This window comes from Methanomicrobiales archaeon, assembly GCA_030019205.1.
Taxonomy (GTDB): Archaea; Halobacteriota; Methanomicrobia; order Methanomicrobiales; family JACTUA01; genus JASEFH01.
Genome location: JASEFH010000003.1, coordinates 1 through 112,542, shown reverse-complemented (window position 1 = coordinate 112,542; position 112,542 = coordinate 1). Strand labels below are relative to the sequence as shown.

Sequence of the window (112,542 nt, the reverse complement as noted above, 5' to 3'; positions counted from 1 at the left end):
TCACGCCGGATCCTGCGGCACCGGCGATCCCTACCCCGATGCCGGCCCCGATCGCCGAGAGCCCGGCTGCCAGGCCGGCGCCGCCCAGGGCCAGCGCGGTGCCGACTTCACTCATGCCGCTCCCCCCGGTCTGCACGGATCGTGTAGATGCGGTCCGCCGAGAACGGCGCGAATCTGCGGCCGCCGCCGCGGTAGAACTTCCCGAAAAACTCGACATACTGGAGGCGAAGCGCATGGATCATGCCCCCGAGGGTCTGGAGGACCAGGTTGAGCAGATTCGCGACGATCCAGAAGATCACGGCAGCGACCAGAAGGAGCGGGTGGATGGCGGCGATCATCGCCGCCAGGATATTGATGGTCAGGATGATCCCCGCCGTCGCGAGATCGAGCGCGAGCAGCCGCGTGTAAGAGAGCCAGTCCCCGAGAAAACCCGTGAGGCCGAAGAAGCCGAGCGGTCCGCGGTGCAGGAAGATGGCGGCAATGGATGCGGCGGCAGCGGCAGCGGCGGGCAGGATCCAGGCGTCGGGAATCGGCTGCCATGCGAAGAAGTCGAGCATGAGCACCGCGGCCGCTGGCTGCAACAGGAACCAGACCCCCTGCTCGAAGAAGGCCTCGCGGTAGCGGTGCGCCTGCACATTCTCGTGGACGGCGAGCAGCAGCCCGAAGTTGATCTGCAGGATGCCGATGGCAAGGGCGACGACGAGGATCGTCACCGGCTGCTGCAGGGGATCGACGAGCACGAACGGGGGCCGGATTCCGAAGAACCGGGGGAGGGCGTCCCCGAAGTAGCTGCCCTGCAGGATGCCGAAGATAGTGCCGGAGACCCCGCATGCGGCCAGGACGAGCGCCAGGTCGCGGATCGTCGGGCTGACCGTGCCGGCCCCGCGATAGAGGAGGAGTGCGGCGAGGGTGAGGATCGCTCCATAGGCGGCATCCCCCAGCATGAACCCGAAGTAGAGCACGATGATCGGGGCGATGATCACCGTCGGGTCGATCTCGTGGTAGCGGGGGCGGGAGAAGAGGGTCGTGAACATCTCGAAGGGGCGGGCCCATGCGGGATTCTCATAGGCGACCGGTGCCGGGTTCTCACCCGCTGCAGGGGGAGCGAAGCGGCAGAACGCATGCCCCTCCGCCGCCTGCTCCACCAGATTCTCCAGGCGATCGCGGTCCGTTGCCCGGAGAAAACCCTGGACGACGGCGGTCTCCTCCGTCCCTGCCAGGAGTGCGGCCGCCTCCCCCTCTTCGGCGAGCACCTCCATCTCTTCGCGGTAGGCGATGAGGAGCGGTTCCAGTGCAGCGGCGAGATCCCGGAGCTCCCCAAGGAGATCTCGGATCCTATCCTCAACGGTATTCCGCTCTGCCGTCAGCTGCTCGACCACCTCCCGGGCCGATCCCTTCATCCCCGCTAGAAGGATCGGTTCGAAGGAGTGTCGGCGGAGGACTCCGTCCACGGTCTCCGCGTGCTCCCGTAGCGTGGCTACGACGACCGTCGTCCCCTCCGGCGTTTCGAGAGTGCGGGCGATCCATTCGTCCCCCCCGACAGTTTCCAGCTCCCGGATGAGTGCCCCGGACTCTTCCGCAGGTACAAGGCCGGCGGAGATGGAGAGGTAGGCGGAACTGCCCAGGTGTTCCGGCCTAACACCGAAGGGGACGAGGAGCCCGGCGGCGTGCACGTCTCTTTCCAGAGAGGCCCGCGTATCCCGAAGCTGGGCAACCTCCTTCTGGATCTCGAGGGCCCGCTCCCCCCTGCGAACGATCTCCTCGACATCGTCCAGGATCCCGGGTAAGGGACGGACAGGAACCGCGATCTTCCGGGCCGGCTCGCGGACCGTCAGCTGGCCAAAGAGAGACGGTTCGGAAGGCCTGGTTTCGGCGAGAGCCCCCAGGATGCGGTCGAGTCGCAGCCGGTACGTGGCGCAGACCGTCGTGAACGGCGCCTTCTGTCCCGGCTTCAGGAGCGCTGCCCCGTCCTCCTGCCCGGCGGACACCGCGTGGATCTCCAGGATCCCGCCCTCGTGGAGGGCCTGGAGGACCGCATCCCGATACGCAGCGTGGACGCCGATGGTTCCCGACAGCATCCTAGCGGGGCGGAACATCGGAATCCCCTGTCACCCGCTGAAGGACATGCGCCAGCGCCTGTTGAAATCTCGGCTCTGCAGCACGGCGAATCGCGGTGGCCTGCTCCTCCGCCTCACGGCGCATCCGGTCCGCCTGCGCCTCCGCTGCCCGACGGGACCCTTCGATCACCCGCCGCACCTCCGCCCGGGACTCCTCCTGCCTTCGACGGCGGATCGCACCCGCTTCTTCGCGTGCCCGGTCGAGCGTCGCCTGAGCCCGTTCCCGGGCTTCCCGGATCCGATCGAGGGCTTCCGCTTCGGCCTGCTTTATCCGTTCAATCTCGCCTTCGGCCATGTGGCCACGACCCTATATCCCGCATGCCCCGATCCCGCACTGGACGCGATACGGTTCCCCCTCCCACCCGATCACCTGCGATCGGGGATGTACATCCCCCTCGTTTCAAATTTTATTGAAGACCTCTACCTCGATTTTATTTATACATTATTCTTGCCCCTCTGGCCGGAGCATGCGCGGGCTCCGCATATCGGATGGCACTCTGCTCCGCGGGAGGTCGCCGCACGATTCCCTCCTGCGGGGGCGCTATCGGACGAGGAGGATGTGCGATCCGGACCGATGCACGAGCGTCTCGCTGACGCCGCCAAGCGCCATGGATGCAAGATTCGTCCTCCCCTTCGCTCCGAGGACGATCAGGCTGATATCGTCGTCCCGTGCAATCGCAAGGAGTTCTTCGATCGCGTCTCCGGTCCGGAGGAGGGTGGTGACGTGCCCGAACCCGAGACTCTCGAAGTGGACCTTCAGATCCTCCAGGCGCCGTGCGTCCCTTCGGTTGAACTCCTCCATCTGGACGGCCGTTGCATGGGCAAGGGTACGGGTATCCTGGATGTGGGCGACGATCAGTTCGGCGGGACGGGCGTCTGCCATCTGCTCGATGAGCGGGATACACTTCAGGGAGTCGGGGGAAAAATCAATGGGGAAGAGGACCCTGCGGAAGATCGTCGCGCTGGTGGGCAGGCAGGTGGTCACCTCTCCGGGCTGGACGATGTGCATCCGCACGAGGAGCACGGGCACGGACGCATGGTGGAGGACATTCTCGGTCTCCGCCCCGAGGTACTCGGGGCGGACCAGCGCCCGGCTGTGGGAGCCCAGCAGGATGAACGAATACCCCTCCTCTGCAGCCGTATGCACGATGGCGATCCAGGGGGTCCCGACGGCTACCCGGCAGTCGATCGCGGCGGGGCGGCACTGCTCCAGCCGGGTCTTCCACTCTTCGAGCGTTTTGCGGCTGTACTCGAGAGTTTCCGGTTCCGCCAGGGCATTCTCACGGTCCACCACGTGGAACAGCGTGATGCGACGTACGCCGGCAACGACCACCTCTTCGGCTGCACGCACCAGCCTCTCCATGCTCGGGGAGAGATCCACGGGGAAGAGCACGTCTCCGAACATCCCGATCACCCCTGAGTAGGCGCAGGATCTTTATGCAGGTTGCGGAGCGGGAGACGGGAGTCCCCGCAATAGCGGCAGGAATCTCCCTCTGCTCGTGCTGCCTCGAACGCCCGGGATCTCCATCACAATTATCAGGTACCGCGGCTCTGGTGATGCGATGACAAAGGTTATCATCACACGGGAAGGGTGCACCAGCTGCGGGACCTGCTGGGATATGTGCCCGGAGTTTTTCGAAGAGAATCCCGACGATTCGCTCAGCCAGGTGCGGGAGGAGTATCGGGTCGGGGGAAATCCCGCGGAAGGCATCGTGCCCCCTGACATGGAGGATTGCGTGCGGGAGGCCGCCGATGCCTGCCCGGTCGAGGTCATCCTGGTCGAGGAGTAGCGTTCCGGAATAGGTCGTTGGTCCAATTTCGTGGTGGGCTGCATGCTACCTGCTTTTCGTGCATGCAAACCCACCCATCCTGTGCTGGACCCGGTCAGGAGAGGGAGATAGGGGCCTGCCGATCACTTTATCTGTATATTCGAATATACGAATATATATGGCGACCCTCAACGATCTCTTTACAGCAGGCCAGTACTTCCTGACCATCACGATCGAGCTGGTCATCCTCTTCATCGGGATCAGCTTCCTCGTCGGGCTCATCCAGGAGTACGTCCCCGAGGAGAAGATCCGCCGCTCCCTGACCGGACGGCACCCCGTCTTCAGCGCAGGCCTCGGCGCCATCTTCGGGGCGCTCACCCCGTTCTGCTCCTGTTCCACCATCCCGGTGCTGGTCGGCCTGATCCGCACCCGGGTCCCGTTCGGGGCGTGCATGGCATACCTGTTCGCCTCGCCGCTGCTGAACCCCATCATCGTCTTCATGGTGCTCGCGTTCTTCGGCATGGTCCCGACCGCGATCTACGCCGCCCTGACGTTTCTCATCGCGGTCCTCGCGGGCCTCGTCCTGGAGCGAAGCGGCTACCTGCGCTACGTCAAGCCGGCCGCGACGGGTGCAGGTGGTGCGGTGTTGCAGGAGCAGCTGCCAGCTGCCGGCATCGCCGCACCCGCAACGGCGACCCAGACCGCCTGCTGCGCCAGTCTGGAAACCGGCCCGGGCCCATCGTCCAGCGGCTGCTGCAGCAAGGATCCCGTTCCGGCGCCCGCTGCCAGCTGCTGCCCCGGCAGCGCAGAGGTGCCCCCGGCACCAGCAGTCGGTGGCTGCTGCGGCATCCCTCCTGCTCCCGAACCGGAACCGGGCCGCTGCTGCGATATCGAGCTCCCGAGGGAACCGGCATCCGGCGGATGCTCCTGCAACAGTGCTCCCGCTCCCGCGCCGGCGCCCTGCCGCTCTCGGGAACCTGATGAGACGGCACCGCCCTCGGTCCACCGCACCCGTCTCCTCTCCGCGCTCCGCTTCGCGTTCGGCATCTTCCGCCAGGTGGTTCCCTATCTCCTGCTCGGCGCCGCGATCGGGGCGTTCATCTACGGCTTCGTCCCCGAGGACCTGATCGTCTCCGTCGCCGGCCCGGGCAACCCTCTCGCCATCCCGTTCGCCGCGGTCATCGGCGTCCCGATGTACATCCGGGCCGAGACGATCATCCCGATCAGCGCCGTTCTCCTGGCCAAGGGGATGGGGATCGGCGCGATCATGGCGCTGATCATCGGGGGCGCCGGCGCCAGCATCCCCGAGGTGACCCTGCTCGCCTCCATCTTCCAGCGCCGCCTGGTGGCAGCGTTCGTCGCCACCGTGATGGGAGTCGCGATCGTGACCGGCATCCTGATGCAGATCCTCCAGACTGCCGGCGTGCTGGGGGTGTGAGCGGCCCATGCCATCAGAAAATGCGCCGGGTGAGCAGATGAAGGCGGTACGGACCGATAGCGCCGTGCTCCAGGCCTATACCGCCCTATTCAAGGCGCTCGCGGACGAGACCCGGCTGCGCATCTACCTGCTGCTGGGGGGAGGCGAGGTCTGCGTATGCCAGATCCAGGTGGCCCTCGGGATGCCGCAGGCGAAGATCTCGCGCCACCTCACGGTCCTTCGCCATGCCGGCCTGGTGGCCGCCCGGCGGGAAGGATTATGGATGTACTACTCGCGGGCGGCGCCATCGGCCCCCTCGCTGCGTGTTTTCATGGAGCTGCTTGCCGCGCGGCTCGAGGCGGACCCGGGGCTCATGGCCGCGGTCGTGGCCAACCCGCAGTACGCGACCCTGCCCCTCGACGAGATGGCGCGGATGGCGCGGTGAGATCCACGGGAGTAAGGGGGAGGTCGTTGGCCGGAGAAGCATTCCTCTTGCCGTTCCTTCGCCGGTCTTCCGTATGATTGCAGGCGAGGATCCAGACTGCCTCGATCCTCGAGAATGCATATTCAGCCAGGTGCTAATGTCTCCAGACCTCGACCATGGACTGATCGCCATGGTATCCGACAAACGTCTCCAGAGCACCAGCAACGGAACATGGTTCATGGATAGAGATGTTCGGAGGGTTCTACTGCTGATTGTCACCTGTCTCTCCCGAACCCCCAGTTTCCTGCATCGGGCCCGCCTTTCAGTGAATTGGTCCTTGAGCAGCTGCATCTCTGAATCGTTGAGGGACGGGACGATCCTCTCAGCAAAATCAATTCCCTCCGTATTGCTGGCAACTCTTGCAGCAAATCCACGGACCGCCGCAGAACAAGCCATACCGTACCTGCTGGTACCCCGGACGGCGACAAGGTTTCCCCCCTCCAGAGGTCGATCTCCAGATCCTATCCAGGGCGCACGTCGTTATCCAGGTACTTCATCGCCATCATCAACGACGCCGGGCACTACGTAAAGTTGTAGTGTTGCCGGCAATAGGGAATATCCATATGGATTGGCTCTCCGCGCTCAGCCCGCATATCTTATCCTCATTTTTATCAACCGGGGATCTCCATTCCGGTGGCAGTGATTGTGTTTTTCGGCATTGTTCCCGGGTTGTAGTGGTGATCCGTCACGGACCATGCGGAGTTCCCACCCCCAGGAGGGGATATCCTACCCTAAAAGGATGGGCAGTAATCCTCTCATCACTCCGATGACGGTATAATCCTTCGAAGTTTCAGGCTTTCTTGACGCCCCCGAAGGTGGCATCGATCCAGCGGGCGATCCCGTCGCGCACGCGCCGGTAGCCGGCGAGGACCTCCTCCTCCGTCCCGGTCAGGTGTTCGGGGTCCGCAAACGCCTGGTGGACGACTTCTTTTGCGCCCGGGCAGAAGGGGCAGGCCGCCGTGGCCTCGTCGCAGATCGTGACGGCGAGGTCCACCTCCCTATCGAAGAACTCCTCGAGCGGCTTGGAGCGCTGCCCGGAGATGTCGATGCCGATCTCCTGCATCACGCGGACCGCGCGGGGGCTCAATCGCGTCGGCTGCGTCCCGGCGCTAGAGGCCTCGTAGCGGTCGCCGTAGCGGGCCCGCAGGTAGCCCTCCGCCATCTGGGAGCGGGCGGCGTTGTGCGTGCAGATGAAGAGTACTTTCTTTTTCATGCTACCCCTCCCTCTCAGAATGTGGAGCAGGACTCCCGGGGGTGGTCCCTGGCCATATGCTTTTTCAGGGCAGCGAGAGCGTGCGTCTCGCGGGAATGCGGGAGCGCTTTCTTCTTCAGGTATTCGAGGTGCTCGACGATTGCCGGGAGGAAGTCCGCCGGGAAACCCAGGACCGTCTCTCCCGGCCCGATATCCGTCGCATCCCGGCAGCCGTAGCAGCCGAGACCGAAATTCAGGCGGTTCTCCAGGTACGGCACAACGGTGGAGTCCACGCAGGTCGCCTGGAGGACTGCCGTGGATCCCGCGACCCGCTCCCCGCCCGTGGCGTGCATGTAGGAGAGGACGATCCACATCAGCTTCTCGGCCTCGTCCTCCACGACAACCAGATCCGGCACCTCCTCCGCCCTATCGAGCGGGAAGACATCCAGCTGGACGACCTGCCCCGGTTCGAGGACCGGCATCCGCTCGAACATCGTCTTCCCCACCGCTTCTTCTGCAGTGATGCCGAACCCCATCAATCCCTTGCCGCTCCGGAGGGGTTCCGGGAGCGGCCGGAACCCAAAAGCCCGTGCCGCCGCAGGGCACGAAATCGTCTTCTCCGTCACCACCACGTGGTCCCCGTGGCGGGCCCGCATCAGCGCCTGGCAGTAGCGGTGACCTTTCGCCGGCTCCGCACCCGGGACCTCCGTATCGGTCTTCAGGAACCGCACTCCGATCGGGGATCCGGAGAGTCCGAGGGCGTCCTTCATCACGGAGGCCAGCCTTCGCACTTCTTCTGCTGTAATGTCAGTCATTTTACGATCACGTACCGCTGTGCATCCTTCTACCGTTTCCAGGCCTCCGCCACGACAACCTCGATCTCGTCCTCGCCCGGGATCGGGTCGCCAGTCTTCTTCACTCCCAGATCCGTAACAACAAGGTGGACGTCTGCGGTAAGCCCCTCCCTCTCCAGGATCTTCCGGGCGCAGGCAACCGCGCAGCCATCGATGGCAACGAGTTCTTCGGCCGTTTCTACTTTCTGGAGCGTGGAGGGCGCCTGCACTGCAAGCCCCGCCGTGCATGCCAGGATACCGTAGCCTTCAAGCGCCAGCTGCACTGCCGCAGAGTTCGAGACCTGCCCGGTGCTGGAGGCCCCCGCGCACGAAAAGAGCACCCGTCTCTTCCCACCCTCGGAGACGCCCGGTCCGCCGCACACGCACGATGCATCTTCTTTCATCTTTTCACCCCTTCAGGATCTCTTTTATCTCTTTTACATCCGCCACACGGCCCACCACCTTCGCCTCGCCGTCGACGAAGAGGGCCGGCGTCAGCATCACCCCTCGGTCCAGGATCTCGGTGAGGTCATCGACTTTCACGATCTCCGCCTGGATCCCCAGGTCCTTCACCGCTTCCTCCACGTTCCTGATCGTCTGTCTGCACTTCGTGCATCCGGTGCCCAGTATCTCAATCTTTCTCAAACACGATCACATCCTTCCATTTCCTCACCAGCGTCGCTGCCGGTGCTTCGCATGCATACTTCCCGAAAGGGATCAACCCCCCTGCCGGCGCAGTCCGGATCGTATCCCTCCCTACCGAGGAACACCCCTGCATGTTCCATCCACGGATGTGAACCATCCCTGCACGACACCACGATTCCTCACAGGGGGTTCATCGCACCACGAATGCAGGCACCTTCGCACGGCGGAGGGTTCCTTCGGAGACGCTCCCGAGGATGGCTGCCCAAATCTTCCCCCCTTTCCCTGCGCACCTATCACGATGATACCCGCATCCTCCTCTTCTTCTGCGACACGGGCGATGATGCCGCGGGATTTCCCGAACTCGATTCTCACCTCCGCCTTCGGCCCTTCCCGCTGGATCCGCCCTTGGACTTCTCCGGCCCTCTTCCGCTCCACTCGGGCCATCGGCTCGAGAGCATCCTCCTTGAAGGTCTTCGGATCCAGACCCGATCTCCGAGATCCCTCCATGATGGATGCAAACCCGAAGACTTCGATGATGCGGGGTACAACCATCTCTTCGGCCCCTGCGATAGGGGATCGCCCCCCTGCGTCTGCAGAGAAATCCGTCGTGTAAAGCACCTTGTGAAACGACAGTTCTTTCCTTCTTGACGGTTCATCCTTTTGCCATTCACGAACAGTGTCCGGGCCAGAAAGTGTGTCCTCTGGCACGGTCTGGACCCGGTACGATATTCACCGCCTTTTCACTGCAGGGGCCACAGGCTCATCCTGATGTATCCCGCAAGATGCCTGAATTCTCACGTATACCACGCACCATCCTCCCGCTTACCGCATCACCAGCACGTGGACCGGTGCCTGGTGGACGATCGTCTCGGTCACACCTCCGAGCAGCATCTCGCGGACGCCCGTGCGCCCCTTCGCGCCCATCACGATCAGGGTGGGCTCGCGGGTGCGGGCGAGCTCCAGGAGTTCGGCAATCGCATTTCCCGTGCGGAGCACCGTGGTCACCTTCCCGAACCCTGCACGCTCGAACTGCTCTTTGAGCGCTTCCAGCCGTTCGGTATCCCGTCGGTTGAACTCTGCCATCTGCTCCTCCGTGACGTGGCCCAGGCGCCGGGTGTCCTGGATGTGAGCGACGATCAGCTCCTCCGGGCGGGCTGCCGCCAGCCAGGAGAGGCAGGGGATACAGAGCAGGGCGTCTTTGGAGAAGTCTGTCGCGTACAGGATGCGCCTGAAGAGCCGATCCGTCGAGAGGCGGCAGACCAGGCCACCCTCGGCCTCCAGGATCTGGAGGCGCACAACGAACAGGGGCTTCCGCACCGAGTGGAGCACCTCTTCCGTGGTGCTCCCGAGGAGGAGCCGGGAGAGCTGCGTGCTCCCTCGGGATCCCATGACGACGAGAGAAACGTCCGGGTCTTTCGACCGCTCCAGGATCTCGTATGCAGGGAAGCCGTCCACCACCCCGGTCGTGACCGCCTTCACCCCGCAGGCGAGGAGCCGATCCTTCCACTCCTTCATTTTTGCTTCGTCATACCGGCGGATCGCGGGATCCGCGAGGGTATGCCGGACGCTCATCACGTGCAGGAGGGCGACCTTCTCGATGCCCGCCCGCGCCAGTTCCTCCACGGCGGAGAGGATCTTCTCGGCGCTCTCCGCCATCTCGAGAGGTACGAGAATGGTTCCTCTCATGCGGCACCCCCGAATATGTTCTGGGTTCGTAAACAGATCTTGACCAGCATCAGCATCACCGGCACCTCGATCAGGACACCGACCACCGTTGCGAGCGCTGCCCCTGACTGGAGCCCGAAGAGGATCGTGGCCGTCGCGATCGCCACCTCGAAGTGGTTGGAGGCCCCGATCATCGACGCCGGCGCGGCATCCCGGTAGTCGAACCGCAGCTGCCAGGCGGCGATGTAGCCGAGGGTGAAGATCAGCACCGTCTGGATGAAGAGGGGGATCGCGATCCAGAGGATGGTGAGCGGGTTCGCCACGATGACGTCCCCTTTGAAGGAGAAGAGGAGGACAAGCGTACCGAGGAGGGCCGCGATGCTCACCGGGGTGAGCACGGGGAGGAAGCGGCTCTCGAACCAGGGCATCCCCTTCCTCCGGATGGCCCACTTCCGGGAGTAGTAGCCGGCCACTAACGGGAGGGCGACGTAGATCCCCACGGAGAGCAGGATCGTCTCCCAGGGGATGGGCATTGCGTTCACCCCGAGCAGGAAGCCGCCGAGCGGTGCGTAGAGCACGAGCATCGTTAAGGAGTTGATCGCGACCATCACGAGCGTCAGGCCGTCGTTGCCCCGGGCCAGGTAGCTCCACATCAGCACCATGGCGGTGCAGGGGGCGATGCCGAGGAGGATGCAGCCGGCGACGTAGCTCCGCCAGAGCTCCACCTCCACGCCATTCGGCAGGATCTCTGTGCCCGGGATGAAGCCGACAAAGAGGTATCCCAGGAAGAACGAGGCGATCAGGTACATCGTGAAGGGCTTGATCGCCCAGTTGAGGAAGAGCGTGAGCCCCACCGGCCGCGGGGTCCTTGCCGCCCGGATCACCTCGGCAAAGTCGATCTTCACCATGATCGGGTACATCATGAAGAAGAGGGCGATCGCTATCGGGATCGAGACCTGGTAAATCGAGAGGGCGTCGAGCGCAGTAGCGACGCCGGGGGCCAGCCTCCCGAGGAGGATGCCGCCGATGATGCAGAGGCCCACCCAGAGTGTCAGGTACTTCTCAAAGAATGAGAGTTGCCGTTCTTTTACCATAGATGGTCGTGTTTCTCTCCCTCGGAATCCCTAAAGATACGCGAGCATCCTGAGCACAGCGGAGCGGATGAGATCCGCCGGCACCTGCTCGTACCGGGTGCCGCCCACATCCAGAGCCCGGCAGCAGCTCTCCTGCCCCGTCAGAGTCGAGCAGGAGGGGCAGGGCGTGGGGGCGACCTCCGCGGCCACGATCGCCTCGATCGGAACCCCGTTGATCAGGATCGCGTTCGACTCGCCGATCCGGTCTGCGGAGAGCGGGGTATCCCGGATGCGGACCGTGATCCCCTCCAGTTTCCCTTCTTTCTGCAACCCCTCGACGGCGCGGCGGATCTCCTGGATCGTGCCCGCACACCGTTCGCAGGTCTCGCCTTCCACATCGAGGTGCTTCCACTCGATGACCAGCAGCTTCTGATCGTTCATTCTAACTCCCTCTCTTCTGGAACGTATTGAAAGCTCACAGATGCTCCACTTTTTGCTTATAGATCTCCTCGACTTCGTCGGCAAACGCCCGCAGCTGGTTCTGGTCAGCCTCGGACGAACGGCGGATCGCATCCAGCAGTTCCCGCATCTGGAGGACGCCGGCCACCTCCTTGTCGCAGGTCTTCCCGAACCTCGGGGCCCGGCAGAAGTGGCAGATCCGCAGCCCGAAGTGGCGGATCGCCTCCGGCGTGACCGGCTGGCCGACGAGTTCGGCGGCAGCGGCAACTGTCGAGCCGCAGGGGGATCCCCGCAGCACCCGGACCATTTTGAACCGCCCGTCCTCGATCTCCACCTCGAAGCGCGGTCTGCCGAAGACCCGGGTGTACTCGTTCACCGCGTCCATCCAGGTGTTGTCTTCGAGAGAGCACATGGTCAGCGGTGCGACCACGTTCTCGTTCGCTTCCCGCACCTGCCGCAGGAATCCCGGCCCGAAACTGATCCCGAGGATGGTGGGCACCCCCTTCTCCGCGATGGCGCGGGCAACATCCGGGTGCCGGGCATACGAGATGTAGAGGTCGCACTTCGGGATGTCCAGGTCCAGGTCGTCCACCACGGGGGAGGCGAAGTACGGCACCCGGATGAACTCCACGGGGAACTTCTCACCGATGACCTCATAGGCCCGGTCCCCGAACTTGCCGTCGCTTAAAATACAGATCTTCACACTTTGCACTCTCCGTACGCTCCTAGCGGAGGCCTCCCAGGATGCGGGCGACCTCCCGCATCACCTGTTCGATCTCCCCGTACTGCACATCGGCCATGCCGTTCTTCACCACGCCGCACTCGGTTGCCACGACGTGGCAGCGGCAGGGGAGCCCAACCCCGGCAGCCCGGATCTTCTTCGTTGCACAGCAGTCCGAACAGCCGTCGATCACCACGAGCTCCTCGGCGTCCCCGGCGCACGCCTGGATCTCACCGGGGGGTTTCTGTGCCTTCACCCAGACGAAGGCCCCGGGCCGGGACCGCATGAGCGCCGTGGCGACCTGCGTCGTCAGCTTGCCGGTGTTGGAGATCCCCGAACAGGTGACGATCAGTCTCACGGCTACCCCTTCAGCATCGCGTACATGCCCCGCAGCCGTCTCTCGTAGCAGTCCCGGATGACCGCCTCGTCCTCGCCCAGGGGTTTTACCGGCACGAGATCCATCACCCCGGCAGGCGTGAGTCCCGATCCTGCCATCGTCGCGATCGCCCCCTCGGCCATCTTCAGCACGCCCTCGGCCGCCGCGCTCGCCGGAAGCCCGAACGCGACTCCCAGCTTCGTCAGCGCATCGAACTGGAACCAGAGGTAGGTCGGCCCCATCGCGGTCAGCACGGCATACGCCTCGAGGTGCTCCTCGGGCACTTCCGGGCAGTCGCCCAGGGGCGCGAGGAGCGCGACGATCCTGCTGCGTTCCTGCCCCGAGAGCGCCGGGGAGAAGGCGATTGGATTGTATCCCCTGCCGACGACCGATGCAGCGTTCGGGATCATCCGTACGATCCGCTGGAACCCGCCGAGCATCGACGCGATCCGGGCGATCGAGACCTTCGGCATCAGCGAGACCACGATCGTGCCGGGTTGCAGCACCGGCACGATCTCGGCGAGGATGGCTGGTGCCACGGGCGGATGTACGGCGAGCAGCACGATATCCTGATATGCCGCATCTGGATTTGCACCCGGTATCGCGTGAATCCCGGGGAACCGGCTCTGCAACTCCCGCAGGGAATCTGCACTCGGATCGCTCACCACGACACGCTCCGGCATTCTGCCGGCGTGCTGCCATCCACCCAGGAGGATCCGGGCGACCCGTCCTCCCCCGATAAACCCGATTGACGTCATCAAACCATCCTTTTTTCTGATTGGCTACATCATTGCGCCGAAAGATCTTCAACAGGGCCCGTCGCAGCCGCACCCGCAGCCGCTGGAAGGCCCAGCGGACGGCTCTCTCTTTTTGGTGCTTCTCCGCCTCCCCTCGCCGCGCCACACCGCCGCGACGACCGTCTCGATATCGTCCTCCGTATAGGAGCGGGACGGCCCTTTCTCGATCCCGCACTCGGTGACAATGACGTGCTGGGCCGGGACGATGCCCTGCGCTTCCGCGATCTTCTTCGCACAGACCGCCGGGCACCCGTCGATCACGACCACCTCGTCGGCATTCTTCGCGTTCTTCACGAGCCCTTCGGCCCCGGTCGCCAGCAGCGCGACGCAGGCGATGCTACCGAACCCTTCCTCGGTCAGCCGGACCGCGGCGATGTTCGAGAGCTGCCCCGTATTTGCCTGGCCGGCGCAGGGAAAGACGATCCGTCGCGGTTCATCTGCTCCGCACGAGCATGTCGGTGTTTCTGTCATGTTACCCCTGCAGCAGCTCCTTGAGCTCCTCGACGCAGGGCACGCGGCCCACCACCTTCTCTTCGCCGTCGATGAAGACGGCGGGGGTGAGCATCACCCCGCGGCTCATGATCTCGGTGATGTCGTCCACTTTCCGGATATCAGCCTGGATCTTGAGCTCTTTCACCGCTTCCTCCACGTTCCTGATCGTCCGCCTGCACTTCGGGCATCCGGTGCCCAGCACCTCAATTGTGACCATCATATCTCCCCTTGGTTCTCGATCCCATCGTTATTCCTCATCGTGGGATACATACTTCTTATACTCCTCATAAATTGCTGCCGCATAAGCGTGTTCAGCGCTCCGCGGGATGTAGTTGTAGATCTTCACCCGCTTCACCAGCTCCGCGACGATCTGCTCATCTCCCCCGAGATCCAGAGCTGCAACCTCCTCGATGATGGGCTCCAGCCAGGCGATCCCGACGGTCTTTCCGTCCACGGAGAGCGGCTTCACCCGGCGGAGGGCCTCCGCGGCGCAGCAGGGCTTCTTCTCCACCTCAGCACCACCCTGCCGGAATGAATCCCTGCACGTTGCCGAAGAGGACCCCGGCGAGCGTGGAGAGGATCACGACGAGGACCACGTACGCAGCCGTCTTCCGCCCGCCCAGGATCCGGTAGAGCACCAGCATGCTCGGCAGGCTGATCGTCGGCCCGGCCAGGAGAAGCGCGAGCGCCGGGCCGGCTCCCATGACCCCGACGGAGTAGCCGAACGTCGTCCCGATGATGGGCACTTCCAGGAGCGTGGGCATGTAGAGGAACGCACCCAGGATCGATGCCAGGAAGCACGATATGATGGAGTTGCCCCCGAGGAAGGGGCGGAAGGTCTCCGGCGGCAGGAAGAAGGCAATGATCCCGACGACGAACGTTCCCGCGATCAGGATGGGGAAGATCCTTTTTGTGAGGTCCCAGGTCTCCAGCCCCCACTCGGTCACCTCGTCCCGCTCGAAGTAGTAGACGAGCAGGATCGCAACGCCGAGCGTCAGGGCGTAGAGAATGGGGAACTTGATGAACCAGTCGATCTGTGCGGCGCCGACGACCAGGATCCCGACGAGCAGGGCGAAGAACAGAAGCGTGATCCGGTTCGACCGCTCCTCGCAGACGGCACCGCCCACCGGCACCACCGGCGCCTTCTTCGCCTCCCCGTCGTAGCTCCGGAAGAGGAATGCCATGGCAAGCCCGAGGAGGACCGAGAGGAGCACGGCTGAGACCGCCCGGGCAAGCCCGAGATCCGCCCCCAGGACCCTCGCCGTATAGATGATGGCGAGGATGTTGATCGCCGGACCCGAGAAGAGGAAGGTGGTCGCCGGACCGATGCCGCTCCCCTTCTTGAGGATGCCCGCGAAGATGGGCAGAATCGTACAGCTGCATACCGCCAGGACTGTCCCCGAGACGGCGGCGATGCTGTAGGAGACGGACTTCTTCGTGTCCGCGCTGAAGTACTTCAGGATCGCGTCCTTCTTGACAAACGCCGCAATCGCCCCGGCGATGAAGAAGGCCGGCACCAGGCAGGTGAGCACGTGCGCCGAGAGGTAGTCCAGGACCGAGGCCAGCCCGGCGAGCAGCGCCCCGCTGATGGGATCAGCCATCCCTGTGCCCTCCGTCGAGTTCCTGCCCTGTTCGATGCCGGTATGGTGTTACCGTAGAGGACTCCCCCTGTGTATTCCGCCGCATCATCTTCTCCGTCGTCTCCGGGTGATTGTCGAAGTTTCAAATTATGTTGAAATAACATACCCACCATAGATTATATATCTTCGCATTTCACAATAACTTGAAATATTGATGTCCGTGAAGACAAAGGCGTGCTGGGCCGGTCTGCCGGAGCCCATCAAAGAGAGGCTCCAGGAAATGGGCGGCATTGAAGGGCTGAAAGAGAGAATCCCGAAGCGGGATGAACTCATACGCGAAGGGAAAAAATTTGGTGCGCTCTCGGATCCCATCCGCCTGACCATCCTCTACGCACTTCTCTCGCAGCCCCTCTGCGTCTGCGTGATCAGGGAGATCCTGCAGATCGCCGACTCCAAGCTCTCCTACCACCTCGGTGTGCTCCGGCAGGCGGGATTTGTGGCGAGCGAGCAGCAGGGGAACTGGATCATCTACGGGATCACGGATGCGGGCCGGGCGTGGCTCCTGAACCATCCCTGAAAGGATCCATCCGTTTTTTTATCCACCGCGGCATCCATCCGCATTTTTACCCGTCCGTAATCCCGCCCCGCGGCACTCCACAATTTCAGAATATGCAGAATATTCAGAAAATTTATCATATGCCGCATCCCATGGTACATGGCAAGACCATGAAGGAGACAGGAGAATCCTGCTGCCCGGTGCCCGGGCCCCTGAGCCGCTGCACGCTCGAAGCGATCCTGAGCGTGGACGAGCGGGGCCAGATGGTGCTCCCGAAAGAGTTGCGGGCGCGGGCGGGAATCGCTGCCGGGACGAAACTCGCAGCGGTCGGCTGGGAGAAGAACGGCGAGGTCTGCTGCATCATGCTGCTCAAGGTCGAGCGGCTGAACGAATCGGTGAAGACTGTCGTAGGACCCATGGTGAACGGGGTCCTGTCAGACGAGGCGAACAGATGACCGACGAACGGATCAAAGAGAAGGTGCGGGAGGGCTACGCCAGGGTAGCCCGGGGACGGCAGTCCTGCTGCGGTCCCGGCACATGCGGCTGCGGGTCTTTGAACAGCGCGGATGCCATCAGCCGGAAGATCGGCTATGCGGACGAGGATCTGAAGGGAGTTCCGGCCGGGGCCAACCTGGGCCTGGGGTGCGGGAACCCGGTCGCGCTCGCTTCCCTCAAACCGGGGGAGACGGTGCTGGACCTGGGTTCCGGCCCGGGGTTCGACGCCTTCCTGGCGGCCCGGCGGGTGGGTCCCGCGGGGCGGGTGATCGGGGTGGACATGACGCCGGAGATGCTTGCAAAGGCGCGGGAGAATGCACGGAAGGGAGGATTCGCAAACGTTGAGTTCCGTCTCGGCGAGATCGAACACCTGCCGGTCGCCGACAACTCCGTGGACGTGATCATCTCCAACTGTGTCATCAACCTGTCGCCCGACAAATCCCAGGTCTTCCGCGAGGCGTTCCGCGTGCTGAGACCGGGCGGTCGGCTGATGATCTCCGATACCACCCTCGTACGCCCGCTCCCGGAAGCGATCCTGCGATCGGCTGCCGCGTACGTCGGCTGCATATCGGGGGCGATCGGGAAGGAGGAGTACGTGGACAGGGTGAGAGATGCCGGATTCGAGGATGTGACCATCCTCGGTGAGACACCCATGTCGATCGACTGCATGCAGAACGATCCGACGGCACAGGCCATCCTCGGAGATCCGCGCATCCCGGAAGAGATGGTCGGCGGGATCGGCGAGTCCATCGCCAGCATCCTTATCAGCGGAAAGAAGCCGGAATAACGGCTCTGTCAAAATCCTATCGGAACGAGAACTCGCTCCGATGCAGCCAGCCGCATCTTCGCAGGGCTATCCCCCTTTGTGCGATAGCCCCCTGCGGAGTCCATCGCGGGATACGCGCAATAGCCCCCCGGAGAGGTCTTCTCCGGAACCTGAATCAACGTTCTTCCGCGCCGCTGCGCCCGGGCGAACGGTTCTGCGCACGATGCGGAGAAGGGGGAAGAGTCCGCAGGGGGTGCAGATCCCCGTCCCTCCGCCAGCGATGGTGACCGACCGCGCCCGCCGCCCCGCTTTCGTGCAGTCCCTTCGTCACCGATGCGTGGAGGTGGCGGGCGTAGACGATGAAGTTGAAGATGCCTGCACGTACGCCCGCCCGCCCTCCACGTCATCCACGGCGTACTGCTTCTTCGCCATCACGTCCCGAAACCGCCGCTGCAGATCCTCCTCGACGGCGTGGAGGACGAACCCGACCACCTCTCGGGGATCCCCTGTCTCGATAGCCCGCTCGGCGCGGGGCACCACGGGCCCTTCGTCGAGCCCGGCGGGCTTCAACCCCGTGAACGGTGCTCCCTCCCCTGCGCGCCGCACCTCGCCCTCCGCCTCCCGGGGCACCCAGATCAGGATGTAATTTGCGTTCCTCGCGAGAAGGGCTCTCTTCGCAGCCTGCACGACAGGCCCGTCCCGTGTATCGCAATGCGGTGGCATATGCGATCACTATGAACCCTCTCCCATCATACTTGCGCTTCGCGCCTGTGCTGCCGTTTCCCGCCTCCCCCCTCGCGGCTGCAGAGACCGTGCCCGCGCCGGTCCCGGTTGGCGCGGGCAGACGGCGAAGCTTCTTGCGACCCGTTCTGGGGATGGCGCTGCAGACAGGAGAGTATGATGCATCTGCGATATTCAGCCGGTTAGCACAGCTGCCAACCTGGTACAGCAGACATGGATGGCACCTGCATGCATCGGGGCAATTTCACAGGCACGAACTCTCTCGGGTATCCCCCGAAGAGCAAATTCTCTTCCACGACATCGCCGGGCTGGAAGCATGACGGAAGATCCGGACCCGGGGCAGTATTCCGTAAAAAAGGAGCGAATAATAATGGGTCAGCGGGATCAGACGCTGCCGTTTGCGTGGATCCCCGAGGGGGCAGGGAGGGAGAGCCCCGGACGGACGACGGGGCTGTCTCCTTCCAGGATGGCGGCATGGGCGGCTGCCAGGCGGGCGACGGGCACGCGGTAGGCGGAGCAGGAGACGTAGGAGAGCCCGATGCGGTGGCAGAAGCGGATGGAATCCGGATGACCGCCGTGCTCCCCGCAGATGCCCACCTTGATCTCCGGGCGGGTCTCCCGTCCCCACCGCACCGCCAGCTCCATCAGGCGGCCCACGCCCCGCACGTCCAGGACCTCGAACGGGTTGTCCTGCAGGATGTGCATGCGGTTGTACATGGGCAGGAACTTGTTCTCCGCATCCTCGCGCGAGAACGAGAACGTCGCCTGGGTCAGGTCGTTGGTGCCGAAGGAGTAGAACTCCGCCTCCTCCGCCAGGTTGTCGGCCCGCAGGCAGGCGCGGACCACCTCGAGCATGGAGCCGAACCTGACGTCCAGCCGCACCCCGTTCGCCTTCTCCACGTCCGCCCGGATCTCCTCGACCCATTCACGCACCCGCTTCAGCTCCTGGGCCGTGCAGACCTGGGGCGCCATGATCTCGGGGTGCACCTCGATGCCCGCCTTCTGGCATTCTGCGGCGGCCTCCAGGATGGCGCGGATCTGCATGGCGTAGATCTCCGGGAACGTGAGCCCGAGCCGCACGCCGCGGTGCCCCAGCATGGGGTTGATCTCGTGCAGGGCGCGGACCTTCTTCAGCATGGACTCCTTCTTCTCGATCGCCTCCTCCACCAGCGACGGTTCTGCGGGGATCCGCACCTCGGGGTGCACGTCGCGGGTGCGGTACATGAAGTCCACCGTGTCCGAGAGGACCTTGATGCCGCGCAGGACATCGCGGAGATGGCGCAGCTGGGCCAGTTCGTCGACGAGCTGCTGCTCGGTGGGCAGGAACTCGTGGATGGGGGGATCGAGGAGGCGGATGGTGACCGCCCGGGGCGCCATGATCTCGAAGATCCGCTTGAAGTCCCCCCGCTGTACGGGGAGGAGACGGTTCAGGGCGGCCTGGCGGTCCTCGCGGGTCTCGGCGACGATCATCTCCACGACGATCGGCAGGCGGTCCGCTGCGTTGAACATCCGCTCCGTGCGGCAGAGCCCGATGCCCATCGCGCCGAACTTCAGGGCCCTCGCTGCATCCTCGGGCGTATCCGCATTCGCCATCACCTGGAGCCCCGCCATCTCGTCCGCCCAGGAGAGGAGGACGGCCAGTTCCGGCGAGAACTCCGCCTCGATCATCGGGACTTCGCCGATGTACACGTTCCCCGTGGTGCCGTCGATGGTGATGCGGTCCCCTTCCTCGAACTCGCGGTCGCCGACGACCGCTCTCCGCAGCGAGACGTCCACGTGGATCCCCTCGGCGCCGGCGACGCAGGGTTTGCCCATGCCGCGCGCGACGACGGCGGCATGGGAGGTCTTGCCGCCCCGGCTCGTGAGGATGCCCTCGGAGGCGAAGAATCCGTGGATGTCCTCCGGCTTGGTCTCCTCCCGGACCAGGATCACCCGCTCTCCGCCCCGCCCCAGCTTCTCGGCGCGGTCGGCGTCGAAGACCGCGATGCCCGCCGCGGCCCCCGGGGATGCGGCGAGTCCGCGTGCGACGGGGGCTGCATCCGCCTCGGGATCCAGGCGGGGGAAGAGGAGCTGCTCGAGCAGCTCCGGCGGGATCCGCAGGATCGCCCGGCGCCGGTCGATGAGACCCTCGTTGACCATATCGACAGATGTCTTGACGAGGGCGGCGGCGTTCATCTTGCCGTTGCGGGTCTGCAGGCAGTAGAGAACCCCTCTCTCGATGGTGAACTCGAAGTCCTGGACCTCGCGGTAATGCCTCTCCAGGCGGTCGCGGAGGTCGAGGAGCTGGCGGTAGAGGTCCGGCATCTCTTCTGCCAGCGCTGCGACGGGCTTCGGCGTGCGAACCCCGGCGACCACGTCCTCGCCCTGGGCGTTCGTCAGGTACTCGCCGAAGAGGACGTTCTCGCCGCTGCCCGGGTCCCGCGTGAAGGCGACGCCCGTGGCGGAGTCGTCGCCCATGTTGCCGAATACCATGGCGACTACGTTCACCGCGGTCCCGTTCGCCATTTCGGGGGTGATCCGGAACTCACGGCGGTAGTCCACGGCGCGCTTCCCCATCCAGGAGTTGAAGACCGCCTTGATTGCGATCTCCAGCTGCTCGCAGGGATCCGCGGGGAACGGACGCCCCGTCTCCTTCTCGACGACCCGGAGGAACCGATCGGCGATCTCGCGCAGGTGCCGGGCGGTGAGTTCCAGATCCTCTCTCACGCCGCCCTCTCTCTTGACCGCCTCGAACTCGGCATCGAACTTCTCCTCCGCGACACCCAGGGCGACTTTGCCGAAGAGCTGGATGAAGCGGCGGTAGGCGTCGTATCCGAACCGTTCGTTCCCGCTCTCGGCGATCAGCCCCTGGAGCGTCCCGGAATTCAGCCCGAGGTTGAGGATGGTGTCCATCATGCCCGGCATCGAGAGGGCGGAGCCGGAGCGGACCGAGACGAGGAGCGGGTGATCCCTGCCGCCGAACTGCCGCCCGGTTTTTGCCTCGACGGCGGCAAGGGCGGCGCGCACCTGGCCGAGCAGACCGGCGGGAAGGTTGCGGTCCGGATCCTCGAGGTAGGCCCGGCAGGCCTCCGTGGTGATCACGAAACCGGGCGGGACGTTGATCCCGATCTGCGTCATCTCGCAGAGGTTCGCGCCTTTGCCGCCGAGGAGCATCCTGTCCCGGCCGTCGCCTTCGGTAAAGTCGTATACCCATCTCCTGCCCGCACGTTCCGCAGGAGATCGGGGGTCAGCATTGGTGGAGCTCTGTACATCCATCACAGAAACACTGTACATAGTATCTGAGACCCACAGGTAATATATTTTATTATTTATAAATTATCCAATATAATTAATCGTGATCGATTTCGGACACGCTCCGCGGCGCAGGCCGCAATCGAGGGATGTCCGGACGGCGATGGAGCCTCGATTCCGCCGGGAATGCGGATCCGCCCTCCATGTGCTATTTGCCAGGAAAACGGTGCAACGAGAGCGGCATTTATCGGCCTGTCGCGCGACGTCCGCGCATCGGCGATCGGTGCTTTAGATCACGGCTAACCTTTTTAACTCCGGAGACAGGTTGCGACTGTGCAGCCTGCAGCGGTCGATGCATACGTCTCGGAGATCCTGCTGGATTTTGCCCGCCGCACCGGGCTTGCACCGCCCGACGCCCATCCGCGGCGCTACCTCTGGACGGATGCGTTCGCCGTCTGCACGCTCCTGGAACTGTTCCGGCGCACGCAGGACGCGGCCTTCGGCAACCTCGCCCTGCGTCTCGTCGGACAGGTGCACCACACCCTGGGGCGGCACCGCGACGACGATCCCCGCTGCGGCTGGATCAGCGGCCTGAGCGGGCGGGAGGGCGAGCTCCATCCGACCGCCGGCGGGCTGCGGATCGGAAAGCCCCTGAACGAACGCAGTCCCGGCGAAGCCCCGGACGAGCGCCGGGAGTGGGACCGGGACGGCCAGTACTACCACTACGCAACCAAGTGGATGCATGCGCTCGGCCGGACCGCACGGGTCTTCGAAGATCCGACATACATCCGCTGGGCGCTGGAACTTGCCCGTACGACCCACGCCGCGTTCGTCTATGCCCCTCCCGCCGGCGGGCGGAAGCGGATGTACTGGAAGATGAGCATCGACCTCACCCGCCCGCTCGTCGCCGCCATGGGACAGCACGATCCCCTCGACGGCCTCGTCACCTACAGCGAGCTGCAGCTGGCGGCGCGGGACGTGGGAGCCTCCCCGCAGCCGGCTCTCGCCGCGGAGATCGCCGACATGGCTGCCATCTGCCGGGGGATGCGCTGGGAGACCTCTGATCCCCTCGGCATCGGCGGACTCCTCTTCGACGCGGCGCGAATCGCCCAGGTGATCGTCGCGGGAGGGTTCCGCTACGGATCCCTGCTGGAGTCCGTCGCGGCAGCCGCCTCGAGCGGCCTCCGGGCCTTCGCCGAAGGTGGAACCCTGCACCTGCCGGCGGAGTGCCGTCTGCCCTTCCGCGAACTGGGGCTCTCGATCGGGCTCAAAGGAGCCGATCTTCTCCGGCAGCACCTCGTCGGGGAGAACCGGGAGTCGTTCCCGGGTTCTCTGCAGCGGCGGGTCGAGTCCCTGGCAGCATACGCCCCGCTGGGTGAGGCGATCGAGCAGTACTGGATGGACGAGAGGAACCAGGAGACCGCCGCCTGGATCGAGCACCGGGATATCAACGCGGTGACGCTCGCCACCAGCCTCGCACCGCAGGGATTCCTCGCGATCTGATGTCTGGGAACGGTACACCCTCTCCCGGCGGCACCGGGCTGCCGCGCGGAGGTCTCGATGCTTCCCCTCCCCCGACCGATCGGCGCACCGACCCGTCAGCCCCTGCTGCCGGCGCCGTTCGAACCGTCGAGGCGGCGGAATGCGGGGAGGATCCGCGCGGGACCTGCCTCAACGCTTAAATACTAGAAGCTATTGAGAATAGTCGCCTTGCGAGGTGATCCACCATGGCAATGGTTCGGAAGAGAGATGGAAGTCAGGAGCCCTTCATGCAGGAGAAGATCGTCGTGAGCGCCGTGAAGTCCGGGGCTCCGCCGGAGTACGCCCGTGAGATTGCGCGGGACGTCGAGCGGAGCGCAGGCGAAGGGGTGAGCACCGGCGAGATCCGCCAGCAGGTTCTCGAGAAGCTGCGGACCCGCAACCCGGAGTGGGAGCGGAACTGGCTGGTCTACGACGAGGCGGTGAAGAAGCGGGGAGCGGGAGGACAGCCCGCCGCAGTGTCTGCGAGCTGAAGGGGGAGGGGGCGTATCGCCCTTTCAACATCCCTTATCTTTCTGCGTCCGTAATCAACCATGCCTGTTTTTGGCTGGCATGAAAACCCCCTATAGATACGCAAAGCGACCGCTCGACCAACCTGCTTTTCTTCGCTTCCGATCGTCACTCGGCGTTCAGATTCCGAACGATGTATCCTGCCCGAGCAAGGAGTTGGATCATCTCGTTATGATCGATTCCCGGTTCGGAACGGATCTTGGGTAGTTTCACTTTCTTCGCCGTTCCCGGCGATTCTGCGTACATCTCACGATTCGCGAGGAGATGATGAATAATTGAAAAAAACCTTCCGCGCCAGCGCCACAATCGCCTTTTTACACCCTATTCGTGAACGGATACGGAGAAAGAACTGTTTCAGCAGATTTGGTTTGCCACGGGCAATCGTTTGCGCCGCTTCGACGAGCATCGTCCTGAGAAATTTCGATCCTCGTTTGGTGATGAGTCCGTGTGCGGTTTTTCCTGCAGACGCATATACTGCCTGTGCGAGTCCTGCCCGGCTCACCAGGCGCTTCGGAGTGGCAGACTGGTTGACATCACCGATCTCAGCGAGAATTGCCGAGCCAATGGTGTACCGGATACCCCGGAACGCTCATAACGACCTCCGGGGATTCCGGGTACCGGCGAGATGTCTGAGGATTGCCTCTTCATACCGAGCAATGCGAGAGTCATGATGCCCGACGGACTCGAGGGATTGCCAAATGACAAAGAGATCGGTTTCACCGAGTTCCCCACAGATGGCCCGTTCGATCTCGTCTCTCTTCTTGAGAATTCGAGGCTCGTGAATGGTTTCCAGGATGCGCTCGATCGGGTTTCCCCCGACGAGGCCGGTGATAATCAATAGTTTGGATTTCCCAAAGATACCGAAAAGGCCCTCTGACAACCGGATGCCATTCCTCACCAGCAGTTTATGGATCCTGCTTTCATGGATTGTTCGTTCTTCGACCCGTTGCCGGTGAGTCCTCGTGCGTTCGCGGATTTCACGGATGTTTCACGGCGGGCCAGCAACTCCGTTAAACTGCCAAACACCGTAGAGAATTGACGGATCGTCGAATGACCCGTCACTCCGGGTATACTGCTCCCGAAATGTAGGACCTGTGGACGTCTGATCCACAGGCTGTATCCGCGCGGGGATACAAGTTCCATTCGCCCCCCCTGAGATTCGGCGGGTAGAGGCGGCGTGGTAGAGATAGACGGATCTCCGTGCTCGCAGCACACTCATCGATTCGGAACCACGATCAAGCTCTGTAACAGGTTTCAGGACCCAAGCCGAAATTGGCCTGATCTGCCTCTACCCACGCAACATTCTCCCAGAAGTAAAAAGATACGGGTCGACTATCACCCGTTTTCGTGCTCATCGATGAGCCTCCGGTTCATGGCGTGCTCTGCTGAAATCCGCATCGGAGGGGGGTAATGATCCGGGGCGGCATATTCTCAGGAAAGGCCCCCCTGTGCGATGGCCCCGATCGGGAGAGGCCAACGCGGGTCTGGATCCTGAATACCGATGATGGTGAAACATCCCTATCGCACGAAGGTGGGGGAGGGGCAAGACCCCTCCCCTGGGGATGCTAGAACGCCGGCAACCTCGATGAGGATTTCGACAGAGCGGGTGCAATTGAGATTGATCCTACTCAGTCCCGTGTACGAGGCCGATCCACACTTCCAACCGTGCACCGCGCTATTCGGTGCAGAAGGTCAGAGAAATGCTGGCATGTGCCAAGGACTGCAGGGCAGATGAATCCTGATCGGTTCGGGCTACCGTCCTCGCGCGAGCAGCGCCCGGAGGTCCTGCAGCGGGAGGGTGTTCACGACGTCCTTCTTCTCCAGCCAGCCGCGCCGCGCCGTCGCCACCCCGAACTCCATGTAACGGAGGTTGCTGCGGTTGTGGGCGTCGGAGCCGATCGATAACCGCACCCCCTGCTCGCGGGCCCGCTGGCAGTTGACGTCGGAGAGGTCGAGCCGCCGTGGGAAGGCGTTGATCTCCAGGAGCGTGCCGAGTTCGGAGGCGGCCGCGAAGATGCGGGCCAGATCGATCGGGTAGGGCTCCCGCTGATGGATCAGCCTGCCGGTGGGGTGGCCGATGATATCCACGTGCTCGTTGTGCATGGCGGTCAGCAGCCGTTCGGTCATCTCCGCCTCGGACTGCTTGAACCCCGAGTGGACGCTCGCGACCACCACGTCCAGATCCCGGAGCACCGCGGTGTCGATATCCAGCTTCCCGCCCCGGTCGATGTTGCCCTCAACCCCGGCGAGGACGGTGAACCCGTCCAGGCGGCGGTTCAGCCTCTCGATCTCCCGCATCTGCTCTCGGATCTCCTCCTCGGTCAGCCCGCGGGCAACCGGCAGCGCCTTCGTGTGGTCGCAGATGGCGATGTACTCGTAGCCGAGGGATCGGGCGGCCTCCGCCATCTCCTCGATCGTGTTGCTCCCCTCGCTCCACGAGGTGTGCACATGGAGATCCCCTCTCACGTCACCGTACCGGACGAGATCCGGCAGCCGCCCCTCCCGTGCGGCGTCGATCTCCCCGCGATCCTCGCGCAGCTCCGGCTCGATGTATGCCAGCCCAAGGGCGCTGTAGATCTCCTCCTCGCTCTCCGCGGCGATCACCGCCCCCGTGCTCCGCTCGATCAGCCCGTACTCCGAGAGTTTCCAGTCCCGCTCGATTGCCAGCTCGCGGAGACGGATGTTGTGCTCTCTGGAGCCCGTGAAGTACTGGAGGGCGGCGCCGTAACTATCCCTCCCGACCACCCGGAGATCGACGTGGAGGCCGTTCGTGAGGACGATGCTGCTCTTGGTCGTGCCCCGGGCCAGCACCTGGGCGATGCCGGAGATTCCCAGGAACGCCTCCATGGCCCGTTCCGGATCCGGGGAGACCGCCAGGATGTCCACGTCGCCGATGGTCTCCTTGCGGCGGCGGATCGATCCCGTGAGGCTGATCGTCGAGACGGTACCGGACTCTTCCATCCGCCGCTGGATGTCCTGCGCGATCGGGAGGATGTAGCCGAGAAGGTAGCGGTGCCCGACCTTCTTCGCCCGCTCCAGGGAGAGGAGGATGTTCTCCTCCGACTTCTTCCCGAACCCCGGCAGGCCGCGGATCTTTCCCGATCGCGCCGCCGCCTCGAGCTCGTCCAGGGTGCGGATCTTCAGTTTTTTGTTGAGCAGGAGGGCTCGTTTCGGGCCGAGCCCCTCCACCTTCGTGAGCTCCTCGACTCCCGCGGGAAGCTCCCTGCGCAGCGTCTCCAAATAGGCGAGGCGGCCGAACTTGAGGATCTCCTCGATCTTCTCCGCGATGCTCTCGCCGACCCCGGGAATCTCCTCGAGCTGCCCGCGCTCGCAGACGGTCGTGATGTCCTCCGGAAGCGTCTCGATCGCCTGGGCGGCCCGGCGGTATGCACGGGGCTTGAAGGGGACCCCCTTGATCTGGAGAAGATCGGCGATCTCGTAGAGGATCCCCGCCACCTCGCTGTTCCTAATCCTTCCTGCCTTCTGCATGCTCTGCCGCCTCGCCCTGCTCCCGGTACATGCGCTCGACCTCCTCGACCGTGGTCGCCTCCTCCGCCGCCCGATCCTCCCGCCACCGCACGAACCGGGGGAAGCGGAGGGAGAGACCCCGCTGCTCCCGCTCGTCCCACCCGCAGGTATGGATCGGGCTCTGGGTGATCTCCGAACCCAGCACCTCAAGAACGTGCTTCGGGACGATATAGTGGTCCGGCTCCGCCTGCCGCCGGACCATGAGGCGGGCGGGTTTCGTTGCGGTCGCCGCGTCGGCAAGCCTCTGCGGCAGCGCCTGCAGCTCCGCATCCGAGAATCCCGTCCCCAGCCTGCAGACGGTCTGGAAGATGTCCGCTTCATGGTGGTAGGCGGCGCAGAGGAGGGATCCGTAGGTGCCCGCCCGCCTCCCCCGCCCGTCGTATGCCCCCACAACAGCAAGATCCAGGGTGTCCGTCAGCTCCGTGCCGTAGCTGCGCTTCCACTTGATCCACTGCCATGCGCGGGAGCCGGCCTGGTAGCGGGAGTCTTCGGCGCAGGACTTGATCAGGATCCCCTCCAGACCGCGCTCGATGCAGTCCAGGAAGAACTCCTCGATCCGGTCGAGCTCTTTTGCTACGATCCGCCGGGTGACGGCGATATAGTCGCCGTTCTCTATCGTCTGCTCCAGGACCTCCCGCCGCACCGGGAAAGGATCCGTCAGGCGGGACTCCCCCTCCCTGTAGAGGAGGTCGAAGACCATGTAGCGGACCGGATACCGCACGGCGTACTCCTCCACGCGGTACTTCCTCCTCCGCTGCATCAGCTGCTGGAAGGGGTAATACACCCCCTTTCCGATATCATAGGCGACCACCTCCCCATCCAGGATCGCGGACTCCGCACGGACGTGTGTCCTCACCTGCTCGGCGACATCCGGAAACTGCGCCGTCACATCGTTCAGCCGGCGGGAGAAGAGTCGGATCTCGTCCTCCTGCTTGTGGGCCTGGATCCGCTCCCCGTCGTACTTCTCTTCCACGGAGACGTACTCCGAGTGCATCTTTGCCGGAATATCCGAGAGCCTGCCGATCCGCTGGGCGAGCATGGGCTGGATGGGGCGGAAGAGCGAGATCCCGAGGGCCTCCACTCCCGAGACTCCCTTCTCCTTCAGTGTCCGTGCCACGAGCCCGATATCCGAGGTGATGTTGTAAGCGTGCTCGAGCGCCCGGCGCTCCTTCCGCGACCCCAGGTACGCCTCCGCGAGCGCATCAAGGACGGTCATGTCCCCCACCCCGAGCCGCATCTCCCCGGTCGCCAGGCGGACGAGGTAGCGCCTCTCCCGCGGGCTGGACCCCGCCAGCATCGCGGCCAGGATCCGTACCTTCGCATCGCGGGCACCGCCCCCTTTTGCCTGCGCGATCTGGAGGAATCCGCGGTGCACGTCCACGACGGTGAGGGGAAACGGGAAGGGCGGAAGATCGGGGCGGACAGGCTTCTGGTCCCCGCCGACCCGGAAGGCAACATCACCCCAGTCGCCGACCGCTTTCTTCTTCGCCACCTCCCCCTCGTCCAGGCCGAATGCTAGAGCGATGGCCGCCTGAACGAGGCGCTCCCCGAGGCCCATGAACAGGCCGGAGTAGCCCGGCGCGATCTCCCCCAGGACCAGGTAGCAGACGGTGCCGATCTCGTCCGCCATGCTCTCCCGGAGCATCTCTGCCAGGAGGGAGACCATGCGGTTGCGGGATGCGGTCGCCTCCAGCTCTTCCAGGTACTGCACCAGACGGGAGAATTCCACGTGCGCGACCCCCGGCAGACGGCGGTACTTCCCGCTCCGAAAAGGTAAAGCTTGCGCTCTCCCGGGGGCCTGTCAGCGATTCTCCGCGGCAGCCGCGGGCATGGGAGCGGCAGACGCCTCCCGCCGTCGATCAGGGCGATCGGCCCGGGGTCCTGCGGTAGACCATCCCCTGGAAGATGGCAATCCTCTCCCCGGCGGCGTCGGTCACCCTCACGACGTAGGTGGCGAGCTTCGGGTTCGCCGAGAACTCCTCGGCATCGGCGTAGAGCGTCCCCGAACGGGCGGATTTCATGTAGGAGATGTGGGCGTTGATCGCCGCGGCCGGGATCCCGTGGGAGTTGGATGCCAGGGCGAATGCGGCATCCGCGAGGGTGAAGATCGCCCCGCCGTGGACTGTTCCGTGGCTGTTCTTGTGCCTGTCCGCGATCTCCATCCGCACCCGGGCCCTTCCGGGACCCGTCTCCAGGAGCTCGATGCCGGCTTCCCGGGCAAAGTTGTCCTTCTCGAAGAACTGCGTCGGATCCTCCATGGCTGTACATCGCACCGCCCCGTATAAAAGGAATGCCGCCGCATCGTCTCCCTCTCCATCGCCCGGAGGGGCGTTCGTCAGGCGCGTTCCAGCCGTATCCGGTCGGCGCCCTTCGCCTGCCGCAGCAGCGCCGCGTCCCCCGTCACCCGCCCGACCACGTTCACGGCGCTCGCCGGCACGGGGCGGTTCCCGCTGCTCATCGGTGTGGGGCCGAAGAAGATGGCAAGCGCCCGTCCCGGCGGCCAGTAGCCGATGTCCCCGACGTCCACGGCTGTAGTCGCGGTCTCGTCGGACGGCAGATCCACGGGGATCTCGAAGTAGAACTCGTCGCCCCACTCGCGGGGCGCCGCCTCGATGGGAAGGCGGCGGGCGATCTCGGCGGCGGCGGGGGTGTCGGCGAGCTGCCCCTCCAGGGAGACGTTTCCGATGCGGATGCGGATTCCTGTAGGCATGCAGCCCCCCGTTCAGTACTCCCTCAGCACGGTGTAGATGGCCGAGAAGTCCAGGTGTTCGAGCCCCCGCGCGTGCGCCATGCCGAAGAGCTCCTTCGCGACGCTGCCCGTAAAGAGCGGCCTCTTCAGCGTCCGTGCGAGATCCTGGAGGTAGTGCAGGTCCTTGTAGATGAGGGCGGAAGAGAAGTGGGTCGAGAAGTCCTCCGCGATCAGTTTGTCCTTCTTGGCGGCGAGCACACCGCAGTTTCCCGCACCCGCGAGCAGGATCGCGACGACCCTCTCCCGCTCCACGCCCGCGGCCTCCCCGAAGGCAACCGCTTCTGCGAGCGTCGCCATGAACGAACCCAGCACGAGGTTGTTGACCAGCTTCATGCGCGTGGCGAGCCCCGGTTCCCCCAGGTAGAAGATGCTCTTTCCCAGCCGCTTCAGGAACGGCTCGGCCCGCTCGTATGCGGCCGCATCCCCGCTCACGAGGATGGTGAGCGCCCCCTGGGAAGCCGGGACCACGCTGCCGAGGACCGGGGCCTCCAGGTACTCGGCGCCCTGCCCGCGGACGCTTGCGTAGAACTCGGGGACCCGATCGAAGTGGTTGGTCGTGGTGTCCACGATGAGTCTGCCCCTGCAGTCGCCTGAGAGAATCCCGTCCTCGGCGGAGAGGACCTCGCCGACCGCCCGGCTGTCGAAGAGGTTCAGAAACACCAGGTCGACGCGGGATATCAGATCGCCCGGGCTGTCCGCCACCGGAACGCCCAGACCCAGCGCCTTCTCACGGGTTCGGTTCCAGACCACCAGATCGACTCCCTCGGCGATGAGCCTCCGCGCCATCGCCGTTCCCAGATGCCCGAGGCCGATGAATCCTGCCTGCATTGGCTCACTCCGTGTTACCGCTCTAGGATGTCCGCGCATATAAGAGCCCCGCTATGAAACCGTACCCTGCCCTGCCCCGATAGTTGGTAAGGACTCCACCCCCTCTCCGGCGGCTACAGCGCCAGGACCATCTCGTTGTAGGAGTCCTCGCGGAAGTTCCTCCGAAGACGGAATCCGAACCGCTCGTACCACCGCACCAGCCTCTGCACCGCCTCCCGCGGTGCCTGCCCCGGAGGATAGTCCATGGGATAGGCCTCGAGCCGTATGCCCGAATAGCCCATCCGCGCCATGACGTCGATGAACCGCTCCATGCAGGGGGTTCCGCTCCCCCGGCGGCGGCACCGCAGGATGCTCAGGAAGACGCCGTCTTCCAGCACGGCATCCTCGTAGCAGATCAGGCGGCAAAGGTGGCGCTCTCCGATCCGCCAGCCGATCTCGTAGACACCCATTGCTCGCGGCCATGAGACCGCCGGCATCGTATAAATAATGCATGCCCGGCGGGGCCATCGAGAGCGGGGGTTATGCTGCCGCACCGCGGAAAAGGGTGTACACCTCCCCGCCGAACCGTATGGATGGGGAGGTTATTTCAGGGATCTAGAGCCTTTCCTCTGGCGGCGGAGACAGAGGTTGGAGCAGAATCTCCTTTTCTGGTTCTCCGTCCTGAACTCCTGCCCGCATGTGGCGCACTTCACGGTATAGATGCTGCGGTAGCTCTTCTCCCATTCGGTGGTTCGTTCGGCAAAGGGTACGAATCCGATCTGCATGATCAGTGCTTCGTGGCGACCGGTTGATGAGCCTTTGCAATTGTTGTAGCGGTCAGCATATGCCGGAACGTGCGGGGGGAGGTGCGTCCACGGGATCGCGTCCCGCATGCCCGTGGGGCGGAGATGCCGGATCGCCCCGCTGGAAGACGGTTTCGAACATCGCGTACCGGGTCTCCTCCATGCCGGCGCTCCGGTAGGCGGCCTGTGCAGCGCGGTTCTCCCGCCGCACGTAGAGCCGCAATCCCGCCACATCGGGGCGCGACCGCGCCTGGGCCGCCAGCGTGCCGAAGAGCCGCCGGAAGATCCCCCTGCGCCGCCACTCCCCGCGCACGTAGACGCTCTGGATCCACCAGAAGGTGCCGCATCGCCAGTCGCTCCACTCAAAGGTGACCATGCACTGGCCCACGACCTCCCCCTCGTGCTCCGCCAGCAGGTAGAATCCCCGTGCGGGGTCCCGGATGACCGCCTCCACTCCTCTCCGCACGATGGGCGGATCCAGCTCCCGCCCCTCCGTCTCCCGGGCCATGGCGCGGTTGTTCTCTGCAATGGTCTCGATGTCCCGGATTCCGGCGGGCCGTACGGTGATCTGCACGATCTTGCCTCCCCAGGTGATGTATTCCACCGATCCCTGAAGAATCCGATCGGGATGCGCGGACAAGCGCTGCACCGTCCTCCGCGACCGTATCCTTAATCTGCCCTGCAGTCCTACCGCGACTCCATGCCGGGACGGGTGCGGATGGAGGTGATGGGGTCGACACTCGAGGCGACGGTGCAGCACGTCGTGCTGGAGCCCGTGCACGGCAGACCCTACCGCCCGCTGGCAATCCAGACCGACAGGGGGAGCGTCCACTGCCGGTACTACGACGCCGGGGGGTCCGAGCGGGGAGTGGTCATGGTCGGGGGTGCGGGCGGCGGATTCGACTCCCCTGCGAGGAACCTCTACCCCCGCCTCAGCGAGGATCTGCGGGAGAGGGGTATCCGCTGCCTTCGGGTCCGCTACCGCCATCCCGCCTATCTGGGAGAGGCGGCGCTGGATACCGTACTGGGTGTCCGATTCCTGAAGCGTCAGGGCGTCCGCTCCGTGGGGCTGATCGGCCACTCCCTGGGCGGCGCCGCGGTCGTGCAGGCGGCGGCGGCCGATCCCGCCGTCCGCACCATCGTCACCCTCTCGACGCAGTGTTTCGGGGCCGAACCGCTTGCCCGCATGCCCGCGGATGTGCCTGTCCTGCTGATCCACGGCGGTGCGGACCGTGTGCTGCCCCCCTGCTGTTCGGAGGCCGCCAGGGATCTGGCCCGCGGGCGTGCGTCCCTGATCCTCTACGAGGGAGCGGGGCACGCGCTCCGGGAAGCCGCCTCTCATGTGTATGCGGACGTGCGGAGCTGGATCCTGCAGCACCTGCGGTGAACAACCGGTCCGCATCCCGCCTGTCGTTCCTGTGCCGCCGGCATCTGCTCTGCAAAAAACCCGCCTGGGCTGCTGCCCGCCTGTTCCACGACCCTTTTCGGCCAAAAGGATGGCTGAATGGTTCAGATCTTCTCTCGCGGAGAGGAGTCATGACAGAATGCGTCAGCATGCGGCGCAAAAGGCTCTGTCGAGGGATGGACGGGCCTCATCCTTCCCCGGGGGTTCGGGCTTCCCTCCTCTGCCGCGCGATAGCTCTCCGGAATGCCGGCGAGAATGCCGTATCCAGCAGCGGGGCACCCCCCCTTCCCTCCGGGATCCGATTCGCGTCCGGGCAGCAAAGCCTTAAAGGAGGCGGCCGTACGCTCTTTTACAACAGGTGGCGGAACATGACCGCGTATGGTACGGTGAGTACGGCCAACACGCACTCCGGGCATCTCGATGTCGAGAGCGGCGTTCTCCTGTGCACCGCACTGGTGATCGACCTGGCCGATCTCATCCCCCTGGATCTCGTCGGGCTGGGGCTCGTCTACGAGCTCCCGCTTTCCATCGTCGAGACACTGCTGCTCCTGCGCCTGGGAGTGCCGAAGCGCAATTCCGTGCTTGCGGGGGCTCTGGACCTGATCCCCATCATCGACATCATCCCCTGGGCCACCCTGGCGGTTCTCGACAGGCGGTTCGGAATCCAGCTGCCCGTGATCACCCGTCTTTTGAACGGATAGGCACAGGCTAACTCCTGGCAGACATGCTCCGCACCCGGCCCTTCCCGGGATCCGGGTAGGCAGATGGGCGTTCAGGGCGCTGATCTTTCGGTTCCCCCATGAGACACCCCGGTGCTGCGGGATCGAGAATAATCAGCCCATCTCCTTCCGCTTCCACTCGCCGCTGGATTCGTCCTTCTCGTACTCCTGCTTCACGGCAGCCCAGGCGACCTTGTAGGTGACCTCCTCGCGCGACTCGCCCGGATCCCGCCTCGATTCCGGATCCCTGTACTGCTCCCACGCGGAGTTTGCGGCCTCCATCCAGATCTCCCGGGCGTGTTCGGGCAGTTCCTGCCGTATGAGATAGGGCAGATCCTCTTCGTTCCTGTACGGTGGTGGCATCCGATTCACCGCAACCCCCCATGGCGGAACCGGTATAAAAAAACACTCAGATGGTTGTGACGGCCCGATCGGACGCCGGGCGACCCTGACCCCCCGCCGCCACCGCGCGGCACGACGGGGGCGGGTGCGTCGAACCGCTGGCGGATCTGCCCGGCGGATCGCACCGCCCCTGGAACGAGGGACGGGGATTCCTGCTGCCCGATCCATCCCTGCCGGCAATCCCTGAGGATTCCTTCGCCATCCCGCCGCGGATCCGGTCTTCTCGACTCTCCGAAAAGCCCCTGCGCTCCCGAAGAGGATGCTGACGGGGCGAAAACCGCGGACACGCGTTCGGGCAGATCGTCCGACCCTGCGGGCAGGCAGCAATGCCGTCGGCCTCCAATGGAGACGCCCCCGGCCGCGACGGGGGAGCACGCTCCCGCCACCGGGATCGGCACTGTGAGAGCGTTTCTGCAGAGCCCCTGTTCGGGAAATCCTTCGCCGCCCGCGATCTCCCCGCGGTGGCAGGAGGGGCGTTCCGGCCGATGCCGGGCATACCGTGGTTCCGCCCTCCGCGGCAACGGCGCGCCGCCATACCGCCTTATATGCTCCCGGGACAGAGACTATGCAGAGGAGATGGAGAATACGGACGATCCGCAGGCTAGCAGAAGAACGCCCGCCCGCTGCAAGATGTGCGGCGCGCCTCTCGCGGAGAAGCAGCACTACTTCTGTTCAGACCGCTGCGCGTGGAGTTACGAGGCGCGGCTCCGCCGCCCCTCTCCCCCCGGCCCCTCCTGCCGCACCTGCGCGGGCGCTATCAGCTGGACTGTGGACGAGGAGTGACGGCTCCCCTCTCGGCGGCTCTCAGGCGACCAGATCCACGACCAGCGCGGCGGCCAAAACGGCGAGCCCCACCAGGGCGAGCGGCAGCGTGAACCTCCGCACCACGGCGGGGAACGGATCGGCGGTGATCCGCTGCATGAGCCAGAAGAAGGGATCGCTCACGTAGGAGAACGTGCAGGTTCCCGCGCAGATCATCAGGAGGAGGGCGAAGGGGTGGACGGCGGCGGCGACAGGCGTTGCGCTGACCATGCCGGCGGTGACGACCGCCGTGGTCACCCTCGATCCCTGGGCGGTCTGCACCAGCGCAGCCAGGACGAACGGGATGAATACCGGGGGCAGCACGCCGCTGAAGACCCCGTATGCCTGCGCGGGAAAATCGCTCGCGGCGATCGTGGCCCCCAGCGCCCCGGCGGCGGTGAGGTCGAAGATGATGACGCCCGCGTTCTTCGTCCCGCTGCTGACGGCGTCCAGCCGCAGGTCCTCCCCGGCGACCAGAAGGGCGGCGGCCAGACCGGCGAGGAGCGCCAGGTTGACATCGGCGAGAAGGCGGAGCGGGGGGGCCAGGGACCCGACAAGGAAGAAGAGGACCGGGACACCGATCGGCGACCAGGCCCGCAGGCTCGAGACGGACGGAGGGGTTCGGGGCTCCCCCTGCGGGCTCTTCCGCCGCCCTCCCCACAGGACGACGATCGCGGCGAGCAGGACCAGCGAGAGAGGGAGGGTGAGGCAGTCGATCGTCCACGGGGACTCGGCATGGATGCCGAGGATCGATACGATGCTGAAGACGACGGGCGACGGGTAGAGGAGCGCGAAGGAGACGACCCCGCCGATGGCGGCCAGATAGAGGGCGTGCCTCGACGGCGCCTCCCCGCCCTGCAGGCGGGAGACGACCGGCGCCAGGATGACGAAACTGGTGATGCTGCACATCAGGGGGACGGAGAGGAGGTACCCCGAGACAGCGGAGGCCTGCAGAGGCCTATGGGAGATCCTCTGGATATCCGCCACGATACGCTCCAGGTATCCGCCCTGCCGCAGCACCTGGGCGATTACCGAACCGCAGAAGATGACGACGGCGAGGAGGGAGAAGACGCTCCCGAGCCCCCGGCCGATCGCGTCGACCACGGTCCCGGGGTCCATGCCCGCCAGCAGGCCGTAGAGGAGGGAAGCGGCGATCAGGCTGATGAAGGGCATGATGCGGTAGCGGATCCCGATGACGGTGATGAAGGCGAGGGAGACGGCAAAGGCGGCCAGCGCATGCATCCGTACAGTCTTTCGGCCGTCGGCGTAATAAGCGACGCGGGTGTGCGGCTGCCTCACCGCTCCTGCACCGACTGCAGGGCTCCTCTCGCCCGCTCCACATTCTCGAGCGCGATCGCGCGGTACTCGGGATCGATCTCGAAGCCGAGGAATCGGATCTGCTGCTGCACGCAGGCGACCGCCGTGCTTCCGATGCCCATGAACGGATCCAGGACCGTCGTCCCGGGAGAGATCCCGTGCAGGCGGATGCACATCTCCGCGAGCTTCACGGGAAAGGTGGTCGGGTGAGGACGGGATCGGCGGATCGTGGTGTAGGGGACGAACCAGGTGTTGCCCCGTTCGCGGAGATCCCCCCGTGCCCGCTTCCACCGCCCGATGTTGCTCTTGTCCTGGTAACTGACGCCGATGGCAAGTTTGTCCAGGGGCACGTCGCCGTCCTTCGTGAAGTGGAAGATGTGCTCGTGGCACTGGCTGAGATACTTTGCGCTGTTGACCGGCTGGTAGTGCCCGACGGCGATATCCCCGCAGATCGCGTCGTAGTTGCCCACATCCGCCTTCTGGATGGCGATCGACTTGATCCAGTGGATGGTGTTCTGCAGCACGAAGTGGCTGCGGAACCGCTGGGCGACATCCAGGGGGATCCAGGGATCGCTCGGTTTTCCGCCGATGTTCAGGAAGAACGATCCGTCGTCTTTGAGGATGCGCCTCGCCTCCACGGCGACCCGCTCCAGCCAGTCGAGATACTCTCCGCGGGGCCTGCAGTCGTCGTAGCGGGCGTACGGCTTGCCGATGTTGTAGGGCGGGGAGGTGACGATCACGTCCACGACGCCGTCCTCCAGGCATCGCATGCCCTCGATGCAGTCCATGCGGTAGATCCGATCCCAGGCGAGGGCAGTCTTCTCTCGAAGGCTCCGGGCTCTGCTGCTCGTGGCCGGCATTGCATCCCCTGCAGGCGGAACGCCACTCTCTATCGGGATAAGAGTATTCGGCGTTGCAGACATTAAATGTGCATATTGAAGCGCGAAACCTTCGCCGCCTGCCGGCCGATCTGCTCCGTCCGCCCAATCCAAACCTGCCGCAGCCATTCCGGAAGATCCAGGGAGTTCTCGGCCGATCGGGATTCTGAGAAAGTTGATATGCGGTCAGCCCCATGGTATCGCCATGGAGTTCGAGTTCGCTGCTGAAGCCTGGCTGGGCGGATGCCAGTACTGCCTGGTGGACGAAGACCAGATGCTGTTCTACACCCCCCTCAACGAGGAGATGAGCGCCGTCCAGTATGCCCCGCGCCGCGGGGCGGCCAGACGGCCCGGCAGGAAGGGGCGCGGGTAGAGAGGGCGGCCGCCCCAATCCCCCGCCGTACTTCCGGACTGCACGCCTGCGGGAAGGGAGAGGAGATCTGCCGTACAGCGACAGCCCCCCGCATACCCGCGATCGATCGGCGGTGCGGGGCGGGAGTGCCCGGGCACCCCCGGTCCTGGGCCTATACCGTGACGAACCGCCCCCGCATCAGGGTGGGGTGGACGTCGCAGCGGAAGAAGAAGTCCCCGCGGTAATCCGGAGCCTCGAAGACGTAGGTGATCGCTGCCGGGCTGCTCACGATTTCGCCGACGAAGAGAGGATCCTCCGCGGACTCGTTCTCGTACAGGGCGAAGTTATGGGGGACGCCCTCGTCGCGGTTCTCGAACTCGATGCTGACCAGCGCCCCGGCGGGAACCGGGATCCGCTCCAGGCTGAATGCCATGTCCCGGGCGACGAGGGCGATGGTCGCGCTCTTCGCGGCTGCAGCGGCCGACCGCGCCCCGGACAGATCGGGAGCCATGCGGACGCTGATCCCGCATGAGGAGTTAAGGTTTTCCTCGCGGTTCAGAGGTATATGCGTGTCTCCCACCCTGCGCCTCTCCGATCGGCACCGGATCGCCTTCCCCTCTCCGCATGTGCACCGGGATCCGCATTTCCCCCCGCCGGGGCATCGAAGCGCCGGATGGGGTCCCCGATGCCGGTCGGAGAGGGGATCCGCTCAGGTCTGCCGTGAGGGGCTCTCCGCCGATGGAGGAGATTCTGTCCGCTTCGTGCGGAATGACCGGAGATCAGGCGGTTCTGGCGGGTTCGGCCGTGCCGAACGGCTCTCCCCCCTTCTCCCGCATCTCCCTTTCCACCTCCACCGCCTGCAGCGTCACCTTCATCACGGAGTCCGGATTCACCGAGATGGAGTCGATCCCCTCCCGCACCAGGAACTCCGCGATCTCGGGGTAGGTTCCGGGGGCCTCCCCGCAGATGCCGGCGTGGCGGCCGTTCCGCTTCGCTCCCGCGACCGCCCGGGCCATCAGCTTCAGCACCCCCGGATCCCGTTCGTCGAACTCTTGGGCCAGGACCGCCGAGTCGCGGTCGACCCCCAGCGTCAGCTGGGTGAGGTCGTTGCTGCCGATGGAGAACCCGTCGAAGTGGCGCGAGAACTCGTCGATCAAGAGGACGTTGTTCGGGATCTCGACCATGAGGTAGACCTGCAGGCCGTTCTCGCCCCTCTTCAGCCCGTTCTTCTCCATCTCCTGCAGGACCCGCATGCCCTCCTCCACCCGCCGCACGAAGGGGATCATGATGATCAGGTTCGTCAGGCCCATCGTCTCCCGCACGCGCTTCATCGCCCTGCACTCCAGGGCGAACCCCTCCGCGTACCGCTCGTCGTAGTAGCGTGCGGCGCCTCGGAACCCGATCATCGGATTGGCCTCCTCCGGCTCGAACCAGGCCCCGCCCAGAAGGCTGGCATACTCATTCGTCTTGAAGTCACTCATCCGCACCACCACCGGGCGAGGGTAGAAGGCTGCCGCGATGGTTCCCACCCCCTCGGCCAGCTTCTCGACGAAGTACTCCTCCCGGTTGGCGTAGCCGAAGGTGAGGTCCTCGATCCGTTCCCGCACCCGCTCGTCCCCGACCCGCTCGGGGTGAACGAGGGCCATCGGGTGGATCTGGATGGAGCTCGTGATGATGAACTCCATCCGCGCCAGGCCGACGCCGTCGTTCGGGATGAACGAGTGGGAGAACGCGACGTCCGGATTCCCCAGGTTCATCTGGATCTCCGTCCGCGGGCGTGGCAGGTGCCGCAGGCTGACGGTCTCGACCCGGAAGGGGAGGATGCCCTCGTACACGATCCCCTCCTCCCCCCCGGCACAGCTCACCGTCGCCTCCTGTGCGGTGCGGATCCGCTCCGTCGCGTCCTGCGTCCCGACGACCGCGGGAATCCCGAGCTCCCGGCTCACGATCGCCGCGTGCGATGTCCGCCCTCCCAGGTTTGTGACGATGGCGGCCGCGGAGCTCATCACCGGCTCCCAGTCGGGCGTGGTGGTGTTCGCCACCAGGATCTCGCCGGGTCTGAAGGAAGAGAGCTGCTCCACGCTTCCGATCACACGGGCGCGCCCCGCGGCGATCTTCTCGCCGACGCTCTTGCCCCTGGCGAGCACCGCTCCCGTCCGCTCCAGCCGGTAGAAGCGGAGTTCATCCATGCTCCGCCGGGACTGTACCGTCTCCGGGCGTGCCTGGACGATGAACAGCTCCCCGCTCTCCCCGTCCTTCGCCCACTCGATGTCCATCGGCCTATCGGTGCCGGCCTTCCGCGAGTAGTGGTCCTCGATGACGATGGCGCACCGGGCGAGCTCCAGCACCTCGTCGTCGCTGATGCAGTAGCGCCTCTGGTCCGCCGGCGGCACCTCCACGTTTCGCGTGAGCGTCTTCGTCTCCCCGACGCTGTAGACCATCTTGATCCGCTTCTCCCCCAGGTGCCTGCGGACGATCGGGCGGTATCCCCGGCGGAGCGTCGGCTTGAAGACGTAGAACTCGTCCGGGTTCACCGCACCCTGGACGACATTCTCCCCGAGACCGTAGGACCCGGTGATATAGACCACGTCCCGGAAGCCGCTCTCGGTGTCGAGGGTGAAGATCACCCCGCTCGAGGCCAGGTCGGAGCGCACCATCTTCTGGACGCCGACGGAGAGGGCGACCCGGAAGTGGTCGAAGTTGTTGTCGATGCGGTAGGAGATGGCCCGATCCGTGAAGAGCGACGCGAAACACTTGAGACAGGCCTCCATCAGGGCCTGGTAGCCCCGGATGTTCAGAAAGGTCTCCTGCTGGCCGGCGAACGAGGCCGTGGGAAGATCCTCCGCAGTGGCAGAACTCCGCACCGCCACGTCCGGCTCCGGGCCGTACTCCCCGCTCAGGAGGTCGTAGGCGGCGCGGATCTCCTCCCGGAGATCGGGCGGCAGTCCGGCAGAGAGGATCAGGTCCCGTGCCCGTTTCCCCCGCCGCGCCAGATCCGCGACGTCGCTCTTGTCGATACCCCGCATCGCCTCCCGGAGGTCGTCCAGGATTCCGCCCGACTCGAGCACGTGCCAGTAGGCCCCGGCCGTGATCGCGAAGCCGTTCGGTATCTTCACCCCCTGACCCGCCAACGCGCGGTACATCTCGCCGAGCGATGCGTTCTTGCCCCCGACCCGGGGGAGATCCCCGATGCCGATCTCGCGGAACCACAGGATATACGTGCTCCCGTCCATGTCACTTCGCCTCCGTGCCTGCAGGTGGGCTCATGCAGGAGGAAGGAGTTAAGGTTTTTCCCCGGCAGCGCCGCGGACCGGCTGCGGACGACCCTACAGGTAGGCCTCGCTCGCATACCGCCGCATCATGCGGTGGGAGTTGAAGTAGTAGGCGATCCTGGCAATCGAATTCCGCATCATGGACGCCCATGCGTCCCCATCCCGGTAGAACGCGGGCAGGATGAGGTACTCGAGTTTGTTGTAGAGATCCAGCCGCTCCCGCCTCCTCCTCTCCTCCAGCCCGATCTCCTCCCTCGGATCGGGCCCGATCGCCCAGCCCGTGATCCCCTCCACGCAGCCCTCGATCCACCAGCCGTCGAGTACGCTGAAGTTGATCACCCCGTTGAACGCCGCCTTCATGCCGCTCGTACCGGATGCCTCGAAGGGTGGCAGGGGCGTGTTCAGCCAGACGTCCACGCCGGCCGTCAGCTTCGCGGCGGCATCCATGCTGTAGTTCTCCAGGTATACGATCCGCATCTCGCCTCTCAGCTCCTCCCTGTAGGTGTGGATGTCACGGATCAGCTGTTTGCCGGCCAGGTCGCGGGGATGCGCCTTGCCGGCGAAGATCAGCTGAAGCGGCTGCCTCCGCTGGATCTCGCGGAGCCGGTCCAGATCCGAGAAGATCAGGGCGGCCCGTTTGTATGCGGTCGCTCTGCGGGCGAACCCCAGAGTGAGCACTCGCTCCTCCATCCCCGCAGGATCCCTCTCGCGGACGTACTCCAGCAAAGCCCTCTTCGCCTCCCGATGGGCGCTGCGGATCTCCTCGCGGGGTATGTCGTCCACGCGGACGAGCAGTTCGGGTTCGTTCGCCCATCCCGGTATGTGGCGGTCGAAGAGAGCGCGGAAGGGCGGGGACGTCCATGTGGCTGGGTGGACGCCGTTGGTGACCGCCCGCAGGTAGTAACCCGGGAAGAGCCTGCGGGAGTACTCCATGTGCGCCCGCGTCACGCCGTTCACGTAGCCGGAGAGGTTCAGGGCGAGCGAGGTGGTGTTGAACGTATCCGCCCCCGCGTACTTCTTCACCTGTTCGAGAGGATACTCGTCGCCGAGGACGGTTTCCACCAGCGCGTAGGGGAAGATGTAGAACGCCGAAGAGACGGGCGTATGCGTGGTGAAGACACAACGATCCCTCACCCTGTCCGGATCCATCCCGTGCCTATTCAGCAGTTCCAGGAGGAGAAGCCCGGACTGCCCCTCGTTGATGTGGTACTTCGAGATCCGGAACCCGAGTGCCTCGAGCATGCGCACGCCGCCGATCCCGAGTACGACCGCCTGCTTCAGGCGGTAGAGATCGTCGCCGCCGTAGAGGTGATGCGTGATCGTGCGGTCTTCGGGGCTGTTTCCCTCCACATCGGTGTCCAGCAGGAGAATGGGGACCACGAACCCCGTCGGGCTCTCGAGGTCGGTCACCCACGCGTTCAGCGCGACGTGCCGCCCCTCGATCACGATCCGCACGGATTCGGGGAGCTTCCGCATGTAGCGGGCCGGATCCCAGGGATCGGGATACTCCAGCTGCTCGCCGCTCTCGGCGAGCTTCTGGCGCAGGTATCCCATGCGGCTGACCAGCGAGACGGCGACCATGGGTATGCGGAGATCGGCGCTCGAGCGGATGGTGTCCCCGGCGAGGACGCCGAGCCCCCCGCTGTAGGTCGGGATCTCGCTCGTGATCCCGATCTCCATGGAGAAGTAGGCGATTCTCTGCCCCTCGAGGAACGTCCGCATGTGCTGCTCGCTGCAGAAGTAGTACGTCCGCCCGCGGACTTCGGCGGAGAACTTCGCCTCCTCGGGCCTGAGCGGAACGCCGCAGAGCGGATCCCTGACGACCATGCCCATTCTCCTGCACTCCTGCTTAAGAACCTGTTGGACGGGGTTCCGCGGCAGCGCAGCAATGCTGCTCTTACGGGGGACTCCGCCGCTGCGCGCGGGCCCGGAGGCATCCTGCGAATGGCGGATGCGCCCCCTGATGGCGGTTGAAGAGAGGATCCCGCCGCAGGCATCGGGGAAACGGAGAATCCACCCGCAGGGCAGAGAGGGCGCACACCGCCTTCCCGAGAACGCTTCCCGGGCAATCCGGCGGATCCTCCCTGCGGGGAGGGATCGGCTCCGATCGGTCCGGGAAGAGCGATCCCTTCCGGGACCTGCCTCGTTCATGCCCTGTCGGCAGCCCTTCGACTCTGTCGCGCAGGGGAGGGGGAGGGCAATCCCTGCGGCAGTACGGGCGGCGTCCGTCCCGGGGCAGGCTGCACTTCCGGGGATCGGCAGTCGGTTCCGACGGTCTACCCGCCTGCCGCCACCCGAACGCAGCTGCTGTATGCCCCGACCGCCCCTGCGCATCCCCGATGCACCGCAATCGGCCGACGCGGGAGAACACCCGGTCCGCTCTCCCGCACCTCCTCATCGCTCCGCCGGCGGAAGGGATGGAAATCCGACCTCCGCTTCCGGGTCCGGATCGCTCCGTTATTCTTATATGCCTCTATCCCCTTACCCCCGCGGGTGGGGATGCGTATGGGCCAGCAGCCAGGGGAACTCATTCTCCCCGAAGGCACGTCCCGGGAGCGGGGCAGGGAGGCGCAGAGCACCAACATCGCCGCGGCGAAGGCGGTCGCCCGCGCCGTCCGCACGACCCTGGGGCCGCAGGGTATGGACAAGATGCTCGTCAGCTCGGGCGGGGACGTCACGATCACGAACGACGGCGCGACCATCCTGCAGGGGATGGATATCGAGCACCCCGCCGCCAGGATGATGGTCGAGGTGGCCAGAGCCCAGGATGCGGAGGCGGGGGACGGCACGACCACCGCCGTGGTGATCGCCGGCGAGCTGCTGGACAGAGCGGAGGATCTGCTCGACCAGGACATCCACGCCACGATCATCGCGGACGGATATCGGCAGGCTGCGGACAGGGCGAGGGAGTGCCTGCAGGAGTGCGCGGTCCGCGTGTCGCCCGACGACCGCCCGATGCTGGAGAGGATCGCCCGTTCCGCCATCACCGGGAAGAGCGCCGAGTTCGCACGGGATCGCCTGATCGAGCTCGTCGTCCGGGCGGTGCCGATGGTGGCCGAGGAGGATGGGGCGCTGGATCCGGAGAACGTGCGCATCGTGAAACGGGTCGGCGGGTCCACCGGTGACACCTCCCTTGTCGAGGGGCTGACCATCGAGAAAGAGCGCGCCCATCCCCGGATGCCGGCGAGGGTGGAGGACGCCCGGATCCTGCTCCTCAACGCCCCCCTCGAGGTGCGGAAGACCGAGGTCGAGGGCGGGATCCGCATCACGCAGCCCGGAGACCTGCCGGCGTTCCTGGAGCAGGAGGAGGCGACGATCCGCACTCTTGTGGACGCCGTGGCGGGGAGCGGGGCAGACGTGGTCTTCTGCCAGAAGGGGATCGACGAATCCGCACGTTACCTCCTGGGCGGAGCCGGTATCCTGGGCGTGCAGCGGGTCAAAAAGAGCGATATGGACGGACTGGTGCGGGCGACCGGCGGGCATCTCGTCACCAGCCTCGGCGGTATCGGCGAGGGGGACCTCGGCCATGCCGCCCTCGTGGAGGAGAGGGAGGTGGGCGGGGAGAGGCTGATCTTCGTGGAGAAGTGCAGGAACCCCGGGACCGTGACGCTGCTCGCGAGGGGCGGCACCGCGCACGTGGCGGACGAGATCGAGCGCGTGCTGCACGATGCCGTGCGGGTGGTTGCGGACGTGATCGAGGATGGGCGGATCGTGGGGGGCGGGGGTGCGCCGGAGATGGAGATCGCCGTGCGGCTCCGCGACCACGCCGCCTCGGTCGGCGGACGCACCCGGCTCGCTATCGACGCCTTCGCCGACTCCGTTGAGGTCATCCCCCGCACTCTCGCCGAGAATGCGGGCCTCGACCCCATCGACGTGCTCGTCGAGCTCCGCGCCGCGCACGAGCGGGGCGAGGCGGCAGCGGGACTCGACGTCGAGGGCGGGCGGCCCGGGGACATGCTGGAGGCGGGCGTCGTCGATCCTCTCCGCGTGAAGACGCAGGCCATCGCGAGCGCCGCCGAGGCTGCCGCCCTGATCCTCCAGATCGACGACGTGATCGCCGCCCGTCGGGAGGAGGGCGCGGCGCGGTAACCGTCATCCCCCCGAGCCGTGCCGGCGCGGGATCCGGGCACCGACCGGCTGTGCGATCCTGCACGGAGTCGGACCGGGTCGCGGACGGTGCCAGCGCTCCGCGGGTGCAGCCGATCGCAGGGGAGCGGGGGGTGGCGACGCTCCCTCCCGCGCGGGGATGCGACCTCTCCTCCCGCTGCCCGTATCGCGGGAACGGGCAGGGAGAGGACGTCAAATCCGGGGACGGACCGTCTCCACCGGGGGCGGGGGAGACAACTTTAAATAATTCCTGTGCCTCGGGAATCCCATGAGTGCAGGCAGGGCGGCAGACGGGGCGGGGGGATGGCTGCAGGTTCCCGCACGGAGGAGGGCAGCCCCGTCCGGGGCGAGGGCAACCGGGAATCCCGGCAGCGGGGGACGGCACGGCAAAACCCCTGCGCTTCCCCGGGTATTCGGGGAGCCGCCGCCGGCCGGCGCCGGAGAGTCGAGGGCACGGATCGGTATGAATCGAACGGCCGCTGAACGTTACCGCGGGAGGGGATCGGGGGGAGGCGGCAGGGGGGCGTTCATCACCGTCCTCTCCTCCGCGGTTGTCCTCCTTCTGTTCCTCGTCCTGGTCCGGGATACCTATTCCGCCCTGTTCCTGTCCGCCTATCCCCCGGTCAGCCGGATCTTCTCGGCCATCCTGGTCGCGTGCCTCTTCTTCGTCGCTCTGGAGTTCGTCAGCTACGGGGACAATCTCCTACGGTCCATGCTCATATACCGTGGCGGATTCCAGAGCCCGGGGCCGTCCAGGAACCCCTCCCCGCCCGTTGCCGTCTTCATTCCCGTCTACAACGAGGACCCCTCTCTGGTCGAGACATGCCTGAAGACCTGCAAAGGGATAGAGTGGCCCGATCTTCGCATCTATCTCCTCGACGATTCCACGAACGCGGAGATGGGAGAGTCCAACGAGCGTTTCTGCCGGAGCCTGGGCGTTGCACGGATAACCCGTCAGCATCGACGCGGATTCAAGGCCGGCGCGATCAACGATGCGATCCCGATGCTGGGAGAGGAGGTGCAGTACCTCCTGGTACTGGACGTCGATCAGCGGGTGACCCCGAAGTTCCTGCGGGATCTGGTGCCCATCCTGGAGAAGGACGGAGACCTCTCCTACCTGCAGCTCCCCCAGTACTTCCATTCCAGGAATGGCAACGCCCTGGCCACCTGCTACTCCTACCACCAGCACCTCTACAACAAGCATATCTGCCGCGGGCTCCACGTCCAGGATGCGGTGCTCCTGACGGGCACGAACTGCCTCTTCCGCCTGTCCCACCTGCGGGCGATCGGAGGCATGGATGAGTCCTGCATCACCGAGGATGTGGCGACCACCTTCGTCTACCTCACGCGGGGGTACCGGGGTGCATTCCTGGACGCCATCTACGCCGAAGGAGTCCCGCCGCCCTCGCTTGCGGCATACTACACCCAGCAGATGCGCTGGGCGTACGGGAACACGCAGCATTTCAAGACGGTGGTCCGCACCTTCTTTAAAAATCCAAAGGTTCTCAGCGTCTCCCAGTGGCTGGCGTTCGTCATGACCGAACTGAGCTACCTGCTCGGTCTCGTCAACCCCATCCTGCTGCTCTTCCCGGCCGTCATCCTGCTCTTCAACGTGCGGCTGGTGCCCGTCATCCTGCCCACCTTCTTCGCCCCGATTCTGGTCCTGGTGCTGGGTGTCCAGTACTACACCAGCATTGCCGAGAGGCGGTACCGCCTCCTCGACCTCCTGAAGTCCCAGGCGATTCTGGCCAGCATCTCCTTCATCTACGCGCGGGCGATCCTGTACGTCCTCATGGGTAAGAATCTGGGTTTTTCCGTGACGCCCAAGACCCCGGGGCGGACCGCCGGGAGCAGCTTCGGCGTGCACACCATGGTGCTCGTCTCCTTCTTCGGGATCAGCATCGTCTCCAGCGCGATGGGGATATGGAGGCTGATCAGCGGGGTGTCCAGCGCTCAGGTGCCCGTGGCGCTCTTCTGGGCGCTCTACTCCCTCGGGATCCTCCTGACGTTCCTCCGGATACATCTTCAGGATGCCGAGAGGGCCCGGCGGGCAGGGGCCGCCGCCTGAGAGAACGGACCCCGTCACGGACGACATCCGCGCCGGCGGCCCGATCGGCAGCGGCCCGGTGGGCCGGTTCAGTGTACCGGGACACCGATCGAGGCGGCAGCCCGAATCAGGAATCGTGCCGCCGTTCGCTCATTTTTTTCAGCTTCCAGGACAAAACTTTTAAGGAAATAACGGCATCGTGATCCTGCCGGGGGGATCGGGGTGTGAAAAAGAGCGCCTCTGCCCGGCGATGCGGATGGGATCGGTGCCGTGCGGTTCGGCACCGATCCGAGGACGTGCAGCAGAACCTTCCGCTCCGAGCAGGGGGATCCCCGCTGGCAGACCTTCTGGATCGTGTTGCATTATATATAATTTACTGTATGAAAAGCGGGATCCGAACTCTCCGATCCGGTGATGAAACGACGACGGCATTCCGCGACCGTCCGTTCCCGATCGGGGCACCTTTGAGGATGCCGTCTGCCGCTATCACGGATCGCGGGGCAGGTCCGCAGCGGGCGGCGGTTGCGGGTTGCGGATGCAGGGAACGCCGGAAGGCATACCCTTCTCTCCCGGAGGCAACCCCGGGAAGCCGATGCCCGCAATCGGGCTTGCGCACGGCAGTCCCGGGATGTGCGGGGGGATCTGCGCTTTCTGCTCCCCCATCTCCTCCGATGCGGGGGATCGATGAGGATGCTGCGTGACGGCGGTAGGATCGGTCCGTTCCCGCTCTCCCCCCTTCCCCGGGGGCGCCATGCCGGACTTTTATGCTGTACCGGGGCGATTGTACTCGAACATGGAGCCGCCCGCGGGGAGTCATGCTGCGGAGAAGAGAGGCGATCCGGCGCGGAAGAGCGGATATCCGCCCTCCGGAGGGGGGGAGGCCGAGACCGAACGCGAGCATGGCGAGTTCTGCTCGTGCTCCGTCTGCCGCGATCGGGTGCGCCCCGTCGAGGAACCGCTGGAGCGGGGAACCCTCATCCGCTTCGGAGCCGCCGGAGCGCTGCTCGCCGCCGGCATCCTGACCGGTATCTTCGCTCCCTTCTCCTCCGCGGCCCTCGTCCTGCTCCTTGCGGCCGCTCTGCTGGGGGGCTACGGGATCCTGCGGACAGCGCTCTTCTCCCTGCTCCGCCTGCGGTTCACCATCGACGTCCTGATCGGCATCGCCGCCGCCGGCGCCTTTCTGACCGGAAACCCCGAGGAAGGCGCGACGGTTCTCATCCTCTACGCGATCGCGGAGCTGCTGGAGGAGCGGGCTTCGGGGCGGGCGCAGCGGTCCATCGCAGCCCTCGTCGCGCTCGCACCGCAGACGGCGCAGGTGCGCCGGGAGGGCCGCGAGGCGACGGTCCCCGTCGAGGCGGTGCGGGTGGGAGAGACGGTGATCGTGCGGCCGGGGGACACGGTGCCTCTCGACGGCACCGTCTCCCTCGGTGCGTCCACGGTCGAACAGGCCCCGATCACGGGGGAGAGCTACCCGGTGGCGAAGGCTGCCGGCGATCCGGTCTTCGCCGGCACGCGCAATCTCGAGGGATATCTGGAGGTGCTCGTTGCGAAGCGGGGGGAGGAGAGCACCATCGCACGGGTGCTCCGCCTGGTTGCCGAAGCCCAGAGGAGGCGCTCCCCGACCGAGGCGTTCATCGAGCGGTTCTCCCGCGTCTATACGCCGGCCGTCATTCTGCTGGCAGCAGCCCTCATCGCGATCCCGCCGCTGCTCTTCGGCGTGCCGATTCTGGAGGCGTTCTACCGCGCCCTGATCCTGCTCGTCATCGCCTGCCCCTGCGCTCTCGCCATCTCCACGCCCGTCTCCATGGTGTCCGGGATCACGACGGCGGCCCGCCACGGCGTGCTCATCAAGGGGCGGGATTACCTGGAGGCGATCGGGGAGGCCCGGGTCTTCGTGTTCGACAAGACGGGGACCCTCACCACGGGGCGGCTGGAGGTGACCGATCTCCTCGGGTTCTCGGGGACGCCGGAGGCAGACCTGCTCGGGATCGCCGGTTCCCTGGAGTCCCGCTCCGCCCACCCGCTGGCAGGGGCGATCCTGCAGGAGGTCCGCAGGCGCGGGATCCCCCTGCGCGACGTCGACGCCTTCCGCTCCATCAGCGGGAGGGGTATTCAGGGGAGCATCGGCGGCACGACGTTTCTCCTCGGCAACGCCTCTCTCTTCCCCGCATCCGATGGACGAACATGGGAAGCCGCATGCCGCCGTCTGGAGGGGGAGGGAAAGACGGTCGTGCTGATCGGCACCGACAGCACGGTGCTGGGGCTGATCGCGCTCTCGGATACCATCAGGGAGGCAGCGGCCGAGACCATCGCGTACCTCCGTTCACGCGGAATCCGGACGGTGATGCTCACGGGCGACAACGAACGGATCGGCGAGGCGGTCAGCCGCAGACTGGGAATCGACGAGTGTCATGCCGGGCTCCTCCCCGAGGAGAAGGCGGCGCGCGTCGAGCGGCTGATGGAGCAGTACGGCCATGTGGTCATGGTCGGGGACGGCGTGAACGATGCACCGGCGCTCGCGCGGGCGACCGTGGGCATCGCGATGGGGGCGATCGGTTCGGATGTCGCGATCGAGACGGCCGACATCGTCATCCTGAAGGATCAGATATCGAGGGTGGGGTACCTGCTGGATCTCTCGCGGAGGACGATGCGGGTGATACGCCAGAACGTCGCCGCGTCGATCCTCGTGAAGTTCGGCATCGCCGCCCTCGCCTTCCCCGGCCTGGTGACCCTCTGGATGGCGGTGGCGTTCGGGGACATGGGGCTCTCCCTCGCGGTCATCGGGAACGCCCTGCGGATCCCTCGCTCCGCGTGAGGGTGCCTTCACCTCCCCGGCATCTCCCGATTCCGCAGACCTCTCACGGTGGGCCCGCAGATCACCTCCCCGAGGGCGGTGTAGCGCGAACCGTGGCAGGGGCAGTCCCAGCTCTTCTCCGCGTCGTTCCAGGCGACGGTGCAGCCCATGTGCCCGCAGGCCGGATCCAGGGCATGCACCTGCCCCTGCGGGTCGCGGTAAACGGCCGTCTCCCTGCCCCCGATCGCCAGGATCGCACCCCCGCCAGGCCTCAGGCGGGAGGGATCCGTCGGGAGCTCTTCCGCGGGGCCCTTCTCCCGCTTCTTCCGCTCCGTCTCCCTGTAGCGCGAGGGGTCGAACACCTCCTCCCAGGGGTTGCGGCGCCCCCGGATCATGTCGGTGAGGATCATCGCCGCCGCGGTGCCGCCGCTCATCCCCCACTTGTGAAACCCCGTCCCCACGTACTGGTGGGGGAGATCCCCGGTCAGCCTGCCGATGTAGGGGACGCCGTCAACGGGCATCGTGTCCTGGGCGGACCAGCGGTAGTCGATGGAGCGCACGGTATAGATGGAGCGGGCCCACTCTTCCAGGCGGCGGTAGTGGTCAGTGGTGCCTCCCCCCGTCCCGGTGCGGTGCCCCTCGCCGACCACCAGGATCAGCTCCCCGCCCTCCGCCGCCTGGGACCGCAGGGAGTGGATGGGCGCCCGAACGTTGATGAACATGCCGTCCGGAAACGGCTCGTCGATCCGCACCCCGAGGACGTAGGAGCGGGACTGGTGCATCCGCCTGAAGTACTGCCCCGGCTGATCGTGGAACGGGAAGTGGGTCGCCTGGATCACGTCCGTCGCCTGCACCGTTCCCCGCTCCGTCTCCACCGTAACGGGCTCGCCGTCCCGGATCGCGATCGCCCGCGTCTCCTCGAATATCGCGCTCCCGTCGCCGGGGATCTCCCGGGCCAGGGCGCAGAGGTACTTCCGGGGGTGGAACTGCGCCTGGTCGTCGAACCGTACTGCTCCCTCCGTCTCGAAGGGCAGCGGCACGTCCTCGACGAAGGATGCGGGCAGTCCGAGACCCCGGGCAGCGTTCGCCTCCCTCTGCACCGCTTCGCGATCCTCCTCCGACTCCGCGAACACGTACGCAGGCTTCCGCTCGAAGTCGCAGGCGATGTCCCGCTGATGCACCTGATCGGCGATCTGCTCGATCGCCGCCTGGTTGGCAGCGGCATACTGCTGCGCCCGCTCCCGTCCGAACTGCTCAACGAGCCGATCGTAGATCAGACCGTGCTGGGAGGTGATCTTCGCCGTCGTGTGGCCGGTGGCCCCCCGGACCACTCTGCCCGCCTCGATCACACCGACCTTCAGCCCCGCCTCCTTCAGGAGGAGGGCGGCGGTGATCCCCACGATGCCGCCCCCCAGGATCGCCACGTCGAACGCCTGCGTTCCCGACAGGGCGGGGTAGTGCGACGGGGGTGTCGTCGCGATCCAGTAGGATTCCGCCCGGCCGGGCAACCGGTACTCCTTTCCTGCCATATGCCTCACCTCACCGTGCATCTGTCGCACTGCTTCGACAGGTATCAGCACTTCGTGATCCAGACGGTGATCGGAGCCTAATGGAGGGAAAGGGAATTTAAAGGTTGTGGGAAGGGGGAACAGCGGGCGGTCTGCTGCCGAGGGGCCGTTCCGGAGCAGAGACCCCGGGACGATCGGCAGAGCCTCGTGCGGGTGCCGCCTCCCGGATCCCGGCGGTGCCAGCGCGCCCGGGCTCCCGCTGCCGATCGCGGCGGGGAGCGCGAAGAGGAGAGGGGTTCCAGCCGATCGATCGCCGCCCCCCCCCTCTCCGTGCGGGCTCCGATGGCTCCGATCCGCACTGGCGGACGCGGGAGCGGTAGAGATCGCTCGCCCTGCGGGAGGCCCCGGCGGGACTCCCTTCTTTTTGAATCGTCCGCGATCCTGGCCGCGGCGCGCAACCGTTCCCGCACGATCGTCGCCCGGCTGTACGGGAGCGGGCCGCCGGCACAAAGTATATGGACTGTGAATGCCTTCGGAATGCCACCCCGGGGCGGCAGGGGCGAACCATGCCCGCACCCGCTGCCACCGGATTCTGCCTTCGGGAGATCCAGCAGCGGGAAGCCGGGATGGAGGCTGCTCTGGGGGCCAATTTTCGCGCATTGTGGCAGCAGGCGGTGCGGTATCCGGAACGGGTTCGGACGGCATTCCGGTGGCGGATCGCCCGATCGCATCCCGTCGCGGCGAAGCCCTCATGCCGTAGAGGGGATCGGGTCCGCAGCCCGGGCCGTCCGGTCTGCATCCCGCCGGGAATCCTGCGTCTCTCCCCGGCTCAGCATAGGGCCGCGCCCGGAGGGGATGCAGTCCCGGGACGGGGCGTGTCTGCCTGCGGGGGCACGTTCGGCACAGCCGATCCTCCTCGCCGTCGCGGGAGGCGGATCGGGGAACGGGGCGCGGTGATCGGGGACTGTCTTCATCGCCGCGACGGTGATCCACGGGATTGGCCCCCGGGGGAGACTCCACCGCCTCCCCCGGCGCGAAGGGCCCGGAGATCGCGCGGCGGGCAACAGGAGCGATTCCCCTTTGCTCGCCCACGTACGGCGACAGAGCCCGCCGGGAGCAGCAAGAGCCGGATCAGCGGTTCCCAGCAATCCCGACACCGCGAAGGTCGCTATTTCGTATCCCGCCGCGGCAGGGTCGAAAGACCTTCAACGGGGACGGGGGCTTTTTCGGATCGCTCCATGGCTGAGGCAAACGCACCTCAAAGATTTTATAGTTTCAGCGGGATCCGGGACGCGGCAGTCCCCGGTACGAAGCCTGCACTCCCACCGGAGGGGACTGTCATCATGAAGCACCAGTGTATCCTTAACAATACTTTTTTCCTTCTTCCCCGGAGAAACCATACCCGGACCAGCCGGGCATGCCGCCGCTCGTGCAGGGATCACCTGCTGGAATACCACCGCCCCAGCAGCGGCTTGAGATCCGTGCTCTCCCCGCGGAGCTGCATGCCTTTTTCCAGGCAGCGTTCGGCCTGGACGCGATCGCCCAGGAGCTGGTAGCAGACCGCCTTGTTGTCCCAGGCTTCCGCGGAGTCGGGATTGATGGTAAGCACCCGATCGAAACTGGCCAGCCCTTCCTCGACCCGCCCCAGGGATACCAGGCTGATCCCCTTCTGGAATGCGGCGTCGGCGTAGCGCGGATCGAGCTCGAGAGCCCGGTCGAAGTAGGCGATGGCGCTCTCGAAAAAGCCCATCTTGTTGAGGCACCGCCCTTTCCCGAAGAAGGCCTGCGGATTCGCGGGATCGGCCGCGATAACCTGATCGAAGCACTCGACGGCGCTCTTGTAGCGCCCTTCCCGCAGGTGCTCCATTCCCTCTTGATTGAGTGCGGCGATGCGCAGGCCCAGCAGGCGTTGTACTGTCTTCTTGATCATGGAGACCTCCTTGCACGGACGAGGTCGTGGTTGGAGATAATTTCATGTGATGCTATTAATAATTTTCTATTCTATAAGAATGTAATTTAGTCTGAAATTTAAAAATATGTAAAAGTACACTCTTCATGCGAATTTAAAATCCAGTATTTCGGCTCTGTTGAAATCCGCATCGAAGGTGGACAATGCTCCGGGACGGCATATTCGCAGGAAAGACCCCCTCCGTGCGACGGCCCCGATGGGAGAGAGCCATGCGGGCCTGTCGCACTGCATCCCCCCTCTCCGCGGGGGAGAGGGGGCGGCCCGGAAAGGGCGCGGGCAGGGGAGGATCCGGCTGTCGGAACCGAGGGAATATCCGCGGGACAGGTGTACAAATACGCCGGAGAGCTTTTCCCCAGTGCCAGTATTTCTGAAACCCGCTGGCCGGTGCATCTCCCCCCAATTCCTGCGATGCGACATCCACCGGGTGTTCTTGGACCGAATGCGAGGGGTGGGATTCGAACCCACGAAGGTCTACCCATGGGATCTTAAGTCCCACTCTTTTGGCCTGGCTTAGATACCCTCGCTCCAGAAAATTTTACCTGAAATGTTTTATTTTGAGAAGTAATAAGCCCAGCGACTGTTGAGACCTGCACTCCAGGGAACATCGAGACGGTCCCAGACCAGTAAACTAAAAAGATCCAGAGCATCCCGGCAGCATCTTTACGCCTCCGGCATTTCGCCGGCCCTGCCAGGAAAACGGTCCCGATATGGGACCGTTGCTCATTCCGATACGTCTTCCCGGGACATGTCCGCCAGGGGAGATACGCACTCCCCCGGGCTTCTCCCCCTGTAGAACCAGTTACGGTAGACGATCGGGGTGATGATGGTGGTTAGCAGGCTCATCATCACGAGGGAGGTGAAGATGTCCTGCCCGATCAGGCTCATATTCAGGCCCAGGAGGGCGACGATCATCGCCACCTCCCCCCGCGGCGCCATCCCGAACCCGAGAATGGCCGAGTCCCTCCAGCTCATCCCCAGGATTTTGGCAGGAGCACCGCATCCAACGACTTTCGTGATGATTGCTACGATGGTGAGCACGACAAGGAAGAGGAGCGTCTGCTCCGTGACGGCGTGGACATCGACGAGGATCCCGAGCGAGATGAAGAATATGGATGCAAAGATGATATAGAGGGACTCCGCACTCTCGTGGATGCTCCTGCTGTGCGTGAGACGGACGCTCCCCATGGAGACGCCCGCAATGAAAGCCCCGATGATGCCGGAGATGCCCAGGTACTCTGCCACCACCGCATAGAAGAAGGCGATCATCATCGCGAAGATGAACACAAACTCCGGGTACTGCTTGCAGATGGGCCTCTTGTCCAGTTTGATGATGAATGGCGCAAGGACGTAAATCCCCATGACGCCTGCGACGATGAGGAACCCGAGCTCCTTCAGGAGGACCAGCTCGACATCGAAGACGGTCAGCGTGCCGGTGACGGTGGCGGAGGTGAGGGCGAGGGCAATCAGGCTGAGCACATCGTCGATCACGGCGGTGGCGATGATCGCCTTCGAGACGTCGGTGTGGAGCACCCCGATCTCCCGAAGGACGTTTGCGGTGATCGCGATGCTCGTTGCGGTGAGGGCCGTCCCCACGAAGATGGAGCTTGCCGCATCGTATCCGAAGAGGAGGGCGGTCCCGTAGCCCCCTATCCAGGGGATGACGATACCGCTGAGGCCGATGACCACATACCCGGGATTGATCAGATCCGCGATTTTGAACTCGAAACCGATGACGAAGAGGAGGATGATGGCCCCGATACCTGCCAGAGTCTGGACAAAGTCCGTATAGGTGATCCAGCCGAGCACACTGGGACCGATGATGAGCCCGACCAGGATCTCCCCGACGACTGCCGACTGGTTGATGCGGGTGGCCAGGATGTATCCGGCGAGGGCGATGAAGAGGAGGAGAGCCATCTGGAACTCGATGGAGGACACAATCTCCGCATTCATGCTATTCCAGATTGTATCTACCGGTTAAAAAGACAGGGTCATGAAGGATCGGGCGAGCAGGCACGCCCGCACGCGTTGATGCCAAGGGAGGACACCAATTCCGCGGGTGCGGTGGCCACGGATGCAGAAAATAGAGCGGTTGCCATCAGTTGTGAACGGTTGAGGGAGGGAAGCGCGGCAGCCCCCTCCCGCAGAACTGCCGTTAACCGTCCCGGCTACTCCGCCCGCTCCCGCACCACCTCGTAGCGCAGCCAGACGATATCCCCCGCGAACCGCTCCAGGTGCACCAGGCGGAGCGGGATCGCACCCCCGGACGGCGCCAGGTCCGGCGCCCGGAAGATGGATGCGGGCGACGTTCCGCCCACGAGCGCCGGGTGGACGAGCACGCTCGCCTCGTCGACCAGGCCCTCGCGGAGGAGGACGCCGTTCAGGGTCCCGCCGCTGTCCAGGCGGATCCTCTCGACGCCGTACCGGGCGTTGAGGTCCCCGAGGGCGGCCCGCATATCGACGCGGTCCTCGCCGGCGACGATGGCATCGATCCCCCGCCGGCGGAGATACGCGAGGTACTCCTGCGGGGTCGAGCGGGAACAGAGGACAACGATGTCCCGCCAGTACGGGGCCCGCTGCCAGAGGTGCCAGGTCCGGATCCTCCCCCGGCTGTCGGGAACGGCGAGCAGGGGGCGGGGATCGCCGGGGACCTTCTCCGGGAGCGGGGCGTCTTCCAGCGCCGCCATCTCTTCCGGAAACATGGCCGCTGCGGCGAGAATGGTGCCGCTCCCCGCGAGCACGCAGTCGGCCTCGAAGCGGGCGGCGAGGTCGTAGTAGAGGGCAATATCCGCCGCAAAGCCGAGGGTCCGCCCATCGGCGCTCACGGCATTGTGCAGGATCACATAAGGCAGCATCGCAGATCACCTGTGCACCCCGCCTCTGCAGATGCTGCCTGCAGAAGGGCGGGAGTCGTCCCGGAGCATGCGCTCTCTGCTGGCTTCAAGCGCACGGTATCGCTCCGCCTGGAGGGGGGTCCGAGGGTTCGCGGCGGGCGGAATCCTACCCGAGCGCCACGAAGACCAGGATCGAGAGGAGGAACGCCAGGATCAGGATGGCGAGGCTCAGGGGGGCGATGAAGACCAGGATGGTGTTCACCGTGGTCGCCAGCTGGGTGACCCTCTGCGAGCCGAAGATGACCACCCGCTCGCAGAACGCCGTGGACGCCGCCGCCTCGGCGTCCCCGAGATCGGACAGGGCCTCCCGCACTGCCTGCTCCGCCAGCGGGAGGATCTCCCCTGCCGGGACCGCCAGCCCGATCGGGTTCCTGCCGCTGATGGTGTTCACCACGTGGGAGTCCGTGGTCATCACTTCAGAGGCGTCCACGAGAGGGGCGATCCGCTCCTGGATCGCCTCCCGCAGCCCGGGGACCATGTTGTTGCCGTCCATCAGCAGGTACGCGGTCCGCTGGCCGTCGGCCTCCACCGCGAGCGCCTGGATGCCGAGATCGCCGAATCCCTGCTCGCGGGTGAACGGCGGAAAGACGTGGGAGTAGCCGATGCGGAAGGGATGCAGCGGCAGATCCGCGGACTCGTCGATCGCCCGGCAGGCGGCCTGCAGGTACTCCGTCGCCGTGAAGGTGGCCGGGTGCACCGGGGAGGTCACCTCCGACATCGCGTTGTGGGCGTCCACGAAGGCGACGTTCCTGTAGCAGCGGTGCCCCTCCGCCATGATGGTGCTCCCCAGGCAGAAGTCCAGGTCCTCGGTCTTCTCCGGCGCCCGTGTGCTGACGAGCAGCAGGGAGTCGGCGAACCGCTGGCAGAGGATCTGCACGGAGCCGTGGACGATCCTCCCCGATCGGCTCGCCCGGGCCGAGTAGCGCAGATCCTCCATGGACCGCCGCAGGGCCTCCACGATCTTCGCTATCTCGCTCTCGGAGACCAGGTTGAAGTCGTGCGTGGCGCAGCCGTGGGTCACCATCACCTCCGCATCGAAGGACTCGTAGAGGATCCGCGGGAGGTTGCCGCCCCCCACGTCCCCCATCGGCCCCGGGTGGACGTTCGGGACCGTGAATATGACACCTCTCTTTCCCGGACGCCGGAAGAAGAAGGTCGCCTGCGGGACGTAGACCTCCTCCCCGATCTCGCGGAAGAAGTCCTCCATCCTCTTGTCGCCGTCGGTGAGGTGGGCGATGAAGGTGTTCAGGAAATCCAGGCCGTGGATCTGGAACGCCCGGTAGAGCGGGCGCTCGATGAGCCAGATCAGCAGGATGCAGCCGAGCCCGAAGACCAGGTGGGAGACGAGGGCCCCGCCCAGGATGGGCGGCTCGAAGAGGAATGCTCCCACGGCGAACCCCGCGGCGCTCTGGGTGAGCGCCGGCACCACCATCCGCAGGGAGCGGTAGTCCGCGACCGCGACCAGCACCAGGAGCCGCACCCCGAAGACCAGGCCGAGCGAGAAGGCGTAGAAGAGCGGGAGGAAGACCCGCATCGGGGATACCACGGAGAGGAAGCTCGCGATCACCGCGAAGACCATGCACGCCAGCGCCAGGAGTGCCGAGCGGTTCCAGGTCGTCGAGCCGCCGAAGAGGGAGACGAGAGGTTTCGTGAGGAGGAAGGCCGCGATCGCCGGGACGGCGAAGGCGAGCGTCCCGAAGAAGGGGAGCTCTCCGCCCAGGCGGGCGGTGGCGGCATCCACCACGATGCCCAGGAACAGGATGATGACGACGGAGCGGGGCCAGGAGGGGGCCGTGAAGAGGAACCGTGTCAGCCGCTCCATCTTCACGTCCGGCGCCATCACCATGGGGGGGACCTCCAGCGGGGGGGCTCAGCGCGGATGCGGGTTCCCCGGCCCGCCGGCGGCACGGGGGGATCGCTCGCCGTATACCGTGGAAAAAGAACGGGAACCGCCCGGTGGACGGATGAACGCGCCCTCCTCATGGATCTGCAGAGAGCTTATCCTCAAGATCGCCAAAAAACTGCCGATATCGTCCGGCCATCTCCTCCCAGGTCGGGAGGTTGGTCTGGCAGCCGACCTTCTCCACCACGAACGAGGCCGTCACGGTCCCGATACGGGCGCACTCGAGCGGCCCGTACCCCCGCCGGTACGCCGTGAGGAACCCCGCCCGGTAGGCATCCCCGGCGCCCGTCGGATCCTCCATGTGCACCGGGATCACCGGGATGAAGTGCCGCTTCCCGTCCACATAGAGCACGCTCCCCTCGACATCCATCGTGATCACGGCGATCGGGATGGGGCCGAGGAGATCCCCGGGCTCCTGGGAGAGACCCTGGCACATGCTCGCCAGCTCGTGGCGGTTGGCGAAGAGGAGGGATGTGTGGGAGAGGATGGCGCGGAGCTGCTCGTGGGAGTAGGTGAGGAGATCCTGCCCGGGGTCGAAGGATACAAAGTCGCTCTTCTCCGCCACGCGCATGTTGAAGTCCGGGTCAGCCGTCGCCAGGTGCACGAACGGCAGACTCTCCGCCTCCTGCGAGGCGAAGGTCTCCGAGGCGCCCCAGTCGAAGAAGGTCATCTGGGCCCCGGACTCCTCCGTGAACATGTAGGCGGTCGGGGTGCGTGAACCCTCCACCACGAAGAAACGGGTGCGGATTCCGAGCTCCTGCATCCAGCGGTGGTAATCGCTGCCCGGGAAGTCCCCGCCGACCGCACTGATGAGGGTCACGCTCCCGCCCAGGCGGGCGATGCCGGCGGCGATGTTCGCCGCCCCGCCCCCGTAGTAGACCTGGTGATCCAGGATGTACGTGGACCCGTGCTTCTCCGGGAGCATCGGGATGCGGAAGAGGTGGTCGATCGCCGTGTGCCCGACGACGTGGATCATGCTTCCTGCACATCCTGCACTTTGAGAGGGACGTCCCGCACCGCCCTGCCCACGACCGATTTGGCGATCCGCACGGCATGCTCCTTCGATTCCGCCCGGAACACCCGAATCTGGAGGAGCAGCCCCACGAGCGCGGTATCCGCCACCACCAGGGCGCAGCCCAGCTCCGTCTCGCACGAGGGGCAGGAGAGCATGCCCATCTCGATCTCGACGAACTTCGTCGCGGGGTTCAGGCGCTTCCCCGCCTCCGCAATCGCGACGCTGATCGCGTCGTCGAGCGATTTGACGTCCTTCACCAGCCAGGCGGACTCCAGGGTCACCACGTAGTCCGGCATCTCACCAGACCTCCCGGTGCACGTGCTCGGCAAGCGGCATCCGCGGCGTTTTCGCGGGCAGTGCACGGGGCCTCCCCACGGCGAGCAGGACGATCGGGCGGATGTGGCGGGGCAGCTGCAGGATCCCCCGCACCTCCTCCTCGTCGAACGCCCCGGTCCAGCAGGCCCCCAGGTTCTCCGCGTGGGCGGCGAGCATCATGAACGCGGCGGCGATGGTGGCGTCCTGCACCGCGTAGAGGATCCCCCGCTCCCCGTAGCGGGACATCGAGCGGACGTAGTTGGCGCAGACGACGAAGACAGCCGGAGCCTCGGCGATGTGGGGCTGGCTCAGCGCCGCCTCCGAGAGCTCCCCGCGGATCTCGGCATCCGTCACCACCACCACATCCCAGGCCTCCAGGTTCCCCGCGCTCGGGGCGCGGCTCGCCGCCGCCAGGATGGCGTCGATCTGGGAGGGGGCGAGTTCCGCCGGGTGGAACTCCCGCACCGACGAGCGGGAATGCAGGAATGCGAGAAACTCAGAGGAGTCCACGCTCATCCAGCACCTGCCATGCCGCCTGGGCGACCGTGGTCACGGCGGAGATGGACTGCGCCACCTTCTCGGCAGCCAGCCCGAACTGCCCGGACTCCGTGAGGCTGATCGCCTCGTTCACGTGGTTGATGGCCTTCTGGAACTCGATGTTGCCGGTGCTGTTGTGGGCGAAATCGATCTCCGTGCGGATGGCGTCCATCAGGGAGATGATCATCCGCCTTCCCCCCTCCTTCTCCTTCGGAGAGAAGGAGACGAGTGCGAGGAGGAGTTTGGAGGCTATCAACAGTTCTGACTTCGATCGCTCCGCAAAAGAGTAACTCCTGACCGCTTGCTGCAGATCCATACTCATACTTCTTGAGGCGGTATAAAAAAGTGTTCTGTGGCGGAACGCCACCCGATTATTTCCGTGCCTTCCCCTTGGCGCCGAGAACGGAGGACTTCGCCCGAACGATGTGCCGCCGCACCATCCGGGTGAGGCCGTCGGCTTCCTGGCCCCGGCTGCCGCCCCTGCGGCCTCCTCGAGCGCCGGGTCTGCGGCCGCCCCGCCCGCCTCTCCGATCGTCCCCCTCGCTGGAGCGTGTCAGCTTCTTGAGGGCTGCACTCGACTTGTAGCGCTGGTTCGGCCCGGGTTTCTTCGCTTCCGCCTCTTTCTGCGGCACGAGCCTGATCTGCCCGTGAACGCCCTTCACCTGGCACCAGTTGACTGATCCTGTCTTTCCCATAGCTAAAACTCTCTATACCATTGGATAGGGGCATAAATATACCTGTCGGGGAGACGGGGCGCATCCGCCCCGCCTCTACTCCCCGAGCATCTGCCCGATCTTCTTCATCAGGACCTCGCTCACCACCTTCCCGTCCACCCGCCCGCGGACCTCCCGCATCACGACGCCCATCAGGGGACCGAGGCTCGCCCGCCCCTTCTCCCGCACGAAGGCGGAGCGATCGGAGAGGATGGACTCGACAAGGGCCTCCAGCTCCCGGAGGGAGAGGGGCGGGACCGCCTGCTCGATCGCCGCATCCACGGTCTGCCCCGCGGCAACCGCCGTCAGCACCACGGGAACCGCCTCCTTCGCGACCCGCCCCTCCTCCACGGCGCGGAGGACCTCCAGGATCTGCGCATCGGCGAGACGCTCCGTGGCGACGCCGGATCTCCGCAGCTCCCGGAGCGTCCCGACCAGCGTGCGGCAGGCGAGGGCGGGACGGCAGCCCTCCGCCACCGCCCGCTCGAAGAGGGGGAGCTGCTCGGAGAAGGCGATCTGCCGCGCCAGCGTCCGGTCGAGACCGAGTTCGGCAGTGAACCGCTCCGCACGCTCCGTGAGCAGCTCCGGCAGCGGTATGCTGCGCCAGAGGGTCTCGCTGATCTCGACGGGGAAGACATCGGTCTCGGGGTACATGCGGGCGGCGCCCGGCAGGGGGCGCATGTAGGCGGTACTCCCGCCCTCGAGCATGCGGCGGGTCTCCTCGGGAACCCCCTCGAGCGCCATCGCCGCACGCCGCTGCACCTGCCGGGCGGCACACGCCGCCCGATCGGGGGTGCCGGAGACCAGCACGACGGCGTCCTGCGGTCCCGCCCCGCAGAATGCCGCGAGCCGCGCCACCTCGCCCGCCGTGATCCCGTAGGCGGGCAGCTCGTCCGTGTGGAAGATCCCGCCGACGCCGCACTTCCTGGCGTAGTCCGCCATCTCGCTCCCCAGCCTCCGCCCCGGCTGGGTCTCGCGCCCCACGAGCCCGGCGAACCCCGGAAGGGGAACGGCGAGGATCGTTGCCGCCTTCTTCAGGATGGACGATCTCGTGCCCTTGAAGAGATCCGTGACATCGATCGCCTCCCCGCTCACCCGGGCGCCCCGCTCCCGCAGTTCGTCCCGGATGGCGAGGAGCGCCTGCTGCCGCTGCACCTCCCGCCGCACCGTCTCGGCGATGAGGTCGAGGTCCTGGACGCCCTTGATCTCCACCCTCGCCCCGTCGCGGATGGAGATGTTGATATCCTGGCGGATGGTCCCGATGCCGCGCTTGACCCTGCCGGTGGAGCGGAGCACCATGCCGATGTACTCCGCCGTCTCCTGCACCGCCTCGGGGGTATGCAGGCAGGGCGAGGTGGTGATCTCGACGAGGGGTATTCCCAGGCGGTCCAGGGAGAAGGTCTGATCGTCGATTCTCTGCGCCGCCTCCTCCTCCAGGCAGATCGTCTCGACGGCCCCCCCGTTCGGGAGCAGCCCGCCCATCGCGACCAGCGCCGTGCGCTGGAATCCGCTCGTGTTCGAGCCGTCGATGACCAGCTTGCGCATCGTGTGCACCTGCGGGACCGGGCTCATGGAGAAGAGCCGCGCGATGGTGAGCGCGACGGCGAGCGCCTCGGGGTTCATGGGCGCCGGCGGCTCCTCGTCCGCCTCCACAAGACAGGTCGTGTCGTAGGTGTAGTAGCGGAAACGGCGCATCACCATCATCTCCTCCTCCGCCGCCCGGTCGATCTCGCCCATCTCGCTCTCCGTTGCCCGCAGGTAGCGGCAGAACTCTCCGTTCCGCTCGTCCGCCTCGCGGAGCGCCGTGGGGCAGCGGCAGAAGAGTTTCTGCTCCGTATCGAGCTGCTGGTGGATCTCGATCCCCGCCTTCAGCCCCAGCCTCTCATAGTCCATGGCAGGAACACCTCGTGATCTCTCCGACGAGATCGGTCTGCAGGAGCCGCCGCACCGCCTCCGGATCCCGCTCCCGCGCCAGCACCCACATCACCTTCGCGAGCGCCGCCTCCGGGAGCATATCCTCCCCCTCGACGACACCGATCGCCAGCAGGTCCCGCCCGGTGTCGTAGACGCGATCGCAGACCCGCCCGTGGAGGCACTGGGAGGTCATGACGACCGTGGTCCCGCCGTCGATCAGCCGCTTCAACGGTTCGATCCAGCGGGTGCTCACGTGACCGAGGCCGCTGCCGGCGAGCACGAGCCCCTCGTAGCCCTCGAAGCACTCCAGCACCGATGCGGGCATGCCGGGGTAGAAGTAGAGCAGCCCGCACTTCTCCTCCAGATCGGTGTGGAGCGCCGGATCAAGGGACCCCCGCCGCACCGCTTCCTCCCGCAGACGGACCTGCAGCGACGGGTACTCCACCGTCCCGATGGGGGGGATGCCGATGCTCTGGAATGCGTCCCGCCGGGAGGTGTGCATCTTGCGCACCCGCGTCGCGCGGTGGATGGCGCAGACGTCGTCGCTCGATGTCGCGTGCATCACCACCGCGACCTCGCCCAGGTCGCCGGCGGCGGCGGCGGCGCTGCAGAGGGCGTTCATGACGTTGTCGCTGCTCGGGCGGTCGGCGGACCGCTGGGAACCCACGAAGACGATGGGAACCGGCGATCGCACCATGAAGGAGACGGCCGCCGCCGTGTAGGCCATGGTGTCGGTGCCGTGGGTGACGATCACGCCGGCCGCACCGTCTTTCACCTCTTCGTAGATGGTGCGGGCCAGGGCCTGCCAGATGGCGGGGGTCATGTTCTCCGAGAGGATGGTGCTCACCTGGCGGGTGCGGAAACGGGCGATGCGTCCGAGGCCGGGGATGGCCCGCAGGATGTCGTCCGCATCGAACTGGCTGGTGACCGCCCCCGTGCGGTAGTCCACGCGGCTCGCGATCGTGCCCCCGGTGGAGACGATGGAGAGCTCGGGGAGGGAGGGATCCTGCTCAACCGCCGCAGGCGTCGGTCTCGCCGGGCGGGGGCGCTCCACGAACGTGCAGCAGTCCCCCGGCACCCCGATGTTGTAGCCGCTGCCGAGCTTGATCACCACCATCCCGTCCCTCTCCGTGATGTAGGTGCCGTCGAGCAGCCGCCCGCCATGGGCGCACTGGATGCGGTCTCCCGCCTGGAACGAGGCCGTCACGCGACCAGCCTCCGGGCCGCCTCCAGCATCCCCTCCACCGCACGGCTGCTCTGCTCTCCGAGCCCCTCCAGGTGCCGGCGGTCGGCGGCTAGCAGTTCATGCCGCCCCGCCAGCGCCGACGATACCGCGGCGGGTGCCGGTCCCCCGGGGGCCTTCCGCGCAGCGACGACCGATCGGACGTCGAGCGCCTCGCGGATGCGCTCCTCCGTCAGCCCCCGCCCGGCGAGGGAGATCCCCGCAACGTCCGCGGCCGCCTTCTCCACCTCCGCGAGGTTCAGGCGACCGCCGCGTACCGCCCTCCCCACGATCGTGTGCGCGGTGCGGAAGGGGAGGTCGAACTCCCGCACCAGGCGGTCGGCGAGCTCGGTCGCCGTGGAGAATCCGCTTCCCGCCGCCGCCTCCATCCGTGCGGCATCGAAGCGGGCGGTGCCGAGCATCCCGGCGAGGAGCGGGATGCTCGCCCGCACCACCCCGACACCCTCCCAGAGGCGGGGGGTGAGCTCCTGCAGGTCGCGGTTGTAGCTCATGGGCAGCGCCTTCACGAGGGCCAGCGCCGCTGTCAGGTCGCCCACGACCGTCGCCGTCTTCCCGCGCAGAATCTCCGCCGTGTCCGGGTTCTTCTTCTGGGGCATGATGGAGCTGGAGGAGCAGTAGGGATCGGCGAGCTCGACGAAGCCGATCAGGGGGGAGGACCAGAGGATCAGCTCCTCGGCGAGCCGGCTCGCGTTCGTCATCAGGACGGCGAGCGCGGAGAGCGTCTCCAGGGCGAAGTCGCGGGTCGATACCGCGTCCATGGAGTTCTCGATGATGCCCGAGAAACCCAGGCACTCCGCCGCGAACGCCCGGTCGATCGCGTACCCCGTTGAGGCGAAGGCCGCCGCCCCGAGCGGGGAGCGGTTCACGCGGCCGTAGGCGTCGCGCAGGCGTTCGAAGTCGCGGGAGAACGCCTGCTCGTAGGCGAGCAGGTGGTGCGCGAGCGTGGTCGGCTGGGCGACCTGGAGGTGGGTGAATCCCGGCATGACCGTCTCGATGTGGCGGCCGGCGAGGGAGAGGATCGTCTCGCGGAGCGCGAGCAGATCCTTCATCAGGGCGATGATCTCCTCCCGCAGGCGGAGGCGGATGCAGGCGGCCACCTCGTCGTTCCTCGAGCGCCCGATCTGGAGCCGACCTCCCGCGTCCGCCCCCGCATGCTCGATCAGGTAGGCTTCGATCCCGGCATGCACGTCCTCGTAGCGCGGATCGAAGACCTCCGCGGGGAGCCCCTCCTCGTACAGCCGCAGCAGCAGGCGGAGCAGGGGGACGGCCGCCGTACCGGCGACGACCCCCTGCCGCTGCAGCATGAGCAGATGGGCGATATCCACCAGCACGTCCGCCCTTCCTATCCAGCGGTCGGCCGGCATGGATGAGAGATACTCCGTGATCGCGTCGGAACGCTCCCCCGCGAGCCGTCCGGCGCGGATCTGATCCTGTCGCATCCTCTGTTACAACCCCCTTTTTCCGTAGTAGTAAAGGCTGCAGAACGAGATTAATGCCACGCCTTCCGGGCGGCGAGTTCGATCGCCCGCACCATGCTCTCCCGCGGGACGATGGTCGCGACGGGGATCCGCACCAGGTGCTCGATGGTGCCGCTCACGATGGGTGCGCAGACGATCCCGATCGCGCCCTCCCGCTCGGCCCGCACAGCGGCCACGATCGCGTCCTCCACCGTCTGGACCGGGTACTCCCGCACCCGGATCCGCCTCCCGTCGATCTCGGCCATGCGGTCCACGATCCCCTCCAGCACCGGACGCGCCGCGATGACCCCGATGAACTCCTCCTCGCCGGCGCGGGAGAACTGCCGCAGCGCCCGGCTGATCGCCCGCAGCGTGGAGAGGTTCGGGGATCGCTTCCCGTGCAGGATCTTGTAGAGGGAACTCTGGGCGATGCCGCTCCTCTCCGCCAGCTCCCGCACGCTGATGCGGAGTTCGTGGCGGAGGATGTCCTTCAGCGTGGCGACGAACTGCTCGTCCGACTCCAGGGCCGCCCGGGTGAGGCGGTCGATGGGATCGAGTTGTACCATGGTATGGGTACTTCTAGGTCAAAGAGCGGGATATAATTTTACATATGTCCAGGCCAGGAAGGGGCTATCCCCCGTCTTCTACAATTATAATAATCACATTGCACAAATGTATATTATTTGCGGAATTATGAATACAATTGAATAATAATTGAGTCCAGAAGCATAATCATTAATAGCTATCCGCGTCCAGTATACACTGCAGCTATACGGGGATTCGTATGAGAAGGATACTGTTGGCTCTCGGCGTGCTAATCATTGCCGCTGCCATGACCCTGATGGCCGGGTGCATAACCACCCCGGCCTCGTCCGTGAAGGAGATCCGCATCGGCTACCAGCCCAGCACCCACCAGATGGCGCACATCACCGCCATGGAGAAGGGGTGGTGGAAGGAGGACCTCTCCCGCTTCGGCGTCGAGACGGTGACCGACTACCAGTTCCCCTCGGGACCTCCCGAGATGACCGCGATGCAGGCGGGACAGATCGATGTCGCCTACACCGGTTCCGCGCCCCTGCTGACGGCGATCAGCACCGGCCTGGACGCGAAGATCGTCGCCGCCGTGCAGATGCAGGGCTCGGACCTCGTGTTGCGGAACGAGATCCCCTACTCGTCCCCGGCCGATCTGCGGGGCCTCTCCATCGGGACGTTCCCGCCTGGCTCGATCCAGGACACCATCCTGCGGAACTGGCTCAAAGAGAACGGTCTTGAGCCCGACCGCGACGTGTCGATCAAGGCCATGGCGCCCGGCGACGCGGTAACGGCGATTGCCGCCGGCCAGATCGACGGCGTGTTCCTGCCCCACCCCTCCCCTTCGGTCATCGCTGCCGAGGGGAAGGGGCGTACCGTGGTCCGTTCCGGTGAGATGGACCCGAACCATGCCTGCTGCGTCCTCGCGGTCTCGGGGAACCTGATCCGCGAGCATCCGGAGATCGTCGAACAGCTCGTGAGGACGCACATCCGGGCGACGCAGTACAATGCCGAGCATCCCGAAGAGGCTGCAGCCATCTACGCCGCCAAGACGGATGCCAAGTACGACCAGGTCATCCGCTCGGTGAACGAATGGGATGGTGCGTGGATCGCAGACCCGAACGTCATCGTCGACTCGGTCACGGAGTTCGCGCAGATCCAGTACGAACTCGGCTACATCAAGAAACCCCTGACCCGGGACGAGATCTTCGACCTGAGCTTCTACGAGAAAGCCCGGGCGTAGAGCCTCCCTTCATATTCTTTCAGGACAGATACGTACAGCAGATGAAGCATCAGCACGTTCGTTCGCGCAGCAGAAAGAGAGCCGCCGCCATCGTGATTCGCCATGCCGGGACGGGGCCTGCGTAGGAACAGCGGGTGGCTTGCGCTCGGCTCCCTGATCGTCGCGCTGGGGCTCTGGCAGATCGTCGCCGAGTATGTCGTCCGCGATCCCTTCGTCCTCCCCAGCCTCTCCGCGGTCGCCCTGGCGCTCGTCGACCTGGTGACGCGGGGACCGATGCTGACGGACCTCTCCATCAGCATCTACCACTTCGCGATCGGCCTTGCGGCCGCGCTCCTTGTCGGTGTGCCGATCGGCATCCTGATGGGATGGTTCAAGGAGATCGATACGGCCGTCAACCCGCTGATCGAACTGCTCCGCCCGATCCCGCCGCTCGCCTGGATCCCGTTCGCCATCGTCTGGTTCGGGCTCACGCACCAGTCTGCCGGGTTCGTGATCTTCATCGGCGCCGTCTTCCCGATCCTGATCAACACCTATACCGGGTTCCGCAACGTCCCGAAGGTCTTCGTGGAGGCGGGGAAGATGCTGGGGTGCACGAGCAGCCTGAACCTGATCCGCTACATCGCGCTGCCCGCCTCGATCCCCTCCATCGCGGCGGGCATCCGCATCGGCACCGGCGTCGGCTGGATGTGCCTGGTGGCCGCCGAGCTCTTCGGGGTCAGCAACTACGGACTCGGGAAGAACATGTGGCACTACTACTACCTGCACCAGATGGACAACGTCGTCGTCTACATGGTGGTGCTCGGGGTGCTCGGACTCCTGATCGACATGGTGTTCCGGTTCTACGTGGACAGGCGCCTCCTGCGCTGGCGCGAGGGGGAGGTGCTCTGAATGGGTGCCGTGACACTGCGGGGGGTCTCCAAGACCTTCGGGAAGGAGAACGGCGCGCCCCTGGACGCGCTGAAGGAGATCGACCTGGAGATCCGGGACAAGGAGTTCATCTGCCTGCTCGGGCCGTCCGGCTGCGGCAAGACGACCCTGCTGCGGATTCTCGCGGGGCTGGAGGTGGCGACGGGCGGAGAGGTGCTGCTGGACGGCACACCGCTCCGCGAGCCGAATCCGAAGGTGGGGATGGTCTTCCAGGAGTATTCGCTCTTTCCCTGGCGCACGGTGCTGGGCAACATCGCCTTCGGTCCGGAGATGCGGGGGGTTCCGCGGAGCGAACGCATTCCGATCGCGGAACGGTATCTCGCGCTCGTCGGGCTGGAGCCGTTCCGGGACAGCTACCCCTCCGAACTCTCGGGAGGCATGCGGCAGCGGATCGCAATCGCCCGGGCGCTGGCGAACGAGCCGGAGGTGCTGCTCATGGACGAGCCCTTCGGGGCTCTGGACGCCCAGACCCGGAACCGGATGCAGAAGGAACTCCTGCAGATCCACGAGAAGATGCAGAAGACGATCGTCTTTGTCACGCACAGCGTGGACGAGGCGGTGTACCTGGCCGATCGGATCGTCGTGCTGACGAAGCGCCCGGGACGCGTGAAGGAGATCGTGAACGTGATCCACTGCCGCCCGCGGGATCGGACGTGCGCTGACTTCACCGCCACCCGGAAGCACGTGCTCGACCTGATCACCGAGGAATCGGCAGCAATCCAGTAAGTTTTATTAGAGCGGGTATCCATTTTATAAAGAATATCACGGAGCGAGAGGACAATGGTACGAAAACCAGGAAGAATGTACAGGAATATCAACAAGAAGGCGTATACGCGGCGGGAATACATGGGAGGGGTGCCGGGCAGCAAGATCGTGACCTTCGATCTGGGGAACCTCTCGGAGGAGTTCCCGGTCGAGGTCTCCCTTTCCGTGATCGAGCAGTGCCAGATCCGGCATTCGGCCCTTGAGGCGGCCCGCGTCTCCATCAACCGCAGGCTGCAGTCCAACGTGGGCAGGATGAACTTCCGCCTGAAGATTCGCACGTATCCCCACCATGTGCTGCGGGAGAACAAGCAGGCGACCGGCGCCGGGGCCGACCGTGTGTCCGAGGGGATGCGCCTTGCCTTCGGAAAGCCGGTGGGGACCGCCGCCCGCGTCCAGGCCGGGCAGAAGATCATCTCGGTCTTCACCACGCCCCAGTACGTGGAGAAGGCGAAGGACGCCCTCCGCCACGGGGGCTACAAGCTCCCCTCGCCGAGCCGCATCACCATCACGGAGACGGCGGCAGCCTGACAAGCAATACTTTTTTCCGATCGCGTACCATCCCTGACCGGGGATTGGTTTCATAAATCAGCCCCACCCGTTTCTCTTCTTCTCCCGATTCGGGTCCTGCTTTTCTCCGGAGATGCAGGTTTGATAGGATAATACGGATACCCGGAGGCGTAGAAGGGCGATACGTTCTCCAAGAGGCAGGATACCAGGCCTTATCGCATCTGCAGTGTGAAAAGGTGATCGGGGCCTCTTCCGGGTGATCGGAGATCGTTTGCCATCCTTGCGTATACGGAGGGATCCGACCAGGATCGCAGGCACGGACCTCCGATCCTGTATCAGCATCCCGTGTAAGGGTCCTATCGCACCAAGGGGGGAGTGCACCTCCTGGATGGCCTTGCCCTGCCACAATTAAACAGGGGGATGGCCTTGAGGTCCGATCCAGATTCGGGGAGTGGGATTATTCTAACTCTCAATGGCATGAGTTGCAGTCCTATCGATACTACAGGGGAAGGAGGTCGAGAGGGGGAAGGGGCGCGCCCTCTCCCCCCATGCCCCCGCCCCGCCAGTACGATACCCTGGAGGGCAGGATGGCACGAGCCCTCTCCCAATCGCCCCCGCCCCCGCGTGCGAGAACCACTACGGATCGCGCGATTCGAGCTCTTCTGTCGAGAATACAACCGCTTCTCCGCGAGCCTCGTCACATCCCTGGAAGGAGGGTCAGAACTCCTCTTCCCATACCCCAGGGGTATCTAATAGCTTTGAGAGGCTATCGCCCAGTGTACAGCATGCAGACTCCGCGCCACGATCGGGCCCTGTTGGGCAGACCCGATCCTTCGCTCTTCCATGCAGCAATCATGGGTGTACATCTTCGCAGGGAATAGAGACGGGCATCGATCTGCCCCATAGGAATTTCGCGTACATGGATTCTTTCTTGCTCTCCGTGCCGCGGGAATTTGACAGGATCCGCAATATTTTTTAGATCCGCGCGATTTCATTAAAATGAATGCAGAATACCCCGAATACCCCGCTCTTCGAAGCCGTCGCCGACGCGACCTGCCGCGCCCTGCAGGAGGCGGAGGTGCACCTGCCCGCCGACGTTCTCCGCGCCCTGCAGCGGGCGGAAGAGCGGGAACCGAACCCCGTCGCACGATCAGAACTCCGGAACATCCTGAGAAACGTGGAGCTGGCGGAGGAGCTGCGGCTGCCCCTCTGCCAGGACACGGGTGTGCCGGTTCTGTACGTCTCCCTGCCACCGGACGTCCCCCTCTCGGAGCGACTCTATGCCGCCCTTGCCGAGGGCGTGCGGCGCGCCACCGAGAGGGTGCCGCTCCGCCCCAACGTGGTGGATCCCCTCACGCGGGAGAACCGCGGGGACAACACCGGTCCCGGCATGCCGTCGGTCCATCTCCGCCCGGGCGAGCGGTTCGCGATCACGGCCCTGCCCAAGGGGGCGGGTTCCGAGAACGTCTCGCGGATCGGGATGCTCCTCCCCTCGGAGCGGGAGGAGATCGAACGGTTCGTGGTGGAGACGGTGCTCCGCGCCGGCGGGCGGCCCTGCCCGCCGCTGGTGCTCGGCGTCGGGATCGGCGGCACATTCGACGGCTCCGCAGCGCTGGCGAAGGAGGCCCTGCTCTCCCCGATCGACACGATGACAGGGCTCGAACGGCGGCTCTGCGAGGCCGTCAACGCCCTCGGGATCGGCCCCATGGGGCTCGGTGGGGAGACCACCGCCCTGGCGGTGAAGGTGCGGCAGGCGGACTGCCACACCGCATCCCTCCCGGTTGCCGTCAACGTCCAGTGCTGGGCCTGCCGCCGGGCGACGGTGGAGGTGCGGCGGTGAGAGAACTCACGACCCCCCTCGGGGACGAAGTGCTGGACCTGCGGGCCGGGGATCGAATCACCCTCTCCGGGATCGTGTATACCGCCCGGGACGAGGCGCACCGGCGGATGCTCGAGCGGGGCATACCGTTCGACCCGCGGGGCGCTGCCGTCTACCACTGCGGCCCGCTCGTCCGTGACGGGCGGGTGCTCGCCGCCGGCCCGACCACCTCGGCCCGGATGAACGCCTTCACCGCCTTCCTGCTCGATCGTGGCGTTCGGGCGCTGATCGGGAAAGGGGGCATGGGAGGGGAGGTGGTCGAGCACCTCCGCGGGCGGGGCGTCTACCTGGCCTTCACCGGAGGCTGCGCCGTGCTCGCCGCCTCCCGCATGGCGCTCGAAGGCGTCTACTGGGAGGACCTCGGGATGGCGGAGGCGATCTGGATCCTCCGCCTCGACCGCCTCCCCCTCGTCGTGGGTATCGATGCCCGGGGGACGGACCTCTTCGCCTCGGTGATGGAGAGGGCGCGAGGCTGCGCACGGCTCTAGGCGGGGGGATCGTCTGCTCCTCCCGCTGCCCTGCCGCAGGGAGGGAAATCGGCACCCGACGGACGGGTATACCTTTTTTTCTCCGGCGGTTCAACCTTAGGGGTAAGGATACGAAGGCATGCACCTGGTCATAGACGAGAAACGATGCAAAGGCTGCAACCTCTGCACCCTGGTCTGCCCCTACAGGATATTCCAGCCCGGGCATACGCAGAACGAGCGGGGAATCGTCCAGCCGATCCTGGATCGGCCCGAACGCTGCCCCAACTGCCGCCTCCAGCACCTCTACGGGAGAGTGATCTGCGGCTACTGCCAGAAGATCTGTCCGGATCAGGCGATCCGCTGGGAGGAGGATACGCCTCTGGCCCGGACGAAGGTCGTGGTCGAGGCATGACCCGCACCGAGTTCATGCAGGGGAACGTGGCCTGTGCCGAGGGGGCGCTCGCGGCCGGCTGCCGCTTTTTCGGCGGCTACCCGATCACCCCGTCGACCGAGATCGCCGAGCACATGGCCGCACGCCTCCCCGGGCGGCAGGGCACCTTCATCCAGATGGAGGACGAGATCGCCAGCATCGCCGCCGTCATCGGCGCCTCCTGGAGTGGCGTGCGGGCGATGACCGCGACGAGCGGACCGGGGTTCTCCCTGATGATGGAGAACATCGGCTACGCGGCCATGACCGAGACGCCCTGCGTCATCGTCAACGTCCAGCGGGGGGGCCCGAGCACCGGCCAGCCCACCCTCGCCGCCCAGGGGGACATGCTCCAGTGCCGCTTCGGCTCGCACGGGGACTACAGCATCATCGCCCTCGCGCCGGCGAGCGTGCAGGAGATGTTCGAACTCACGGCAAAGGCATTCAACCTGGCGGACAGGTACCGCGTACCGGTATTTCTCATGGCAGACGAGATCGTCGGGCACATGCGGGAGCGGATCGTCATCCCCGACCGCGTGGAGATCGCGGAGCGGAGACCGCTGGAGGCGGGTGCGCTGCCCTTCCAGGGTGGAGCGGACGGCGTCCCCGGATTCCCCGCCTTCGGGCGGGGGCATGCGGTCCATGTCACCGGGCTGACGCACGACGAGCGGGGCTACCCGCGCACGAACCACCCGAAGATCCACGAGGCTCTCGTCACCCGCCTGGTGCGGAAGGTGGAGGACGCCCGGCGGGAGATCGCCGACTACGACGCGGTCAACCCGGACGCCGAGATCGTCTTCGTCTCCTACGGCGCCCCGGCGCGGACCGTGCAGCAGGTGCTGCACGACGCCGGAGACGGGGGTATCGGCCACCTGCGGCTGAAGACGGTCTGGCCTTTCCCGGAGTTCGCCCTGCGGGAGTTCAGGAACGCCCGCACGTTCCTCGTGCCCGAGATGAACCTCGGTCAGATCTCCCGCGAGATCGAGCGGCACGTGGATCAGGCGGTCGTCTCGATACCCAAGATCGGGGGGGAGCTGCACACGCCGGGGGAGCTCGCCCGGGCGGCGGAGGGGGCCCGATGACCTTCCTGGACTGGTACCGCGAGGACCGCCTACCCCACATCTACTGCGCCGGGTGCGGCAACGGCACCGTGATCAACTGCACGCTGGACGCGGTGGAGTCGATGGGGTGGAGCCGCGAGGAGACGGTCTTCGTCTCCGGCATCGGCTGCTCGTCGCGGGCACCGGGCTACATCAAGACCGACGGACTCCACACCACCCACGGGCGGGCGCTCGCCTTCGCGACCGGGGTGAAACTGGCCAATCCTGCGCTCCAGGTGGTGGTCTTCACGGGCGACGGAGACCTGGCGGCGATCGGCGGCAACCACTTCATCCACGCCTGCCGCCGCAACGTGGACATGACGGTCGTCTGCATGAACAACTTCATCTACGGCATGACGGGCGGGCAGGGGAGCCCCACCACCCCGCGGAGCGCGCTCTCGTCCACCACGCCCTACGGGGCGGAGGAGGAGCCCTTCGATCTCTCCCTGCTCGCGGTGGCGGCCGGCGCCAACTACGTGGCCCGCTGGACCTCCTACCACGTGAAGGAGCTGACCCGGGCGATCCGCACGGGTCTGGAGACGCCCGGATTCTCCTTTGTGGAGGCGCTCGTGCAGTGCCCGACCGGCTACGGGCGGAGGAACCGCCTCCGCGAGGCGACGGATATGGTCGAGTACCTGAAGACCCACTCCATCCTGCTCCAGAAGAAGCAGCGGATGGAGCGGGAGGGGCAGGAAGTCCCCCCCGGGATGATCCCGATGGGGGAGTTCGTGCGGCGGAACCGCGCGGTGCTGGGGGCGAGACGGTGAGGCACGAGGTGCGGTTCTCCGGCTTCGGCGGCCAGGGCATCATCCTCGCCGCCGTGATCCTGGGGCGGGCGGCCGCCCTGCACGACAACAAGCACGCCGTCCAGACGCAGGTATACGGGCCCGAGGCCCGCGGCGGGGCATCGATGAGCGCGGTCGTCATCGACGACGAGCCGATCCTCTACCCCGAGGTGACGGCGCCGGACATCTTCGTGATCATGTCCCAGGAGGGGTTCGAACGCTACGGCGCCGGCGCCCCGCGGGACGCGGTCATGGTCCTGGACTCCGACATGGTGCGCTCCCGCCCCGACTGCCGATGGTACGCGGTGCCGGCGACGTCGGAGGCGAAGAACACGTTGAAACGCGTGATCGTCGCCAACATCGTGATGCTCGGTGCGCTGGTCGCTGCGACCGGGGTCGTCAGCGAGGCGGCGATCGAGAAGGCGGTGCTGGACAGCGTGCCGAAGGGGACCGAGGGTCTGAACCTGCAGGCGCTGAAGCGCGGGTTCGCGCTGGTGCGGGAAGGGAGAGGAAGCGCATGAAACTGATGGAGCACGAAGCGAAGGAGATCTTCCGGGCGTACGGGATCCCGGTTCCGAAAGGGATCCTGGTGCGGAGCCCGGACGAAGTCGGGGAGCACCTGGACGCCATCGGGTCCCCGGTGGTCCTGAAGGCGCAGGTGGAGGTGGCCGGCAGGGGAAAGGCCGGCGGCATCCTGATGGCGGATCGTGAAAATGCGGTCGAGACCGCTGCAGAACTCTTCTCGCGGGAGATCAAGGGCCTCCCGGTCCGCACCGTCCTCATGGAGGAGCGTCTCCCGATCCAGCAGGAGTACTACCTCTCCATCACGATCGACCGCTCCAGCCGGGAGGCGGTGATCCTCTTTGCGGACTCGGGCGGCGTGGATATCGAGGCGGTCGCGAGAGAGCGGCCCGACGCCGTGCGGAGGGTGACCGTCTCGCCGCTGCTGACCGAGGTGCCGGCGTTCATGGTGCGCGAACTCGCCGGCAGAACGGACGTGCGGATCGGGCCCGTCATCCAGCGTCTCTACCAGGTGTTCCGGGGAAAGGATGCGCTGCTGGCGGAGATCAACCCCCTGGTGTCCACGCCGGGGGGTATGGTCGCGGCGGACGCCAGGATCGTCGTGGACGACAACGCCCTCTCCCGCCAGGGCATCCAGGTGAACCGCGATCTCTCACCCCGCGAGCGTGAAGCCGAACGGCACGGGTTCTCCTACGTGGAGCTGGCGGGCAGCATCGGCGTGATCGGCAACGGCGCCGGGCTCACCATGGCGACGCTCGACCTGATCCAGTACTTCCGGGGCGCGGCGGCCAACTTCCTGGACGTCGGCGGCGGCGCGGACCAGGAGCGCGTGATGCACGCGGTCCGCCTCGTCGCCTCGGATCCGTCCGTCCGCGTCATCCTGGTGAACCTGCTCGGGGGGATCACCCGCTGCGACGAGGTGGCGCGGGGAATCGTCGAGGCGCAGGTGCCCCAGAAGATCATGGTGCGGCTGGCCGGCACGAACGAGGAGGAGGGGAGGGCCCTGCTGCGGCAGCACGGCTACGAGATGTTCGAGACGATGGACCAGGCGGTGCGCGCCGCGGTGGAGGCGTCCCGATGATCTACGGGGATCGCAACCTGGGCGTGATCGTGCAGGGCGCCACCGGCAAGCAGGGGGCCTTCCACATCCAGCTGATGAACGCCTACGCCCGCTCCGTGGGAGGGCGGGGCGTGGTCGCCGGCATCAGTCCGGGCAAGGGGGGGCAGACGGTGCATGGCGTGCCCGTCTACGACAGCGTCCGTGCCGCCCTGCGGGAGCACGACGCACAGGCGAACGTCATCTTCGTGCCGGCGGCGGCGGCGGCCGACTCGATCATGGAGTCGGCATCGGGCGGTCTCGAGCTCGCGGTCGTGATCACCGAGCACGTCCCCGTGCACGACACCATGAAGGCGATCGCCTACGCCCGCCTGAAGGGCTGCACCGTGATCGGGCCGAACTGCCCCGGTCTCCTCTCGCCGGGCGAGTGCAAGCTCGGGATCATGCCGGTGCACCTCGCCTCGCGGGGGAACGTGGGCGTCATCTCGCGGAGCGGCACCCTGACGTACGAGATCGTCCACGAGCTGACCCGCGCCGGTATCGGGCAGAGCACGGTGGTGGGGATCGGCGGCGATCCGATCATCGGCCAGACATTCGCCGACGTGCTCCACCGCTTCGAGGAGGACCGGGAGACGCGGGCCGTCGTCCTCATCGGCGAGGTCGGGGGCGCCCTGGAGGAGGAGGGGGTCGCGTCCACCCGTCTGCCGCTCGCGGCCTATATCGCCGGAGTCTCCGCGCCCCCCGAGAAGCGCATGGGGCATGCGGGGGCGATCGTGGAGGGCGGCGAGGGCGACGCCCGCTCCAAGATCCGCCGTCTGGAGAGGATGGGGGTGAGCGTCGCGTCCCGCCCCTCGGAGATACCCTCCCTCGTCCGGGAGCTTCTATGACTGCGGAGCTGATGATGAACACCGCGGCGCGGATCGCCGCGGAGATCGGCGCGCGGGCGATCGTCTCGTTCACCAAACCCTGCCCCTGCGCCTCCGACGTCCCCATCGTCTGGGTCCAGGAGCTCCAGCTCGATGTCTTGAAAGACCTCACCATGCAGGATATCCTGGAGGTCTGCGAGCACCACATGCTGGACGCGGCCATCCAGCTCTACCTCACCCGCCGCCTGGAGCACGGGATGGTCGTGGGCGTCTTCCCCTACGCCATCCTGCTCTACGACATCGGCGAGGGCAAGAACTTCATCAACGTCAAGGAGTTCGAGGACATTGTACCGCGGGAGGTGATGTACGCGGTGCTCTCCCTCGCGATGGAGATCGCGCTCGAGGGGCGGGAGGGGAGACCGATCGGGACGGCGTTCATCATCGGCGACGGGGATGCGATCTTCCGGCGGTCGCACCAGGCGATCCTCAACCCCTACGAGGGGCAGCCGGCAGCCGTGACGGACATCAAGAACCGCGAGAACTGGGAGAGCATCAAGGAGTTCGCCCAGCTCGACGGCATGTTCGTGGTGAACCGCGAGGGCTACATCCTCTCCGCCGGGCGGTACCTCGACATCGTCCAGAAGAAGGTCAGCCTGCCGGGCGGACTCGGCGGACGGCACCGCGCCACGGCCGCCATCACCGCCGACATCCCCGTCGTGGGGGTGACGGTATCGGAGAGCGGGGGCGTGGTGCGGGTGTTCCGCGACGGCGTCTGCAAGCTCTCCATCCGCACCGACGTGCGGGTGAGGGGCTAGGGAGTCTGCAGGGGTGCGGTTTCAGCGTTCCGGACGACGGGTCCCCGCGCACGCCTTCGCCGTTTCGGTCATTTCCCGCACGTAATCCCGCAGCTCTTTCTGCATCGCGGTCCGGTCGTGGAGGGTGGCCTCGACGATATCCACGATGGCGCTGCCCACGATGACCGCGTCGACGCCCGCGGCGGCGCAGGCACGGATATGCTCCGCCCGCGAGATGCCGAACCCCACCGCCAGGGGCAGTGCGGTCCGGGGGCGGATCCGCCCGATCATCTCCAGCGTATCGTCGGACAGCTGCTCCCGTCCGCCCGTCGTCCCGAGGCGGGACACCAGGTACACGAACCCGCCCGCGGACGCCAGAATCCGCCCCATGCGCTCCTCGCTCGTCGTGGGGGCAACGAGAAAGATCTGGCGCATCCCGTAGCGTTCTGCCGTCTCGAGCACATCCCGGCACTCCTCGTGCGGCATGTCGACGATCAGGACGCCGTCGGCGCCGCTGGCGGCTGCTTCGCGGTAGAACCTCTCCACGCCCCTGCGGTGGACGATGTTTCCGTAGGTCAGAAGGACGACGGGGAGGTCCGAGCAATCGCGGATCTCCCGCACGATGTCCAGCACCATGGCAGGATTCGCGCCCCCCTGGAGCGCCCGGAGGTCCGCCCTCTGGATGGTCGGCCCGTCCGCGACCGGATCGGAGAAGGGGATCCCCAGCTCCAGGATATCGGCACCGCCGTCGATGAGGCTCTTCGCCGCCTGGACGCACCCCTCCCGATCCGGATCGCCGCCGACGAGGAAGGCGATGAATGCAGGGCGGTTCAGGCTTTCGAAGACCCGGTCGATGCGGTTCACGCCTGCAACCCTCCCATGCGGACCACCTCGGTCACGTCCTTGTCCCCGCGGCCGGACAGGTTGACGATCACGACGGCATCGCGGTCGAATTCGCCCGCCATCCTGCGCACCTGGGCCACAGCATGCGCGGATTCCAGGGCTGGCAGGATCCCTTCCGTTCTCGCCAGGAAGTGGAACGCATCCAGGGCTTCCCGGTCCGTTACGGAGACGAACTCGACTTTCTTCTCGTCCTTCAGGCAGCTCAGCTCCGGACCGACCCCCGGATAGTCCAGCCCGGCGGCGACGCTGTGGGTCGCGCGGACCTGCCCGTCCGCATCCTGCAGGAGGTAGGAGAGTGCGCCGTGGAGGATCCCTTCCGTGCCCGCGCAGAGGGTTGCGCCGTGCTCGCCGGTATCCACGCCTCTGCCTCCCGCCTCGACCCCGACGAGCCGCACGCCTTCGCCGACGAAGGGGTGGAACATGCCGATGGCGTTGGACCCGCCTCCCACGCAGGCCAGGATCGCGTCCGGCAGCCTCCCCTCCCGCTGGAGCACCTGCTGCTTCGTCTCCTCGCCGATGACCTTCTGGAAGTCGCGGATCATGGTCGGGTAAGGGTGGGGGCCGACCACGGAGCCCAGGAGGTAGTACGTGTCCCGGGCGTTCGTCACCCAGTCCCGCAGCGCTTCGTTGACCGCGTCCTTCAGCGTCCTCGTGCCGGATGCGACGGGGATCACCTCCGCCCCCAGGATCCGCATGCGGTAGACGTTCAGCGCCTGCCTCTGCACGTCCGTCTCCCCCATGTAGACGACCGAGTCGAGCCCCAGGGCGGCACAGGCGATCGCCGTCGCGACACCGTGCTGGCCGGCGCCGGTCTCCGCGATCACCCGGCGTTTTCCCATGTAACGCGCCAGCAGTGCCTGCCCGAGCGTGTTGTTCAGCTTGTGGGCTCCTCCGTGGAGAAGGTCCTCGCGCTTCAGGTACACCCTGCACCCGAGGATGCGCGAGACGTTCGCGCAGTAGGTCAGGGGGGTGGGCCTGCCCGCGTACTCCGTCAGGTAGCGGCGGAGCTCGTCCCGGAACGCGGCATCGCCACACGCCCGAGCGTAGGCGTCCTCGAGCGCGAGGAGCGGTTCCATCAGCGTCTCCGGCACGTACTGCCCGCCGTATTTGCCGAACCGTCCCTTCTCCGCCATCTATCCCTCCCGGGCTGCACGGACGAATGCCCGCACCTTGCTCCGGTTCTTGACCCCAGGCCGATCCTCCACGCCGGAGGCGACGTCGACGGCGTAGGGGCGCACCCGCCCGATCGCCGCACGGACGTTCTCGGGTGTGAGGCCGCCGGCGAGGACGACCGGGCGGGCCGAGCGCAGGACCATGTCGCGGGCGAACGAAGGATCGAACCCGGTCCCGCTCCCGCAGCTCTCGTCGACGACGAGGGCGTCGCAGTCTGCGGGGATAGCATCGCCCCGCTTCACCACCCGGAGCACCTTCACCGGCCGCCCTTCCGGAAACTCGAACGGGTGGGTGATCTGGATCGCATCGGGGCCCAGCGCCAGTATCTCCTCCAGGTCCCGCCGGCTCTTCGTATGGGTCACGGCGACCCTGGCGATGAAGGGGCCGAGCGATGCGAAGATCGTCCGGGCCCGCTCCGGGGGCACGGAGCGGGGGGAGTCGCTGAACAAGACAACCCCGATGGCATCCGCACCCGCCTCCTCCGCATACCGGGCGTCCTCCGCCGTGGTGATGCCGCATATCTTCACGCGCATACGAACTCCCGAAGGGTCTCTCCCGGCTTATGGGACGCCATGATACTCGATCCGATGAGAAATGCGTCGCAGTACTCCTTCATCCGCCGGAGATCGCCGGGGGTGCGGAACCCGCTCTCGGATACGACGAGCCTGCCCTCTCTGTGAACGATCCGGGAGAGGGTGCGCGTCGTATCGAGGCGGATCTCCAGGGTGCGCAGGTCGCGGTTGTTGATGCCGATGAGCGCCGCATCCGTCTCCAGGGCCCGCTCCGCCTCCTCTTCGGTATGGACCTCCACAAGCGGCTCCAGCCCGAGCCGGAAGGCGAGGTCCGCGAAGCGCGGCAGCCTGTCCCCCAGCAGCCCCGCGATCAGGAGCACCGCATCCGCCTGCATGGCAGCGGTCTCCCGCAGCTGCCGCTCGTCGATGACGAAGTCCTTCCGCAGGACGGGAAGGGGGACAGCGGTCCGGGCCCGCCGCAGGTGCTCCGGATCCCCCCGGAAGAAGAAGGGCTCCGTGAGGACGGAGAGCGCGATGCACCCCCCGGCGGCGAGCTCCCGCGCAATCCTCTCCACGCCGGCAGGGCGGCGGAGGGGCCCGGCTGACGGGGAGGCGAATTTGATCTCTGCGATCACGGCATTCTTCCCCTGCACGGAGAGGATCGCCTCTCTGAGGCTCCGCCGCGGGGATCCCTCTGCGGTCTCCCCGAACTCCGGCAGACCCCCGATCCGCGCCTCCGTCCGCCGCACGATCTCGTCGAGGATCATGCAGCCTCCCGGGTCCTGTCGATCAGGTGGTGCAGTTTGGCCAGGGCTGCACCGGAGTCTATCGATGCCTGCGCCGAACGGATGCCGCACCCGAGGTCCCTCTCCACCCCGCCCACGTAAATCGCCGCACCGGCGTTGGCGAGCACGATGTCCCGCGCCGCCCCACGCTCCCCCTCCAGCACCTCGAGCAGGATACGGGCGTTCTCCGCGGCTCCGCCGCCCCGGATATCCTCGACCTTCGCCTCCCGGAGACCGTACCGCCCGCAGTGGAGGGAGTAGTCGCGTATCGCCCCGTGGTCGAGCTCCGATACCGTCGTCCCCCCCTCCGTCGTGATCTCGTCCAGCCCGCCGCCGTGGACGACCATGGCCCTCTGCACCCCGAGGCGGCGCAGGACGACGGCCATCCTGTGGACCAGGTCCGGACGGTATACGCCGAGCAGCTGCGCCTCCGCCCCCGCAGGGTTGATCAGCGGCCCCAGCAGGTTGAAGACCGTGCGGATGCCGATCTCCCGCCGCACCGGGGCGGCGTGGCGCATCGCCGGGTGGTAATCGGGCGCGAACAGGAACCCGATGCGGATGGCTTCGACGATCGCCTCCATCTGCCGGGGAGGGAGATCGATGCGGATCCCCAGCGCCTCCAGCACGTCCGCCGATCCGCAGCGGCTGCTGATGCTGCGGTTGCCGTGCTTCACGATGGGGACGCCGCCTCCGGCGGCAACAAAAGCGGCGGTGGTGCTGATGTTGAAGGTATGGGAGTGATCCCCGCCGGTGCCGCAGGTATCCACGAGCATGCCGCTCACCTTCGGTCGGATCCGCACCGCGTGCTCCCGGAGGACCCGCGCGAAGGCTGCAATCTCCCGGCTCGTCTCTCCCTTCATCTGGAGGGCGGTCAGAAGGCTCGCGAGCTCGGCAGGCGACGTCTCCCCCCGCATCACGGAGCGCATCGCCCCTTCCGCCTCGCTCTCCGAGAGGTGGTTCCCCGCGACGAGGCGGGAGATGACGGGGGCAAGCGTCATGGCCTTCCCTCTCCGGTGAGGAAGTTCCGCACGAGCGCGTCTCCTTCCTCCGACAGGATGCTCTCCGGATGGAACTGGATCCCCTCGATGGGATAGCGGCGGTGGCGCACGCCCATCACGCAGCCGTCGTCCGGGCTGACGGCGGTCACCCGCAGCGAATCGGGCATCCCCTCCCGCTCTGCTGCGAGGGAGTGGTATCGCGTGGCGACGAAGGGGTTCTTCACCCCCGAGAAGATGCCGCGTCCGTCGTGGTGGATCCTGCTGGTCTTGCCGTGCATGAGGCGGGACGCCCTCGTCACCTCTCCCCCGAAGGCATGGTAGATCGCCTGGTGGCCCAGGCAGACCCCCAGCGTGGGAATGGTGCGGCTCAGGCGATCGAGAATGTCCAGGCAGACTCCGGCATCCTCGGGACGGCCGGGGCCCGGTGAGAGGATGATTCTGTCGCACGCGATCTTCTCCACCTGCTCGAAGGGCGTATCGTTCGGGATCACGATGGGGCGGGCTCCGAGCGTACCGACCTGCTGGTAGAGGTTGAAGGTGAAGCTGTCGTAGCAGTCGACGATGAGCACCCTCACGCGGATCCCCCCGCCATCTGGATCGCGTCCAGCATCCCCTGTGCCTTGTTCTCCGTCTCGCGCCACTCGTTCTCGGGAACGGAATCGGCCACGATCCCCGCGCCGACCTGGATCCGGGCTCTCCCCTGACAGGCCAGGATCGTGCGGATCGCGATGGCGAACTCCAGGTTCCGATCGAACCCCATGTAGCCGACGGCACCGGCATACAGCCCCCGCCGCCCCGGCTCCACCTCATCGATGATCTGCATGGCGCGGACCTTCGGCGCGCCGGAGACCGTTCCTGCAGGGAAACAGGACTTCAGAGCATCGATGGCGTCGAGATTGTCCCGCAGGGTGCCGTGGACCGTGGAGACGATGTGCTGGACGTGGGAGAACTTCTCGATGCCCATGAACTCCTCGACCTGCACGGATCCGAACCTGCAGACCCTCCCGAGGTCGTTCCTGGCCAGATCCACGAGCATCGTGTGCTCCGCCCGCTCCTTCTCGTCGGACAGCAGGTCCCCGGCGAGCCGCCGGTCCTCCTCCTCGCTGCCGCCCCGCGGGCGCGTGCCGGCGATGGGGACGGTCGTCACCCTCCGCTTCTCCACCCGAACGAGCATCTCGGGGCTCGATCCGATCACCTTCAGGTCGCCGAAGTCGAGGTAATACATGTAGGGGCTCGGATTCAGCGTGCGCAGCGTGCGGTAGACGGCGAATGGATCTGCCCCCAGATCGCACTCCATCCGCCGCGAGACGACGCACTGGAAGATGTCGCCGGCGCGGATATGCTCCTTCACTCGGTCGACGATCCGTCCGAACTCCGCCCGGGACAGGTTCGACGAACACCGCAGGGGACCGCCGCTCCCGCGGGGCCGCTGCCCGGAACGCTCCACGCTCCCGCCCATCGCCGCGAACTCCCCGTAGATGGAGAGGATCTTCGACCTGCACGCCTCGTACTCTCCCAGGAAGTCGGTGTCGTAGGTCAGGAGCGGGCTGCTGAATATGAACAGCCTCCTGTCCCTGTGGTCGAAGACCACGCAGTCCCGCGTCAGCATGAACTGAGCGGTCGGCGAACCGTCCCCGTCCCCGCCTCGCGGCAGCATGCGCCCGTAGAGGTCGTATACGAGATCGTAGGCGAAGTACCCCACCAGACCGCCAAAGAACCGCGGCGCCTTGAGATTGATGTAGGTGAACCGCTGGAGGATCGACCGCACCTGATCGATGGGGGTCTCCCCCTCGGGCGCTTCCGCGATGGATACAAAAGGTTCGTTTCCGGAGAGGTGCACCGAGCCGTCGATCGTCACGACGAGCTCCGGGTTCAATCCCAGGAAGGAGTAGCGGGCAATCTTTGCGCTGCCTTCCATGGACTCCAGGAGGTATCCCCGGTCCTGCCGGAGGCGGGTACAGGCGTCGATGGGGGACACATCGGGAAGAGGCACCTCCAGGCAGAGGGGTATCACCAGCGGCTTCGCCTGGTGCTCGACGGCTGCGAGATACTCCTCCGCTCCCAGATTCAGCCTGATCTCCCCGTCATCTCCAGTCTTTTCCACGTTCCCACCTGCCTGTGCGACCCGCGTTTCCCGGGGTTCGGCGCGTCCGAGACGCCCACGCCGAATCCGCGGGCCGGGGCGTGCGTCCGGACTCCGGACCGGCGCCTGGTGCATCATTTATGGTATACGTTGGACACATATATACATTTTTGTATACCCTTGATTGTCACAGTATACCATTTTGAAGATCCCGGCCGAACCCGCTCCTTCCTCCTGCCGTGCGGCGGGTGCTCCCGCCGTCTCCGCCCCCTGCCGGCGCGCAGCCGTCCCGCCGGTTCAGCCGCCGTGCAACCTCGGTGCCGATCGTCTCCCCCGAACGAAGACCCCCCCCGCTTCCGGGATGTGAATGCCGGCGCCGGACGAATCGCCCGGGGAGCACGGATACGCAGGCGAACCGCCGCGGGGCCGCGGATTCTCGTGCGAGATCAAAGGAAATGGTTAAATGATGTCCTACCCCCTTTTATATTGGCATATTCTGGTTCATGAGGGATGCAATGGAGAGAAACATCCGCGTAGAGTCGATCGACCAGACACCACTGGAGAAGCGCAGGATCGAACTGGTGGAACGGAAAGGCATCGGTCACCCCGACAGCATCGCCGATGGTGTTGCGGAGTCGGTCAGCCGGGCGCTGAGCAAGGCGTACATCCAGGAGTGCGGCGGCGTTCTGCATCACAACACGGATCAGGGGGAGGTGATCGGCGGCGAGACCATCCCCGCATTCGGCGGGGGCAAGGTGATCCGCCCGATCTTCGTGCTCGTCATCGGTCGGGCGACGAAGTCGTTCAACGGCGTGGACATCCCCACGGACGCCATCGCCCTCCGTGCAGCCCGCGACTATCTCCGCACCACCCTCACCAACCTCGATCTGGAGAGCGACGTGATCGTCGACGTCCGCATGGGGGTGGGCTCGACCGACCTCCGCGAGGTCTTCCGAACCTGCGGTGGGCAGGTCCCCCGCGCGAACGACACCTCCTTCGGGGTGGGGCATGCCCCGTTCAGCGAGACCGAGCTGATCGTGAAGAACGTCTCGGACTACGTCGACGACTACCTGCGCCCGCGGTATCCGATCTACGGGCACGATATGAAGTTCATGGGGCTGCGGGACGGAGACACCATCACCCTGACGGTGGCATGCGCCATGGTGGACCGTTTCTGCTCCGACATCAAAGAGTACATCGAGATGCGGGATCTCCTGCAGGAGCAGATCGAGAGCGTGGCCCGCAAGTACACGGACAGGCGGGTGATCGTGCAGGTGAACACGGCTGACAACCTCAACGAGAAGAGCATCTTCCTGACGGTCACCGGGACCTCCGCGGAGATGGGGGACGACGGCTCCGTCGGGCGGGGAAACCGCTGTAATGGTCTCATCACCCCCAACCGCCCGATGAGCATGGAGGCGGTCAGCGGCAAGAACCCGATCAACCACATCGGGAAGATCTACAACCTGCTCGCGACGGACGTGGCCTCGCGGTGCGTGCAGCGCGTGGACGGGATCGAGGAGATCTACGTTCGGTTCCTCTCCCAGATCGGGAATCCCATCGACCATCCCCTGACGGCGAGCATCCAGGTGCTCCCGAAGGCGGGCGCGGATATCCGGACCATGAACCACGAGATCGAGGGCATCGTGGACGATGCCCTCGAGAACATCACCAGAATCACGGAGAAGGTAATCAGAGGTGAACTCAAGACCTTCTGATCGGGTGCGGCTGGCAATCCCCAACAAAGGGAGGATCGCCGAGCCGACGCGAACCCTGATCGAGCACAGCGGGCTTCACGTGGTGGAGGGGAGCGAACGGCGGCTGATCGCCCGCACGCGTGACTCGCGGGTGGAGATCCTCTTCGCGCGTCCCATCGACATCCCCGGCTACGTCGCCACCGGTGTTGCGGACATGGGGATCACCGGTCACGACATGGTGGTCGAGCGGCAGGCGGCGGTCGAGGAGATCCTGGATCTCCAGTTCGGCAGGGCGGATGTCGTGCTGGCGGTGCCGGACGAGTCCGGGGTCGCCAGGGTGGAGCAGCTGAACGGCGCCCGGATCGCGACCGAGTTCCCCGTCATCACCGAGGGTTTCTTCAAACAGCACGGGCTATCGGTCAGCATCGTCCCGGTCGGGGGGGCCTGCGAGGCGGCGCCCCAGCTCGGGATCGCGGACGCGATCGTGGATCTGACCAGTTCAGGGAGCACCCTCCGCATGAACCGCCTCCACGTCCTGGCAGAGATCCTCTCCACCAGCACACGCCTGATCGCAAACCCCGTCTCCCTCGCGGAGAAGGAGGAGAGGGTGGGCGAGATCTGCCTGGCGCTGGAGAGTGTCATCCGCGCCCGCGGGCAGCGCTACGTGATGATGAACGTCCGCAGGGACGATCTTCCCGGGGTGGAGGCGGTGCTGCCGAGTCTCTCCGGGCCGACCGTGATGGAAGTGGCGGCGAGCGAGAACCTGGTCGCCGTCCATGCGGTGGTGGGCGAGGAGCGGATCTACAGCCTGATCAACCAGCTCAAGCGTGCGGGGGCCAGGGACATCCTGGTGATGCCCATCGAACGCATGGTGCGCTGACATGCCATTCACTCTCTTTCCGGCGGTGGATATCCTCGGGGGGCGGTGCGTCCAGCTTCGCCAGGGGGAGCGCGAGAGCCAGAGGAACTACGGAGAACCGCTCCGCTGCGCCCACAGGTGGCTGAACGAAGGTGCGGAGGCCCTGCACGTGGTCAACCTGGACGGTGCGTTCGGAGAGTCGCGGGCCAATGCCGAGCTGATCCGCCTGCTGGTCCAGGAGACGGATGTCACTATCCAGCTGGGCGGCGGGATCCGCTCGGTTGCCGATGCGGCGGCATGGCTGGAGCTCGGGGTTTCAAGGGTGATCCTGGGAACGCTGGCGGTGCGGGAGCCCGAGTGCATCCAGGCTCTCGCCGCCGAGTTCGGTCCCGAGCGGGTGATGGCCGGTGTCGACGTTCGCGGCGGGCAGATCGTGGTGAACGGCTGGAGGGAGCCGGCGGGGGACTACCTCGTCTGGGCGAACCGTTTCGAGGAGCTGGGAGCCGGATCCCTCCTCTTCACCAACGTGGACGTCGAGGGGCTGGAGGAGGGGATCCAGCTGCCGCCGCTCGTCGCCCTCCTGGAGTCCACGGCGCTGCCCGTGGTTGCCGCCGGCGGCATCTCCAGCACCGACGATGTGCGGGCGCTGCGGGACCTGGGGGCGAGCGGCGCCGTGCTGGGCTCCGCCCTGTACAGCGGGAAGATCTCGTTGAAGGATGCATTGGAGGCTGCCGGATGAGAAAGGGGACGGTACAGCGGAAGACGGGCGAGACCGATATCGAGGTGATCCTGGATCTGGACGGGGGCAAGACCTCGGTCAGGACGGGGCTGCCGTTCATGGATCACATGCTCACGTCGATGAGCCGCCACGGCGGATTCTCGCTCACGGTAAAGGCGAAGGGGGATCTGGAGGTGGACAGTCACCACCTGGTGGAGGATCTGGGGATCGCTCTGGGAACGGCGATCAAACAGGCGGTCGGCGACGGGAGAGGGATCCGGCGGTTCGCCCATGCCCTCATCCCCATGGACGAGGCGCTCGCCCAGGTGGCGATCGACTGCAGCGGGCGGGGCTACCTGGTCTTCCGCGGAGAGTTCGGGATGCCCCAGGTCGGGGGCATCCCGCCCGATCTCTTTGAGCACTTCTTCTACAGCTGCTGCATCCACGCGGGGGTGACGGCGCATATCGCCTTCAGCGGGAGCAACGACCACCACACCTGCGAGGCGATCTTCAAGGCGTTCGGGATCGCTCTCGGAGAGGCGACGGCGGTGCTGCCGGGGCGATCCGAGATCCCGAGCACCAAGGGCGTGCTCTGATGCATATATCCCTCCGTCTTTTTTGTGGTCGGGCGGGACGGCATCCCGTGGGATGAACTCCTCACACGCATGCACCCGTGAGCAGGCTGATGGCCGGAGAGGGTTGATCGAAGCGCTTTTCCGGGCCGTCTCCCCATGCCATCGGTACAGAATGGCGGGAAGGGGCTACAAGATCCCTCTTCCGCGCCCGCTGGTGCATTGTGGCCGGGCATAATGCCGTATCGGGGAACCCCCAGAACCAGGTCTATCGCTGCTTTCGGGGCGGGGTATGGGGGGAGAGGGGTGCGCCCTCTTCCTCGTTCGCCGCTCACCCCCGCGGTACGCTATCCTTGAGAGGAGAACCACGCGATCCCTCTCTTCAGAATCTCTACTATTATCCGGTATACGATCGAACTTCTACGCTCATGGGAGAATACCGACTTGACCCCGAATCCAGCTCCGATCCTGAGTTCCCACTATCGGCCCGATCGCAACAGAATGGGGAGGGGGTTTCAAAGGGGGAGGGGGACGCGTCCCCTCCCCTTTTGTTGCGATGGGGCCTGTAGAATCCTTGAGCATGAATATGGAGATCCAAGTCCGACCACCTACACCGGAACTCAGGACGCTCAACCTGGGAGAGGGGAACAAACCTCCTCCATCGCATCCAAAAATCCCTATCGGAGTTGGGATGGGACAACGGAGAAGGGGGGCCACGGCAGATGGGTCATGGGGCTGCATCGTCGCATCCGCATATTGGGCCGAAGGAAGCCATCCCATGAGGTCATGTCGTCCCTCGTGCGGGAGATGGCGGCAGGTTCGTGGGAGAGTCTCCGCCTCCTCAGGCGGTGCCGCCCCCAGACGATCGCCGCCAGAAGCCGGTGCGGCGAGAAATCCAGTTGCCGCTGCTCAATCCCGCTGGCGCTGGAAGGGCGTTTGCGGGGGATCAACCAGAATCGGGCTCGGTGTCGCTCCAGAAGCGGCAGGACGAGCAGGGTGGGTCAGGAGATGGATTCTATGGAAGAATGTCGCCCAGGAAGAGGCAGCCTGTTCGCAAGATGCGCTGTAACCGGGAATAAGAGAAAAAGGATGCTTACGCGGACTTGGCCGCGAGCTCGACATCCTCTTCCTTGATCGTCTTTCGGCCAGCGTGCTGGGCGAGACGGTTGGCCTCCTTCGTCAGGTTGGCGATGTACGCCTCGGCCTTCGTCACGAGTGCGGAAGCGGCATCGCTCCCGACCCTCTCAGCACCGTTCTTCTTCGCGATTCGTACAACCGCTGCAATAGGTAGATCTGCCATTTAACCACCTCAAAACAAGGTATATCAATTAGTATAAATACCTTTCGTCGTTTCCTCGATAATTTAGGATTCTATCACACGATAGAGCAACATATGGGCACAGGATCGTGGAAGGAACGAAATTTGTCGTTGAAAAATTCCGGGCCCTTTTCACGGCTTTTTCTAAGTAACAGCAGCAAAATGAAGATATTTATGTTTTGGCCAGTGATGCTGCGAGCAATAGGGCATTCCTGTAGTCCGGCGAGGCGCGCGAGGTATCGACAAAAATTCTGTCGATATTCACCACGGGCGCCCCGTGCCCCTTCCCCCCGCCGAGGAAGGTGAGGGTGCGGAAGATGAGGTTCCCGCTGATCCCGTCGGGGGCGATGATCAGCCCGCACTCCCCGATCGCATCTTCGATCAGGATCTCCCAGGGTTCCGCCTGAGCCAGGCGGGCGACAAGTTCGGCGTCCGCCAGGCTCCGATCGACGGCGGGATGCCGCCCGGCATCCCCGTACCGCCCGCCGGCGAGCACGGCGACCCGCTCGGTCAGCCCGAACCTCCGCGCAATCTCCTTGCCCTTCTCGATCAGCTCGAGCTTGCCCGCGACCGTCCACCCCTCGTCCACCCCGACCGGCGCCAGCAGGAACCGCTTTCCCGCCGCGGTCTCCAGCAGGGCGACGCGGGAGAGGTGATCGACCCCGCATGCACGTTTCAGCGCTCGCAGCGTGGCGTTTGCCGGCAGAGTGCCGCGGACAGCCGCGTGTATCCTCCCCTCGACCAGATCCAGCACGAGTTCCTCTTCCGGGTTCTCGCTCCGCAACAGCGGAACGTCCTCGGCGGCCTGAAAATTCTCCGGGCAGTAGCAGACCACGTCCAGCCGGTCCAGCACGGACCGCACGCTGGACAGAACCTTCTCCGGTTCGGTGAGAACGCCGATTCCCACGATCATGGCAGAGCAGCACCCGCCCTGGTGAAGAGCCGCATGATTCCATCCTTCTCCAGATCGAATACGGAGGTCGCCCGTCCGCGGTACCGGATCGTGAGGTTTCTGCTCCCGTCCACCCTGCCGATGGGGCGGGCGGTGATACCGACGCCGGCAAACCGCCTGCAGACCTCCTCCACGTGCTCGTCCCGGGCGGTGAGCACGAACCCCATGCCGGGGTACATGCGCACCCAGTGCTCGAAGGTGATCCCGTGCCTGGCGAGATCCGGGCGGGGGATCGCGTCGATCTCGATCACGGCGCCCTTGTTGCTCACCTCGAGCAGCATGCCCAGGGTGCCGAGGACGCCGGGGTTGCTGATATCCTTGCCCGCCGTCAGCAGGTGCTCCTCCCCCAGCCTCTGGAGGAGCCCGATCTGCGCCCGCACCTGGTCGGGCGGCTTCATCGTCACGGAGTCCCAGTTCAGGGCACAGGAGGGGTGAACCCTGCCCCCCAGGTCGACGGCGGCGATCACCCGATCGCCGTCCCGGGCGGTGCTGCTGTAGATGATCGAATCCAGCCGGGCCGAACCCAGAATCGCCACATCGATGACGCTGTAGGGGGTATCGGGATGGAGATGCCCGCCAACGATGGGGACCCCGAACTGAGCCGAGGCCTCCAGCATCCCGCGGGTGACCATCTCCCGGATCCGCTCGTCGGATGCCGAGAGGACGTCCACGACCGCGATCGGTCTGCCGCCCATGGCGGCGATGTCGTGGATGTTCACGAGAATGGAGCAGTAGCCGGCCCAGACGGGATCGACCTCCATCAGCTGGCTCCAGATCCCGTCGGCCGCGAGGAGGAGAGCTTCGGATCCATGCTCGATTACGGCTGCGTCCTCCCCGAACGAGGCGATAACGTTGACGTCGGGGGAGTCGATCCGCAGCGACTGGATCATCTGGCCGATGGCGTGTTTTCTCGTCACACCGACATACTCCCGCACCGCCTTTGCAACAGAATCAATGGAGCAGTGATCCACCAATATACCACCAAACGTTAGTCCTTTAGGTAATCATCCTTCATGAGAGATAATTTATTTGATTACCGGCCAAACCCTGTATGTGGACTGGGCTGAAGAGTACCGCCCGATTCGGCTGCAGGACGTCGTTGGAAACGGGCCTGCACTGCGGCAGATGGTGGAATGGGCGCAGAACTGGAGCCCGAACAGCAAGCCGCTCCTCCTCTACGGCAAGCCCGGTACGGGCAAGACCTCGAGCGCCCATGCCCTGGCGCACGACATGGGCTGGGACGTGGTCGAGCTGAACGCCAGCGATCAGAGGACGAAGAGCGCAATCGAGCAGATCGCCGGCAGCTCCAGCGTGACGAGGAGTCTGAGCGGAGCGTCCCGCAAGCTGATCCTGCTCGACGAGGCCGATGACCTCCATGGCACTGCCGACCGCGGCGGGGCGAAGGCGATCCTGGATCTCTTCAAGACCACGCGTCAGCCCGTCATCCTCATCGCGAACGATATCTACTCGGTTCCCGCGGAGCTGAAATCCCGCTGCGATCTGATCCAGTTCCGCGCCATCCAGGCACGCTCCATGCTGCCCCGGCTCAAGGCGATCGCCATCCAGAAGAAGGTGCGGTGCTCGGATGCCGCCCTGAAGGAGATCGCCGAGAGCGCCGGCGGGGACATGCGGGCCGGTATCAACATGCTCTACGCCGCCGCCGTAGGGCGGGACAGCATCGCCGACTGCGATATCGCCAGTTCCAGCAAAGACGCGCGATCCTCCATCTTCGACCTCATCAGTTCCGTATTCCACGGGCGGAGGGATGCGGACCTGATCCAGCAGTCCCGCGAGATTGACGAGACGCCGGACGTGATCGAGCAATGGGTCGAGGGGAACCTGGAGCAGCTGCGCGATCGGGGCGCGCTCGGGCGCGCCTACCGATACCTCTCCCGTGCCGACGAGCTGATCGGGCTCACCCTGCGGCGGCAGTACTACATCCTGTGGCGGTACGCCAGCGCCATTATGCTCTTCGGGACGTCGCTTGCGGCGGGCGGACAGGGCATCCACTCGCGGATCCAGCCTCCTGCCCGCTGGAGAAGGATGGGCACTTCGAAGCGGCAGAAGGCAGTGCGGGGGACCCTGTTCAGGAAGATCGCAGAGCGGGCGCACATCCCGCAGGGCATCCTCCGCGAACGCTACCTCACCCCCCTGACGCTCCTGATCGAGAGGAGCCCCGAAGGGTTCGCCGCATCCCTGGACCTGGATGCGGACGAGCTGAACTTCTTCCTGAACGACAGGACGCGGGCAGCGGCGATCGTCAAGGGGATCGCCGGAACGACCCGCGCCGGGGAGAGGGCAAAGGCTCCCGAGAAGCAGAAAGAGGAGAAGAAGGCGCCGGCGAAGAGTCAGTCTTCCCTGTTCGACGGGTTCTGACGGCGGTGGTAGCGGTGGAGCAGCACGCCGCAGTCCACCCGTTCGCCGCCGTCGGCGTAGGTCTCGAATCCGAGATGGTAGACCAAAAGATCGCTGTCGACGTCCCGGGCAAGGGCGATCATCGGCGGAACCATCTCGATGCCCGGGCGGATGGAGTAGAGGAGCTCCGCCCCGCGGTAGAGCTCCCGGCGGGGGCTGAACACGTCGTCCACGCAGGTCGGCAGCCCTTCGTGCGGCGGGATGGAGCGGATATCGGTGCAGAGGATGCGGACGCCCCGCTCCGCGCAGAGGAGTGCGGCGGTGACGTTCCTGCCCGCGCCGATCTCGACGGCGCTGCGGTAATTCCTGCTTATATAATCGCCGATCAGGAACTCAATACGTTTATAGGGGCGCATTACTAACCGTATGATGATGGGCATCAAAATGCTTTGGGACACCACGGCCGCTCCCGGGCTGGCGCTGCCGGTCGCCAGGACCGTCGCGGCCATGGTCGATATGCCCGTTTTCGTGGAGGAGAACCGCCTCCTGCTGAACGGATATGACAACGACAGAAAGCAGTACGATGCCCGGGCGATCCTGGATCGGCTTTTTCTGCAGAAGCGCCGCCTGAAGACGGACGATCCGCTCCTCCTGGTGGTGCAGCACGACCTCTTCGACCAGGGGTCCGACTTCGTCTTCGGACTGGCACGCGCATCGGCGGGTACGGCCGTCGTCTCGGCGCTGCGGCTGGACAACCGCTACTACGGGCGGGTGGAGTCCGATCCCGATCTGGTGGAGCGGATCGCCAAAGAGAGCGCCCACGAGATCGGGCACCTGGAAGGGCTGGACCACTGCGCTGATCCCGAGTGCATCATGTTCCCCCCGAGGACCCTGGACGAACTGGACCGCAAGCGGAAGGTGTTCTGCCACCCCTGCCGGGAGCGGCTCGCAGGGCTGCGGCGGAGACGGATCCGCGCCCCATGACGGAGGCGGGACCCGGCGGGGAATCCGCGTGGATCCCCCGGAGGACAGCAGGACCGGATGGCGCGATCGCCCCGCCTACAGCCGGAAGGACTTCGCGCCTTTCAGGACTTCCAGACAGACGTCGAAGTTCCTCACGCTGTGCGTGAGGGCGCCCATGCTGATGACGTCCACGTCCAGGCGGGCGAACCTGTCGAAGTTGGACGCGTCGATGCCGCCGGAGACTTCGAGCACGATCCGCCGCCGGAGGTCCCGCTGCCCGAGGTCCGCGATCGTCCTCTCCACCGCTTCCGGGGGCATATTGTCGAGCATCACGATATCGGCGCCGGCGAGGGCGGCGGAGACTGCCTCTTCGGGCTGATTCACCTCCACCTCGACTTTCCTGTAGAGGGATGCTCTCTTCGCTCTCCGCACCGCCTCCTCGAGGGGCAGGATCGCCAGATGGGTGTCCTTGATCAGGATCGCGTCCGAGAGGGAGATGCGGTGGGGCTCTCCGCCGCCCAGAACGACCGCCTTCTTGTCGAGGATCCGCAGCCCCGGGCACGTCTTCCGGGTGGCCGCCACCCGCACCCGCGGGTTGAGCGCCCGCGCCCGCTCGACGAAGCGGTGCGTCTCCGTGGCGATGCCGCTCATCCTCCCGATCAGGTTCAGCGCGGTCCTCTCCACGAGAAAGATGGCTGCCGCGTCCCCCGACAATTCCAGCAGCGGCTGGTCCGCGGAGACTTCGCTCCCGTCCGGGCAGGTCCGCTGCACCTCGACGCCGAAGTGGGAGAAGAGCGCTGCAGACTCCTCCGTGCCCGCGACGATCCCCTTCTGCCGCGCGAGGATCGCTGCCCTGATCGGCCTCCCGCGGACGAGAACCTCGGAGGTGACGTCGCCGGCCGGTGCATCCTCGGCGATGAAGCGCAGGAGGTCGTCGATGGGGATCATGGTCATCGGCTTACGGACACCATGCGCTCGATCGCCCCGCGAGCGCGGTCCATGACCTCGCGGGGGAGCGTGACCTCGAAGACCTCATCGCGGAGCGAGCGGCGCAGATCCTCGAGCGTGGTCTTCTTCATGTCGTAGCAGATCGCCCCCTCCTTGGCGACGAAGGTCCTGTCGGGGAAGAGCGTCCGCAGCCGGTACGTCATCTCCCGCTCGGTGAAGACGGACCACACCTCGTGCATGCGGGCGAGGCGGGTCATGCCTCCCGTCGACGCGACGTAGTCGGAGAGTGCCTGGACCGCGGGATCGCACTCCGGGTGGCAGACGATCGTCCGCCCTGCAGCCCGCGCCTCCCCGACATCCTCCACCGTGAACTGCGTGTGGACATAGCAGTGCCCTCCGGGGGGGATGGGGATGATCCGCTTCTCCGGAACCTGTTTCTGCACGTAGGCGGCGAGGTTCGCATCCGGCGCAAAGATCACGTCCCGCGCTTCCAGCGACCGCACGACCGCCACCGCATTGGCGGAGGTGCAGGTCACGTCCGCGAGCGCCTTCGCCTCGGCGGTGCTGTTCACGTAGACGACGACCGCGGCTTCCGGAAACGCAGCTCTCGCCTCCCGGAGCATCTCCGCCGTGAGCATGTGGGCGAGGGGGCAGGTTGCCTCCCGCACCGGAATGAGCACCTTCCTGTCGGGATTGAGAATCTTGGCGGTCTCCGCCATGAAATCGACCCCGCAGACGACCAGGATGTCTGCGGTCGCCTCCCGTGCACGGATCGCGAGCTCCAGACTGTCGCCCACCACATCGGCGTTCTCCTGGATCTCGGGGAGCTGATAGTTGTGGGCGAGCACGACGGCTCTTTTGGCCTTCTTCAGATCCTGTATCTCCGTATCCATGGTCAGATCCCGGTCCCGCGCTCAGGTTCCCACGACGAGGGGCTCATCCAGATTCTTCAGGAGCGTGAGGATGGAGAGGGCGGCCATATAGCTGGTGGCGGGATTCTCGGGGCTCGGCACGTTGTTCACCCGGATGTAGATGTCGCCGAATTCGCCCTCGGCGAAGATCTCGTGGATGTTGCGCTCCACCGCGGGATCCACCCATATCTCGACTTCCGCCTGCCGCCCGGCGGCAAGACCCAGCGCCACGGCCACGTTGATGTTTCTTGGAAACTGGCGGATGCAGTCGTTGGCGGTGCCTTTGAAGATCAGCATCCGTTCGCCGGCATCGATCCGGAGCGACTGCGGGCTCTTGGTCGTGCGGAGAAGGAGCCGCCGCAGGTTCGAGATCTGCCCGATCTTGAGGTTGTCGAGGCCGACGATCGCGCCGCTCGGGATGCGGACCCTCCGCCCGCACCTGCGGGCGGTCTCCGCCAGGCGCTCTGCATACTCCGCATCCGCAAGGGCGCCGACGGAGAGGATGACGATATCCTTGCCGTGCTCCAGCACCCTCTCGCCGTAGCACCGCACGGCCCCGACGGACGCGGCCTCTACAACGATGTCGAACTCCCCCGATACAAACGACTCGAAGTCCCGGAAGGCTGTGCCCCCGTACCGGGCAGCGAGATCGCGCGCTCTCTCCTCCACCTTGTCATAGAGCGCAGCAATCTCGAAGCCATCCTGGTGCTGGGCGATGATCTGCCCGACGTTGCCGCATCCGAGCAACCCAACCCGTTTCATTCAAGCTCACTCGTATCCCGGTAAAAATCACCGTCTCTCCCGCACGAGAGAAGAACTGGATCAGTCATTTCCCGTACGAATAGTAAAAACTTTTGGAGTTGCGAGAAACGGGCCGCACCACGACGGACAGAAGGCGTTTTCAGCTGCACGACGCCCGCCGGGGATCGCTTCCGGATGTAGGGGGTTTTCGCGGTGGTGCAGGGGCATGCGCCGTGCGGATGCCCCCGGGCTGTCCCCGCGTGGCTGCGGCCTGAAGCATAGGGATATATCCCCGCGGGGATATATCCTCTACGATATGCCAGAGGAGGACGTCAACGAGCAGATCGAGAGGGGGTTTGCGCTCATCCAGCAGAAGATCGAAGATCTCGAGGGGAGGAAGGAGGAGTATTCGCGGGAGCTCCAGGGGAAGGATTCTCTCCTGCTCGAGAGAATGGCAACGCTGGCCGTTCCCGTGGTGCGGCGGATCGGCATCAACATGCTGGACAGGGGAAAAGTGGATCAAAAGGGGGAGATCTACGACGCGCAGTACCACAGGCAGAAGATGATCGTCCTCGGCAAGGTCGAGCCGGACACCTACCGTCCGGACGATGCCACCAGGAAGATCCAGGACCAGTTCTGCGTTCTCGGAGAGGACGGCCATCTCTACGAAGTGATGTACAGTTCCGACGGGTTTCGCATCGACTCCTACCTGAATCCCATCGCACCGGCAGACGTGCTCGCCATCTACGGTGTCGAGATCATGTTCATGCTCTACCGTGCCATGAACGACTATCTCGAGGGGCAGCGGGACCTCGTGGACTGTCTGGGGCAGACGCTGGCGTTCCTCCGGATGAGTCAGAAGAAGTGACCCGCCACGGTCCCCCCCATCCTCCGTCGCCCCGATTCCCGCCGCCGCACCGGGAGATGTCCCGCATCGCTCCCGGGATCCAGCAGGGCGGTTTCACCCCCGTGCAGCGCCGTCCCCATCGAACCCGGATGCCGGGTCTGTCCTGATGAGAGTCCCCCGGAAAATTTGGTTGCCGCCGCCATGCCCGCGGACCGGATGCCATCTTCCGCCGGATGATCCGGGCACCGGGTGGTTCTCCCCCTGTGCTCCCCCTCCCCCACCACGAATCCGAAGGGTTACTATCCGGAGGCCGCATTCATGCTCATGACTGCGGGTTTCGAACTGTATCGCGAACGGGGGATGGCGCAGGCATGGGGGGTGAGGGGAGCGCACGCCCCTCCCGGTGCGATGGGGGCGGGGACGGGTGCGGACTGAACCGCCATCCCGGGCATGACCCGCCCTCAAGGCCTCGCGCCGCAGGGTATCGGGCTGTGCCGTGATCGTGCAGGACCCGGCTGAACCAACGGAAATCCGGATCACAATCGTGGATGAGAGAATCCGGCTCTTGAGAAGATCTCTCCGATGTCCTGCTGCATGGACATCGCGGACAACTTATCGACGATCGGGATCCTCCCCGCAGCCCTGCAAGAGCTGCCCACCCCCGGGGAGGGGGAATCGTGCGATACGCCTTTATCGGATGCTGATAGACGGCTCGGAGCCCCTCCGTCGCATGACGGGGCGGCTCCCGCTCCCGGAGACCACCCGAGAGCCGTTCCCATGCTCACGCTCGGGATTTCGGCAGGGCCCAACATTCCCTGCCCAGCCCTACTTCCTCCCGAAGATGGGAATGAGCGGCTGGAGGAGATCCTCTTCCGTCGGTTCCAGCGCGGAGAGGCGATTGGTGTTCATGTACTTCCGTCCCTGCTCGTTCTCGTAGCGTACGACCGCTTTTGCCTCCGAGACCATGTGGGGGAGGGCGAACACGTACCGGGCATCCACGTCCAGCGGGGGTACGTCGAACTCCACATCCAGCGGCACGAGCGCCACGTGGATGTTGACCGCCCGTGCGTTGCCGCCGTTGGTCACCGTGACGCCTTTTGCATCGGGATTCAGCCGCGCACTGACATTGGGGAGGTTGGTGGTCTCCTGCATGATGCGGACGGACATGGTCAGGACAGCAAGGAGGATCGCCAGGATGAAACCGATGAAGCCGAGGGGATTGCCGGAGAAGAAAAGCCAGACGGAGACGGCAGTGACGAGAATGAGAAGCATGAAAAGGATCGATTGCAGTCTCTTGCTCATATTCGTCATTCGCTCCGGAGAGATATAAAAAGAGCGGGAGCCCGCACCTGCCTTTTTTCCCGGGAAGGCATTCTCGAAGCCTGCGAGCGTATTCGGGGGTGTTGGGCGCCGGTCCCCGGGATGCAGCCGCCCCGATGCCTCCCGCCGTTTGGGCTGCATCCCCGCATGCGTCGAAGAGACGCCGGCGCGGGATGCGACCCCGCTCCCGAGTCAGAGAGGGGGCAGGCGGGAACCTCACGGTTCCCCCCTGTGCAGCCGATCGCCCCCGGGATGCGGGGCAAACGAGGCTCGATCCTCGACGGCGGGCGGAGTCCCGCCCTGCAAGCGTGTCGAAGGAGAAGAGTGGGCCCGGTGAGATTCGGACTCACGACCTCCCGGTTATCAGCCGGGCGCACCACCTGGCTATGCTACGGGCCCGTTCGCAGCAATGTGCTCTATACCGTTGGACACAGGGTCTCTTATAGATTATGAATGGTCCTCTACCATTACATTAAAAGAGGATGATCGATGTACAGACTCTGTACGTATGGAGACGCGATACCTGCTGGGCAACGAGGCGATTGCCCATGCGTGCCTTGAAGCCGGCGTCGATTTCGCGAGCGGATACCCGGGCACACCGTCGTCGGAGGTGATCGACGCACTGCGGATGCAGAAGGAGCGCACGTTCCACATCGAGTGGTCGGTGAACGAGAAGGTCGCATTCGAGAATGCCCTTGCCGCCGCCTGGTGCGGGCAGCGGGCGCTCTGCACCATGAAGCACGTGGGGCTGAACGTCGCCGCCGATCCGCTGATGACCAGCGCGTACACGGGCGTGACCGGCGGATTCGTGGTGATGAGCGCGGACGACCCCTTCGCCCACAGCTCCCAGAACGAGCAGGACAGCCGCTGCTACGCGAAATTCGCGCAGATTCCCTGCCTCGACCCGGCAAACCCGCAGGAGGCCCACGATATGGCCGCCGATGCGTTCGCTCTCTCCGAGGAGCTCCGGCTGCCGGTCCTCTTCCGCCCCACAACGCGCATCTGCCACTCGAAGAGCGACGTCGCGCTCGGCGACGTGAGCGGGGAGCACCGGAAGGGGTCGTTCCAGAGGGATCCTCGGCAGTACGTGGTGATCCCCGCCCACACTCGCGCACTCCATCAGAAGCTGGTCGAGAAGCAGCCGCAGGTGAGGCAGGCGCTGGCGGACCGCGGATACAACCGCTGCATCGTCCGCGGGAAGACCGCCGTGATCGCGAGCGGGATCGCTGCTGCCTACGTCCAGGAGGTGCTTCCCGACGACGTCTCCTTCCTGCAGATCGGCGCCTACCCGATCGATCCCGAGTGGCTCCGGGGGTTCGTCGAACGGCACGACGATGTGCTGGTGGTCGAGGAGCTGCACCCTGTCGTGGAGGAGGAGGTGCGGCAGGTCGCCGGCGCGGTTCCCGTGCACGGCAAGATGGACGGCGCCGTCCCCTATACCGGGGAGCTCTCCCCGGCGGCGGTGGCGGCGATCCTGGCGAGGCGGGGCTACATCCGATCCCCGCCCTTCCCGGAGGCCGCCGCACCGCCGGCTCCCGACGTCCCGCCGCGCCCGCCGATCCTGTGTGCGGGGTGCATGCATCGCGCCACCTTCCACGCGATCCGCAGGGTCTTCCGCGACGCGATCTACCCGAGCGATATCGGTTGCTACACCCTGGGTCTCCAGCTGGGCGCCGTCGACACCACCATCTGCATGGGGGCGTCGATCAGCGTTGGTTCGGGGATGAACCTCAGCGGTGAACCCCGCGACGTGGTCTGCACCATCGGGGATTCGACGTTTCTCCACGCGGGGATCCCGGCGCTCCTCAATGCCGTCTACAGCGGGGCGAACATGACGGTGGTGATCCTGGACAACCGCATCACGGCGATGACCGGGCACCAGCCGAACCCGGTGACGGGAGTCACCGCGATGGGCGAGGATCGCGTGCCGGTCTCGCTCGATGCGATCTGCAGGGCATGCGGTGTCTCCTTCGTGGAGACGGTGGACCCTTACGATCTCACGGCGACGATGGACGTGCTGAAGCAGGCGAAGGCGAGATCGGGCGTGAAGGTGGTCATCGCCCGCCAGCCGTGCGTGATCTCCGCCCGCCGGAGCGGCATACAGCGGAAGCCGTATGCGGTGCAGGAAGACCTCTGCAGCGGCTGCCGGGTCTGTGTCCGTTTCGGGTGCCCCGCGATCGAGTTCGTCGGCGGGAAGGCCTCCATCACGGAACTCTGCGGGGGGTGCGGGGTCTGCGCCGATCTCTGCCCCGCGGGCGCCATCGGGAGGGAGGGGCGGCGATGAGGGGGAGCTTCGACATCCTGATCGTGGGCGTCGGCGGGCAGGGGATCATCCTCACATCCAACATCCTGGGCGAGGCCTGCCTGCTTGAGGGGCGGCACGTCAAGGGGGCGGAGACGCATGGCATGGCCCAGCGCGGGGGATCGGTGGAGAGCCATATCCGCATCGACGGTGTATACGGCCCCCTGATCCCGCCCGGAAGCGCCGATCTCCTGATCGCCCTCGACATGCTCGAGGGGCTCCGTTACCGCCACTACCTGCGCGGGGGCGGGACTCTGGTGGCGAGCCGGAGCATCGTCGTCCCCACGTCGGTCTTCGTGCAGGAGCTGCCGTTGCCGACGGCGGAGACGGTGCAGGAGCGGCTCCCGGATGCCTGCCTGGTGGATGCGGCGGCCCTGGCGCGGGAGGCCGGCAGCCCCCTCGCCCAGAACGTGGTGATGCTCGGCGCCGCCTCGCCCTTCATCCCGCTCTCCGAGAGCGCGATGATCGAGGGGGTGCGGCGGTGCGTGCCGAAGAAGAGCACGGACGTGAACCTCCGCGCGTTCCAGCTCGGGCGGGATGCGTGCGGGGAGTGCAGAACGGGCGTATGAGCGACTGCGTCGGCAGGTTCCCCCTCGATACCGTCTGCCAGGGGGATGCCCTCGCGCTCCTGCCGGAACTGCCTGAAGCCTCGGTGGACCTGATCGTCACCGATCCTCCGTTCGCCATCGACTTCCGCGACCAGAGGAACAACTACAACCGCACCGGGGCCCGTGTCCTCCCGGGATACCGGGAGATCGGCACGGCGGAGTACGGGGAGTTCACCGGAGCCTGGATGCGGGAGGCGTTCCGCGTGCTGCGGGAGACGGGCAGCCTGTACGTCTTCTCCGGGTGGAACCACCTGAAGGAGATCCTGACGGCGCTGGATGCCAGCGGCTTCACCACGGTGAACCACCTCATCTGGAAGTACCAGTTCGGGGTGTTCACCCGCCGCAAGTACGTGACCAGCCACTACCACATCCTCTTCGCCGTGAAGGACCGCAGGAGGTACTACTTCAACAAGGTGGAGCACTATCCCGAGGATGTCTGGGTGGTCAACCGCGAGTACTGGACAGGAAGGATCAAGACGCCGACCAAACTGCCCCTGCAGCTCGTGGAGCGGATCCTGCCGTTCTCCAGCCGGGCCGGGGACCTCGTGCTGGATCCCTTCCTCGGTTCCGGGACGGTGGCGGTGGCGGCGAAGCGCATGGGGCGGCATTACCTGGGCTTCGAGATCGTGCCGGAGTACTGCGATCTCGCGCGAGAGCGGCTGGAGAACGGCGGACCGCCGTAGCGGGAACACTTCTCCGTCCCCAGCACCGCGAGCAGACCATGGCGGTGCACCGTAGTTCTGAAACCGCACCACGCTGGTGCACCTGCACCTTTGCATGCACCGTCCCTTAGCCGGATTGTCTGCCTTCCGGGCCTTTTTTCCCGGTTCCGGCATCGATGGGGATTCCCGATGGGATCTCGAAGAGGAAAGGTGATAAACGGAGCATTGAAGAACCACTCCGGGACCACCATGCGATTCAGCATCAGCATCCCCGATGATGAGGTCACCGTCATTGACGAGGAGGCCCGAAAATCGAACCTCTCCCGCTCGGAATGGATCCACCGCGCGGTGCACCAGGTGCTCACCGCGGGTGCACCAGCTGCACCACCGCCTGCACCGCTTCCCGAACCCGGCGAGCTGGAGGTCATGAAAGTGCAGCTTGCGGAGAGGGATCTCATGATCACCGAGTTGAAGCGGGACAAGACCTGGCTGCAGGGGCAGCTGGCCCTCTTGAACGAGCGGCTGCCTCCCCTGCTGTCGCCGCCGAAAGAATCCCTCTGGGAAAAGATCGCTTTCTGGAGGCGGGCAGGATAAGCCCGGGTCCAGTACTGGATGGGCACTCCCCCGAATATCGGTCAGGTGCGACCCCAACACGGCGCAACCGATCCGATACCGTCCTCCTGAAAAATGGAGCGCTGAGGGAGGGAATTGAACCCTCGTGGGGCAAAACGCCCCACAGGCTCTCCAGGCCTGCGCCTTACCGCTAGACTACCTCAGCAAAAATGCATCTATACCATTGGGCGGGGGCTTTCTTAATGCTATCTCTCGCGGATACGGGCGCTCGTTCAGCGGCCCGCCCTCTCCCCGCGGGTTCTCCATCCGCGGGCGTAGGTGCCGGGCCGCATCATCACGGCACGGGGCTGCACCACGAGCCCGGGCGCACCGGGCGTGAATGCCGATGCATCCACCAGCGCCGTGCCGAGGGCGACGAACTCCCCCCTCCGGCTGAAGATCGCCACGGCATCCCCCTTCCCGAAGGGATCCGCCTGCACCACGCCTACAGCGGCGAGCGCCGCGCCGTGGCAGATCGCGTCCACGGCCGTATCCCGCACGACCACCTTCGGGATGCCCGCGGCGGCGGTCTCCACCGGCAGGATCATCGCGTCGAGAGCGGTTCGGTCCCCCCCGCGGGCGTACACGGCGGCATCCTGGAGATCGTGGAGGGTGTGGCTGGCATCCTCCGTGTAGGAGCCCGAGCGGGTCCTCCTCAGCTCCTGCATGTGCGCCCCCACGCCGAGGGCGAGCCCCATGTGGTGGCAGAGGAGGCGGATGTAGGTGCCGGCATCGCAGGCAACGCGGAAGAGCACCGATCTGCCCTCCCTGTCCAGGATCTCGATGCTGTGGATGGTGCGGATCCGCAGGTTCCGCTTCACCGCGCTCTTCCGGGGAGGGCGCTGGTAGATCCGCCCTGTGAACTCCCGCGCGACCGCCTCCACCCGATCCTGCGGGACGTCGCCGTGCAGCCGCATGCAGCAGACGTACTCCTTGTCGCTGGAGAGCAGCAGCGGCGCCAGACGCACGGCCGGGCCGATCATGACGACCAGCACGCCCGAGACCTGCGGGTCCAGGGTTCCGGCGTGCCCCACGGGAGCGCCGAGGATATCGGCGGCCCAGGCGGCCACCTGGTGGCTGGTCGGCCCGCGGGGTTTGTCCAGGATCAGGATGCCCGCATCCGCCAGACGGTCGCCCTCCTTCATCGCTTCTCCCCGGCGCGTTCCGCGAGTGCGCGGAGCGTTCCCCGGATCGACCCGTCCCCGACGACCGCCGGTTCTATCCCGCGCTCCCGCATCGCCTCCGCCGTCCGCTCCCCGATCGCCATGAGCAGCAGGCCCTCGCGGCGGTCCCAGACCGCTTCCCGGAAGGACAGGGCGCTCGTGAAGAGCAGGGCGTCCGCACCCGCCAGGTCGAGGGGGACGCCGCTCTTCTGCAGGGAGTAGCAGCGCACCTCCTCGGCAGAGCCCCCCGCGGCGGCGATCGCCTCCAGCAGTGCGGGGTTCGGGATATCGGCGCGGGGTATGCCGACGCGCCGCCCCCGGAGCCAGCTCCCGACGAAGGGCACGAAATCGCGGGAGTAGAAGGACGGCAGCATCTCGGCGTCCACCCCCGCCTCCGCCAGAGCCCGGGCGGTCTGGGGTCCGATCGCGATGATCCGGATCCGCCGGGCGAGCAGGGGGGCGATCAGGCGGGCCGGAAGGGCGCTCGTGAAGAAGATGCCGTCGTACTCCCCGCGGTTCGCCGCGTCCGCAAACGCCCGGATCCTGTCGGGGTACACCTCCGCGGTCAGCGGCGAGACCGTGTAGCACTCGTGCCCGTACCGTCTGCAGAGATCGGAATCCCGGCTCTCCTTGCCGGGAACGCGGGTGATTGCAATCCTCATCCAAGATTCTATTCCCTCCGGGGATGATGACTGTATCTGTTGCCGGCGTGTGCGGCCCCGATCGCCCGATGTGACCCATCCTGCATGCATCCCCGATCGCCGGATCCCCCTCTCCGGGGTACCGTGCGACAGCCACGCAGGGGGGCTTTGAACCCCGATAGCCTCTCACCCCCCGGGCGATAGCGGGGGAGGTCTCGCCCCCTCCCGCGGGAATGCCGGCGCCCTCCGGGAATCTCAAGCTCGAAAATCCCACTATTTAATAGAACTCCTGCACACCTCTCTTTCGATGTGGGCCATCCTCCTCGGGACGCTTGCGGGCGTCGCCCTCGGGACCGTCAGCGGGCTCGTCCCCGGCATCCACGCCAACACCATGGCCGGCATACTCCTGGCCCTGGATGCCGCGCTGATCCCGATCCTGGGGGTGGAGCCCCTGGCCGCGGCGATGTTTGCCGCCCTGATCGCGCACAGCTTCCTGGACATCGTCCCCAGCACCTTCCTCGGCGTGCCGGATGCCGATACCGCGATCGCGGTGCTGCCGGCCCATGCACTCTGCCTCGCGGGGGAGGGGATCCAGGCGGTGCGGCTCTCGGCGCTCGGGAGCGCCCTCGGGGTGGCGATCGCCGTCCCCCTCTCGCTCGTCTTCTCCCTCGTCCTCCCCCTGGCCCAGCCGTTCCTGGACTGGGGCATCGGGATCCTCTTAATCGCCGTCGCCGGCTACCTGATCGTCGTCTCCGAGGCCCCGGGCTGGTCGTTCGGCGTCTTCATCGCATCCGGGGCGCTGGGGGTGTTCGCGTTCCAGAACGCCCACCTATCCTGGAACACCGTCGGGGACATGACCATTCTGATGCCGCTGCTCTCGGGGCTCTTCGGGCTGTCCGTCCTCCTCTTCTCCACCAGCGCCCCGATCCCGGAGCAGCGCCATACGCCCATCCCCCTGGGAGATCGCGAGATCGGCAGGATCTCCCTCATGGGCACGATCGCCGGTGCGCTGGTGGGCTGGCTGCCCGGGCTCTCCAACGCCACCGCGAACGCGCTCCTGGCCCCCGTCGTCGGCTACGATTCGGACGGGCGCTCCTACATCGTCGCCACCAGCGCCGCCAACACCGCCAATGCCATCCTGGGGCTCTCCGCCCTCTATGCCATCGCGCGGACGCGAAACGGCGTGATGGTGGCGATCGCATCCCACGATCTCCCGCCCTTCTGGCTGCTCCTCTTCTGCGGCGTCCTGGCTGCCTGCATCGCCTACCTCCTCACCCTGCGGCTCTCCCGACATGCGGTCTGGCTCAACGGCCTGAATGCGAGAAGGCTCAATTTCGGCGTCATCGGGGTGATCGCGATCCTCTCCCTGGCGCTCTGCGGACCCTTCGGCCTGTTCGTCCTGATCCTGGCCACCGCGATCGGCGTGGCTCCGCCCCTGGCGAACGTCCGGCGGGTATTCTGCATGGGCGCCGTGATGCTCCCCATCATCCTCCAATCCCTGGGATTCGGATTCCTCTAGCCCAGACGGACCAGCCCGAACATCGAACCGATATAGAGCCCGTAGAGGATCAGGAGCCCCGATGCCCAGAGGCGGGTCGCGACCCGCCGCCCGATGAAGAGGGGGAGAACGAGAAGCGCGAAGATCGGGACGGCCGCAACCTCCAGAGGCGATTCTATGGGGATGGAACGGATGAACGTGCCAGTCCCCATCACGAAGAGGAGGTTGTAGATGTTCGCCCCCATGATGTTCCCGACCGAGATCTCCCCTTCCCGCCGGAGCACACCGGTGAGGGCGGTGAAGAGTTCGGGGAGGGAGGTTCCGACGGCAACGAGACTGATCCCGATGACGAACTCGCTGATGCCAAACCCGCGGGCGATGGAGACGGCACTCTCGACGACCAGGTAGGAACCGGCGATCACCCCGAGGAGCCCCCCCGCCGTGTAGACGTAATCCATGCGCCCGTGACCGCCGAGGATGTAGACGATGTGCCTGCGGGTGCTCCAGAGCCGCCACAGGATGAGAACGAAGGCCGCCAGGAGCACGACGCCGGCGCGGACGTCGAACTGCCCCCGGAGGGCCAGAAGGCCGAACAGGATCGATGCCCCGAACATGAGCAGCCACTCGTTCGACCAGGGTATGCTTCCCCCGGTCCGCACCGCCTCCGGCCGCACGATGGCGCAGAGACTCAGGACGAGGGCGAGGTTCGCCACGCAGCTGCCCAGCACGTTGCCCACGGTCACCTCGGGAGTATCGAGAAGGAGTGCATCGATGTTCACGACGAACTCCGGAAGCGTGGTGCCGAAGGACAGGATGATGAAGGCCAGCAGAGTCTTGGAGACCTGCAGGCGCGTCGCAAGACCGCTTCCGCCGCGCACGATGAAGTCCGCTCCCGTTCCGAGGAGGAGGAGCCCGACGGAGAAGACGAAGAACGGGGCGACGGGATGCCAGGCCATCCGGAGAGCATCGTGCCGCTCTCTATAGATATTTAACTCCTCACCTCCCGCTAAGTAGTGTGACGCGGCGCTACTGGTTCGGGGATGTCGCGAACGGCGAGTGCGTCTCCTGCGCCTGCATCCGCAGGGATGCGGAAGGATGGGGCGGCTGGCTCGCCTCGATCCGCACGGACATGGAGACTTTCACTCCTCTGGACTGGACGGCGGCCCGGGACTGCGGCTGCGTGCGGGACCGGGAGGACTATATCCGGCAGGTCCGCGCCATCTGCATCCAGATCGCAGAGGCGAAGATCGCCGCGTACTACCGGAACCGCGACGTGGAGCTCGTGCAGATGGTGCGGACGCTCGACGAGCTCGACCGCGCCATCAACCTCCTCTCGGAGCGTGCGCTGGAGTGGTACCGGGTGCGGAACCCGAAGTCCAGCCGGAAGCTGCAGCCCTCGCAGGCGGGGAAGGCGCTCGCGCGGATCCAGGACGCCCCCCAGCCGCTGCTGGCGGTCCTGCAGGAGATCGAGCGCCTGCACGCGGCCCGCTCCGTGCTGGTGCAGGAGGTTGCCGCCACGGCGGAGACCGTGCTGCCCAATACGAGCGCCCTCGTCGGCGGGCTGGTCGCCGCCCGCCTGACCGCCCGTGCCGGCAGCCTCGAGGCGTTGATACGGCTTCCCGCCAGCACCATCCAGGTGCTCGGCGCCGGAAAGGCCCTCTTCGCGCACCTGCGGGCAGCCGCCCCGCCCCCGAAGCATGGCATCCTCTACCAGCACCGCCGGGTGCACAACGCTCCGCGGGCGGTGCGGGGGCGGGTGGCGCGTGTGCTCGCCGCGCAGGTGGCGATCGCCGCGCGGCTGGACTACTACCGTTCGGCACCGGTCCCCGAGTTCCTCGCAGAAGCCAACCGCAGAGTCGATGCGGCCGGGAGGCGGGCATGATCTGGATCGACGGCGTGCTGGTATCCCCCGGCAGAGGAGGGGCTTTCGGGGGGCGGATGCTGCAGGGCCACCGCATCTGGGACCCCTACCGCAGCAAACTCTCCGCTCTCTACCACCTGGGGAAAGGGGTGGACCTGCAGCCGGAGATGCGGGTGCTCTACCTCGGCGCGGCGCACGGCACCACGGTCTCCCACGTGGCCGGCTATGTCGATACGGTGTACGCCGTGGAGATCGCCCCCCGCCCCATGCAGGAGCTGCTGGAGGTCGCCCGCGCGAGGAGCAACATCGTACCCATCCTCGCGGACGCCGCCCGCCCGGAGGAGTACGCCCCGCTGGTGGAGGGTGTCGACCTGATCTACCAGGACGTGGCCCATCCCGACCAGACCCGGATCGCCCTGCGGAACCGTCCGTTCCTGAAGGAGGGCGGGCGGCTGATCCTGATGCTGAAGACGCGGAGCGTGGATGTCTCCGCCCCGCCGGAGACGGTCGCGGCGAGGGCCGCGGATGCGCTCGGGGCCCGGTACGCGATCCTCGCCTCGACCTGGCTCGTTCCTTACCACAGGGACCATGCGGCCTTCGTCTGCGAAGCACTGAAATAGGCCGGCCGCCATCCGGTAGGATAATGCCCCGGATCGTATCCAACCCGTTCACCATCCTGATGCTCTTCCTGCTGTTCATCGTCCTTCTCCTGATCTTTCCCCTCCTGCTGCTGGGTGTCATCGGGGCGGCGTTCGCCAAACTGGGTTTCACCTGGTTCGAGGTGCTCCTGATCCTCTTCCTGACCCTGATCGGGAGTTTCATCAACATCCCCGTCAGCACCGTGGAGAGCGAACCGCCGACCATCTACCAGTACTACTCCCCCTTCTTCGGGAGGATCTACCGGATCCCGGCGCCCTCCCAGACGACCACGATCGCCATCAACGTCGGGGGAGCCCTGATCCCGCTCGCGATATCGCTCTACCTGGTCTACTCCGCCGCGATCGCCGGCGGGGAGCATGGACTGCTGATCCTGCTCGCCGCCGGCGTCGCCGCCATCACCCTGCTCACGAGGTCGATCGCCCGCCCGGTCCGCGGGCTCGGGATCGTGACCCCGTTCTTCATCCCCCCGCTCGGGGCCGCCCTCGCCGGCATCCTCCTCAACGGGGGGTTCGGGGTGAACGCCGCGGTGATCGCCTACGTCAGCGGCACGTTCGGGACCCTGATCGGGGCCGACCTGCTCAACCTGCGGCGCATCCGGGAGCTCGGGGCGCCCATGGTCTCGATCGGCGGGGCCGGCACCTTCGACGGTATCTTCCTCACCGGCGTGATCGCGGCGTTCCTCGCGTGAGGGCGACCGTCCGCAGGATGCAACGGTCTTCTCGCGAACCGGGAGACGAAAAGAAGAGTAGCCCGGAGCAGATTCGAACTGCTGTCGCGGGATCCAGAGCCCCGCATGATTGACCGCTACACTACCGGGCTGCGCGTATACATGTTGATTCTCCAACCTCTTTAAAGTGATCGCCCTGTCCTGCCGCGGGGACGCGGCGGCCCTGCCGTTCAGGGGGCTCTTGCGCACCGCCGGCAGGCGGCGCAGACCTCTTCGACGGGCTGGATCTCCGCTCCCCGGCAGCAGAACGCCTCGATATCGTTCAGGTCCCGCTTGTAGTAGACGTGCGGCACGAGGGAGACATGGGTGTAGGAGCCGATCTCCGCACCCAGGCGGGAGGCGATCGACTGCTGGAGGCGCACCAGCGCGTACATGTTGGCCCCGGCGGCGCTCAGCATGTCGTTGGAGCGGAAGACGACTTTCATCTGCAGCCGTCCGCTGCGGAGGAGGCACTGGACCAGCTGGAGGCAGGGGCAGTCGTCCAGGTGCTCGTCGATGAGCGGGTTCCAGGTGATCGCGATCGCCCGGCGGCTGCTGGGCGCCGACTGAAGCTTCTTTACGATGTAGTCGATCTGGTCGATGTGGACCTCGCTCCCCCCCGCACGGAGCCGTTCCCCCCAGTCGAAGAGCCGCCCGTGGTAGTCGTACTCGAACCGGGCCACCGAGCCGTTGAGCAGGTGGTCGGCATACTGGTCCAGGAACCGCCGCTGGAAGCGGGAGCGGGAGCTTCCGAGAGGCTCGGTGAGCGGGGCGTCAACCTGCATCGCCAGCTCCTCGAACTCCACCGTCGCCTCGTCGTCCTCCGTCTCCAGCACCCAGCCCTTCTCCAGCACCATCTTGACCGCCAGCTCGTGGGCCCGGGCGATGCTGGGGGCCCGAATGATTCGCATGCCGGAGTAGTTGTGCGGGATGGCTTATAGCAGTAGGTATTCCTCTTCGACGCCGCCAGAGAGCATCTGCGGGGCGGTTCATGCGAAACGGTTCGATTGGAGATCAATCCGCCCTGTTTCCCCTGTGCATTTTATCGATCTCGATCGCAACAGACGGTCATTTGGATCATTCTTCCCACTTTGCGGGGGCGAGGCCTTCACGATCGAGAGAACGCAGGCACCGAGCGGTTCTCTGGAGAAAAGCGATGGCAGATTACAGGATTCATGCCTATCGCACTTAGGGGTAGGGGGTGCGCCCCCCGCTTGCGATAACCCCCCGGGAATACAATAATTCCCTATCCCGGGAGGCGGGACTGTTCGAGGCCACTCTGTCAATCCATTCTTTTGCTCCCCAATTCGGTTCTATCGCACGAAAGGGAGGGGGCCCCATTGTCCCACCCCCTGCTGGTGCAATATACGGGAGGAGAGAGATAGACGAGCGGGGGTCGGAGCCTCATTGCATTTTGTGGATTCGGAAAGGTCCGCACACGCCACATGCCGAATTCGTGTATGGACTGTCTGCACCCGTATTCCTGTCTCTCTGCCGGGACCATTCGCGGTTGCAGGCGCTCTATATATAATCGGCCCCATGCACCCCCGGCCGGCCCTGGTTTAATAGTGGAAGCCAATACCATGGAAATGCGAACCAGCAACTATTCAAGCAGCGGCCTCGTAATTTCCATTGCAGGAATTTCCAGCCCATTCATGGGGCGGGACCTGCACGCAAATTTCAACCACAAAAGATATATTAAGCGTTTCACAAATATTGGACATATATTCCGTAAAACGGAGTATAGGGCACGGTGAAGACGTATTCGACACACGTCGAATATCGTCGGGCGCCGTGCTCCAGAATACCAATGTTAAGGAGGAATTGAATGAAGAGTACGACGAAGTTGATGGTCGTCGCCCTGATGGTCGTTCTGACGGCAGCGCTGGCATCACCAGTAGCGGCGCTTCGTGCAGACAAGACTAATGTCAGTTCAGGCGACACCATCTTCGTATACGAAGACGATCTGAACTTCGACTTCGATGTAACGGAATTCCGTTACTACCCGAATGGAGTAAATGAGGCTCCGACCGAGTTCATTCAGGTTGCAGATGCTAATGCATTCGATGTCAGTGCATCTGCATTCCCGGATGTCGGAACCGCTGGACGCCTCTATTATGCCGTCAACAACGGGGTCGTAACCAATAACACCGTTATTGTCAGAGTTCCATCCCTTACCTTCAGCGCGGTAATCGATGATGCGAGGGATATCGACTCCGTGAACGGGCAGACGGTCTCCAGGGCAACCAACCTGTCCTTCAAGATCGGTAGCAATGTGCCGGCTGCATTCAGTCCCGCTACTGCTAGCTACAATGTAACTGTAGAGGTTACAACCCCCAACGGCGGTAAACTCACCACATTCGGTGGCCAGAGCATGTCACAGGTTGATCTGACCGGTTCTACAACGAAGATCGAGCCGATTGTTCTCAGCAACGTCGCTGCGGGCACTTACACGGTTCTTGCTAAGTGGGCAGATGACAGTGCAGGCCCAGGTACGACTCCAGCAAACGATCTCTACAGGGAAGCTCCGGACTCCAACACCATCTCGTTCACCGTCTCGACCAAGGCAATCAGCATCGAGTCCAACAAGGAGACTGTCGTTCGTGGCAACAACTTCGTGACCACGATCAGCGGCGAGAGCAACCACCCGTACTTCGTGTACGTCCAGTCGGCCGGAGTGACCAGTCCCAACACCTACCCGCTGATCCTCGATGGACAGTCCGGGGTCGTCATTCAGACGTCTCTGCCAGACTATATCACAAATGAGGCAAACGCCACTAACACAATGGCACGCGTTACTACAACTGCAGGCGGCACCCGCCCCATCGAGTGGAACACCACTACGTCGACCAAGGATACGACCTACACCATCAGAGTGGTTGATGCCGCAGAAGGCGTAACAACCCGCGCTGACGACACCGTCAGGGTCCGGGTCGAGAAGGGCAGAGTCACCATCACCCCAGAGGGCACCGGTGCATTCTACCTCGGCGAGGAGATCACCCTGAGCGGTACTAACACCGAGAGCGACAATGTCTACCTCTTCATGACCGGCCCCAACCTGGCAACCAATGGCGTCCCGCTGACGAACATCTCTGTGGCAACAACCACCGATGACGAAGGAACGTTCACGGTCGATGACGTCGAAGCCGACGATACATGGGAGTTCAAGTGGAACACGGGCACCATCGAGGGAGGCCTGCTGGATGCCGGAACCTACACGATCTATGCAGCATCCGATGCGGTGAACAAGGCTGATATTACTCGGGCCCAGTATGCAATCGCTTCCATCCAGCTACGGAAGGGTTTCGTTACCGCCACGGTGAGCACCCAGGTGGTTGCCCAGGGCGATGACCTGACCATCACCGGTACGGCAGAAGGTAAACCCGACAACCTGAACATCTGGATCTTCGGCAGGAACTTCCGCCAACTGACGACTACGGACGTTGAGGACGACGGTACCTACGAGTTCGAGCTCGACACCACCGATACCATGTCCACGGGCCAGTACTTCGTGGTTGTCCAGCACCCCATGGGCAATGGTATTCCGGATATCACCGCCAACTTCACAACCGGAAATAACGTACGGGCAATCTTCGGTAACTCGGCCGGTACGGCTCCGAACTTCGGTCCGGTCTTCCTGAGTGGACTGCAGGCATCCGACGCGGCCCAGGCACTGATCGACGCTCTCAACTCGGCGAACGTGGACGACACCTACACGCGGCTCACGTTCCTGATCGAGGCGCCCTGGATCACCATCGACCCCGTCGGTGACCACCAGGTAGGCGACACCTTCACCATCACCGGTACGACCAACCTCGCAGAGGGCGACCAGCTCCTGGTCGAGATCCAGTCCGCCGCCTTCTCCCCAACCGAGAAGACCGTAACGGACGGATTCAGCGGTCAGACCGGCACGGTTGAAGTCCAGAAGGGCGACGCGGTCAACACCTGGTCCTTCGAAGTGGATGCATCCACCTTCCGCCCCGACCAGTACATCGTGACCGTCGAGTCCATCGAGGCAGCCGCGGCCAGCACCTCCACGACATTCAACATCGTCGAGAGGACGACAACGCCCACGCCCACGGCGACGACCCCGGTCGCAACCACCCCGCCCGCCGAGACCACCACTGTACCGCCAACCACCCCCGCGACCCCTGTCCCGACCCAGCCCGGGTTCGGTGCCCTGATCGCTCTGGTGGGCCTTGGCGCTGTGGCGTTCCTGGTGCTGCGGAGACACTAATCCCAACCTTTTTATCGCTTCGAAGTTTCCAGCACTGTTCTCCGATCTCTGGGGCAGTTTATTCAGCGAAGTTCAGTTTTAATATCATCCAATAGGGATGGCATGTTCCAGGCTGCGATTCCGCGGGCCCTGCTAATCTAGAATTTCACATAACCGATTGGAA

At 65.5% G+C, this 112,542-nt stretch carries 113 protein-coding genes and 4 tRNA genes (1 of these 117 only partly in view); 45 read left to right on the top strand and 72 right to left on the bottom strand.

What is annotated here, in order from left to right; all coding sequences use genetic code 11:
• The 4 genes from QMC96_03150 to QMC96_03135 form a co-directional block, all read right to left on the bottom strand.
• Positions 1-115 carry the start of a V-type ATP synthase subunit K gene (locus QMC96_03150; protein MDI6875752.1) on the bottom strand. 1,325 nt of this gene lie to the left of the window's left edge, so 115 of the gene's 1,440 nt are visible here — the first part of the coding sequence; its start codon is at positions 113-115; its stop codon lies off the left edge, out of view.
• Positions 108-2,096 carry a V-type ATP synthase subunit I gene (locus tag QMC96_03145; GenBank protein ID MDI6875751.1) on the bottom strand — a complete coding sequence of 663 codons (1,989 nt, stop codon included), beginning with the start codon at positions 2,094-2,096 and terminating at the stop codon, positions 108-110. Before QMC96_03145 ends, QMC96_03150 begins: the two co-directional genes overlap by 8 nt.
• Complete coding sequence (locus QMC96_03140) at positions 2,080-2,412, bottom strand: V-type ATPase subunit subunit G family protein (protein ID MDI6875750.1); 333 nt, start codon at positions 2,410-2,412, stop codon at positions 2,080-2,082. The genes QMC96_03145 and QMC96_03140 overlap by 17 nt, the downstream gene beginning before the upstream one ends.
• Positions 2,413-2,658: 246 nt before the next feature.
• Positions 2,659-3,522 (bottom strand): universal stress protein, encoded by an 864-nt coding sequence (locus QMC96_03135; GenBank protein MDI6875749.1) that lies wholly within the window; start codon positions 3,520-3,522, stop codon positions 2,659-2,661.
• Between the two features lie 157 nt (positions 3,523-3,679).
• On the opposite strand from QMC96_03135, the gene QMC96_03130 reads away from it, so the two are divergent.
• The 3 genes from QMC96_03130 (at position 3,680) to QMC96_03120 (ending at position 5,748) form a co-directional block, all read left to right on the top strand.
• Complete coding sequence (locus QMC96_03130) at positions 3,680-3,907, top strand: ferredoxin (GenBank protein MDI6875748.1); 228 nt, start codon at positions 3,680-3,682, stop codon at positions 3,905-3,907.
• 157 nt (positions 3,908-4,064) lie between these two features.
• Positions 4,065-5,324: a permease gene (locus QMC96_03125; GenBank protein MDI6875747.1), complete on the top strand. Its 1,260-nt coding sequence runs from the start codon at positions 4,065-4,067 to the stop codon at positions 5,322-5,324.
• A 37-nt stretch (positions 5,325-5,361) separates the two neighbouring features.
• Complete coding sequence (locus tag QMC96_03120) at positions 5,362-5,748, top strand: metalloregulator ArsR/SmtB family transcription factor (protein ID MDI6875746.1); 387 nt, start codon at positions 5,362-5,364, stop codon at positions 5,746-5,748.
• Between the two features lie 829 nt (positions 5,749-6,577).
• Here the strand turns inward: QMC96_03120 and QMC96_03115 are convergent.
• The 15 genes from QMC96_03115 to QMC96_03045 all read right to left on the bottom strand — a co-directional run bounded on the left by QMC96_03115 (position 6,578) and on the right by QMC96_03045 (position 15,641).
• Positions 6,578-7,000: an arsenate reductase ArsC gene (locus QMC96_03115; protein MDI6875745.1), complete on the bottom strand. Its 423-nt coding sequence runs from the start codon at positions 6,998-7,000 to the stop codon at positions 6,578-6,580.
• Positions 7,001-7,014: 14 nt separating this feature from the next.
• Complete coding sequence (locus tag QMC96_03110) at positions 7,015-7,794, bottom strand: DUF169 domain-containing protein (GenBank protein MDI6875744.1); 780 nt, start codon at positions 7,792-7,794, stop codon at positions 7,015-7,017.
• A 29-nt stretch (positions 7,795-7,823) separates the two neighbouring features.
• Positions 7,824-8,216, bottom strand: coding sequence for a putative zinc-binding protein (locus tag QMC96_03105; GenBank protein MDI6875743.1), 393 nt, complete (start codon positions 8,214-8,216; stop codon positions 7,824-7,826).
• Positions 8,217-8,220: 4 nt separating this feature from the next.
• The gene (locus QMC96_03100) at positions 8,221-8,457 is read right to left on the bottom strand and encodes a thioredoxin family protein (protein MDI6875742.1); all 237 of its coding nucleotides are present in this window, start codon (positions 8,455-8,457) and stop codon (positions 8,221-8,223) included.
• Between the two features lie 111 nt (positions 8,458-8,568).
• Positions 8,569-9,009: a universal stress protein gene (locus tag QMC96_03095; GenBank protein MDI6875741.1), complete on the bottom strand. Its 441-nt coding sequence runs from the start codon at positions 9,007-9,009 to the stop codon at positions 8,569-8,571.
• Positions 9,010-9,279: 270 nt separating this feature from the next.
• Entirely contained in the window at positions 9,280-10,143 is an 864-nt protein-coding gene (locus QMC96_03090; protein ID MDI6875740.1) for a universal stress protein, read from the bottom strand.
• Positions 10,140-11,216 carry an ACR3 family arsenite efflux transporter gene (gene arsB, locus QMC96_03085; protein ID MDI6875739.1) on the bottom strand — a complete coding sequence of 359 codons (1,077 nt, stop codon included), beginning with the start codon at positions 11,214-11,216 and terminating at the stop codon, positions 10,140-10,142. Before arsB ends, QMC96_03090 begins: the two co-directional genes overlap by 4 nt.
• A 30-nt stretch (positions 11,217-11,246) precedes the next feature.
• Positions 11,247-11,636 (bottom strand): DUF2703 domain-containing protein, encoded by a 390-nt coding sequence (locus QMC96_03080; protein ID MDI6875738.1) that lies wholly within the window; start codon positions 11,634-11,636, stop codon positions 11,247-11,249.
• Positions 11,637-11,670: 34 nt separating this feature from the next.
• Entirely contained in the window at positions 11,671-12,357 is a 687-nt protein-coding gene (locus QMC96_03075; protein ID MDI6875737.1) for a DUF166 family protein, read from the bottom strand.
• A 22-nt stretch (positions 12,358-12,379) separates the two neighbouring features.
• Positions 12,380-12,733, bottom strand: a complete 354-nt coding sequence (locus tag QMC96_03070; GenBank protein ID MDI6875736.1) for a putative zinc-binding protein — start codon at positions 12,731-12,733, stop codon at positions 12,380-12,382.
• A gap of 2 nt (positions 12,734-12,735) precedes the next feature.
• Positions 12,736-13,509, bottom strand: coding sequence for an NAD(P)-binding domain-containing protein (locus QMC96_03065; protein ID MDI6875735.1), 774 nt, complete (start codon positions 13,507-13,509; stop codon positions 12,736-12,738).
• Positions 13,510-13,557: 48 nt separating this feature from the next.
• Positions 13,558-14,019 carry a putative zinc-binding protein gene (locus QMC96_03060; GenBank protein MDI6875734.1) on the bottom strand — a complete coding sequence of 154 codons (462 nt, stop codon included), beginning with the start codon at positions 14,017-14,019 and terminating at the stop codon, positions 13,558-13,560.
• 1 nt (position 14,020) lies between these two features.
• Positions 14,021-14,257: a thioredoxin family protein gene (locus QMC96_03055; protein MDI6875733.1), complete on the bottom strand. Its 237-nt coding sequence runs from the start codon at positions 14,255-14,257 to the stop codon at positions 14,021-14,023.
• A 30-nt stretch (positions 14,258-14,287) separates the two neighbouring features.
• Positions 14,288-14,551 carry a hypothetical protein gene (locus tag QMC96_03050; protein MDI6875732.1) on the bottom strand — a complete coding sequence of 88 codons (264 nt, stop codon included), beginning with the start codon at positions 14,549-14,551 and terminating at the stop codon, positions 14,288-14,290.
• Between the two features lies 1 nt (position 14,552).
• Positions 14,553-15,641 carry a permease gene (locus QMC96_03045; protein ID MDI6875731.1) on the bottom strand — a complete coding sequence of 363 codons (1,089 nt, stop codon included), beginning with the start codon at positions 15,639-15,641 and terminating at the stop codon, positions 14,553-14,555.
• A 193-nt stretch (positions 15,642-15,834) separates the two neighbouring features.
• On the opposite strand from QMC96_03045, the gene QMC96_03040 reads away from it, so the two are divergent.
• The 3 genes from QMC96_03040 (at position 15,835) to QMC96_03030 (ending at position 17,458) form a co-directional block, all read left to right on the top strand.
• Positions 15,835-16,197: a metalloregulator ArsR/SmtB family transcription factor gene (locus QMC96_03040; GenBank protein MDI6875730.1), complete on the top strand. Its 363-nt coding sequence runs from the start codon at positions 15,835-15,837 to the stop codon at positions 16,195-16,197.
• Positions 16,198-16,328: 131 nt separating this feature from the next.
• Positions 16,329-16,631: an HgcAB-associated protein gene (locus tag QMC96_03035; protein ID MDI6875729.1), complete on the top strand. Its 303-nt coding sequence runs from the start codon at positions 16,329-16,331 to the stop codon at positions 16,629-16,631.
• The gene (locus tag QMC96_03030; protein ID MDI6875728.1) at positions 16,628-17,458 is read left to right on the top strand and encodes an arsenite methyltransferase; all 831 of its coding nucleotides are present in this window, start codon (positions 16,628-16,630) and stop codon (positions 17,456-17,458) included. Before QMC96_03035 ends, QMC96_03030 begins: the two co-directional genes overlap by 4 nt.
• Before the next feature lie 306 nt (positions 17,459-17,764).
• Here QMC96_03030 and QMC96_03025 read toward each other — a convergent pair whose 3' ends face one another.
• Positions 17,765-18,160 (bottom strand): DUF6448 family protein, encoded by a 396-nt coding sequence (locus QMC96_03025; protein ID MDI6875727.1) that lies wholly within the window; start codon positions 18,158-18,160, stop codon positions 17,765-17,767.
• 402 nt (positions 18,161-18,562) lie between these two features.
• Positions 18,563-21,451, bottom strand: a complete 2,889-nt coding sequence (gene ppdK, locus QMC96_03020) for a pyruvate, phosphate dikinase (GenBank protein MDI6875726.1) — start codon at positions 21,449-21,451, stop codon at positions 18,563-18,565.
• A 291-nt stretch (positions 21,452-21,742) separates the two neighbouring features.
• Between ppdK and QMC96_03015 the strand changes: the two genes are divergently transcribed.
• The 3 genes from QMC96_03015 to QMC96_03005 all read left to right on the top strand — a co-directional run bounded on the left by QMC96_03015 (position 21,743) and on the right by QMC96_03005 (position 24,299).
• Entirely contained in the window at positions 21,743-22,912 is a 1,170-nt protein-coding gene (locus QMC96_03015) for a hypothetical protein (GenBank protein ID MDI6875725.1), read from the top strand.
• Positions 22,913-23,136: 224 nt separating this feature from the next.
• Positions 23,137-23,421: an ATP cone domain-containing protein gene (locus tag QMC96_03010; protein ID MDI6875724.1), complete on the top strand. Its 285-nt coding sequence runs from the start codon at positions 23,137-23,139 to the stop codon at positions 23,419-23,421.
• Positions 23,422-24,128: 707 nt separating this feature from the next.
• Positions 24,129-24,299 (top strand): hypothetical protein, encoded by a 171-nt coding sequence (locus QMC96_03005; GenBank protein MDI6875723.1) that lies wholly within the window; start codon positions 24,129-24,131, stop codon positions 24,297-24,299.
• 911 nt (positions 24,300-25,210) lie between these two features.
• Here the strand turns inward: QMC96_03005 and polX are convergent.
• From polX to QMC96_02965, 8 genes are all read right to left on the bottom strand, one after another.
• Positions 25,211-26,947 (bottom strand): DNA polymerase/3'-5' exonuclease PolX, encoded by a 1,737-nt coding sequence (polX, locus tag QMC96_03000; GenBank protein ID MDI6875722.1) that lies wholly within the window; start codon positions 26,945-26,947, stop codon positions 25,211-25,213.
• Positions 26,925-28,715, bottom strand: a complete 1,791-nt coding sequence (locus tag QMC96_02995) for an ATP-dependent DNA ligase (protein ID MDI6875721.1) — start codon at positions 28,713-28,715, stop codon at positions 26,925-26,927. The genes polX and QMC96_02995 overlap by 23 nt, the downstream gene beginning before the upstream one ends.
• A 130-nt stretch (positions 28,716-28,845) precedes the next feature.
• Positions 28,846-29,244, bottom strand: coding sequence for a PaaI family thioesterase (locus QMC96_02990; GenBank protein ID MDI6875720.1), 399 nt, complete (start codon positions 29,242-29,244; stop codon positions 28,846-28,848).
• Between the two features lie 77 nt (positions 29,245-29,321).
• Positions 29,322-29,696, bottom strand: a complete 375-nt coding sequence (locus tag QMC96_02985; protein MDI6875719.1) for a cyclophilin-like fold protein — start codon at positions 29,694-29,696, stop codon at positions 29,322-29,324.
• Between the two features lie 12 nt (positions 29,697-29,708).
• Positions 29,709-30,563 (bottom strand): NAD(P)-dependent oxidoreductase, encoded by an 855-nt coding sequence (locus QMC96_02980; protein ID MDI6875718.1) that lies wholly within the window; start codon positions 30,561-30,563, stop codon positions 29,709-29,711.
• 113 nt (positions 30,564-30,676) lie between these two features.
• Positions 30,677-31,012 carry a hypothetical protein gene (locus QMC96_02975; protein MDI6875717.1) on the bottom strand — a complete coding sequence of 112 codons (336 nt, stop codon included), beginning with the start codon at positions 31,010-31,012 and terminating at the stop codon, positions 30,677-30,679.
• A 132-nt stretch (positions 31,013-31,144) separates the two neighbouring features.
• The gene (locus QMC96_02970) at positions 31,145-31,327 is read right to left on the bottom strand and encodes a hypothetical protein (protein ID MDI6875716.1); all 183 of its coding nucleotides are present in this window, start codon (positions 31,325-31,327) and stop codon (positions 31,145-31,147) included.
• A gap of 52 nt (positions 31,328-31,379) precedes the next feature.
• Positions 31,380-31,949, bottom strand: coding sequence for an N-acetyltransferase (locus tag QMC96_02965; protein MDI6875715.1), 570 nt, complete (start codon positions 31,947-31,949; stop codon positions 31,380-31,382).
• 96 nt (positions 31,950-32,045) lie between these two features.
• Here QMC96_02965 and QMC96_02960 point away from each other — a divergent pair, with 96 nt between their 5' ends.
• Both QMC96_02960 and QMC96_02955 read left to right on the top strand, forming a co-directional pair.
• On the top strand, positions 32,046-32,732 hold the full coding sequence (locus QMC96_02960) for a dienelactone hydrolase family protein (GenBank protein ID MDI6875714.1): 687 nt from the start codon (positions 32,046-32,048) through the stop codon (positions 32,730-32,732).
• A gap of 386 nt (positions 32,733-33,118) precedes the next feature.
• Positions 33,119-33,451 carry a hypothetical protein gene (locus QMC96_02955; protein ID MDI6875713.1) on the top strand — a complete coding sequence of 111 codons (333 nt, stop codon included), beginning with the start codon at positions 33,119-33,121 and terminating at the stop codon, positions 33,449-33,451.
• A 132-nt stretch (positions 33,452-33,583) separates the two neighbouring features.
• On the opposite strand, the gene QMC96_02950 is transcribed toward QMC96_02955, so the two are convergent.
• The gene (locus tag QMC96_02950; protein MDI6875712.1) at positions 33,584-33,832 is read right to left on the bottom strand and encodes a ChaB family protein; all 249 of its coding nucleotides are present in this window, start codon (positions 33,830-33,832) and stop codon (positions 33,584-33,586) included.
• A gap of 615 nt (positions 33,833-34,447) precedes the next feature.
• On the opposite strand from QMC96_02950, the gene QMC96_02945 reads away from it, so the two are divergent.
• Positions 34,448-34,654: a hypothetical protein gene (locus QMC96_02945; protein MDI6875711.1), complete on the top strand. Its 207-nt coding sequence runs from the start codon at positions 34,448-34,450 to the stop codon at positions 34,652-34,654.
• A 21-nt stretch (positions 34,655-34,675) separates the two neighbouring features.
• Here the strand turns inward: QMC96_02945 and QMC96_02940 are convergent, their stop codons facing one another.
• Together QMC96_02940 and QMC96_02935 are read right to left on the bottom strand one after the other, a co-directional pair.
• Entirely contained in the window at positions 34,676-35,971 is a 1,296-nt protein-coding gene (locus QMC96_02940; GenBank protein MDI6875710.1) for a hypothetical protein, read from the bottom strand.
• On the bottom strand, positions 35,968-36,849 hold the full coding sequence (locus tag QMC96_02935; GenBank protein ID MDI6875709.1) for a site-specific DNA-methyltransferase: 882 nt from the start codon (positions 36,847-36,849) through the stop codon (positions 35,968-35,970). Before QMC96_02935 ends, QMC96_02940 begins: the two co-directional genes overlap by 4 nt.
• Positions 36,850-37,072: 223 nt before the next feature.
• Here QMC96_02935 and QMC96_02930 point away from each other — a divergent pair, with 223 nt between their 5' ends.
• Positions 37,073-37,240 carry a hypothetical protein gene (locus QMC96_02930; GenBank protein MDI6875708.1) on the top strand — a complete coding sequence of 56 codons (168 nt, stop codon included), beginning with the start codon at positions 37,073-37,075 and terminating at the stop codon, positions 37,238-37,240.
• A gap of 151 nt (positions 37,241-37,391) precedes the next feature.
• Here QMC96_02930 and QMC96_02925 read toward each other — a convergent pair whose 3' ends face one another.
• The 3 genes from QMC96_02925 to glgP all read right to left on the bottom strand — a co-directional run bounded on the left by QMC96_02925 (position 37,392) and on the right by glgP (position 42,318).
• Positions 37,392-37,730 (bottom strand): cupredoxin domain-containing protein, encoded by a 339-nt coding sequence (locus tag QMC96_02925; protein ID MDI6875707.1) that lies wholly within the window; start codon positions 37,728-37,730, stop codon positions 37,392-37,394.
• Positions 37,731-37,998: 268 nt separating this feature from the next.
• Positions 37,999-40,452: a phosphoenolpyruvate synthase gene (gene ppsA / locus QMC96_02920; GenBank protein MDI6875706.1), complete on the bottom strand. Its 2,454-nt coding sequence runs from the start codon at positions 40,450-40,452 to the stop codon at positions 37,999-38,001.
• 93 nt (positions 40,453-40,545) lie between these two features.
• Complete coding sequence (glgP, locus tag QMC96_02915; protein MDI6875705.1) at positions 40,546-42,318, bottom strand: alpha-glucan family phosphorylase; 1,773 nt, start codon at positions 42,316-42,318, stop codon at positions 40,546-40,548.
• 678 nt (positions 42,319-42,996) lie between these two features.
• Here glgP and thsA point away from each other — a divergent pair.
• The 3 genes from thsA (at position 42,997) to QMC96_02900 (ending at position 49,460) form a co-directional block, all read left to right on the top strand.
• Positions 42,997-44,580: a thermosome subunit alpha gene (thsA, locus tag QMC96_02910; GenBank protein ID MDI6875704.1), complete on the top strand. Its 1,584-nt coding sequence runs from the start codon at positions 42,997-42,999 to the stop codon at positions 44,578-44,580.
• A gap of 286 nt (positions 44,581-44,866) precedes the next feature.
• The gene (locus tag QMC96_02905) at positions 44,867-46,666 is read left to right on the top strand and encodes a glycosyltransferase (GenBank protein MDI6875703.1); all 1,800 of its coding nucleotides are present in this window, start codon (positions 44,867-44,869) and stop codon (positions 46,664-46,666) included.
• 772 nt (positions 46,667-47,438) lie between these two features.
• Positions 47,439-49,460, top strand: a complete 2,022-nt coding sequence (locus QMC96_02900; protein ID MDI6875702.1) for a cation-translocating P-type ATPase — start codon at positions 47,439-47,441, stop codon at positions 49,458-49,460.
• Between the two features lie 8 nt (positions 49,461-49,468).
• On the opposite strand, the gene QMC96_02895 is transcribed toward QMC96_02900, so the two are convergent.
• From QMC96_02895 to QMC96_02825, 15 genes are all read right to left on the bottom strand, one after another.
• Positions 49,469-50,968, bottom strand: coding sequence for an FAD-dependent oxidoreductase (locus QMC96_02895; GenBank protein ID MDI6875701.1), 1,500 nt, complete (start codon positions 50,966-50,968; stop codon positions 49,469-49,471).
• A gap of 1,417 nt (positions 50,969-52,385) precedes the next feature.
• Complete coding sequence (locus tag QMC96_02890) at positions 52,386-52,877, bottom strand: tetratricopeptide repeat protein (GenBank protein ID MDI6875700.1); 492 nt, start codon at positions 52,875-52,877, stop codon at positions 52,386-52,388.
• A 479-nt stretch (positions 52,878-53,356) separates the two neighbouring features.
• Positions 53,357-53,440: transfer RNA gene (locus tag QMC96_02885), tRNA-Leu, on the bottom strand.
• Positions 53,441-53,636: 196 nt separating this feature from the next.
• Positions 53,637-54,866: a cation:proton antiporter gene (locus QMC96_02880; protein ID MDI6875699.1), complete on the bottom strand. Its 1,230-nt coding sequence runs from the start codon at positions 54,864-54,866 to the stop codon at positions 53,637-53,639.
• A gap of 215 nt (positions 54,867-55,081) precedes the next feature.
• The gene (locus QMC96_02875) at positions 55,082-55,768 is read right to left on the bottom strand and encodes a RibD family protein (protein MDI6875698.1); all 687 of its coding nucleotides are present in this window, start codon (positions 55,766-55,768) and stop codon (positions 55,082-55,084) included.
• 145 nt (positions 55,769-55,913) lie between these two features.
• Positions 55,914-57,653 (bottom strand): DUF2070 family protein, encoded by a 1,740-nt coding sequence (locus QMC96_02870; GenBank protein ID MDI6875697.1) that lies wholly within the window; start codon positions 57,651-57,653, stop codon positions 55,914-55,916.
• Positions 57,654-57,786: 133 nt separating this feature from the next.
• Entirely contained in the window at positions 57,787-58,686 is a 900-nt protein-coding gene (locus QMC96_02865) for a carbohydrate kinase family protein (GenBank protein ID MDI6875696.1), read from the bottom strand.
• Positions 58,683-59,021: a DUF555 domain-containing protein gene (locus tag QMC96_02860; GenBank protein ID MDI6875695.1), complete on the bottom strand. Its 339-nt coding sequence runs from the start codon at positions 59,019-59,021 to the stop codon at positions 58,683-58,685. Before QMC96_02860 ends, QMC96_02865 begins: the two co-directional genes overlap by 4 nt.
• A 1-nt stretch (position 59,022) precedes the next feature.
• Positions 59,023-59,550: a nitroreductase family protein gene (locus tag QMC96_02855; GenBank protein ID MDI6875694.1), complete on the bottom strand. Its 528-nt coding sequence runs from the start codon at positions 59,548-59,550 to the stop codon at positions 59,023-59,025.
• Positions 59,537-59,893, bottom strand: a complete 357-nt coding sequence (locus tag QMC96_02850; protein MDI6875693.1) for a hypothetical protein — start codon at positions 59,891-59,893, stop codon at positions 59,537-59,539. The genes QMC96_02855 and QMC96_02850 overlap by 14 nt, the downstream gene beginning before the upstream one ends.
• A gap of 55 nt (positions 59,894-59,948) precedes the next feature.
• Positions 59,949-60,272, bottom strand: coding sequence for a DUF5350 domain-containing protein (locus QMC96_02845; GenBank protein ID MDI6875692.1), 324 nt, complete (start codon positions 60,270-60,272; stop codon positions 59,949-59,951).
• 75 nt (positions 60,273-60,347) lie between these two features.
• The gene (gene gatE, locus QMC96_02840; protein ID MDI6875691.1) at positions 60,348-62,183 is read right to left on the bottom strand and encodes a Glu-tRNA(Gln) amidotransferase subunit GatE; all 1,836 of its coding nucleotides are present in this window, start codon (positions 62,181-62,183) and stop codon (positions 60,348-60,350) included.
• Positions 62,173-63,411: a Glu-tRNA(Gln) amidotransferase subunit GatD gene (gene gatD, locus QMC96_02835; GenBank protein ID MDI6875690.1), complete on the bottom strand. Its 1,239-nt coding sequence runs from the start codon at positions 63,409-63,411 to the stop codon at positions 62,173-62,175. The genes gatE and gatD overlap by 11 nt, the downstream gene beginning before the upstream one ends.
• Positions 63,408-64,886, bottom strand: coding sequence for an argininosuccinate lyase (gene argH / locus QMC96_02830; protein ID MDI6875689.1), 1,479 nt, complete (start codon positions 64,884-64,886; stop codon positions 63,408-63,410). The genes gatD and argH overlap by 4 nt, the downstream gene beginning before the upstream one ends.
• 50 nt (positions 64,887-64,936) lie before the next feature.
• Positions 64,937-65,470: a helix-turn-helix domain-containing protein gene (locus QMC96_02825; GenBank protein MDI6875688.1), complete on the bottom strand. Its 534-nt coding sequence runs from the start codon at positions 65,468-65,470 to the stop codon at positions 64,937-64,939.
• Positions 65,471-65,688: 218 nt separating this feature from the next.
• Here QMC96_02825 and QMC96_02820 point away from each other — a divergent pair, with 218 nt between their 5' ends.
• The 13 genes from QMC96_02820 to QMC96_02760 all read left to right on the top strand — a co-directional run bounded on the left by QMC96_02820 (position 65,689) and on the right by QMC96_02760 (position 76,795).
• A complete protein-coding gene (locus QMC96_02820) occupies positions 65,689-66,678 on the top strand; it encodes an ABC transporter substrate-binding protein (protein MDI6875687.1) in 990 nt (329 codons plus the stop codon).
• Between the two features lie 102 nt (positions 66,679-66,780).
• Positions 66,781-67,566, top strand: a complete 786-nt coding sequence (locus QMC96_02815) for an ABC transporter permease (GenBank protein ID MDI6875686.1) — start codon at positions 66,781-66,783, stop codon at positions 67,564-67,566.
• Complete coding sequence (locus QMC96_02810) at positions 67,567-68,331, top strand: ABC transporter ATP-binding protein (protein ID MDI6875685.1); 765 nt, start codon at positions 67,567-67,569, stop codon at positions 68,329-68,331.
• 54 nt (positions 68,332-68,385) lie between these two features.
• Positions 68,386-68,898 (top strand): 50S ribosomal protein L16, encoded by a 513-nt coding sequence (locus QMC96_02805; protein ID MDI6875684.1) that lies wholly within the window; start codon positions 68,386-68,388, stop codon positions 68,896-68,898.
• 982 nt (positions 68,899-69,880) lie between these two features.
• Positions 69,881-70,717 (top strand): fumarate hydratase, encoded by an 837-nt coding sequence (locus QMC96_02800; protein ID MDI6875683.1) that lies wholly within the window; start codon positions 69,881-69,883, stop codon positions 70,715-70,717.
• The gene (locus QMC96_02795; GenBank protein ID MDI6875682.1) at positions 70,714-71,244 is read left to right on the top strand and encodes a FumA C-terminus/TtdB family hydratase beta subunit; all 531 of its coding nucleotides are present in this window, start codon (positions 70,714-70,716) and stop codon (positions 71,242-71,244) included. Before QMC96_02800 ends, QMC96_02795 begins: the two co-directional genes overlap by 4 nt.
• Positions 71,245-71,362: 118 nt before the next feature.
• Positions 71,363-71,635: a ferredoxin family protein gene (locus QMC96_02790; protein MDI6875681.1), complete on the top strand. Its 273-nt coding sequence runs from the start codon at positions 71,363-71,365 to the stop codon at positions 71,633-71,635.
• Positions 71,632-72,732 carry a 2-oxoacid:acceptor oxidoreductase subunit alpha gene (locus QMC96_02785; GenBank protein MDI6875680.1) on the top strand — a complete coding sequence of 367 codons (1,101 nt, stop codon included), beginning with the start codon at positions 71,632-71,634 and terminating at the stop codon, positions 72,730-72,732. The genes QMC96_02790 and QMC96_02785 overlap by 4 nt, the downstream gene beginning before the upstream one ends.
• Positions 72,729-73,517 (top strand): thiamine pyrophosphate-dependent enzyme, encoded by a 789-nt coding sequence (locus tag QMC96_02780; GenBank protein MDI6875679.1) that lies wholly within the window; start codon positions 72,729-72,731, stop codon positions 73,515-73,517. The genes QMC96_02785 and QMC96_02780 overlap by 4 nt, the downstream gene beginning before the upstream one ends.
• Complete coding sequence (locus QMC96_02775; GenBank protein MDI6875678.1) at positions 73,514-74,056, top strand: 2-oxoacid:ferredoxin oxidoreductase subunit gamma; 543 nt, start codon at positions 73,514-73,516, stop codon at positions 74,054-74,056. The genes QMC96_02780 and QMC96_02775 overlap by 4 nt, the downstream gene beginning before the upstream one ends.
• The gene (sucC, locus tag QMC96_02770; protein ID MDI6875677.1) at positions 74,053-75,138 is read left to right on the top strand and encodes an ADP-forming succinate--CoA ligase subunit beta; all 1,086 of its coding nucleotides are present in this window, start codon (positions 74,053-74,055) and stop codon (positions 75,136-75,138) included. The genes QMC96_02775 and sucC overlap by 4 nt, the downstream gene beginning before the upstream one ends.
• A complete protein-coding gene (gene sucD / locus QMC96_02765) occupies positions 75,135-76,001 on the top strand; it encodes a succinate--CoA ligase subunit alpha (GenBank protein MDI6875676.1) in 867 nt (288 codons plus the stop codon). Before sucC ends, sucD begins: the two co-directional genes overlap by 4 nt.
• Positions 75,998-76,795, top strand: a complete 798-nt coding sequence (locus QMC96_02760; protein ID MDI6875675.1) for a diadenylate cyclase — start codon at positions 75,998-76,000, stop codon at positions 76,793-76,795. Before sucD ends, QMC96_02760 begins: the two co-directional genes overlap by 4 nt.
• A gap of 21 nt (positions 76,796-76,816) precedes the next feature.
• Here the strand turns inward: QMC96_02760 and trpA are convergent, their stop codons facing one another.
• Genes trpA through trpE form a run of 7 tightly spaced genes read right to left on the bottom strand, consistent with a single transcriptional unit; the run spans position 76,817 to position 83,249 of the window.
• Positions 76,817-77,638 (bottom strand): tryptophan synthase subunit alpha, encoded by an 822-nt coding sequence (gene trpA, locus QMC96_02755; GenBank protein MDI6875674.1) that lies wholly within the window; start codon positions 77,636-77,638, stop codon positions 76,817-76,819.
• A complete protein-coding gene (gene trpB, locus QMC96_02750) occupies positions 77,635-78,810 on the bottom strand; it encodes a tryptophan synthase subunit beta (GenBank protein MDI6875673.1) in 1,176 nt (391 codons plus the stop codon). The genes trpA and trpB overlap by 4 nt, the downstream gene beginning before the upstream one ends.
• The gene (locus QMC96_02745) at positions 78,811-79,383 is read right to left on the bottom strand and encodes a phosphoribosylanthranilate isomerase (GenBank protein ID MDI6875672.1); all 573 of its coding nucleotides are present in this window, start codon (positions 79,381-79,383) and stop codon (positions 78,811-78,813) included.
• Positions 79,374-80,129 (bottom strand): indole-3-glycerol-phosphate synthase, encoded by a 756-nt coding sequence (locus tag QMC96_02740; GenBank protein MDI6875671.1) that lies wholly within the window; start codon positions 80,127-80,129, stop codon positions 79,374-79,376. The genes QMC96_02745 and QMC96_02740 overlap by 10 nt, the downstream gene beginning before the upstream one ends.
• Complete coding sequence (trpD, locus tag QMC96_02735; GenBank protein MDI6875670.1) at positions 80,126-81,145, bottom strand: anthranilate phosphoribosyltransferase; 1,020 nt, start codon at positions 81,143-81,145, stop codon at positions 80,126-80,128. Before trpD ends, QMC96_02740 begins: the two co-directional genes overlap by 4 nt.
• Positions 81,142-81,720 (bottom strand): aminodeoxychorismate/anthranilate synthase component II, encoded by a 579-nt coding sequence (locus QMC96_02730; protein MDI6875669.1) that lies wholly within the window; start codon positions 81,718-81,720, stop codon positions 81,142-81,144. The genes trpD and QMC96_02730 overlap by 4 nt, the downstream gene beginning before the upstream one ends.
• Positions 81,717-83,249, bottom strand: coding sequence for an anthranilate synthase component I (gene trpE, locus QMC96_02725; protein MDI6875668.1), 1,533 nt, complete (start codon positions 83,247-83,249; stop codon positions 81,717-81,719). The genes QMC96_02730 and trpE overlap by 4 nt, the downstream gene beginning before the upstream one ends.
• Before the next feature lie 494 nt (positions 83,250-83,743).
• On the opposite strand from trpE, the gene QMC96_02720 reads away from it, so the two are divergent.
• From QMC96_02720 to hisB, 4 genes are read left to right on the top strand one after another with little or no spacing between them, the layout of a single operon-like run.
• Positions 83,744-84,946 (top strand): methionine adenosyltransferase, encoded by a 1,203-nt coding sequence (locus QMC96_02720; protein MDI6875667.1) that lies wholly within the window; start codon positions 83,744-83,746, stop codon positions 84,944-84,946.
• The gene (hisG, locus tag QMC96_02715; GenBank protein ID MDI6875666.1) at positions 84,927-85,805 is read left to right on the top strand and encodes an ATP phosphoribosyltransferase; all 879 of its coding nucleotides are present in this window, start codon (positions 84,927-84,929) and stop codon (positions 85,803-85,805) included. The genes QMC96_02720 and hisG overlap by 20 nt, the downstream gene beginning before the upstream one ends.
• 1 nt (position 85,806) lies before the next feature.
• Complete coding sequence (gene hisA, locus QMC96_02710; GenBank protein MDI6875665.1) at positions 85,807-86,523, top strand: 1-(5-phosphoribosyl)-5-[(5-phosphoribosylamino)methylideneamino]imidazole-4-carboxamide isomerase; 717 nt, start codon at positions 85,807-85,809, stop codon at positions 86,521-86,523.
• Positions 86,520-87,098, top strand: a complete 579-nt coding sequence (gene hisB, locus QMC96_02705; protein ID MDI6875664.1) for an imidazoleglycerol-phosphate dehydratase HisB — start codon at positions 86,520-86,522, stop codon at positions 87,096-87,098. The genes hisA and hisB overlap by 4 nt, the downstream gene beginning before the upstream one ends.
• A 1,069-nt stretch (positions 87,099-88,167) precedes the next feature.
• On the opposite strand, the gene QMC96_02700 is transcribed toward hisB, so the two are convergent.
• From QMC96_02700 to QMC96_02690, 3 genes are all read right to left on the bottom strand, one after another.
• Entirely contained in the window at positions 88,168-88,374 is a 207-nt protein-coding gene (locus QMC96_02700) for a histone family protein (protein MDI6875663.1), read from the bottom strand.
• 190 nt (positions 88,375-88,564) lie between these two features.
• Positions 88,565-89,305, bottom strand: coding sequence for a methanogenesis marker protein Mmp4/MtxX (gene mtxX / locus QMC96_02695; GenBank protein ID MDI6875662.1), 741 nt, complete (start codon positions 89,303-89,305; stop codon positions 88,565-88,567).
• On the bottom strand, positions 89,302-90,318 hold the full coding sequence (locus QMC96_02690; GenBank protein ID MDI6875661.1) for a methanogenesis marker 2 protein: 1,017 nt from the start codon (positions 90,316-90,318) through the stop codon (positions 89,302-89,304). Before QMC96_02690 ends, mtxX begins: the two co-directional genes overlap by 4 nt.
• Positions 90,319-90,397: 79 nt before the next feature.
• On the opposite strand from QMC96_02690, the gene QMC96_02685 reads away from it, so the two are divergent.
• Positions 90,398-91,720: a replication factor C large subunit gene (locus tag QMC96_02685; GenBank protein MDI6875660.1), complete on the top strand. Its 1,323-nt coding sequence runs from the start codon at positions 90,398-90,400 to the stop codon at positions 91,718-91,720.
• Here the strand turns inward: QMC96_02685 and QMC96_02680 are convergent.
• On the bottom strand, positions 91,693-92,115 hold the full coding sequence (locus QMC96_02680) for a UPF0146 family protein (protein ID MDI6875659.1): 423 nt from the start codon (positions 92,113-92,115) through the stop codon (positions 91,693-91,695). The genes QMC96_02685 and QMC96_02680 overlap by 28 nt on opposite strands.
• 13 nt (positions 92,116-92,128) lie before the next feature.
• Here QMC96_02680 and QMC96_02675 point away from each other — a divergent pair, with 13 nt between their 5' ends.
• The gene (locus tag QMC96_02675; protein ID MDI6875658.1) at positions 92,129-92,683 is read left to right on the top strand and encodes an archaemetzincin family Zn-dependent metalloprotease; all 555 of its coding nucleotides are present in this window, start codon (positions 92,129-92,131) and stop codon (positions 92,681-92,683) included.
• 75 nt (positions 92,684-92,758) lie between these two features.
• Here the strand turns inward: QMC96_02675 and nadC are convergent, their stop codons facing one another.
• From nadC to nadX, 3 genes are read right to left on the bottom strand one after another with little or no spacing between them, the layout of a single operon-like run.
• Entirely contained in the window at positions 92,759-93,610 is an 852-nt protein-coding gene (nadC, locus tag QMC96_02670; protein MDI6875657.1) for a carboxylating nicotinate-nucleotide diphosphorylase, read from the bottom strand.
• A gap of 2 nt (positions 93,611-93,612) precedes the next feature.
• Complete coding sequence (nadA, locus tag QMC96_02665; protein ID MDI6875656.1) at positions 93,613-94,503, bottom strand: quinolinate synthase NadA; 891 nt, start codon at positions 94,501-94,503, stop codon at positions 93,613-93,615.
• A gap of 21 nt (positions 94,504-94,524) precedes the next feature.
• Positions 94,525-95,283, bottom strand: a complete 759-nt coding sequence (gene nadX, locus QMC96_02660; GenBank protein MDI6875655.1) for an aspartate dehydrogenase — start codon at positions 95,281-95,283, stop codon at positions 94,525-94,527.
• A 295-nt stretch (positions 95,284-95,578) separates the two neighbouring features.
• Here nadX and QMC96_02655 point away from each other — a divergent pair, with 295 nt between their 5' ends.
• Entirely contained in the window at positions 95,579-96,130 is a 552-nt protein-coding gene (locus QMC96_02655; GenBank protein ID MDI6875654.1) for a hypothetical protein, read from the top strand.
• An 804-nt stretch (positions 96,131-96,934) separates the two neighbouring features.
• Here the strand turns inward: QMC96_02655 and QMC96_02650 are convergent.
• Entirely contained in the window at positions 96,935-97,411 is a 477-nt protein-coding gene (locus QMC96_02650; protein ID MDI6875653.1) for a hypothetical protein, read from the bottom strand.
• Positions 97,412-97,754: 343 nt separating this feature from the next.
• A tRNA-Ile gene (locus QMC96_02645) sits at positions 97,755-97,828 on the bottom strand.
• Positions 97,829-97,937: 109 nt separating this feature from the next.
• Between QMC96_02645 and iorA the strand changes: the two genes are divergently transcribed.
• From iorA to QMC96_02625, 4 genes are all read left to right on the top strand, one after another.
• Positions 97,938-99,713, top strand: coding sequence for an indolepyruvate ferredoxin oxidoreductase subunit alpha (gene iorA, locus QMC96_02640; protein ID MDI6875652.1), 1,776 nt, complete (start codon positions 97,938-97,940; stop codon positions 99,711-99,713).
• The gene (locus QMC96_02635; GenBank protein ID MDI6875651.1) at positions 99,710-100,300 is read left to right on the top strand and encodes an indolepyruvate oxidoreductase subunit beta; all 591 of its coding nucleotides are present in this window, start codon (positions 99,710-99,712) and stop codon (positions 100,298-100,300) included. The genes iorA and QMC96_02635 overlap by 4 nt, the downstream gene beginning before the upstream one ends.
• Positions 100,297-101,022 (top strand): site-specific DNA-methyltransferase, encoded by a 726-nt coding sequence (locus tag QMC96_02630; GenBank protein ID MDI6875650.1) that lies wholly within the window; start codon positions 100,297-100,299, stop codon positions 101,020-101,022. Before QMC96_02635 ends, QMC96_02630 begins: the two co-directional genes overlap by 4 nt.
• Before the next feature lie 189 nt (positions 101,023-101,211).
• Positions 101,212-101,595 (top strand): CopG family transcriptional regulator, encoded by a 384-nt coding sequence (locus QMC96_02625; GenBank protein MDI6875649.1) that lies wholly within the window; start codon positions 101,212-101,214, stop codon positions 101,593-101,595.
• A 99-nt stretch (positions 101,596-101,694) separates the two neighbouring features.
• Here QMC96_02625 and QMC96_02620 read toward each other — a convergent pair.
• The 3 genes from QMC96_02620 to QMC96_02610 form a co-directional block, all read right to left on the bottom strand.
• A tRNA-Ser gene (locus QMC96_02620) sits at positions 101,695-101,779 on the bottom strand.
• Positions 101,780-101,846: 67 nt separating this feature from the next.
• Positions 101,847-102,758: an RNA-guided pseudouridylation complex pseudouridine synthase subunit Cbf5 gene (locus QMC96_02615; protein ID MDI6875648.1), complete on the bottom strand. Its 912-nt coding sequence runs from the start codon at positions 102,756-102,758 to the stop codon at positions 101,847-101,849.
• Positions 102,755-103,438: a uroporphyrinogen-III synthase gene (locus tag QMC96_02610; protein MDI6875647.1), complete on the bottom strand. Its 684-nt coding sequence runs from the start codon at positions 103,436-103,438 to the stop codon at positions 102,755-102,757. The genes QMC96_02615 and QMC96_02610 overlap by 4 nt, the downstream gene beginning before the upstream one ends.
• A gap of 286 nt (positions 103,439-103,724) precedes the next feature.
• Between QMC96_02610 and QMC96_02605 the strand changes: the two genes are divergently transcribed.
• A complete protein-coding gene (locus QMC96_02605; GenBank protein ID MDI6875646.1) occupies positions 103,725-104,936 on the top strand; it encodes a tripartite tricarboxylate transporter permease in 1,212 nt (403 codons plus the stop codon).
• Here the strand turns inward: QMC96_02605 and QMC96_02600 are convergent.
• Positions 104,933-105,871, bottom strand: coding sequence for a sodium:calcium antiporter (locus QMC96_02600; GenBank protein ID MDI6875645.1), 939 nt, complete (start codon positions 105,869-105,871; stop codon positions 104,933-104,935). The two genes, QMC96_02605 and QMC96_02600, sit on opposite strands and share 4 nt — an antisense overlap.
• A gap of 59 nt (positions 105,872-105,930) precedes the next feature.
• On the opposite strand from QMC96_02600, the gene QMC96_02595 reads away from it, so the two are divergent.
• The 3 genes from QMC96_02595 to QMC96_02585 are packed head-to-tail and all read left to right on the top strand — an operon-like array spanning position 105,931 to position 108,124.
• Positions 105,931-106,797, top strand: a complete 867-nt coding sequence (locus QMC96_02595) for an RNA-processing protein (protein MDI6875644.1) — start codon at positions 105,931-105,933, stop codon at positions 106,795-106,797.
• A complete protein-coding gene (locus tag QMC96_02590; GenBank protein ID MDI6875643.1) occupies positions 106,794-107,396 on the top strand; it encodes a fibrillarin-like rRNA/tRNA 2'-O-methyltransferase in 603 nt (200 codons plus the stop codon). The genes QMC96_02595 and QMC96_02590 overlap by 4 nt, the downstream gene beginning before the upstream one ends.
• 23 nt (positions 107,397-107,419) lie before the next feature.
• A complete protein-coding gene (locus QMC96_02585) occupies positions 107,420-108,124 on the top strand; it encodes a DUF1614 domain-containing protein (GenBank protein ID MDI6875642.1) in 705 nt (234 codons plus the stop codon).
• A 58-nt stretch (positions 108,125-108,182) separates the two neighbouring features.
• On the opposite strand, the gene QMC96_02580 is transcribed toward QMC96_02585, so the two are convergent.
• Positions 108,183-108,255 (bottom strand) — tRNA-Gln (locus tag QMC96_02580).
• A 78-nt stretch (positions 108,256-108,333) separates the two neighbouring features.
• Positions 108,334-109,053 carry a thymidylate synthase gene (locus tag QMC96_02575; GenBank protein ID MDI6875641.1) on the bottom strand — a complete coding sequence of 240 codons (720 nt, stop codon included), beginning with the start codon at positions 109,051-109,053 and terminating at the stop codon, positions 108,334-108,336.
• A 917-nt stretch (positions 109,054-109,970) separates the two neighbouring features.
• Between QMC96_02575 and QMC96_02570 the strand changes: the two genes are divergently transcribed.
• On the top strand, positions 109,971-112,379 hold the full coding sequence (locus tag QMC96_02570) for an MEMAR_RS02690 family S-layer glycoprotein (GenBank protein ID MDI6875640.1): 2,409 nt from the start codon (positions 109,971-109,973) through the stop codon (positions 112,377-112,379).
• Positions 112,380-112,542 lie beyond the last annotated feature (163 nt).

Excerpts from the sequence above, each read along its gene's own strand:
- QMC96_03060 (MDI6875734.1), bottom strand. The coding sequence starts at position 14,019 with ATGACAGAAACACCGACATGCTCGTGCGGAGCAGATGAACCGCGACGG.
- QMC96_02850 (MDI6875693.1), bottom strand. The coding sequence starts at position 59,893 with ATGGATCTGCAGCAAGCGGTCAGGAGTTACTCTTTTGCGGAGCGATCG.
- QMC96_02875 (MDI6875698.1), bottom strand. The coding sequence starts at position 55,768 with ATGCTGCCTTATGTGATCCTGCACAATGCCGTGAGCGCCGATGGGCGG.
- QMC96_02675 (MDI6875658.1), top strand. The coding sequence starts at position 92,129 with ATGATGGGCATCAAAATGCTTTGGGACACCACGGCCGCTCCCGGGCTG.
- QMC96_02740 (MDI6875671.1), bottom strand. The coding sequence starts at position 80,129 with ATGATCCTCGACGAGATCGTGCGGCGGACGGAGGCGCGGATCGGGGGT.
- hisA (MDI6875665.1), top strand. The coding sequence starts at position 85,807 with ATGCCATTCACTCTCTTTCCGGCGGTGGATATCCTCGGGGGGCGGTGC.
- QMC96_02630 (MDI6875650.1), top strand. The coding sequence starts at position 100,297 with ATGAGCGACTGCGTCGGCAGGTTCCCCCTCGATACCGTCTGCCAGGGG.
- QMC96_02870 (MDI6875697.1), bottom strand. The coding sequence starts at position 57,653 with ATGGTGATGGCGCCGGACGTGAAGATGGAGCGGCTGACACGGTTCCTC.
- QMC96_02990 (MDI6875720.1), bottom strand. The coding sequence starts at position 29,244 with ATGGAGGATCCGACGCAGTTCTTCGAGAAGGACAACTTTGCCCGGGAA.
- sucD (MDI6875676.1), top strand. The coding sequence starts at position 75,135 with ATGATCTACGGGGATCGCAACCTGGGCGTGATCGTGCAGGGCGCCACC.
- glgP (MDI6875705.1), bottom strand. The coding sequence starts at position 42,318 with ATGGTCGTCAGGGATCCGCTCTGCGGCGTTCCGCTCAGGCCCGAGGAG.
- QMC96_02810 (MDI6875685.1), top strand. The coding sequence starts at position 67,567 with ATGGGTGCCGTGACACTGCGGGGGGTCTCCAAGACCTTCGGGAAGGAG.
- QMC96_02880 (MDI6875699.1), bottom strand. The coding sequence starts at position 54,866 with ATGAATGCGGAGATTGTGTCCTCCATCGAGTTCCAGATGGCTCTCCTC.
- QMC96_03125 (MDI6875747.1), top strand. The coding sequence starts at position 4,065 with ATGGCGACCCTCAACGATCTCTTTACAGCAGGCCAGTACTTCCTGACC.
- QMC96_02935 (MDI6875709.1), bottom strand. The coding sequence starts at position 36,849 with ATGCCGGCCACGAGCAGCAGAGCCCGGAGCCTTCGAGAGAAGACTGCC.
- QMC96_03055 (MDI6875733.1), bottom strand. The coding sequence starts at position 14,257 with ATGGTCACAATTGAGGTGCTGGGCACCGGATGCCCGAAGTGCAGGCGG.
- QMC96_02680 (MDI6875659.1), bottom strand. The coding sequence starts at position 92,115 with ATGCGCCCCTATAAACGTATTGAGTTCCTGATCGGCGATTATATAAGC.
- mtxX (MDI6875662.1), bottom strand. The coding sequence starts at position 89,305 with ATGATCGTGGGAATCGGCGTTCTCACCGAACCGGAGAAGGTTCTGTCC.
- QMC96_03130 (MDI6875748.1), top strand. The coding sequence starts at position 3,680 with ATGACAAAGGTTATCATCACACGGGAAGGGTGCACCAGCTGCGGGACC.
- trpD (MDI6875670.1), bottom strand. The coding sequence starts at position 81,145 with ATGACGCTTGCCCCCGTCATCTCCCGCCTCGTCGCGGGGAACCACCTC.
- QMC96_02785 (MDI6875680.1), top strand. The coding sequence starts at position 71,632 with ATGACCCGCACCGAGTTCATGCAGGGGAACGTGGCCTGTGCCGAGGGG.
- QMC96_02650 (MDI6875653.1), bottom strand. The coding sequence starts at position 97,411 with ATGAGCAAGAGACTGCAATCGATCCTTTTCATGCTTCTCATTCTCGTC.
- QMC96_03105 (MDI6875743.1), bottom strand. The coding sequence starts at position 8,216 with ATGAAAGAAGATGCATCGTGCGTGTGCGGCGGACCGGGCGTCTCCGAG.
- QMC96_02950 (MDI6875712.1), bottom strand. The coding sequence starts at position 33,832 with ATGCCACCACCGTACAGGAACGAAGAGGATCTGCCCTATCTCATACGG.
- QMC96_02975 (MDI6875717.1), bottom strand. The coding sequence starts at position 31,012 with ATGGGTGTCTACGAGATCGGCTGGCGGATCGGAGAGCGCCACCTTTGC.
- QMC96_02820 (MDI6875687.1), top strand. The coding sequence starts at position 65,689 with ATGAGAAGGATACTGTTGGCTCTCGGCGTGCTAATCATTGCCGCTGCC.
- QMC96_02720 (MDI6875667.1), top strand. The coding sequence starts at position 83,744 with ATGGAGAGAAACATCCGCGTAGAGTCGATCGACCAGACACCACTGGAG.
- gatE (MDI6875691.1), bottom strand. The coding sequence starts at position 62,183 with ATGGACTATGAGAGGCTGGGGCTGAAGGCGGGGATCGAGATCCACCAG.
- ppsA (MDI6875706.1), bottom strand. The coding sequence starts at position 40,452 with ATGGACGGGAGCACGTATATCCTGTGGTTCCGCGAGATCGGCATCGGG.
- QMC96_02980 (MDI6875718.1), bottom strand. The coding sequence starts at position 30,563 with ATGCAGGCAGGATTCATCGGCCTCGGGCATCTGGGAACGGCGATGGCG.
- thsA (MDI6875704.1), top strand. The coding sequence starts at position 42,997 with ATGGGCCAGCAGCCAGGGGAACTCATTCTCCCCGAAGGCACGTCCCGG.
- QMC96_03115 (MDI6875745.1), bottom strand. The coding sequence starts at position 7,000 with ATGAAAAAGAAAGTACTCTTCATCTGCACGCACAACGCCGCCCGCTCC.
- QMC96_02760 (MDI6875675.1), top strand. The coding sequence starts at position 75,998 with ATGACTGCGGAGCTGATGATGAACACCGCGGCGCGGATCGCCGCGGAG.
- QMC96_03040 (MDI6875730.1), top strand. The coding sequence starts at position 15,835 with ATGTCCGTGAAGACAAAGGCGTGCTGGGCCGGTCTGCCGGAGCCCATC.
- sucC (MDI6875677.1), top strand. The coding sequence starts at position 74,053 with ATGAAACTGATGGAGCACGAAGCGAAGGAGATCTTCCGGGCGTACGGG.
- QMC96_03120 (MDI6875746.1), top strand. The coding sequence starts at position 5,362 with ATGAAGGCGGTACGGACCGATAGCGCCGTGCTCCAGGCCTATACCGCC.
- QMC96_02590 (MDI6875643.1), top strand. The coding sequence starts at position 106,794 with ATGATCTGGATCGACGGCGTGCTGGTATCCCCCGGCAGAGGAGGGGCT.
- QMC96_03030 (MDI6875728.1), top strand. The coding sequence starts at position 16,628 with ATGACCGACGAACGGATCAAAGAGAAGGTGCGGGAGGGCTACGCCAGG.
- QMC96_02585 (MDI6875642.1), top strand. The coding sequence starts at position 107,420 with ATGCCCCGGATCGTATCCAACCCGTTCACCATCCTGATGCTCTTCCTG.
- QMC96_02985 (MDI6875719.1), bottom strand. The coding sequence starts at position 29,696 with ATGCCTACAGGAATCCGCATCCGCATCGGAAACGTCTCCCTGGAGGGG.
- QMC96_02605 (MDI6875646.1), top strand. The coding sequence starts at position 103,725 with ATGTGGGCCATCCTCCTCGGGACGCTTGCGGGCGTCGCCCTCGGGACC.
- arsB (MDI6875739.1), bottom strand. The coding sequence starts at position 11,216 with ATGGTAAAAGAACGGCAACTCTCATTCTTTGAGAAGTACCTGACACTC.
- QMC96_03095 (MDI6875741.1), bottom strand. The coding sequence starts at position 9,009 with ATGGTTGTACCCCGCATCATCGAAGTCTTCGGGTTTGCATCCATCATG.
- QMC96_02955 (MDI6875713.1), top strand. The coding sequence starts at position 33,119 with ATGACCGCGTATGGTACGGTGAGTACGGCCAACACGCACTCCGGGCAT.
- QMC96_02800 (MDI6875683.1), top strand. The coding sequence starts at position 69,881 with ATGCAGAATACCCCGAATACCCCGCTCTTCGAAGCCGTCGCCGACGCG.
- QMC96_03140 (MDI6875750.1), bottom strand. The coding sequence starts at position 2,412 with ATGGCCGAAGGCGAGATTGAACGGATAAAGCAGGCCGAAGCGGAAGCC.
- QMC96_03110 (MDI6875744.1), bottom strand. The coding sequence starts at position 7,794 with ATGACTGACATTACAGCAGAAGAAGTGCGAAGGCTGGCCTCCGTGATG.
- QMC96_03065 (MDI6875735.1), bottom strand. The coding sequence starts at position 13,509 with ATGACGTCAATCGGGTTTATCGGGGGAGGACGGGTCGCCCGGATCCTC.
- QMC96_02780 (MDI6875679.1), top strand. The coding sequence starts at position 72,729 with ATGACCTTCCTGGACTGGTACCGCGAGGACCGCCTACCCCACATCTAC.
- trpB (MDI6875673.1), bottom strand. The coding sequence starts at position 78,810 with ATGGCGGAGAAGGGACGGTTCGGCAAATACGGCGGGCAGTACGTGCCG.
- QMC96_03010 (MDI6875724.1), top strand. The coding sequence starts at position 23,137 with ATGGCAATGGTTCGGAAGAGAGATGGAAGTCAGGAGCCCTTCATGCAG.
- QMC96_02825 (MDI6875688.1), bottom strand. The coding sequence starts at position 65,470 with ATGGTACAACTCGATCCCATCGACCGCCTCACCCGGGCGGCCCTGGAG.
- QMC96_02945 (MDI6875711.1), top strand. The coding sequence starts at position 34,448 with ATGGAGAATACGGACGATCCGCAGGCTAGCAGAAGAACGCCCGCCCGC.
- QMC96_02600 (MDI6875645.1), bottom strand. The coding sequence starts at position 105,871 with ATGGCCTGGCATCCCGTCGCCCCGTTCTTCGTCTTCTCCGTCGGGCTC.
- QMC96_03080 (MDI6875738.1), bottom strand. The coding sequence starts at position 11,636 with ATGAACGATCAGAAGCTGCTGGTCATCGAGTGGAAGCACCTCGATGTG.
- iorA (MDI6875652.1), top strand. The coding sequence starts at position 97,938 with ATGGAGACGCGATACCTGCTGGGCAACGAGGCGATTGCCCATGCGTGC.
- QMC96_02970 (MDI6875716.1), bottom strand. The coding sequence starts at position 31,327 with ATGCAGATCGGATTCGTACCCTTTGCCGAACGAACCACCGAATGGGAG.
- nadC (MDI6875657.1), bottom strand. The coding sequence starts at position 93,610 with ATGATCCCCATCGACGACCTCCTGCGCTTCATCGCCGAGGATGCACCG.
- QMC96_02895 (MDI6875701.1), bottom strand. The coding sequence starts at position 50,968 with ATGGCAGGAAAGGAGTACCGGTTGCCCGGCCGGGCGGAATCCTACTGG.
- QMC96_02865 (MDI6875696.1), bottom strand. The coding sequence starts at position 58,686 with ATGATCCACGTCGTCGGGCACACGGCGATCGACCACCTCTTCCGCATC.
- QMC96_02845 (MDI6875692.1), bottom strand. The coding sequence starts at position 60,272 with ATGGGAAAGACAGGATCAGTCAACTGGTGCCAGGTGAAGGGCGTTCAC.
- QMC96_02930 (MDI6875708.1), top strand. The coding sequence starts at position 37,073 with ATGGAGTTCGAGTTCGCTGCTGAAGCCTGGCTGGGCGGATGCCAGTAC.
- QMC96_03145 (MDI6875751.1), bottom strand. The coding sequence starts at position 2,096 with ATGTTCCGCCCCGCTAGGATGCTGTCGGGAACCATCGGCGTCCACGCT.
- QMC96_02900 (MDI6875702.1), top strand. The coding sequence starts at position 47,439 with ATGGAGCCGCCCGCGGGGAGTCATGCTGCGGAGAAGAGAGGCGATCCG.
- hisB (MDI6875664.1), top strand. The coding sequence starts at position 86,520 with ATGAGAAAGGGGACGGTACAGCGGAAGACGGGCGAGACCGATATCGAG.
- QMC96_03135 (MDI6875749.1), bottom strand. The coding sequence starts at position 3,522 with ATGTTCGGAGACGTGCTCTTCCCCGTGGATCTCTCCCCGAGCATGGAG.
- QMC96_03035 (MDI6875729.1), top strand. The coding sequence starts at position 16,329 with ATGGTACATGGCAAGACCATGAAGGAGACAGGAGAATCCTGCTGCCCG.
- QMC96_02790 (MDI6875681.1), top strand. The coding sequence starts at position 71,363 with ATGCACCTGGTCATAGACGAGAAACGATGCAAAGGCTGCAACCTCTGC.
- QMC96_02860 (MDI6875695.1), bottom strand. The coding sequence starts at position 59,021 with ATGCCGGACTACGTGGTGACCCTGGAGTCCGCCTGGCTGGTGAAGGAC.
- QMC96_02905 (MDI6875703.1), top strand. The coding sequence starts at position 44,867 with ATGAGTGCAGGCAGGGCGGCAGACGGGGCGGGGGGATGGCTGCAGGTT.
- QMC96_03005 (MDI6875723.1), top strand. The coding sequence starts at position 24,129 with ATGCCCGACGGACTCGAGGGATTGCCAAATGACAAAGAGATCGGTTTC.
- QMC96_02635 (MDI6875651.1), top strand. The coding sequence starts at position 99,710 with ATGAGGGGGAGCTTCGACATCCTGATCGTGGGCGTCGGCGGGCAGGGG.
- QMC96_02815 (MDI6875686.1), top strand. The coding sequence starts at position 66,781 with ATGCCGGGACGGGGCCTGCGTAGGAACAGCGGGTGGCTTGCGCTCGGC.
- QMC96_02700 (MDI6875663.1), bottom strand. The coding sequence starts at position 88,374 with ATGGCAGATCTACCTATTGCAGCGGTTGTACGAATCGCGAAGAAGAAC.
- QMC96_02655 (MDI6875654.1), top strand. The coding sequence starts at position 95,579 with ATGCCAGAGGAGGACGTCAACGAGCAGATCGAGAGGGGGTTTGCGCTC.
- QMC96_02610 (MDI6875647.1), bottom strand. The coding sequence starts at position 103,438 with ATGAGGATTGCAATCACCCGCGTTCCCGGCAAGGAGAGCCGGGATTCC.
- nadX (MDI6875655.1), bottom strand. The coding sequence starts at position 95,283 with ATGAAACGGGTTGGGTTGCTCGGATGCGGCAACGTCGGGCAGATCATC.
- QMC96_02805 (MDI6875684.1), top strand. The coding sequence starts at position 68,386 with ATGGTACGAAAACCAGGAAGAATGTACAGGAATATCAACAAGAAGGCG.
- QMC96_03045 (MDI6875731.1), bottom strand. The coding sequence starts at position 15,641 with ATGGCTGATCCCATCAGCGGGGCGCTGCTCGCCGGGCTGGCCTCGGTC.
- argH (MDI6875689.1), bottom strand. The coding sequence starts at position 64,886 with ATGCGACAGGATCAGATCCGCGCCGGACGGCTCGCGGGGGAGCGTTCC.
- QMC96_02570 (MDI6875640.1), top strand. The coding sequence starts at position 109,971 with ATGAAGAGTACGACGAAGTTGATGGTCGTCGCCCTGATGGTCGTTCTG.
- QMC96_03025 (MDI6875727.1), bottom strand. The coding sequence starts at position 18,160 with ATGCCACCGCATTGCGATACACGGGACGGGCCTGTCGTGCAGGCTGCG.
- ppdK (MDI6875726.1), bottom strand. The coding sequence starts at position 21,451 with ATGTACAGTGTTTCTGTGATGGATGTACAGAGCTCCACCAATGCTGAC.
- nadA (MDI6875656.1), bottom strand. The coding sequence starts at position 94,503 with ATGGATACGGAGATACAGGATCTGAAGAAGGCCAAAAGAGCCGTCGTG.
- QMC96_02575 (MDI6875641.1), bottom strand. The coding sequence starts at position 109,053 with ATGCGAATCATTCGGGCCCCCAGCATCGCCCGGGCCCACGAGCTGGCG.
- QMC96_02745 (MDI6875672.1), bottom strand. The coding sequence starts at position 79,383 with ATGCGCGTGAAGATATGCGGCATCACCACGGCGGAGGACGCCCGGTAT.
- QMC96_02960 (MDI6875714.1), top strand. The coding sequence starts at position 32,046 with ATGCCGGGACGGGTGCGGATGGAGGTGATGGGGTCGACACTCGAGGCG.
- polX (MDI6875722.1), bottom strand. The coding sequence starts at position 26,947 with ATGCAGAAGGCAGGAAGGATTAGGAACAGCGAGGTGGCGGGGATCCTC.
- QMC96_02925 (MDI6875707.1), bottom strand. The coding sequence starts at position 37,730 with ATGGCTCCCGATCTGTCCGGGGCGCGGTCGGCCGCTGCAGCCGCGAAG.
- QMC96_02890 (MDI6875700.1), bottom strand. The coding sequence starts at position 52,877 with ATGATCAAGAAGACAGTACAACGCCTGCTGGGCCTGCGCATCGCCGCA.
- QMC96_02615 (MDI6875648.1), bottom strand. The coding sequence starts at position 102,758 with ATGAAGGAGGGCGACCGTCTGGCGGATGCGGGCATCCTGATCCTGGAC.
- QMC96_03090 (MDI6875740.1), bottom strand. The coding sequence starts at position 10,143 with ATGAGAGGAACCATTCTCGTACCTCTCGAGATGGCGGAGAGCGCCGAG.